The following is a 105,488-nucleotide window of genomic DNA, read 5'->3' on the forward strand; positions in this document are numbered from 1 at the left end:
GAGTACACCCGGGTGGCCGCCCCGAGGCAGATCGTCGGTGGCAGCGTCGCACGACTCGCTATCGAATAAGCACCGCAGTTCGACAGGTGTGGGGGGACCGGCACCGTGCCGGTCCCCCCACAGCGGTCACCGCAGAGAGCCGACGGCGGCCAGGATTTCCCGTTCCCGCCCCGGGGCGATGCCGTGGGCGGACGCGCGGGGGTGCGGGACCGGCGAGTTGCCAGCCCGGAGCCACTCCCAGGTGTCCCGCACCGTCTCCTCCAAGGGGCGGCAGGCGAATCCGGCCGCGTAGGCGGGGCCGGATTCAACCAGCCAGACGCCCTTGTTGGTCCGCCACAACGGCAGCTCCGTCCACTGCCGCACCTCGTGCTCCAGCAGTACCCCATCCGGCACCCAGCGCAGCTCACCCCGGCTTCCCGTCACGTCCAGGCACGCCTGGAGGAAGCTGCCCATCGTGTCCCGTCCGATCGGCGCGGTCACGTTGTGGACACCGCCGCCGGGCCGCTCGGCGGCATCGACGGCGAAGCGCGCGACATCGCGCACATCGACCGGCTGAATGGTCTTGCCCGGACTGCCAGGGGCGAGGATCTCGCCGCCTTGCTCGGCCCGCCGAAGCCACCACGGGAGCCGGCCGACGTACTCACCCGGACCAAGGATCACCCCAGGGCGAAGCAGCCAGGACCGGTCGGAGCCGAAGGTCTCGACCACGGCCCGCTCACCGCCGGCCTTCTGCCGCCCGTAGTGGAGATCAGGGCCCAGCCAGCCCTCCGGGTTCCGGCCGTAGTCGCTCCCGGCGTCGGCGGGCCCGTCCATCAACGGGTCGCCCACCTTGAGCGGGTGGTCCGGCCACCCCGCGTACACCGACACCGTCGAGACGTAGACATAGCGGTCGGCGGCGCTCTCCAGCGCCTTCGCTCCCGCGAGCACCACCTTCGGCGGCTGCTCGCCGGCCGAGGTGTCGATCACCGCGTCCCACCGGCCCTGAGCAGCCAGCCGGGCCAAGTCCTCGACTGACGTCCGGTCTCCCAGCACCTGCCGTACGCCGGGCAGGACGACTCCCGACCTCCCCCGGTTGAACGTCGTCACACTCCAGCCGCGCCCCAGCGCCTCCTCGACCACGGCCTTGCCCAGAAACCAGCCTCCACCGACCACCAAGATGTCCATGCCCGGCATCCTGCCCAGAACCGGTGCCCGCTGGCCAGCCCGTCGCACCACCCGGGCCAAGTCGCCGCAAGTCGGGGCCGTGATCGTGGCGAAGATGACACCCCGATGACACTCGTGTGCGAATCCGCTCGCCAGATGACAGGCCGACGCCATGGCCCTGCCAGTCGTTACTCGGAAGACTTGGCCGCTCACCCGCTGCGACTTCTTCCGGTTTTCCGGAGGACCTACCAGCGCCAAGGGGAGAGGAGATCCGATGGAGAGCGCCGCACCCGCGGTCCAGCCGGAGGAGGAGGGCGGCCTGCTGGTCGCCGTCCGTGGCATCCGGGCCGCGCGTTCCCGGGCCGACGTGCCGTCCGACAACACCGGCGGCAAGTCCGACCAGAACGACACCTGAGCAGGAAGCCCACGATGACTGAAACCGCCTCGTGGGCGGTGCGCCTGGGTGGGGATCAGTTCCTCGCCCAGGCGCTCCACCGCTCCTACGCCGTGATCCCTGCTGAGGGGGCGGACATCGCTCCCCTCTTGTCCTGGGACGACCTCAACACCATCCTCGCCACCCACCGAATCGAGCCGCCCCGACTGCGGCTCTCGCAGGACGGCCAGGCCGTCCCTGTCGGCCGGTACTCGACCCCCGCCACCAACCGACGTGCGGTGACCTGGAATCGGCTGCACCCCGCGCAGCTCCACGCCAGGCTCGCCGAAGGCGCCTCGCTCGTAGTGGACGCGATAGACGAGATCCACCCGCCGATCCGCACCGCCGCCGAAGCGTTGGAGCGCTTCATCGGCACGCCTGTGCAGACCAACCTGTATGCGTCCTGGACGGAGAAGGAGGGCTTCGGCCGGCACTGGGACGATCACGACGTGGTTGTGGTCCAGCAGTACGGGGCGAAGCGCTGGCGGTTGTGGGAGCCGACCAGGCAGGCCCCGACCTTCCGCGACGTGGAGTCCCCGGAGGAACCCGAGGGCGAGCCGGTCGCGGACTTCGTCCTCCAACCGGGCGACGTCCTGTACCTGCCGCGCGGCTGGTGGCACAGCGTCACCGCCGACCAGGGCGCCGAGTCGCTGCACCTCACGTTCGGACTCGTGGCCCAGACCGGCGCCACTCTCCTCGGCTGGCTGGTCGACGAGCTGCACGAGAGCCCCGCCGTGCGGAAGGACGTGCCGCTCCACGCCGCAGCGGACGAGAAGGCTGCCTATCTGGCCGAGCTGCGGAGCGCGGTGCTCACCGCGCTGTCGGACCCCGACCTGATCGACCGCTGGGCCTGGTCCTCCGGTACCACCCACTTCGGCCGACCGGCCCCGTCCCTGCCCTACGTGGAGGCCCTCCCCGCGGAGAGGGAAATCACGGTGCGGATCACCGCCCCGCGCGCCGATCTCGCCAGCAACCCAGCCGCCGGGACCGTCACCCTGTCCGCTGCCGGAACCGCGTGGGACTTCTCCGAGCGGGCCGCGCCCGTCTTGCAAGCCCTGCTGACCGGAGAAACGGTCAGCATCGGGGCCCTCGCCGACATCGCCGACTTGGAGGTCAAGGACGTGGCCGGCGTCCTGACCGTCCTCGTCAAGGGCCAGGCCCTCGCCGTCGTCGGGGTCGGCTGGTGAGCCCGGTTCTTGGCCTGGGGACCTACCGGGTGCGCGCCGTCGGCGAAGCGGCGCGCACCGTCCTCACGGCCGGGGCGAAGTGGATCGACACCGCCCCCAACTACGCCCACGGCCAAGCCCACCACGACCTGGCCCCGGCGCTCGCCGATCACCCGGCTGCCAAGGTGACGACGAAGACCGGCTTCCACCCGGACGGCCGCCACAGCATCGCCCCCGCGGACGTCCGCGCCCAGACCGAGGAATCGCTCGCCGTCCTCGGTCGTGCCGACATTGTGTTCGTCCACAACCCCGAACGGTCCGATCACGACCGGCTGCAAGTGCAGCACAACCTTCGTGCCGCGTTCGCGGTGCTGGAGGAGCTCGCGCAGGCTGGTCGCATCGGGGGCTACGGCGTCGCCACGTGGGCCGGCTTCACCAGCCAGGCGTTCACCGTCGCCGAACTGATCGCTCTGGCCGGCGAAGCAGCCGGGTCGGCGAACCACCACCTCGCTGGCGTCCAGTTGCCGGTCAGTCTCGTCATGGCCGAGCCGATCGCCCAGGCTCTCGACGGAGGCGGGCCGCTCGTCCACGCGCGCGACGCCGGGATCGTGACGTTCGCGTCCGCGCCCCTGCACGGCGGCGAACTGCCGGGCCTGATGACACCCGAACTGGTGAACCTCATTCAGCCGGGATCGACCCCGCAAGCCGCAGCGTTCCAGCTCATCGGGGCCTGCCCCGCTCTGGACGTCGTCCTCACCTCGACCAGCGCCCTCCAGCACTGGGAGGATGCCCGGGACGCTCTCGCCCAGCCGATCCCCGACGCACGACTCAGGACGGTACTCGATGTCCTTTCAGCCGGATGACGACACCCGGCACAACCTGACGGCAGCCCACACGAAGGCCGCCGGATTCCTCGGCCTGGTGTGCACCGGACCGCAGGTCTTCGGCACCTCCGGAACCACTGTGGGTTGCCGGGCCGAGAACGTCTGGCTCCGGGTCTCCAGGAGCAGCCGCCTTCGGGTGCCCCGGCCGACCGGCCAGGGCGCCCTCGGCGCTGAACAGCTCGTCCCTGCCTCCGTCCCGCGCCCCCGGCTCCACGACACCCTCGACTGGACGGAGGCCGGCTGGTTCTACCAGGCCGACGTCTTCGACCTGGTAGGTTCCGCGGTCTCGTCAACGCCGGACCTCCGCGATGACCCCGGCCTGGACGACGGCTGGTGGACCGGGCTACGGAACGCGCTGGCCGCCATTGCAGAAGCACCGGGCACGAAGATCACTCTGCGCCAGGCGTGGGTTGATGAGGCCGTCCCGAAGTACCTCGGCATCCCAGCCCCTGTCGAAGTCGAGCGGACCACCGGGCACGGTGATCTCCAATGGGCCAACCTGACAGCCCGGCCGCTCAACATCCTCGACTGGGAGCGCTGGGGTCTGGTGCCGGTCGGCTACGACCCTGCGGTCCTGTGGGTCAGCAGCCTCCTCGTGCCCACGGTTGCGGACCGTATCCGCCAGGAGTTCGCTGACATCCTCGATACCCCGGCCGGACGCGTGGGCCAGCTCATCGCAATTGCGGAGATGCTGCAGGCCGTTGACCGCGGGTACTACCCGGAACTCGCCCCTCTCCTCGCTGACCGGGCACGTGAGCTGACCGGTGTCATCCCACCACAGGGCACCGACGCCGGCCTCGTCCGGTAGACCATGGACCTTCGGCAGGAGCCCGTCGATCGCGTCCTGGACCAAGTGGAGCAGCGCCTCGGCACGAGGCTGGACCGGCGCAACGTGGTGCGCAAGCGCCGGACGGTCGGAGCTGGCACCGACCGCGGCAGCTGGACCCGGGTCGAACGCCGCCCCTGGGCGCGGGCCCGGGAACAGGGCTGGGGCGGATTCGAAGCCGCAGCGGTGTTGGCCGGCGTGGCGATGCCGCGCTGGTACGGGTCGACGACATGGCAGGACCCGGAAGACAGGGCGATCTGGCACGCGGACGAGACCTCGCTGCTGCCCGAGCTCCCGGTCGGGGCCGCGGTGGTGAGCGTCGCCCCGGAGCTGCCGGATAAGTGGTGGTGCTCGCTGAACGCCTCGCTGGCGGCGCTGGCCGTTCACCGAACGGCTCGGGTGGCGGCCCCGGACACCGAACGGATCACGCAGCAGCTGGTCGACGACACAATTAAGGCCGCTTTCCCCGGAGCGCACGAGACTCGGGTGGAGCAGTGGTGTCCTGCTCACGCCGACCTGAACTGGGCGAATGTCACTGGCCCTAGTGAGTTCTGCATGTTCGATTGGGAGGACTGGGGAATGGCGCCACGTGGACTCGACTCGGCGTCGCTGTACGCCGCCTCCCTCGCCGTACCGGCGCTCGCGGATCGGGTACGCAGGGAGCGCCGGGCAGACGTTGAGAGCCGCGACGGGATGGTGATGCAGCTGTTCGTGCTGGCGAAGATCGCCGGACCACACGCCGGTCCGAACGACCCGCGAATTGGGCCAGCACACCGGGAGGCTGCGCGGCTGATTTTCGCTCTTCAAGGGGACTGAACGACTGAACGTCACCCTGCCTGCAAGGCGCCGATGTCAGCGAATAGGAAGGAGTACGCATGGACCCGACCACGCGCCGTCCGGTCGGCCACGACGCCGAGGAGATCGCGAGCGCGAAGGAGCGAGGCTGGAGCTATTTGGCACCCATCGACGACGCGTACCAGGCGGGCGAGATCACGGCCGCCGAGTGGCACACCGCCGTCCTGGGCGTCATCGAGCCGACCTACCTCAACGGCGACAACCCGCGGGCCCAGTCCGGCCACAGTGGCGACGAGGCCCGCTGGCGAGAAGCCCGCAGCCTGCTCGTCGACCTGCTCCCGCCCCACGGTGGGACGTTCCTCGACATCGGCTGCGCCAACGGCCACCTGATGGAGAGCCTGACCGACTGGGCGGCCGAAGCCGGGATCGTCATCGAGCCCTACGGGGTGGAGATCTCCACCGCCCTTGCCGACCTCGCCCGAACCCGCTGCCCGAAGTGGGCGCGTCGAATCTGGACCGCCAACGCGATGGGCTGGAAGCCTCCACACCGCTTCGACGCCGTCCGCACCGGTGTGGACTACGTGCCGGCGGACCTGCGTGGGGCGTACGTGGCCCATCTGCTGAACCATGTCGTCACCCCAGGCGGCCGATTGATCATCGGCGTGTACAACGAGGAACGAGACCAAGTCACAACGGCGGACCTGCTGCGGTCCTGCGGCTACACCCCGGCCGGTACCACCACACGAGACCACCGTCACCCCAAGATCCAGTACAAGGGTCTATGGCTGGCCAACGCTTGATTGGGCGCTTCGCTGCCAGCGCGGCACCCCGCCGCAGGACACCGACCCCGGCCGCGTCCGGGTGGACGTTGGACCTCCGGCCGGAGCCCGTCCATAGACCAGGTCGCCGCCGAAACGGATGCTCAGCCGCTCATGGCCTCGGCCTGAGATGCTGACGCTCGCGCCACCGTGACACCGAGTCGACGTGCCCCGTGTTGTGGAGTCAGGGACGATCAAACCGTCCCGCCTTGGCGCCCGCGAGGAAGTCGTCCCACTCGCCCGCTGTGAAGAGAAGGGGATCTCGGTCAGGATTCAGTGAGTCGCCGGTGCTGACGAGCCCACGGTCGAGAAACGCGACCCGAAGGCAGTTGCTCCCGCCGGTACTTGCTGTCAGCCACGTCGCGCGTTCGAGTTGGTCCTTGACCCAGGCCGGATCAAGGGAGTTCTTCTCTTCTGCCGTGACGATGCTGTCGGAATCGGACACTGAGTGGTGGGGTGCGAGATCGTGGGTCACGAGAGGTCCTTGGCGATTTGAGCGAGGAGTTCGAGCGATTCCTTCGGCGGTAGTGCGTCCGTCTTCAAGTGATCGCTGGTGGTGTGGTAGTCGGTGACGGTGTCGGGGTCGTTGAGGTGGAGGGCGGTCTTCATACCCTCGATGGTGACGGAGTCGTGTCCGGTCGGGAACGTCCACGCCATGAACGGGCCGTCGCAGCCGGCGTGCGCGCCGCGCGAGAGCGGGATCACCTGGATGACGATGTTCCTGTACGTGCGGGCCAATTCGATGAGGTGCAATGCCTGGGCGCCGGCTGTGGCTCGGCCGCCGACCTCCTGGCGAAGTTGGGCTTCAGTCAGGACTGCCCGAATCCGAAGCGGGGTCTTGCGAGAGAGGGCGGCATGTCGACTGTTGCGCCGCACGGTGATGAAGCGCTTGATGTCCTCGTCACTCTTCCAGGCGCGGCCGGCGATGATCACAGCCAGCTCGTAGGCGTCGCACTGGAGTAGGCCGTGAACGGCCACGGGGGACCAGATGAACAGGCTGGACGCGATCTCCAGGTTGGCGAGGTAGTCGCCGAGTGGATCGTCGGCAACACCGGGGTAACGCTGGTGCCAGTCCTGGTCGCGAGCGTTCCGGACCATGTCGCGCCAGGCTTCCTGCACCGCAGGTTCGGTGATCCCAAGAACCGCGAAGAAGTGCGGGAGTTGCTGCGGCTTGATCCCCTGAGTGCCGTTCTCGATCTTCGAGATGGTGGACGCGGAGCCGTATCCGAGTTCGACGGCAGCTTGTTCGACACTCCAGCCAAGGCGCTTGCGGGCAAGCCGGACCTCGCTGGCGAGACGGCGTCGCCTGGGTGTTGGCTCGACGGGCACTGCGGCACCTCCCCTTCTTTAGGAAAGGCTAGCGCTTGGACAGCTGCTCGCAAATGCCGGTTCAGCGAAAAGGACAGAGTTTCCTTTCCGACCCTCTTGCCGATGGTCTGACGTAGCGTCATCATCGGTTCACGGTCGGAAACGGGACCGCGCGCCAGCCTACGTGGAGAGGCGCCCCCCTTCGGCCGATCGAACCTCGTTACACCACAGCCTGGTTGCTGCTCGCGGGCTCGACCCTGGTGCTACGACGTCAGTTCCGCGACGCGACCAGGTCAGCTCTTCGCAGACTTCCGGGCGGACGGGAGCAACACGTGGATCAGAAGACCGTCTTGGCGGCACTCACTACTGCTCCGGAGCGGGAGGCCGCGCTCGCGGCGCTGGGCGACGGCCCTCGGGCCATCGACTGTCCGGAGCTCGGCAGCGGACGGCTCGTCTTCACCCGCTACCGGGAAGTGCGCCACCTGCTCAGGCACCCGGGGTTCATCTGCGCGCCGACCGCTGCCGGCTTGCTGGACGAGATCAACCCGGACCTCCGTCCGGCGCTGGAACCGGTGATGTCCTGGGTGCTCTACGCGGATGCGCCGCAGCACCCGCGATTGAGGGGCCTGTTGGCGCGGGCTTTCGCTCCGCGCCGGATCGCCGCCTTGGAGCCGCAGATCGCCGCGGTGGCAGATGCGCTGGTCTCGCAGTTCGTGAGGGCCGGTGGAGGTGACGTGGTGCGCAGCGTCGCGGAGCCCCTGCCGGTCCACACGATCTGCGCGTTGCTCGGCATTCCCGAAGGCGATCGGGAGCTCGTCAAGGGCTGGTCCGATGACGTCGTCCTGCTGACCGAGCCGACGCTCACCGACGGCCAGGAGAAGCGGCTCGCCGCCGCATGGGCGGGCCTGTGGGACTACTTCAGCGGGCTCGTCGAGCGACGCCGCAGCCATGCGTCCGCCGACATCGTCTCGGCCTTGGTGGAGGTGGAGGAGCAGGGTGAACGCCTCACGCTCGAAGAAGCCGTCTCCAACCTGATCGCTCTGCTGATCGGCGGCCACGAGACAACAACCGGCCTGATCGGCGCGGTCCTCCGGGCGATCGCCGATCACCCGGGGGAGGCCCGGGCGGCAGCTGGTTCGGCGGAGTCCGTCGGAGGCTTCGTCGAGGAGGTCCTGCGCCTGGACGGCCCGGCGCTCATCACCGCCCGGACGGCCGCGGAGGACTGCGAGGTTCTCGGCATACCGGTGGCGGCGGGCCGTCGCCTGGTCCTGCTCCAGGCGTCCGCGAACCGTGACCCGGAGGTGTTCGAGGACCCGCAGGAGTTCCGTCCCGGCCGGCGGAACCCGCACGTCGCCTTTGGCTACGGCCCGCACGCCTGCTTCGGTGCCGCGCTGGCCCGCATGGAGGCCGCCGCAGTGCTGCGTGCCGTCGCCCGGCGGGCTTGCCGGCTCCATGCGGAGGACGGAGTGGTCTGGAAACCCTCGCAGGTGATCCGCTCCGCCACCTTCCTGCCGATGCGCGTCGAGCGGGCGGCAGACCGGTGATTCTTACCGGCGAGGCGATCCGGCGGTTCATCGGCCGGGGCGAGATCGTCTTCTCCCCGTACGACCGGGCCGGCGTCAACCCGAACAGCATCAACTACCACCTGGGCCGCGAGCTCAAGGTCTTTGACGATGCTGCCGGCAGCTGGACGGGCGTCGAGCTGCCGGAGGACGGGTTCGAGCTGGAGCCGCATCGCATGTACCTCGGGCACACCGAGGAGGTGATCGGCAGCAGCCTGTTCGCGATGCGGCTGATCGGGTGCAGCAGCAACGGCCGCCGCGGGCTGTTTCTCCAGTTGTCGGCCGATCTGGGCCACACCACGTCCTGTCACCGTTGGACGCTGGAGATCGTCGCGGCCCTGCCGATGCGGATCTATCCGGGGATGATCGCGGGCCAGGTCTCCTTCTGGCGCAACACCGGGATCATCCAACCCACTCTGGCGACCTACGCCCTCTTCAACCATGCCTGCGAGTCCCAGTCGCCGATGATCGGAGCGCCGTCGTGATTCTCACCGGACCCCAGATCGCCCGGGAAGTCGAGCAGGGTCGCATCAGGATCGACCCGTTCGACCCGGCCCGGTGCACCACCAACAGCTACGACCTGGCGTTGGGCAGCCTGGTCGGCGTCTACCTGGACGAGGTCCTGGATCCGAGGCACGAGCCCGAGGTCGAGTACCGCGAGATCCCGTCGACCGGGTACCGCCTCGATCGCGGCGACTTCGTCCTGGGCCACACCGTCGAACGCTTCGGCAGCGACGCGCTGGTGCCCATCGTGCATGCCAAGTCCGGGTTCGCCCGCCGCGGGACGTTCGCCCACTGCACCGCCGACCTCATCGACCTCGGCTTCTACGGCCGCTCCACCCTCCAGCTGTACGCCACTCTCCCGACGCTCCTGTACCCCGGCATGCCCGTGGCGCAGGTCAGCTTCTGGCAAACGTTCGGGGAGATCGACCAGTTGTACGCCGGGAAGTACCAGGGCGCGGACGGCCCGGTGCCCTCGCGGAGCCACCTCGACGCCTGGGCGGTGGCGGCCCGTGGCTGACAACGGCTTCGAGCCCATCCGCCGCGGATCCGCCTGCCCGTTCGCCGCCCGGGCCCGCACCGAGGCCGCTCCCGCCTACCCGGGGACCGAGCCGTACGAGGCCGGCCTGGCAGCCGGGCCCCTTCTGGCCGACTTCGCGCGCCGCGTCGAAGACGAGGAACTCGACGGCCTCGTCCTCCAGCTCACCGACCCCGGCCTCGGCGCCACCCTCGACGCCGTTGCCACCACCGTCCGAAAGACCGTCATCGGCCTGCTGGCCGCGACCGGCTCCGACCCGGACGCCGAACTCGCGCACGCGGGTGCCGACGGCTGGTGGCTGCGGCTGGCCGGCATCCGCTGGTTCCTCGTCGTCTTCGCCCCCTGCTATCCCGGCACCTCCCCACGCTCCACCCGAGGCTCGGCCTCCACCTTCCTCCTGCTCCAACCCGTCCACACCTTCGACCGGCATGCCACCCCCAAGGGCACAGTCATCGCGCCCGCCGTCCGGGAGCGCATCCGCGACGCCCACCACGCCGCCGGCACCCCGTACGACTCCGAGCTCGCCCAAGGGACGACCGAGGCAGCCAAGTTCGTCGCCGCACTCAGCCCTGGTGACCCGCCCGTCACCTGGTGGCGCCCCCGCCCCACCGAACCGGAGAGGACATGACCACCACCAGCCTCGCCACCCTGGCCGACGCCATTGCCGCCACACACGGCTCGACCGCACCGACGACGTGGGACGCGCCCACCGAACTGCTCAGCGCCGCCGCTGTGCTGTTCACCACCCACCCAGCCGACGGCACTGATGAACTCCTGGCCGGCATCGCCCGCCTTCTCGCTCGCGGCCCCCACCCCGCCGTCGCCCTCCATGCCGGCCCGCCCGCCCGGGGCCCGCGTGAACGGGATATCCTCCACCACACCCTCGCCGCCGCCGCCGAACCCGGCCGACCGCCCTGGCCCTACGGCCCCGCTGACCCCGGCCGCCTGGCCGCCGCCACCCACGCGCTCACCGCCACCATCCCCTGTCGCCTGACCGCCCTGCGCGCCGCCGCGGTCCTCCACCTCCTGCACCTGCTCCCCGACACCGACGAACACCTGCACCGCGACCTGATCCGCCGCACCGCCTGGCTCCTCGATCCCCGCACCGACGACCCGGTCACCCTGCTGCTGACCCTCACCGCCTCCGATGACCCGCTCGCCCCGACCCCCCGTAGCCGCACCAACAGTCGCGAACGCCTCCTGGAGCCGCTCCCGCTCACCGGTTGGGACCTCTGGCCGGCTCCCGACCAAGTCCTCACCCTGTCCGGGCGCATCACCGCGGTCCGCGCGCACAGCCACGTCGTCTTCGCCGACCTCGCCTGGGACCGCCACAGCGCCCAACTCGCCGTCGACCCCACCGCCGGTGCCGCACTGCACGCGGGCGACCTCGTCGCCGCCCGAGGCACCTGCTCCACCAGCCGCACAGGCCGCCCGACCCTGTTCGTCCGCCACCTGGAGCGCCACGAGCCCGGTGCCCCACCACCGTTACCGTCTGCCGCCCCGCTCACTCCGCTCCTCGGCCCGCTACGCGCGCACCTCGCCGCCGCCGACTTCCGCGAGACCATGAGCCCCGTCCTCACCGACGGCTTCTTCGGCGGTGCAGCACGGCCGTTCACCACCTGGGCGCACGCCGCCGGATGCCGCCAGTACCTGCGCGTCACCACCGAACTCGACCTGCTCGCTGTCATCGCGGCCGGCACCTCCCGCTGCTACGAGATCGGCCCGAGCTTCCGCAACGAGGGCCAACGCGGCCGGTCCGCCGTCGAGTTCGTGATGCTGGAGGCGTACGCCGCGGACCTCACCCTCGACCAGGCCACCGTCTACCTCGCCGACCTCGTCACCGCCACCACGGGCATCGCCGCGCCGCTGGCCCGCCGGACCTTCGACGACGCCTTCGCCGAGATCAGCGGAATCCCCCCCGCCGACACCACCGCCGTCCGGTCCCTCGCCGCCGAGCGCACCCCGTACACCGCCGAGCACACCGACGACCCCGACCGCCTCGCCCGGCGCCTGTGGCGCCACAGCGTCCGGCAGCGCCTGCGCGGCCTGACCGCAATCACCCACATCCCCGGCCCCGCCTCACCCCTGATCGCCGGCACCGGCCGCCAGGCCCAACGCGTCTGGCTCTACGCCGACGGTCTCGAACTCGCCGAGATCGCCGCCAACGAACGCGACCCCCACCGGATGGCCGCCGCCTTCGCCACCCAGTTCACGGCCGACCGCCACCTCGCCCACCGCACCTACCAGCAGGTCATCGACCTGTACGACAGCGCACTGCCCCCGTGTGTCGGCTTCGGCATGAGCGTCACCCGCCTGGCCGGCCTGCGCCCCGCCCCCGTACCGGCCCAGCGCCGCACTCCCGCCGGTACCACCGAGAGGACCCCATGACCATCGCGCCCACGTGGCCCCTGTCCACGGTGCCCAGGTCCGCCGACGCCGTCCGGGCCGCCAGCTACCCCGACTTCGTCGCCATGACCAACCAGACCAACGTCATGCCTGGCGCCCACGCCACGCTGAACACCTGGGCACTGCACTCCCGCCTCGGCACCCAGCACCACCTCCTCGACGCCGCGTGCACCACCGGCTTCACCTCCCGCGAACTCGCCCGCCTCACCGGCTGCACCGCCACCGGGTTCGACCTCAGCCACGACTCGGTCGCCCTCGCCCGCTACAACCACCGCCTCCTCGACCCCACCCTCCGCCTCACCTACCACCAGGCCGACGGCACCACCTACCGGCCCGAGCACACCTTCAGCCACATCGCCGTCGGCGCCGCCCTCGGTTTCTTCCCCGACCCGCCCGCCATGGCGACGCGGCTGCTCGGCTTCCTCGACGACGGCGGATACGTCCTCGCCGCCCCGTTCTGGGCCCCCGAGCCCCTCCCCGACCACGCTGCGGCCGTCCGCCGCCAGGTCTTCGGCATCACCAGCCCCATGGAGACCCGCGACCAGGCCCTCGCCCTGTTCGCCGGCCTCGACGTCCTCCACCAGGCCGACCACCCCCTCACCGCCGAACCCGCCGCCGCCATCGAGCACTACTGCCGCTCCACCGTCGACCGCGCGTGCGAGCAGAGCGGCAACACCGACCCCGCCGTCCGCACCGCCATGACCGAACGCCTTCGCGAGATCAAGCACGCCACCAACACCCTGCGCGCCCACCAGCGCTACACCGTGCTGGTCCTGCGCTACGACGCCCGCGCCTACCCGAACCGTTACGTCGAACTCTTCTGACCGCCCGACGGAGAAAGGTCCCGACCGTGTTCGTCTTCGTCAACGGCCCGTTCGGTGTCGGCAAGAGCACCACCACCGCCCTGCTCGCCGAACAGCTGCCCCAGGCCCTGGTCATCAACCCCGAGGCCATCGGCCACATGCTCTGGGACCAGCTCCCCGAGGCCCTGCGCACCGAGGAGTTCGAGCTGGAACCGCTCTGGCCGCCGCTCACCCACTGCATGCTCGACCAGGCCGCCCGGGCCTACGACCGCCCGGTCATCGTCCCGATGACCATCGCCCGCCACACCGTCTTCGACCGGATCGTCCGCCCCCTGCACGAGGTAGGCCACCACGTGCACCACTTCACCCTGCTCGCCCCGCCCGCCGTCATCCGCGCCCGTCTGCGCGAGCGCGGCGAAGGCCCGGACAAGTGGGGTTCGCTCAGCTGGGAGGGCAACCAGGTCGAACGCTGCCTCGAAGCCCTGCGACAACCGGCCTTCGCCGAGCACATCGACACCGCTCACCGTCCGGCCGCCGAGGTCGCCGATGAGATCCTCACCCGCACCGGACTCCGACCCGCAGCCTGACCCGACGCCGAGGGCCGGGCCGGAGCAACACGCTCCGGCCCGGCCCTCGACCGCCTGTGCGAGAAGGCCGGCGACCACGGCCCCGGCCTCCCGCACTACGCGACGGTCAGCAGCGACCGGATCCGCTCCGCCCCGAGCGCCAGCAGAAGGGTGGGCAGCCGCGGACCGGTGTCCCGCCCCACCAGCAGCTCGTACAACAGCACGAACAGCTCCCGCTGGGCCACCTTCAGCTCCGGCGACGCCGGAGCGTCCAACGGTAGCCCCGCCTGGACCTTCGGCACCCCGTACACCAGCGATGTCAACCCATCGAGCGACCAGTTCCCGTCCAGACCGTCCAGCAGCAGTTTCAGCGCTTCCCGCTTCGCCGCCGACAGCTGCTCCAGCCGCTCCCGGTCCGGCTCCGTGCGTACCTGGGTCCGGTCCTCGGCCGGGACATAGGTACTGACCCACGCCTGCGCGCGGTCCAGCCGAGGCCGGGCCTCGTCCAGGCCCGCCAGCGGCTCCTCGACGGTGAAGTCCCGCAGGATACGAAGAGTCTGCTCCGGGTCGCCGGCCGCGACGTCCGCCACCGAGGCCAGCGTACGGAAAGGCAGCGGGCGGGGCGTGGTCGGAAGCGGACCGAACGCCGGGCCCACCGAACGGGCCCGCACCGCTGCCTCAAGGTCCGTTGCCGTACCCGAGGCCACCTTGCGGCCGAGCGCGTCCCACTCGTCGTAGACCCGCAGGATCTCCGCGTCCAGCGCGATCTGGAACGACTGCCGCGGCTGACGCCGGTTGTAGAGCCAGCGAAGCACCGCAGGCTCCAGCACCTCCAAGATGTCGATCGGAGTTGGCACGCCACCCTTCGAACTGCTCATCTTGGCCATACCACTGATCCCGACGAAGCTGTACCCGAGGTAGGACGGGGGAAGTCCGGCGAAGACCTCGCGCACCACCTGCGACCCGACCGTGAAGGACGAGCCCGGCGAGGAGTGATCGACACCGCCGGCCTCGAAGGTCACACCCTCGAAGGCCCAGCGCATCGGCCAGTCCACCTTCCAGACCAGCTTCCCGCCATCGGTCTCGGCCAGCGCGAATTCGCCTCCGTGACCGCACTCGCACCGATATTCCATGGCCGTACTGGCGTCATCGAAGCTGGTGACCGTTGTGGAGTCCCGGCCGCAGACCTCGCAGTACGGCCGATACGGGTAGTAGCCCCCGGCGCCGCCGGCAGCCACGTCCTCCTCGTCCTGCTCCACCTCGACGTCGGTCTTCTTCGTCCGGTACCGCCCGAGGACGCCGTCGATCTGCTGTCGGTGACGCATCGCGTGCACGACCCGCTCGCGGTAGGCCCCGGATTTGTACATCTGCGTCTGGCTGATCTCCTCAACCTCGACGCCGAGTTGGGCGAGGGCCGAACGCAGTGGGGCTTTGAAGTGCTCCGCCCAACTGTCATGTTCGCCGCAGGGATCGGGCACCGCGGTCAGGGGTCGTCCGATGTGCTCGGTAAAGCTGGCCGGGACGCCAGCCGGCACCTTGCGGAGCCGGTCGTAGTCGTCCCAGGACAACAGATGCCGACACTCCAGCCCCCGGCGCCGAATCTCGTCCGCCACGAAGTGCGGAACCATGATCTCGCGGAGATTTCCCAGGTGCACCGGCCCGGACGGACTAATTCCGGATGCGCACACCAGGGGAGCCCCGCCACGGCGTTTGCCCTCGGCGATCACCTGGTCCGCAGCGGCGACCACCCAATCGCTCTGTTGCTTCACGCCCACGTCAAGTCCTCCGGCTGATGGGGATTCAGGTGGTCATAGATTAGAGCCGAAATCAGCTGATCCGAACCACAACGCGACAGTGCGTCACTGTCTGCAGGTCCCTTCCGCGACCGTGCCCGCTCGGCAGAGGTGGGGCGAGCCATGCAGGGGTCATGAACGAGTCCACCTGGCCCGCCGACTGGACCGACCGAACGGCCGGTCTTGACTGCGGGATGTACGCCAACCGGGGTCTGGAAGACAGCGGGTACGGGGGTGCACACCCTGAAAGGCAGCTACGCCGATGTCTGCTTGAACTGGGTCCTCGTGCGCGGATACGCCGTGGCGATCTGGAATGGACCGCACGTCTCCGAGCCGACCCAGTATGCCCCGGACGAGGCGATCGGCTTCTTCGCCGAGGTGCTCTGCGCAGGCCGCACAATCGAGCAGTGCCTGCGACTGGCCAAAATGAACTACGAACTTCGGGGCAGCGCGGTCCCGCACCTCCACGCGCACGTGATCCCAAGGCATCGCGACGACCCCGAGCCTGGCGCGTACTGCCCTCGGTGCTTCTCCAAGGCCGCTCCGCCTACTACCACCAGTTCGGTATTGAGACTGTGGGAGTCCCTGAGTTGGTTTCCCGAGCCCTGTCGCTCTATTAGCAGAGCGAGCGAGGGCCGACGCCCGAAGCTGGTGTGCAGTCCAGCAGTGTGGGCAGCTCCCGCCATAGGGACCGCAACCGCGTGCCCGGACTGTGATCGAGGTCGCTCGAACTGGGCTTCCGGTGATGGGACTTGTCTGTGCTACGTTCCGTAGTCCAACCGAACACAGGTGACCCCGGCGGTGCGCTAACACCCCGGGGTCCGGCAACAGGAGCTGTTACTCCCTTGCAGGTACATCGTAGCGCCCACGCGCGCAACTTCACCGTGCTGCCCAACTCCATTCTCCAGGACCGACGGCTGACCATGGCCGCCCGCGGCCTTCTCAGCGACCTTCTGTCCCGGCCCAAGCGCTGGCGCGAGGACGCTCGGCAGATGGCCGACTCGGGCCCCGACAGCCGGGCGGCGGTCCGCAAGGCGCTGGCAGAGCTGATCGAGGCCGGCTACTACGTGGTTCGCAAGATCCGCGGGGCCGACGGGCGCATCCGCAGCGAGGCGCACGTCTACGACACCCCGCAGCTCCCAGGGCTGAAGGCTGCCGAGGAGCTACTGGAGGCGACGAAGCCGCAGGTGGGGCCGAGTGTGGCGCGTCCGGCGTCCGGTGTGCCGGACTCCGGTGGTGCTGGCGTCCTTGTACTAAAGGAACTGGAGAAAGAACCCTCCCTCCCCGCCCGTGGCGACGAAGGTGACCGGAAGCCTTTCGCGTCGCCAGCGCGGCGCCCGGAGGCCGAGGGCGGGAGGGCGAAGGCTTCGATCGAGGACCTGGAGGGACCGGTGCAGGCGGCGGCCCTGGCTCTGTACCGGGTGCTGAAGGACGAGCCGCGTCTGCGGCTCGGCGAGGCGGAGGTGGTGGAGCTGGCGCCGCTGGTGGGGCGCTGGCTGGCGGTGGGCTGCGGTCCGGCGGAGCTGGCCGCCGCGCTGCTGCCGGGGCTGCCGGGGCAGATCTTCTCCCCGGCGGCGGTGGTGCGCGATCGGCTCCTGCGTAAGATGCCGCCCCCGATCCGCCGGGCGGAGTCGCTGGCGCCCGTGTGCGAGCACGAGTGCGACAACTGCCGGGCTCCGATGAGCAGGCCGGGGTTGTGCGGGCGGTGCTCGGGACGCTCCGGCCGCGTTGTCGCCGGGATCGGCAGCGGCGAGCCGTACACGGCGGCCGGGGCGGCGCGGGCCCGGGCTGCGATGCGCGGGCGGCGGCAGCCGGCCACGGTGTGACAGCGGGTACGCCGAGGGTGGCGTCGGCCGTCCCCTCCCCTCGAAGGGACGGCCGACACGGCTTGGCGGGGCTAGAGAACGGCGGAGACCGGGGTGGTGGTCAGGTCGCTGATGTCCTTGGCGGCCCGCAGGGTGTGGTGGATCAGCGGGCGCAGGTCTTCCGGCATCGTGCTGGTGGGCTTCAGCAGCAGGACGGAGCCCATGACCTGGGAGCGCCAGAACACGGGGGCCGCAACGCTGTCCCATCCCGCCATGCACTCCTGGCGGCCGATGGCGTAGCCGCGTTCGCGGATGACGAGCAGGGAGTCGGCCAGCTGCTGGTTGTCCCTGATCACGCCGGGGCCCGCGGTGGGGGGCACTTCCTCCGCGAGGACCTGCTCGCGGGCGTCCTGCGGCAGATAAGCGAGGATCGCCCGGCCGGAGGCCCCGGTGCGCAGCGACCGGGAGACCGAGACGACGTCCTCCGCCGTCATGCCGACCTCTGCCGGGTCCATGCCGCCGATTTCGTAGTCGGTGCACAGGCGCTTCGCGCCGCCGAACGCCGAAAGGACGTAAAGGAGGGCGAGGCCGCCGGTGGCCTGGTGGAGCCGGACGAGGTAGGTGTGCGTGCCGGTGGCTCCCGGAAGGCGGTTCATGGCTTGGACGCCGGCGCGGGCGGTGCCGGTGCCGAGCCGGTACATGCCTCGGCCGACCTGCTCGAAGATGTGCTTGTCGACACCGTCCTGCAGGATGCGGTGGGTGGTGGCCTCGGGCAGCTTGGCCACGCGGGCGATGTCCCGCAGTGCGTGGACATGGCCCGGAAGCTGGGCGAGCGCCTGCTGGACGACGTAGGCGCGGGCGGCGAGGGAGCCGGACTTCGCGGGTTGCGTGCTGCCCTGGCGGTGCACGGGAACGCTGTCCTCGTGCGCGGTGCTGATGGTCATGTGTAGGTTCCCCCAGAGGGTTAGTCGTGCCCTTCCGGGTCGCGATTGGGAGGTCGCCTGGCCCGGGCGGTGGGGCCAGGCGAGGAGTGGGTGACCCTGGGGTCAGTTGCGGACGTTGAGGACGACCTTGCCGGAGGTCAGGCGGGCGGCGAGGTCGGTGTGCGCCTGGCGGGCCTGGCCGAGCTTGTAGACGGGGCCCGGCAGGGGCTTGAGCCAGCCTTCCTGGACGGCGTCGAACAGTGCGTTCATCGAGTCGTTGATGTGGGTGCGCGACGGGTAGAGGGAGGGCAGCCAGAATCCGGTGACCGACTTGCTCTGGCCGACGAGCTGGGTGATCGGGACGAGTCCTTCGACGCCGGTGACCGCGCCGAAGACGGACATGCGGCCGCGGGGGGTGAGGGCGTTGAGCGTGGCGTAGAAGACGTCGCCGCCGGTCATCTCCAGGGCGGCGGTGACCTGCCCGCTGGCCGCCTCGACGATCCGCTCGGCGAGGTCCTCGGTAGTGGAAGAGTCGACGACGGCGTCGGCGCCGAGGCCGAGGGCGATCCGGCGCTTGTCCTCGGTGCCAGCCATGGCGACGACCTTCGCCCCGGTGCACTTGGCGAGCTGCACGGCGAGCGAGCCGACGCCGCCTGCCGCGGCGGGCACCAGCAGGGTGTCCTCGGCTGTCAGCTTGAGGTCCGTGTGCAGAAGGTGCCAGGCCGTGTTGCCCTGGAGCATGAGCGCGACGGCCTCGTGGTCGCTGACGCCGTCGGGCACCTCGAAGGCCAGCTTCCGGTGCGCCGCGACGACCTCGGCGTAGCCGCCGCCCTTGCCGAGGGCCACGTAGCGCCGGCCGTCCTCGGCCTCGCCGAGGACCTCGTTGCCCGGGACGAACGGGCAGGGCATCGGCGCGGGGTAGGTGCCTTCCCGCAGGTGGATATCGGCGAAGTTCACGCCGGCGAGGATGGTGCGCAGCCGCAGCCGGCCCGGCCGGATCTCGGGCTCGGGTATCTCGCACAGCTCCAGGACCTCGGGGCCGCCGAATTCTTTCACAGCAATCGCACGCATTGTTCAACCCTGAACATTCGAAGTTGGTATTCATGCGAACCCGGGGGGCTCGGCTATGGAATATACCGGCCGTCGAATCGGCGACTTCGATTTTGCATATAGGGGTCTCCGGCCGCCGAATCGATCAAGATCCCTTACCCAGTGTTCTATGTCACGTCACTCAGAGTTGCAGGAGTCGGGTCGTTGCTCACTGTGAGGATTGCAGGTCGTGATGTGTGCGTTGGCTGCCCGCCCCCTTGCGGAGGGTGATTTCATCCGGCATTCCAAGATCATTTTCCAGCCTTTGGAAAACCGGTCGCGCTACCCGCGTAGATCCCGCGAATTCGTTGACCGGTATCCAGGTGGCTACCTATTGTCGTCCCCGGCAGTGCAGACCTGCGCTGCATTTTTGACGGGGGGTCACATTTCGATGGCGGAACAATTTATATGGCCGGTTCCGGCGTGGGTCGCTCCGCAAGTCGCCGACCTCCCGGCGGCGGCTGTCACGGTGGGTGAAAACCTGCGCAAGGTGCAGCCTGTACGAACAGTGACATCGCCTGCCGCCGTCGCTCGCCGCCGCTATCTCGGCAGCGGTCGGTGGTGACTCAGGGCGGCGACCCTGACTGAGCCCCGAGCGTTGGGGCGGAAACGACGACGGCGCCCGGAGCTGGAACTCCGAGCGCCTGTCGTAACACCGTGTGAGTCGTTCGACACAACCCGCAGGCGGCCTGCCTTTGGACGAGCCCGGCCAGCCTGCTACCACACAGAAGGTAGTGAACCATGCTTGCGCTTCTGCGTACAGGCGGAGCGGCACAGGGCCGACCCGCCGCGCACCACCCCGCAGTCCTGGACCGGATGTCGGAAGGCACCCGGCACGCCGTCACGGACAGTCTCCGACGGGTCGCCCCGGACGCCGACGTCGTGCGGATCTCGGTGTCCGAGCCTCACGGTCTGTGGTTGGCCCGCGCCTACGACCGCGCCCACATGCCCGTCGGACTGCCGCTCGCGGTCGAGGAGGCGGTGGCCCACTGGGTCGCCCGAGACCTCCCCTCCCTGGACTGGCGCCACCAGCACGACGTCGACCTCGCCACCGGAACCGTGGTCCCGGCCGGCGCGCTCGCGAAGGCGGCGTGATGGCGGTCCAGGACGGGCGCATCCGCACCCACAAGCCCGAAATGTCCCGGGACGCCAAGCTGGCGGAGGTCTCCCTCAGCGCCGAGCGGACGTTCATATACATGCTCAACTACGTCGACGACACCGGCCGGATCATCGACGACGCCGGCATCGTTCGCGGGCTCATCTGGAAGAGGAAGAAGAGCTGGGACGGCGGAGTCCACACCGCCGAGCGCGTCGAGGAGGACCTGAGCCAGCTGGCCGACGTCGGCCTCGTCTGCCGCTACCTCAACCCTGCTGACGACGGCGAGGAACTCCTCCACATCGTCACCTTCAACAAGCACCAGAAGATCGACCGCCCCAGCCAGAGCAGGCTGGCTCCCTGCCCGCTCCACCAGACCCAGGAAGCCGCACTCGACCGGCCGGCCCCCGCTGCCCGCGCTCGCAGGAAGGCCGCGACCGACCGCAACCCCGAGCACCTCTCCAGCGAGGTACCCGGCACCGGGAACCAGGACACCGCCGGACACACCGAGAGCGCCGAAGAGCAGACCCCGCACCCTTCGACGACACCCTCGACGACAGCCTCCACGAAGGGATCCAGGATCACGGATCCTGGATCACCCCCTCCGGGGGGCGGCTGCGCCGCGCCCGCCGAGGACTGCACGGTGGAGGGGCCGGACGCGGAGCGCGTTGCCGCGATGCACCCGCACACCACCGGTGCCAACGCTCTGGTCGCCGAATACGTCCGCACCTGCCCGCAGCCGCCCAGCCCGCGCTTTCGCCGGCACCTCGGGCGCGAGGTGCAGCAGCTCCTTGCCTCCGGCTACAGCCAGGAGCAGGTCCGGGCGGGCCTGCGGCTGCTGGCCCACAAGCCCATGAACCCTTCCGCACTGGAGGGCTTCGTCCAGGAAGCACTCACCCCCGGCCGCCCCCGCAGCGCCGGCGCGCCGTACCGGGCGTGGACCAACCCGACCGGCGGGTCCGCCGCCTACACCGGGGAGCTGTGATGGCCGGCCGCGACCGCGAACCGCGCCGGGCCGGCACCGGCCTGCAGGGCATCGTCGACCGCTTCGCGCGCCTCGGCGTCGACCCCGCCGTGATCGGAGTGCCCGAGCGCTCCGCCGTCCCGCAGCCCAACAACCGGGACGCCCTGGAGCTGGCCGCCTCGCGGATCCCGCCTCGCTTCCACGACGCCACGGCCGACGACCCGCAGGTCCTTGCCTGGGTCGAGCACGTCAAGCAGGCCGCCCGCCGCGGCCCCGAAGGGCAGCTCGGCATCGCTCGCGCCTCCTCGCTGCTGCTGCTCGGTGAGACCGGCACCGGCAAGACCCACCAGGCGTACGGTGCGATCCGCTCCCTGCTCGGCGCCGGCGTCCGGCTGCGCTGGCAGGCGATCACCTCGGTCGGCCTGCACGCCATGATGCGACCGCGCCCCGGCGCGGACGCCGAGCGCGAGATGCGAGACCTGGAGCGCACCCCCCTGCTGCTCGTGGACGACCTCGGCGCAGGCCGGGCCTCGGAGTTCACCGAGGAGACGACGTACCGGTTGATCAACCACCGGTACGAGCAGCAGCTGCCGACCATCATCACGAGCAACATCACCCCGGCCGAACTGGCCGGCCTGCTCGGCGACCGCACGGCCAGCCGCCTGCGCCAGATGTGCCACAAGGCAGTCCTCGCCGGACCCGATCGGCGACGCGCCCCCCTCTTCTGATCCCCGTACACCCAGCGCTCCCGCGCGAGGCCGGCCGAGCCGCCCCCGGGATCCGCCATGCCCGCCCGCCGATCCGGCGGCGCGACCGGAGACCTGCCCCGAATGAACACGACCACCGCTGCTGTCGCGGCCGACCTCGATGCCGCCTACACCGTCCCGGACCGCCCGGACCCCCGCTGGCGCCTGAAGGCCGAGTGCGCCGAAATCCCCAACCCCGACATCTTCTTCGCCCCGCCCCGCGTCGCCGGCCACCGCCAGGCCCTCGCTCTGTGCCGGCAGTGCCCGGTCCGCAGCGAGTGCCTCCAGGACGCCGTCGAGTGCGGCGTGCGCGACGGCATCCGCGGAGGCCACACGGAAGACCAGCTCGACGAGATGGTCACTTACCACGAGGACCGCCGACTCGACCTCGACCGTGTCCGCACCACCCTGACCAGCACCCAGCGCCCGCGTCTGTCCGAACGCGAGAAGCGCGCGGTCGTCCGCGTCGCCATCGAGGCCGGCATCCCGCTCGCCGTCTGGTCCGAAGCACTGGGCATCGGCTACAAGGCCGCGGCCAAGCGCCGCAGCCGGGCCAACACCCAGCTGGAGAGCATCCCCGCCTCGATGCGCCACCAGGAGATCACGCTGTCGAAGGAGCTGCGTAAGGTCCCCACGACGCGCCTGGCGGTCGCCGCGTGATCAACCGCCGACCCCGGGTATCCCCCTGGGACATCGCGGCGATCGGCGTGCTCGGCGCCTTCGGCTTCGCCCTCTCCTACGACGCTCTCCAGCAGATGGCACAGGCGATCCACGTCCGGGGACAGCTCTCCTACCTGTTCCCGGTCGTCGTCGACGGCTTCATCGGCTACGGCGTCCGCGCGCTGGTGATCCTGCGGGAAGCACCCTGGACCGCTCGCGCCTACACCTGGGCGCTGTTCTCCAGCGCCACCGGCACCAGCGTGTGGGCCAACGCCGCCCACGCCGTCCGCCTGAACCAACAGGCCGCCGCACAAGCGGACAGCCTGCAACTGGGCGACACCGCCGTCGGAGCCCTGAGCACCATCGCGCCCCTCGCACTGGCCGGCGCCGTCCACCTCGGGATCATCGTCACGCGCCACGGCACCACTACGCCCGAATCCGCCGACCAGCCCACCCTGCCGGCCGCAGTAGGCCCCGTTGCCGGAACAGGCACCGACCCGGTCGTCGAGGCGACCGACCACCTCGACGCCGCGACCAGCACACTGATGAAGGCCGTCACCCGTAGCGCCCGAGCGGAACTGGAGCCCGCGCCCGAACGGACCCCAACGCCAGCGCCCAGGTCCGCCGAAGACAAACTCCGCGCGCACCGCAAGGGCACACGGCTGCGCGAACGCATCGCGACACGGATCCGCCGACGCATCGACCGCGATAGTCCGGGCGTGGACGGTCCGGGCTCTCGGTCCGGCGGTCCGGGTCCTCGGTCCGGCGGTCCGGGCGTGGACGGTCCGGGCTCTCGGTCCGGCGGTCCGGGCGTGGACGGTCCGGGTCCTCGGTCCGGCGGTCCGGGCGTGGACGGTCCGGGTCCTCGGTCCGGCGGTCCGGGCGTGGACGGTCCGGGTCCTCGGTCCGGCGGTCCGGGCGTGGACGGTCCGGGTCCTCGGTCCGGCGGCTCCGACCCGGAGGAGATGTTGCGGATCGGCCGTGAGGCCGCAGCGAGGGCCGGACGGATCACCCGCGCCGTCGTGGCCACCGCCATCCGTGAGAGCGGGTTGCCGGTGTCCAACCAGGTGGCCGGCGAACTCGTCCAGCAGCTGCGCAGCGACAAACCCCCGCCACCGCACCGTTGACCGCGGACCTCACAGCCTCATCAACCCCCACCCCAACCCTCGGGAGACACCCCATGAGCAACGCCGTCCTCGCCGACACCGACCTCGTCGCCGACTTCCTGACCGTCCTCGCTGGCCGCGGCCACCTCCACAGCGCCACGCCGGCGGGCGACGGCCACTGGACCGTCCGCCGCACGGCCAACAGCCAGGCCCAGCACCTCACCAGCGACCAGGTGGAGGAGCTGGTGATGGACCACCTGGCTGTCGCGTTCGCCGCTCGGGGCCTGGCCAACGACGACTTCTAGCCGTCCGGATCAGGTTCCTCACCACGGGCCGACACCGCTGTCCCGACCACACTCCGCGCTCCGTCCCGGACGGGTTGCCCCCCTACGGCGGAGCGAGCTAGTGCCGTGGACCGTCCTATCGGACGGTCCACGGCGCACGCCCCGCCCAAGGGGGCGGGGAAGCAGAAGCCGGGCCGAGCGGGGGCGCTCGACTCGACTTCGACTCGCCGAAGCCAGGGGGCACCGGCGAACAGGACCAACTGACAGGAAGACCACCGATGACCGCCGCTGCCGACGACGAGCCGAGCACCGTTCGCCGCCCGCGCCGCCGCTTCCACGAGCCGCAGCAGCGCCAGCGCAAGCTGACCGTCCGTCTGAGCCTGTCCGAAGAGTCCGAGATCAAGAGCGCCGCCACCGAACGCGCGCAGACCGCCGCCCGCTTCGTCGCCGCCGCAGCGCTTGCCGCCGCACGACGAAGTACCTCCTTCGACCCCGACGACCGTCTCGACCGATCGCTCGACGAACTCGCCGCCGCGCGCCGGCAGACCGCCCGCGTCGGCAACAACCTCAACCAGATCGCCCGCGAGCTGAACTCCGGGGGCCTGCCGAACCCGGTTGACCTGGTCGCCGCCCTCGCCGCCGTACGCACGACCGTCACCGCCATCGACACCGCCTCGGCCAAGCTCCTGAAGGGCCACTGACCGCATGGTGCCGAACATCGTCATGGGCTCGAAGACCTACGGACTGCTCGCCTACCTCTACGGCCCCGGCCGCCGCGACGAGCACACCGATCCACACCTGGTCGCCTCCTTCGACGGCTTCGCCCCCGACCCCGGCCGCGACATAGACGCCTCGCTCAAGCAGCTGCAGACCGTGCTCGACATGCGGGTCGACCAGCTCGGCCGCGCCCGCCGGCCCGCCAAGCACGTCTGGCACTGCTCCGTGCGCACCGCCCCGGACGACCGGCCCCTGACCGAGGAGGAGTGGGCCGAGGTCGCCCGCCGGGTCGTCGCCGCCACCGGCATCGCCCCGGACGGCGATCCGGACGGCTGCCGGTGGGTGGCCGTGCGCCACGCCACCGACCACATCCACATCGTCGCCACCACGGTCCGCGGGGACCTCACCCAGGCCCGCCTGCGCAAGGACTACCCCCGGGCCCAGGCCGCATGCCGCACGATCGAGAAGGAGTGGGGACTGCGGCAGCTCAACCCCGGCGACGGAACAGCGGCCAAGGAGCCAACGAACCGCGAGAAGCACAAGGCCCAACGCCTGGGGCAGGAGGACACGAGCCGCCAGCGGCTGCGCGACGCCGTCCGCCAGGCGCTGGCCGGCGCACGTGGCGAGGAGGAGTTCTTCGCCCGGCTGGAAGCCGCAGGCGTGCTGGTCAACCGGAAGACCGGGCCGTCCGGCGACACCCTCGGATACGGCGTGGCCCTGGTGGGCGAGCGCGACAGCGCGGGAGAGCCGGTGTTCTTCGGCGGGTACCGGCTCGCCCCGGACCTGACGCTGCCCAGAATCCGCCGCCGCCTCCAGGTGCCGCTCGACGACTGCACGGCCGACGACCAGAGCGCCGCCCCGGCGGGCGGCGGGCGAACGCCCGGCGGACGCCGCTCCCCGGCCGCGACCGCACGGCTGTGGGCGACCGACGTGGCGGCAGAGGCCCTCGACGTGCTCGACAGCGAGACACCGGCCGACGCCGCCGCAGTGACCGAGGCGACCGGAGAGGTCCTTGACGCGCTCGCCGCCACCGCCCTGCCCGCCCAGAAGCAGCAACTGCTCGCCGCCGCCCGGGCCTACGAGCGCGCCTCCCGATCGCACGTGCGCGCAGCCAACTCCTCCGCCCGCTCGGTGCGCAGCGCCGCCCGCGCCGTGCTGTCCGGCAGGTACGCGGGCAACCGCGGCCCGGACGGATCGGCCGCAGCCACCCTGCTGTCGCTCTTGGTCCTGCTCGTCATCGCCACCGGCCGGTGGCACGCGGAGCAGGGCCACCGCCAGCAGGCCGCCGCCGCCCGAGAGGCCGCCGCCCACCTGCGCGCCGCCTACCGGCACGCCGCAGCCAGGCCCATGGCCGTCCTGCAGGAACGCGGACGGGCCCTGCCGCCGCAGGTGCGCGAGCGCCAGGAACGGGCCGTTCGCCGGGCGGTGCCGGGCGAGGGCGCGCACCGCCTGCTGGCCGCGCCCGAGTTCGACGCGCTCGCCGCCGCGCTCGCCGAGGCCGAGGCGGCCGGACACGACCCGAAGGCGCTGCTGGAACGAGCCCGCTCATGGCGGGAGCTGGACAGCGCCGACTCGGAGACCGCCGTCCTCACCTGGCGGGTGCGGCACATCGCCAAGCTGCCCCACCCCGCCGCCGCAGACGGAGCCCGGCCCGGCCCGGCCAGCGCCCCTGCGGCGCCCGCCACCCCCGCCACCCCCGCCGACCCTCGACGGCGCCGCTGACCCGGCCGCCGACGGACGCCACCAGGGCTCCGTCGGCGGCCGATCCACCACCCCAGGCCCGGCCACCGAGCCCCTGTGCCATTCCCCGACGACGCCCGACCAAGAAGCGGACCCATGCCCGACGACACCACCCTCTACATCGACCACGCCGACCTGCGCAGCGAAGACTTCACCGCGTTCGAGAAGCTGCTCGCCGCCCACCGCGACCGCGTCCCCTGCACGGACCCCGACTGGGAGTCAGTGATGTTCGCCGGCCACCTGAGCGACGGAAAGTGGCACGAGCCGAGCGCCCTGTTCACACCCTCCCGCCGCTCCGCGCGGGCGGCTTCGGCAGCGGAGAAGTCCGTGCTGGTGTACTTCGACGAGGACGGCCGGGCCCTGCCCGACCGGCCGCGCGGCCCGGCACCCGACTCCGCGCTCGCCACGCACCTGGCCGAGCACCTGCCGCTCTGGTCCGCCGAGCCGTGCCACCTCACCCCCGGCCGCGATCTCGCCGACCTTCAGGACGAGACCTGGGGCTGGAGGGCGCCGTGGACCACCACAGCCGCCCCGCACGACGCCGCCTTCCTCACCGGACCGGCAGGCGAACGGCTCCTCGCCGTGCAGATGGGCGAGGACTCCCCGCTCATCGTGGGAGCCGCGGTCCCCGAAGGCCTGGGCGGGTACAACCTCGGTTCCGTCCGGCGGCCCGGCACCGTGTCCCTCGCCGCGGGCGCGGCCCCGGCCGCCCTTGGCGACGCGATCAACGACACCCTCGCACCGCAGTACCAGCGGGCACTGTGGGAGGCCCGGACCGTCGTGCTGGGCTTCGCCGCCGAGGACATCCGGTACCTGGGCGCCGCCCGAAGCCGGAGTCCCTGGCGCCACGTCGAGACGATCCTCGCCAACGGACCGCACCTGGTCGCCGGCATCCGGGCCGCCACCGTCGCCGACGACCACCTCGACCCGCGCGTGCGGCCGCAGCTGCGAACACTGCACACGACGGCGGACACGCTCGCCCGCATCCAGGAGATCCGGACCGCCTGGAAGGAAGCCGCGGCCACGGCGCCCGGCGCCGAGTCCGCCCCGGAGCGGCGCCGCCTCGAAGAACTGCGCGACCACCAGGCATGGCCCTACGCCCTGCAGCTCGCGAACGGACCGCTGCCGGACCTGGCCGCGCACGTCACCGCGAGGATCGGCGCACCCGTCCCGGACCCCGACGAAACGGCCAGGGCGGCACGCGCCCGCTCCGCCCGCAGACCCACCCACGCCTCCCCGCCGACCGGCGCCGCCCCGGCCACCACGCCGCAACCCGGCCCACGGTGCCCCGCCCGCTGAACCGCACTGCACCGACAGCGCGCACCGCCCACCACCAGGGCGACAGGCCATCACACCGCCGCCACCGACCGGACCGGTCACCCCCGCCGAACCCCGACGGCGCCGAGGACCCGGCCACCGACGGCATCGCTGGCATCGCCGCATCCGGCCCACCACCCCACCGCGCCCGACCAGGGAGACCGCCTTGCCCCGTCCGACCGCCGCAACCCGCCGCTACCGCCCAGCCGGCGCGGCCGAGCGCGACTGGCTGCTGCGCTGCTACCTCCTGCGCGCCACCGACTCCCTCGCCGCAGCCGTCGTGATGTACGCCGTGCCGCTGCTCGTCCTCACCCTCACCCGGTCGCCGGCCTGGGCCGGACTGGCGTTCCTCCTGGAATGGCTGCCGCGCCTGATCGCCATCGCGGGCGCAGGCCCGATCATCGACCGCCGAAGCCCCCGCGTCGCCGTTCTGACGACCAGCCTGCTGCGGGCGGGCGCCGCACTCGCCACCATCGCCGGCCTGGCCGCCGGAGCAGGCCCCTGGCTGGTGCTGGCCTTCGGCGTCACCGCGGGCATGCTGGCCGAGGGGAGCTTCCTGGCGAACGAGGCGGTCGGCGCCGAGGCCAGCCGACGAGCCGGCGACCGCGCCCACCGGGTGCAGGCCGTCCTCACCGGCACCGACCAGACCGCGCTCCTGATCGGCCCGCTGATCGGCGGACTGCTCCTGCTCGCCGGACCCGCACTGCTGCTGGCCGCCGTCGCCGTCCTGTCCACCGTCACCGCGACCGTCGCCGCCACCGTACGCACCCACCACCCGCGCCTGCACCTCGTCACCGCCGAACCCGCGGCCCGGTACCCGCTCACCGCCCTCGCCACCGGCCTCGGCACCCTGCGCCGCACCCCCGCGCTGGCCTGGCTGGTCGGCGCGCTCGCCTGCGTCAACCTCGCCAGCGGGCTCCTGCAGGTGTCCGCACCGATCACCGTCACCCGCACCCTGGACCACACCAGCGCGGCAGTCGGCCTGGTGTGGAGCATCGCCGCAGCCCTCTCGCTGGCCGCCGTCGCCACCGCCCACCGCGCCATCGACCGGTGGGGCCTGCTCGCCGTCGGCACTGCCTCGGCCGCCGCCATGTGCGCCGCCACCATCGCCAGCGCCCTCGCACCCGACCTGGCCCTCTACACCACCGCCGTCGCACTGCTGATGGCCGGCGAGGGCGCGGTCACCGTCGTCCTGCGCACCGCCCGCACCCGGCTCATCCCCGAACGGGACTTCGCCGCCACTCTCGCCACCACCGTCCTGCTCATCCTCGCCCCGCTCCCACTGGCCGGGCTGCTGGTCGCGCTCTGGCCCGCCGACCACCTGCGCGTGCTCATCGCGACCGCCGGCCTGGTCGTCGCGGCCGGCACCTGGGCCTGCTTCCGGGGACTTCGCGCCCACCGCACCGCCTGGGAGCACAACGACGACGCCGAACAGCACCTGAAGGCCGCCTGACCCGCAGGGCCCCTGCCCAACCCGTACGCCGACCCTCGGAGCGACACATCACCCACACCCCCACCGACCACGAGCGCACCCGCGCCCTCGGCGTCTGGTACGACACCATCGACGACGCCCCCGGCGACGACCACCGCGCGGCCCACCCCTCCCGGACCCGGCAGTGGACCGCCGCCTGGGAACACGTCAGCACCGAGCAGATCGACGCCCACCGCCACCTGCACATCACCGACCTCGACGCCGCCGTCACCGAGACCGTGCCGTACTTCCTCGTCGGCGCCAACGGCTGCCCGTACTGGACCAGCCAGGAAGTCGACGCGGGCGCCGCGCCCGTGTGGCCCGGCCCCGTCCTGTACTCCGGCAGTCCCCACGGCCAGTACGGCGGCGCCGGAGCCGCCACCGACCGGACGGCCGCCGTGACCGCCCGCGCGGGCCTCGACCTCGCCAACGAGCGCGGCGCCTGCGCCGTCGTCTACCCCGGCCTCGACACCGACCAGGCACAGCGGCTCGCCGCCGCCGGTCGGCGCCAGGGCGCCGCGCACGTCCTCGACCTGGCCACCGACGTCGCCCACCTCCGCGACCTCGACCCCGGCTCGGGGCTCGACCACTGGTGGGCGAACACCCCAACCGGCCACCGCCGGGACATCCGCCGCCAGTGGCGACGCGGAACCGAGGCTGGACTCGCACTCCACCCCCTGACCGGGAAGCGGATGCTGCCCCACCTGGAAGAGTTCACCCGACTCGCCGTCGGCACCGCCGAGCGCCACGGCGCCACCCTGTACGGCAGGGACATGTTCGAGCGCCTAGCCGAGGTGCCCGGTGCCGTCCTCCTCGCTGCCCGCACCGACCGCCACCTCGTCGGCGGCCTGTACTGCTGGCTCCACGAAGACCGCCTCTACCTCTGGGCGTCCGGCATCGACTACCAGCACCCCTTCAGCCGCCTGGCCTACACCTGGCTGATGACCGAGGCACCCCGCTGGGCCATGGAGCAGGGCGCCCGACACATCGACGCCGGGCGGGCCAACTACCAGGCGAAGAAACGCCTCGGGTACCAGCCGCACGTCCTGCGCACCGTCGTGCACCTGCCCGCCCCCGACCCCGCCACCGCGAAGGCGCTCGCCGCCCTCTCCCGCAGCCTCGGCGAACAGGCCCTGCACCACCACCCCACCCTGCCCTGGTGACACCTGCCCCGTCCCCGCCCGCCTTCGGAAGGACCCCCCTGACCAGCACCATCCCCACGCTCCTGCTCGTATCCGCCGGCGACGAGCAGTACAGGCGCTACGCGCTGGAGCAGATCGCCGCCCGCCACCGCGTCGTCCTCCTCAGCCCGAGCGAGCCGACCTGGGAAACGCCCTACATCCACGGACACGAAGTCGCCGACACCAGCGACCCGGACGCCAGCCTCGCCGCCGCCGAGCGCCTCGCCGCCGACCACCACATCAAGGGTGTCCTGACCTGGGACGAGTTCGCCCAGCACACCGCAGCCCACCTCGCCTGCCGGTTCGCCACGTCCGGGAACTCCACCGCCACCGCCCACACCTGCCGCGACAAGGCGGCCAGCCGTGCCGCGTTCGCCGCCTTCAACGTCCCCTCCGCCGCCAGCGTCCGCGCCGACACCCCTGACCAGGCCCGCGCCGCCGCAGCCACGATCGGGTACCCCGTCGTCCTCAAGCCCGCTGCGGCGGCCGGCAGCATCGGCGTCAGCCTCGCCGCCACCCCCAAGGACCTCACGGCGGCGTTCGACCTCGCCGACCAGGCGGCAGGCGACTACGAGCACGCCACCGGCTGGTGCGGCGTCCTGGTCGAGGAGTACCTCGACGGCCCGGAGATCAGCGTGGAGTGCGTCACCGTCCGCGGCGCTACCACCCCGGTCGCCGTCACCCGCAAGCGCCTCGGCCCGCCGCCCTACTTCGAGGAGACCGGCCACAGCGTCGAAGCCGGCGACCCGCTCCTCGCCCTCGTCGGCCCCGTCGCTGTCCAGGCCCTCCACGCGGTCGGCTACGCCAACGGCGTCTCCCACGTCGAGATGCGCCTGACCGCCAGCGGCCCGCACCTGATCGAGGTGAACGGCCGGCTCGCCGGGGACCTGATCCCGCACCTCGTCCGCGAGGCCACCGGCATCGACCTGCCGCTCGCCGCCGCAGACATCGCCCTCGACCTTCGCCCCGACCTCACCCCCACCCGCCGCCGCGCCGCCGCCATCCACATGGCCTACGCCCCCGCGGACGGCCGACTCACCCGGGCCACCGCCGACCCCGCACTGCGCCACCAGCACTGGCTGGAACGCCTGGTGTGGGAGAAGCAGCCCGGCGACCACGTGGCCCTGCCGCCCGCGGGCAACCTCGGCACCGCCCGCGTCGCCCACCTCGTCGCCACCGCCGCCACCGCCGAGATCTGCCTCCAGCACCTCGCCGACGCCGCCCGCCAGCTCGACATCACCACCGACTGACAACACTGAAGGCCCGGGGCCGCGCACACTGTGCGCGGCCCCGGGCCTTCGTCGTAGCGGGGACAGGATTTGAACCTGCGACCTCTGGGTTATGAGCCCAGCGAGCTACCGAGCTGCTCCACCCCGCGTCGGTGAACCCGACTGTACGCCACCGCGGGCCATGGGAGAAACGCGATACTCCGCCCGGGAAAACCCGTGCGCCACAGAGCCCGGCACGCCACCATGCCCCCAGGAGCGAACTCCCGGACGACTGGTCCCCGGCCGACAACCCGCACGCCATCGCCGTCTCCGAGGCGACCTGGTGGAACGCCACCGTCGCCCTGACGGTGCGCCGCATGCGTGAACAACCCACCCAGGTCCGCGGCTTCGACTCCCAGCAGATCGACGCCCGCACGCTCGTGACGGCCCTGCGCAACCTGCTGACGGCCGCCACCCTCCAGAAGGCCGCGCTCACCGAACTCGGCGCCGCCCAGACCCCGGCCGACGAACTCGACGCAGCCCGCCGCCGCTTCGAAGCAGCCCTTCCCGGACTGAAGGAGATACGCGACGGCCTGACCCACTTCGAGCACTGGTCCCGCGGAACCGGCCGCGGAGCACAGGCCGCTGCCCGGCGAGCCGGACAGAGCGAACGCGAGGTCGCCCGCGACTTCTGGAGCTTCCGGTTCGACCCCACTACCGACTCCGTCACGATGGGCCCCTTCACCATCCAGGTCACCGCAGCGGAAACCGCCACCGAGCAACTGCACGGCGCGATCTACACCGCCGCACTGGCGGTCGACGCCGCCCGGGCATCCGCAGTGCACGCCGACGCCGCCGCAGCACTCGCCACACAGCGGATCACCTACCAACCGCCCGCCGGCCAGGTACAACTGACCAGAGACCGGATCCAGCGCGTCTGCGTGGCGCTAGGCCGACAGACCGAGAGCCCACGATCCCGCCACGACCTCGCCGCCCGGGTCGTCGCCACACTCACCTCCGCAGGCCTCTCCCTCACCTCCGCCACCCACCCCCAGGCCGACGACGTGACCGACCGCCTCGCCGCAACCGAGACCCTCCTCGTCCGACGACCCTGACCAGCACCCGGGGTGACGCGGATCACTCGCGAAACCAGACGAAAGGGGAAGTTAATCCACCCTCTGGGCATTTCACCCTATACATCACGAGAGTTGGGGGCTCCTTGACCACGTCCGACGCCGGCGACGACCGCTACACCCACTTCCGCTTCGGCCACGAGCCGAAGCCCTCCGAGGCTGCCCCGGCCACCCTCGCCGTCCCCCATCCCGGCCCGCTCAACCCCCGCGGCATCCTCATCACCTGCGCCAACTGCGCCGCAGAACGCGACTGGCTCCTCATCCACGTCCACCCCGACCTGGTGTTCGTCCGCTGCCGCTGCGCGCACGAGTGGCGCGAGCGGGACCTGGAGGCCGCGGACATCGAGGCCTCGCGGGACGCGACCGGCGACGAGCAGGAGTGGGAGTCGTTCGAGGCGATGTACGCCGCGCTCGGATTCGACGGGCTCCTCCGAGGTGCCTACTTCGCCTAGGCAGCGGCTGAGTTGATGTCGCCCCGTGCCAGCGCAGGCGCGGGCGCGCTGTCGTTCCCGCCCGCCTGAGCGGGCCGTAGAAGCAGCATCCTGCGGAGAGGCAAGGGGCGCCTGCATACCATTCGGTGGAGCCTTGACCGCGTTGGTCGGGCCGGGGGAGAGGAAGGCGATCGATGGCGCTGCAGACCGGGCTCTACTACCCGTACGTCCACCTGCGGGACGAGACCTGGGCGAAGGCGGCGGCGCTGTACTGGCGCAACCTGGCCCGCGTCGTGCCGGAAGGATTCCCGGTGCGGGACCACGCCGTCGTCAAGGAGCTCAACGAGGGCTCCGGGTTCCTCATCGACCGTGATCCGCGCCCGGCGGCCGTGGCGGTCGCGCCGGCGTTCGTCGCGGCCGTTCGGGACAATGCCGAGGCCCTGCGCGCCCGATTCGACGTGGAGGACCGCCGGTTCACCTCGCGCTGGCAGTCGGCCCCGATGCTCGCGCCGAGCACCCGGGACCTGACCGGCCTGTACCCGGAGGAGGTGCCCGAGGAACTGGAGGAAACGCTGCGGGAGGCCGGACTGGCCTACCGGGACTGGCGGCAGACCGTTGGGGACCAGCAGGTGTCGTGGGTCGTCGTGGACCCGGCCTTCGCCTGGGCCTACAAGTGCGCCATCACCGAGGAGCTCGCCCGCCGGACGGCGTTCACGCCGGTCACCGACCAGCTGGACGCCTACACCGCGGGCGGCGGGTGGAGCGCTGGGCGCATCGCCGACACGCTCCTGGGGCGTACGGTGCCGGCCGTCGGCCGCGACACGGCAGAGAGCAGGATGGCCATGATGGCCGTGAAGTGCGTCCTGCCGGCAGACCTGCGCCACGTCCCGGCGGACAAGATCGTCCGGCTGCGGACCGACTACGCCGACGAGTTCACCGCGTTCTCCGCCGCTGTCGAGGCGGCCACCGCCGACGTGCTCGGAGCCACCCAGCAGGTGACGGACCGGGCCGCCTTCGAACTCCACCTCCAGGGAGCGTTCGACCACCACCTCGCCCTGCCGCTCGACAAGCTGCGCAAGGCCATCAACGGCCTGAAGCTTGACACCGTCTACACCACGCTCACGATCAGGCCGGAGGTCTCCGTGCCCGGGGCCGGACTTGCCTGGCTTCTCGGAGGAGGGACCGCAACGGCGGTGGGCACCGGCATCGCGTTCGCCGCCCTCGCAACCCGCCAGGCCGTCGCTCGCGAGCGCGACAGCATGGTCGCCTCCTCGCCGGTGGGCTACCTGCTGCGCGTGGAGAAGGAACTGAAGCCGGCCACGGTGCTGAAGCGGGCGGGCCGGGTCCTCGCGCGCACTGCGGGTGTGGGGATCTGACGCCGAAAGCACGTGGGGCCCGCACCGCAACCCTTAGGTTCAAGGGGTCATCGCAACACCGCTTGGTTTCAGACGGTGAGTAGATCACGTAGACGCTCGGCTGGGGTATCCCAGCCGAGCGTCTTGCGTGGGCGGCCGTTGAGCTCCTGGGCGACGTGCTCGAGGTCTTCGGGACCGTGAACGCTCAGGTCGGTTCCCTTGGGGAAGTACTGCCGCAGCAGCCCGTTCGTGTTCTCGTTCGAGCCGCGCTGCCAGGGTGAGGCCGGGTCGCAGAAGTAGACGGGCATGCCGGTGGCCATGCTGAACTGCTTGTGGCTGGCCATCTCGGGGCCTTGGTCCCAGGTGAGGGAGCCGCGCAGGTGGGCGGGCAGGGTCTGGACGGTGCGCACGAGCCCGTCGCGGACGGTCTCGGCGTCGTGGGTTGCGCCCGGCAGGTGGACGAGCATGGTGTAGCGGGTGCTGCGCTCGACGAGGGTGGCGATCGCGGAGCGTCCACCCGCGCCGAGGATCAGGTCGCCTTCCCAGTTGCCCGGCACGGCCCGGTCCTCGATGTCGGCGGGACGGTCGCTGATCATCACCATCGGGTCGATGAACCGGGACGTGCGCCGCTCGGGGTTTCGGCGGGGCTTGCGGCGGGTCCGACCGGTGCGGACGGCTGTCTGGATCTCCCGCTTCAGGCCGCCGCGGGCCTGGAAGTACAGGGTCTGGTAGATCGTTTCCACGCTCACCCGCATGCTGTGGTCGTCCGGATGGGTCTTGGCCAGAGCGTGGCAGATCTGTTCCGGGGACCACCGTCGGCGCAGGCCGTCCTGGACGAAGTCGCGCAGCGGACCCTCCTGCAGCAGCTTGCGCTCCTTGGGGCGGGGCCGGCGCTCGGCGGAGGCCCTGTGCGCCGCGTAGGGGTGGTAGTCGGCGGTCGCCGAGTTGTTCCGCAGCTCGCGCGAGATGGTGCTGGCCGAGCGTCCCAGGGTGCGTCCGATGGCCCGCATCGACTGGCCGGCGGCGCGCAGGTCGCGTATCCGCTCGCGCTCGGCCAGCGAGAGCAGTCTGGGGTGGAGCTCCTTCTCAAGGGACTTGAGGCTCACAGGTCCCGCCGACGCACTGATGATCACGTCGGACATCGTGACGGTTCCCGTTGTGTAGTCCACACGCCGGCCGTCGGGGTGGATCCGCGAGTTCCTGGACTTCCGGATGCCCCAGTCCCAGTCCAAGGCCGTTCGAGGGTTCACCCCGACCCGCTTGGCCGCCTGCCGCCTGGAGACACCCTCAGCCCGCAGCTTCACATACTCCTCGCGCCCGGGATGTCCCAGGCGCTTGCTGCCCATGCCGGCCTTGCGGGCCAGCGTGAACGCCGTGTTCCGGTTCAGCCCCAGCTCACGCGCCACGGGGGAGACGCTCCCCACCGCGTCAAGCCGTTCGAAGAACAGCCGCTTCAAGTCCGGATCGAGCCTCTTGCCGCCGCCCACGGTCCTCGCAACTCCCATGATCATGAGTGTTGCGAGGACCGCTAGAACCTAAGACCGGCGGTGCGGGCCCCACGTGCTTCTGCTGATGGGCTTCGGTCAGAAGCAGGTGTAGCGGACGACGCCGTCGACGGAGTCGACCGGAATGACGAGGCCGGCCTGGGAGAGGCGGCGCAGGCTCAGATGGACCGGGCCGCGGCGGCGGCCCAGGTGGCGGGCGAGGTCACCGGCGCCGCAGGGGCCGTTGACGAGGCGAAGACGGTGCAGGACATCGGCGTCGGTGATCTTGTCCCATTGGGACAAGGCGAATCGGAGGCTGAAGACGGCGAGGGCCACGACCGTCAACTCCCAAGACGCGACACGGTGGTACTGGACGGCGTCGTACATCACGACTGCGGCGCAGGCGACGGCGGTTGCGACGCTTACGCAGACCCAGGTGAGCACGGCCGTCCTGACGGCGAAGTTGTACGGGCGCGGGCGAGTGGAGGACTTCACGGCGACTCCGGATCGGCGAGGGAGCGGTCGGCGCGGGAGTACGGGGCGGGCGGTTCCCTTTACCGGCACCGCTAGTCTGACGGGTCGCGCTGCTGCGGCATCCGGGCGGTGGTTGTCACGGCCACCACGGCGCTCTGGAGCCGCTGGAGCTTGACCTGCAGGGCGACCTGCTGGCCGCAGGTCAGGCCGAGCGCGAAGGCCAGGAGTCCTAGGTCGAGGACCGCGCAGACGGCTGCGGTGGCGGTGGTGGAGACGGTGCCGACGACGGCCAGGTAGCGGACCGTGGCGAAGTGGCGGGCGACGTCGGCCTCGGATGCAGTGGAACTGGAGGTGATGGCGGACTCCTTGGCGAGGCTCAGCGGGTGGGACGGTCGTAGAGCGCCGTGATCAGGTCGATCACCAGCTCGACCGGGGCCTCGCGGTCGAAGGTCGCCTTCCACCCGGCGTCGCGGGCCGTGCCGGTGACGGCGATGGTCCACGTGTCGACGTTCGGGTCGTCGGGCGCGTAGCCGAGGTAGACGCCGGTGTCGGGGCTTGCCGCGTGGAGGCTGCCGCGCGGGTCGATGACCCAGCTCCAGCCTCTGGCCGCGAGGACGTCGGAGATCAGGTACGGGCTGCCGGGTCCGACCAGCCAGGTCCGGTGATCGACCGGACCGCCCGGCTTGAGGCCGGGAACGGTCGGGGTGGTGATCGCCATGGTCACGTGGTTGCCTTCCTGTTTGCGGGGAGACATCCATGTTTCCTTGGGTTCAGGGGCTTTGCGTAGTCGATCGTGTCTGCCCCAGGCGAACACCAAGTGCGCATCGGGCGTCAGCAGTTGCCGCGCTTCGAGGCGGCACGTGACGGCGCCGTCCGCCGGGTGCGGCGTCGGCCGAAAGCAGCGGCGATTGTGGGCGGGCTGCGGTACAACGGGGGCCGGTCCGACCGAGGGAGGGGAACGCCTGATGCGAAGGGCGAGTAGCGTTCGTTACGGCCCGGGCGACAACTCGGCGCTGAGGCTCGCGCTGTGGGAGGCGTGGAAGCGCAAGTGCTATTTGTGCAGGAAACCGGTGGAGTTCGACAGCTGCCAGATCGACCACATCATCGCGAAGGATGTCTCCGACGACCGACTGCGCCACCTCAAGCGGCACTTCGGCCTGCCGGACAGCTTCGACCTGCACGACCCGCACAACCTCGCGCCGATCTGCGTCCCCTGCAACGGGCCGGCCGGCAAGGCCAACACCACCTCGGACGCGCCGGTCGTCCTGATCCAGCTGGACAGGGCGGCCAAGTACCGTCCTGCCGTCGTCGCACGCGTGGAGGGGCTCGGCCGGTCCGGCAAGGTCGCCGAGCACCTGCTGCAGGTCATCACGACGGACCTGAGCCGGCGGGAGGCCCGTGCGGAGCTCTTGGAACTCGCCCCCGCAATCGTCCAGATCCTGGCGATGGCCGGCGGGTCGGCGGACCACCTGTCGTTCGAACATCTGGAGATCGAGGTCGACACGTACGGCTCCGAGCAAGGAGTCAACGTCTCCCTCGACGAGCGGGGCCGGACGGCCAAGGCTCTGCTCGCGGAGGTCTGCGAGGCAGATCTCGGCTCCGCCCTGCGGGGGCCCGTCGTGCAACTGCTGCGCGAGGTCGACACACGCGTCGTGAAGGACCTGCAGTCCCTGTACGAGGACAACCCGTTCTGCGCCGGCCCGCCCGTGAGCGACTGGTTCGTCGTCGACGTGGAATCGCTCGACTTCCGGCGGGAAGGGCGGTTCGTGGAGTTCACCGTCCGCGGAGTCTTCGAGGGCAACCTGTCGGCGTCCTTGACGCGAAGCGATTCACGGGGCGACGGGTTGGAGGATCTCCAGGGTGATGTGGTGGTCGCCGGCAGCTTCTCGACCTCGATGTTCTGGGACCTCACCGCTGCGCTGTCCGGCCTTGAAGCGGGGGACTGCCTGATCGACGAGTGGAAGCTCGACACCCTCTCCCTGCTGTGATCCACCGGGACGGCGACCCGGGCGGAGGTCGGTCCCCTGATCGGCGTGGAGGTGAGAGTTGGCGGAGTACTGCGATCGTGTCCGTCGCCAGGACGCCCGGTTCACCTACCGCGAGAACGCCGGTCGGATCCCGCCGCGGACGAAGGCTGGGCCGGACTGGGCCGAGGCGGAGGGTTGTGCCGAGCGGATCAGGGGGGAGCCGGCGTGGGCTGCCAGTGCACGGCTGCTGCCGCGTACGGGAGCGACCGGGGTCACGGTGGCGCACGCCGGAAGGTGCCTGAGATCGCTGCCCTCGCGGCGGACCGGGGCCGGGTTCACGACGGCGCCGTAGAGGCCGGCGACCAAGCGCGTCGGGGTGGCGGATGACGCGGTGATCCACCAGCGGTGCTCGTCTGTACCGCCGTTGACGATCCAGCGGGCGCTCGTTCCCGTCAGTTCGCTCGCACGGTCCAGTTCGCCGGGGATGTGGTGGACCTCGGCGTAGCCGTCGGGGGACTGCGAGAACGCGTGGGGAAGCCGCTCGTCCTCGACGGTGCTCCAGCCCGCGGCGAGCAGGGTCTCGCCGAAGGCGACCGGATGGTTGTCCGTCAGGTAGGCCGCAGGGCCTTCTGCGTGTACGCCGGCGAGAGTGCTGGCGAAGTCGGCCACGATCTCGGCCGGCGTGTGGTCGCTCATCGTGACTAGCCAGGAGGCCTCGCCGTGGAACGGGTCGTTGGCTGCGGTGGCCTTCCACAGCGGGCCCGGCGTCTCGGGGAGGAATCCGAAGCGGATGCGCAGGTCGGGACTGGCGAGGTAGACGTTGGCGACGTCGTCGCCGCCGTGGAGCCACCGGGCGGTGGTGAGGCGCTGCAGCGCGGTGTCGGGTATGCCCGCGCCGGGGGCGAGGTGGCGCGGGGCGACGTGGTACTCCCGCGAGGCGTTCAACGGGTGGTGCGGGGAGGACGGGTCGGGGGTCGGGTCGGTCAGGGGAGTCTCCTGGAGGGCGGTGTCGTCGGTGTGTCGGAGGCCGGCCGGGGAGAGGGAGCGACGGGCGGCGGGCCGGCTGTTGCCCGTGTCGCTGTCGGGTGCGCGGCGAGGGCCCGCGCGGAGGCGGCCTGGCGGTAGGCGCGGATCATGGTGGGTGCGTGGGAGGCCCACACGGTCATCTCGTGCCACACCTCCGCGGCGGTCTCCTCGCGGGACAAGGAGCGATGGAGGTGCGAGTTGTCGCGAATGGTCGCGTGGGCCGAGGCATAGGCGCCGAACAGCTCGCGCCTGCCGTGCTTCAGGAGGTCGGCCTGCGCGGGGGCTTCGGTCGCGGGGCGAATGTGGAAGAGGAAGGCGGCACCGTACGCGAGGATCTGGGTGAAGTGCTGGTAGGCGGCGAGGTCGCGTTCGACGATGCGGGTGCCCCAGCCCTCGCTGTCGACGATGGCGCCGCTGTCGTCGCAGAACGAGTCGTTGACGCCGTCCCAGTCGTCCATGGCCCGCTGGATTCCTCGGACGGCGTCTTCGACCACGGCGATGGCCACGGCGGCCTGGATGGCGCGGTACATGCTGGGGATTGCGGGTCTCCTTGTCGCTCAACGGGTCCGGTGCCGCGCTTTGGGCGGAGGGCTACCGGCTGCGGTGGTGGCCACGGCGGGGCGCGGCGGTGGTGCCTTGCTGCGCAGGGCTGCGGCAGCGGAGCGGGCCGGTTCGGGCGGTGCGAGCGCGGTGACGACCGCATAGGGCCAGTGGTGCGGGGGCACGTCCTCGGGGAAGCGGACCAGTGGCTCGGGGGCGGCGACGGCCTGGTACATCGCCGCGACGATCCCGTGCGGGGTCGTGGGCGAGAACCGGGCCGTCCAGTTGCGAGGGCTGTCTCCGGGACCGCCGTGAAGGCTGTATCCGGCCTCCTGGTCGGAGGGGCCGGAGGCGGTGGAACGCACCACGAGGCAGGCGAGGGAGTCCGGGGCTTCGTGGATCCAGGAGGAGCCGTCGGCGTGGGAGAGCCGCCAGCCCGGCAGGGGTTCCCAGGCGTCGGGGGCGATGGTGCAGGGGCGTGGCCGGCCGTGGTGACCGGCCGGTTCGTCGCGCACGGCGGTGGCCACAGCGGTCAGGACGGGCAGGAGGATCTCGCCCGGGGTGTTGCGGCTGATGGCCGCCTTCCACAGCGGGCTGTGATCGTCGGCGGTCACCTCGATGGTCAGGGCCGGACCGCGGGTGGCCCACCGGAAGTCGAAGACCCGCGCGGTCGAGCACGGGCTCCGGGCATCCTCGCCGCGGTTCTGCAGAGCCAGGGACCAGCCGTACTGCTCCCGCAGATGCCGCAGCTGCTGGTGGTAGTTCGGGTTCCAGCCTGCGACGTAGCGGGGCGCGACCGCCACGCGGCGGTCCCGCTGCTGATCGTCACCGCTCACCGGGCGTAGCCTTGCGGTGCCGCAGGAGGGGGAGCGGTGGCGGGCGGTGCCGCGCCAGGATGGACGGCCGGGGCTGGCCGTGCCGGGGATGCGAGCGCCGCCTGCGCGCGGGCGGAGGTGCTGGTCCTGGGCCGGTCCCCGTCGCCGGGATCCGGCACCGGCAGGGCGTGGTCGGCGAGGCGGTACGCGTTTTCCAGGATGTCGGCCTGGGAAATGGCCTCGCGCCGGTCGAGGTCCTGCATGAAGGCGGGGATGCGGGGGTCCAGCGGTCCTGCGGCGAGGGGCAGGCCGTTGGCCCGGGAAATGGCGTGGACCATCTGGATCTCGACGAACGGCGCCCACCCCAGTTCGAGGGTAGTTGCGCGGCAGATCTCCGGGCCGACGCCGTGCAGGGCATCGGGCAGGCGCCGGGCGCCCGGGAACCAGTAGTCCCTGTGCCGGTCCCGGCCGGTGTACCGGTTCTCCGTGCGGAACAGGCCCTGGCGGACGGCATAGCCGAGGAGTTCATGCAGGCCGATGTCGTGCAGCCACGATTCGGTGGGCGCTGGCAGGTCGGGGCGGAATCCCGGTGGGTTGGGGGCGCGGAGGAGGGGCGGTCCGTGTCCGCAGGCCAGCCGTGCTGCGGCGATCGCCTCCTCCATGCGGGCGGAGGATTCCCGCTCCAGGCGGGCGAGGACCGGGGGCAGGCGTCCGTCGAGGGCGTGCTCGACGCGAGGGTCGGCTGCACGGGCCAGAAGCAGGGCGGCGTCGGCTGCCACGATGGGGGCGATGCCGGGGTTGAGGCTGGTGTGGTGAGCTGCTGCGTCGACCAGGACATCGATGAGAGGCGCGTGGCCGGCGCGCAGCTGGACCTCGCGCAGGACTTCGCGGGCGGCTGCACGTCCGTAGGTGTAGATGTCGGGGGCAGGGCTTGGACCGGGCGCTGGTGGCGAGTGCAGGGTGGCCTCCGGGGGAGAGCGGGATGTCGGTGTTTGTCAGTGCCCCGGGCGGCGGGCGGCGCGGTCGGGCGTCGGCGAGGACAGAACGGCCGTGGTGGACACCCGTGGGGCTGCGGAGACCGGGGCGGTGCCGCGGCTGCGGGCGGCCAGGGCGGCCGGGGAGCACCCGGCGGCGGGTGGGCCGACGTGCACGGCGCCGAGGAACTGGGCGGGGATCCGGTCGGGACGGCGGACGACCGGGTCCGGGTCGGTGACGGCGAGCGCCGCGGCCCGTACGAGGTGCAGGGGTGTCAGCGAGGACAGGCCGATACGCCAGTGGTGGCCCGGCGCACCGGTGACGTCGATGGACGCTCCCCAGTGGGTGGTGTGCGCCAGCGCGTCGGAGACGGTGGTCGCGGGCGTGAGGAGGCCGTGGGTGATCCGGGCGCTGGTGTGCCCGTCGGGCGCCACCAGGTGCAGGTCGGCGTCGTCGGCGTGGGCGATCCACCCGGCCGCGGTCAGTGGTTCGATCGCGTCGCCGACGCTCATGCCGGGGCCGGGAACGAACGTGGCCTCGGTGCTGAGGTCGATGTCGGCGGTCAGCGAGTCGGTGAGGTCCCGCAGCCACGCGGTGGTGATCTCGGACGGCACGGCGCCGCTGAACTCCGTGGTCCAGGCCAGCCGGTGGCCCGGCCCCTGCGGGCCTGCGGACACCTTCAGGTCCTGGCCGGGAGCAGTAGTGACGAGTGCCCGTCCGCAGGAGCTCTCCACCCGCCCCGGCCGGGTCCGGTGCCACAGCGCGGAGGCTGCCGGAAGGGGTGTGGACCCGGTGCCGGCGCCCGCCAGGCGGCGTGGCGAGACGAGAGCGCGGTGCGCGCTCCACAACGGTGCTGGGTCGGCCGAGACCCGAAGCCTGTGCGCGGTGGGCAGTTCGTCGAGGGGCCGGACGGCCGGCCGTAGCAGAGTGGCGGCGGCGGTCTGCAGGAGGACAGCTGGGGTGCGGGAGCTGAAGGTGATGGTCCAGGTGCCCCGCTCAGCCGCGCCGGTCAGCACGGTGGGGGCGTCGTCGGAGCCGAGGGGGCGGGTGAGCGCACCGAGGCGGTCGGGGGCCAGCAGGACCTCGTGGCCGTCCCGGTGCTGCGGTGCCCAACCGGCCCGGCCCAGGACGCCGAGTGCGGCGTCCGGGCCGGGCATGGCGTACAGGACCTCCTGGGGCTGGTGCTGCAGGGCGTGCGCGAGGGCGTAGAGGACCGCCGCGGCGATCTCGGACGGTGCATGGTCGTCGAACGTGGCTGTCCACCCGGATCGGGTCCAGTGGCGGCTCGGCACGGTGACGTCCCACTGACCCGTCGCCGGTCGCCAGGCGAGATGGGCCTGGCCGTCGGGACTGACGAGCAGGATCTCGTCGTCGTCCGTGGGCGGGGGGACGCGCCAGCCGAAGTGGGTGACGAGGTTGAGACCGAAGTCAGGGTTGCCGCGGCCGGCCAGGTGGAGCGGGCGGACGAGAACATGGTCGGCGGGGGCAGTGGGCACGCGGGGCTTTCTGGTGATCGGCCCGGCGGTCAGCGGCCGGGCACGGAGGTGCGGGAAGCGGTTGCCGTCGGCCGCGCAGGCAGTGCGGCGGCTGCCGGGCTCGTGGAGAGGATCCGGGTGCGAGCCCTGGCGGCTCCGAGTCTCGGGGAGGGCACGGGCTCGGCGAGGGACTCGGCGGCACGGCGGAGCACGTCGTACTGATCGGCCGGAGACCGGGCCGACAGCCGGCGCAACTGGGCGGGGATACCGGGGTCGAACAGCGAACCGGTGGGAAGTCCTGCGGCGGACAGGACGGCCTGCACGGCGGCGGCCTCGACCAGCGGTGCCATGTCGTAGTCGAGTTCGACACGGTCGCAGACGTACTCGCCGCCACCGGCCAGGGCCTCCAGCACGTCGTACGACTCGTCCGCGAGGCGTAGTTCGGCGACGAGCAGCAGGGTGCGCACGGCGTGGCGCAGGACGGGGGAGTCGGTGCGGTGACTGGTGAAGGGCAGGTCCGCAGTGGAGTCGATGCCTGCGAGCAGTTGCCGGATAGCCCGGTCGTAGCGGGGCAGGAGGCGGTCGGTGACGGCGGAGGCCGCGCGCGGGGGGTCCGGGTCGACCGCGATGCCGTGGGGTGCCAGGTCCTCGTGGTCGTAGGCGGAACCGAGGGCCTCGGGCAGCAGCGCGGCGACGATGTACTGCCCGGCGTGTGGGTGCGGCCGGGGGAGGACGAGCAGTTCGCGCCCGCCGGGGCCGCGCAGGAGCCCGGCGCGGTCGTAGACGACGGTCTGGAGAGCCCAGGAGGCGTGGGCGAGGTCCCACAGCCTGGCGTGGACGTTGTTGCGGGCGTCGCTGGTGGTGAGCGGGGTGGAGGACGGCGTCCACCGGTCGGGCAGACGGGATGCGAGTGCCTCGGTGAACGCGGCAAGGCTGTGCCGTCCGGGCGCCGGGGTGGGGGAAGTGGTCATGGTGTGGCCTTACGGGCGGATCGTGGCGACGGCGCGGGGTCAGCGGGTGCGGGTTCGGCCCGGGGCCGGGGGCGCGGCGGGACCGGGGGTGGGCGCGGTGCTGACGACGGGCCCCGCAGCACTGCGGGAGTTGCCGCGGGAGGCTGCCGCGGCGCGGGCGCTCGGCGAAGTGCGCGGCTGCGGGAGCGGTGCGTCGGGGTCCTGGGTCCAGGCGCGGGCAGCGTCGACGGTGGGGAAATGGCCTTCGCGCAGGGTGTACGTGTCGTCGTCGACCTGGCGCCGCTCGTGGAAGACCCGTACCGGCAGCTGCGGGTCGTCGGTGCGGGTGTCGGTGGCGATGACCCAGATGTCGTACGGCTCGGTGGTGTACGTGTAGTCGTCGTGGACGGTGAAGTGCTCGGGACCGGTCTCGCGCAGCAGGGTCTCGACGCGCCGGGTCTCCCGGTCGGCGGGCCCGATGGGGGTGCGGGAGGTGAACCTGTCGGGGGCGGCCCCGCGGCCGACAAGCCAGTTCTGTGCCATCGCCACCAGCGGGAAGGAGGCGGATTCGATGGTGAACACGCCTGCGGTCCGGTCGCGTTCGACGTGGACGGCCCGCAGGGACGCGAGGCCCGGGACGTCCTGCCACACGTTGGCGGTGTCGAACGCGACGTAGAAGCTGCTGGTCTGCTCAGCGGTGTGCTGGTCGGACAGGATGATCAGCTCGGTGGCGATGACGCAGAGATAGTCGGCGGTGTGCTCGCTGGCCGAGTCGCCGGGTTCCAGGTCGCCGATGCCGAAGTCGGCTGCAGTGCTGCTGGGGTGTGTCGGGATGGCGGGGGTCTTCCGGTGGTGGTCGGGTCAGCGCCGCCGGACGGGGGTCCGGGGCTGGTCGGTCGTGGAGCGGGGCGCTGCCGTCTGGGGGGCCGGTGCGGCGCGTCGGCTGCGGGCGAGGGCGGCGGAGCGTCTGGCGGTCGTGGCCGGAGGGTCCGTTGCCCGGGCTCGCAGCCAGGCCAGGGCCTCCCAGGCGTCGTCGGCGCGGTGCAGGCGCACGGTGTAGGTGCCGGCCTGCTGGTCACGGGTGATGCGGGCGGCCAGGACACTGTGCGGGCCTGCGCCCAGGAAGTTGCTCGCGGCGAGGCCGGGCTCGTGCTCCTGGGCGAAGACGAGGTCGCTGGCGAGCAGGATCCGGGCGTTCGCCATGTCGTCGACACCGGCCGCCTCCAGGCCCGCCAAGCCGAAGTCGGCTCCGCCGGGCTCGGGCCCGTTCACCGGCCGGTGCGTCGGGACTGAGCTGTCCCGGGAGCAGGGGAGCTGCTGGCCGGCGGCAAGGGGTGTTCGGTGGTGGCCGGGGAGAGGCTCCGCGCAGTGGAGGCAGACACACGGTCGGCGGGGAAGTAGGTCCGGTGCCAGTCGCCGAGGGCGGTGTGCAGGTCGCTCAGGTGCCCGAGGAACTCGACCGATATCCGGTTGCTGGGCTCCTCCCCGTCCCGCTTCGTCCGGCTGAGGGTGTCCAGCAGGCGGGCGACGCCGTGGGAAGCTCCCCTGAGCGGGACCGGGAGACGCTGCATGGTGGAGACCGCGTCCAGGACGGCCGGATGACCGGCGATCTCCAGCGCCCGCTCGACGGTGATCCCGACATGATCCTGCGCGAGTTCGGGGGCGGCGGCGTAGGAGACTCGGAGGGCCGAGAGCCAGACCGGCCACAGCTCGCGGGCAGCCGTGGTGGTGGACTGCCGGCTGATGTCGTAGTCGCCGGTGTGGGCGAGGAGCCGTGCGTCCTGCAGCCGCCGCAGGTGCCGGTGGACTTCGGGTTCGTCCATGCTGTCCGTGGCGGGCGGGCCGGCGGCCCGGGCACCGGGGTCCTCGTGGTAGTTGACTGCGAGCAGGACCCGGACGGTGCCGGGCGGCGCCAGCAGTTGCAGGGCCTGCTGGGCGTGGTGAGTGGGCTTGCTGGCCAGGTGGTCTCCAAGGATTGGGCCGGCCGGAGGCAGGACGGGGCGTAGCCGGGCCGAAGCGACTGGTCGCGGTCTCGGGCTCATCGGCGCCGTGCTGCTCGGGGTTCGGCGGTCGGGGGCGGCGGGGAAGCGGCGGAGGGGCTCTCTGCCGCGGCGGCGGCGGCGGTGCGCGTGCGGGCAGCGGTGGCCCGCGGGCTCTCGTCCGCCGGGGCGGTCGTCGCCCGGTACAGGTCGAGCAAGGCGGTCAGGTGGCGGTGGCGGTCGGCGCGTTGGGCCATGGCCGGGCCGAGCGCCGGGGAGACCGAATAGGCGGGCACGTCGCGCGGGTGGAAATCGCCGCTGGCGCCGAGGGCCACAACGTGGAGCTGGCTGCGCACGGCGTCCAGGGCCTGGAGCGAGAGGTCCGCGGCGGCCTGCACGTCCTTGTGCGCCTGGTCCAGCTGCGCGGCGGCCTCGACGATCCGGCGCACGAGCTGTCCGGCGGCGCGGTCGTCGCCGTAGCCCGGAAGCGCGCGCAGCCGGTCGACTCCGAGCTCCCGGAGGGCCCTGCCGGTCCCGATCTCGTGCCGCAGGAGCGGGCCCGGCGTATAAGCGACGGTGTACGGGGTGTCCGGGTCGAGGACGGTCCGCAGGCGCTCCAGGCCGTCCAGCCACTGCTCGCCGACCTCCCGCTGCCCGGCACGGTTCCACGCGTCCATGTCGAACTGCACGTCGCCGAGCACGCGGTCCAGGGCACGGGCCGCCATTGGACGCAGGTGCTGCGGCAGGTCGGGGATCGGCTGCTTCGGGCGGTGGCCGGAGGCGACGGCGTCCGCACCGCCCGGGTACTGGGCGGCGACGAGGAAGGCCGCCGCGACGGCCTCGTCCCGCAGGCGGTAGCCCTGGCCGCCGGCGAGGTAGCGGGTAAGACGCTCCTCGATGACGGCGTGCCGCGCGTCGGGGAGGGCATGGTCGACCTCGTCCCCGAACTGCTCGGCGTGGTCGCTGTCGAACGGGCCGATGCCCCAGGTGCCCAACGGGTGGATCCTCCTCGGTGCGGGCGGTGCGCGCTCAGTGGCGCACCGCGCCGGTGGTGGGTGCGGGCGGGTCGGAAGCCGGCAACCGCGCAGGCGGGTGGAAGACGGCAGGTGCGGCGGCGCCGGTGCGCGACAGCGCGGCATTGCGGCGTGCGTTGTCGGCAGTGGTGTCGGGGCGTTCGGCCGCCTGCCGGTAGAGGAAGAGGGCCATGCCGAGCTGTTCGACGGCGAGGTGGTAGCGGGCGGCCCGCGTCTCGATGTCGTTGCCGAGATTGCGCAGCAGGCCCCAGGACTCGACGTCGCGGTGGTCGCCGTTCAGGCTCCGGGTGACGCGTCTGATCACGAGGTCGGCAGCGCGGCGCAGTTCCTCGTCGGCGTCGTCCACACGCTGTGCGTGACGTGCGAGGGCCCGTGCCAGGCTGCGCAGTTCACCGGGTTCGGGGTGGCGAGCTTCCAGCCCGTAGGTGTCGATGCCCAGGCGTTCCAGGACGATGAGCCGGCCGGCGAAGGCCGCTGTGCCGTCGACCTGGCGGGCGGGTGCCGGGCCGCGGGCCGCAGCGGTGCTCATCGCCCCGCCCGGGGGACCTGGTGGATGCCGGCCATCGGCGCGGGGGCCTCGGGGCTCGCGGCGGCGGCCGGGGACGCCTGCCGACTGGCGGCGCCGACGACTGCGGCATGGAGGCGGGTGCCGGCCGCGGTCAGGCGCAGTTTCTGTCCCTGGTAGAGGCTGGTGCGGGTGTCGGCCTCGACGAGCTTGCGCTTGATCAGGGCAGTGACCGAGACGGCGCTGACGGGCTCGGACGTCGTGACCCGCGCACTGCTGCGGACGCTGCCCGCCTGGAGGTGGACCCGGCCACGGGCGACGGCGTCCAGCGCCTTGCGCTGCGCCTCGTTGAGCTTGGCGGGGCGCTGCGGCCCCCCGGCGGTACGGGCGGCGGCGGGGCCTTCCGGCTGGACGGGCGTCGCGGGTGGCCGGTTGGCCGAGAGGATCTTGTGGAGCTGGGTGAGGGCGTCCAGGTGCTGGTGGAGCTCGGCGCGCCGGGCGCAGAGCAGGTCGAGCGAGAGGGCGCTGCTGCCGAGCAGGCCGTGGGTCTGCGGCAGGTCGACGTCGTCGCCGTTGACGACGCGCTGCATGTCGCGGCGGATCGTGGAGGCCAGGGAGACCATGCTCTGTTGGACGTGGTCGAGGCGGCGGGCGGTGCGGTGGATCTCGTCGGCGGAGCGGCCGAGCGGGCTGTCCTCGTCGTCGTGCCAGCCGGGGATCGCACTGAGCCGTTCGACACCGAAGACGGCAAGGACCAGTGCGGTGCCGACCTTGGTGGGGTCGGTCGCGGGCGGGCCCGCCGGTGGGGAGGGGAGGGTGCTCACGTGGCGTCCGTCGTCCGGGCGGCGACGGCGGCGAGTCCGGTCTCGACGGCCTCGGCGAGGGTGTCGACGAGCGGGGCGCCGGCGGTGGCGAGGCGCTGCGCGCTGTGAAGGCCGCCGGTGTGCAGGACGGGGAAAGCGCCCACCGCGTGGGCTGCGACGGCGTCGTCGCAGCTGTCGCCGATCACGACGACGCGCGCCGGATCGACGCCGGCGCCGAGCGCGCGCAGGTGTGCGGCCAGTGCCGGTGCCTTGCTGGTGACGGAGGGGCCGTGGCGGCCGTCGACGCGGTCCATCAGCGCGCCGATGCCCACGCGGTGGACCTCGCGCTCCAGCCGGTCGTGCGGGGCGAGGGACAGCAGGGACTGGCCGATGCCGCGGGCGCGCAGATGCATCATCAACTGCCGTACGCCCGAGCGCAGCCGAACCGGGCGGGCGTCCAGCGCCGCGAGGAACGCGGCGTCGTTGGCCTGCCATTCGGCGTCGGTGATCGTGCGGCCCAGCAGTTCGTCGTAGAAGGCGCGGATCGGCAGACGGTGCTTGGCGCGGTAGTCCTCGACGGTGACAGGCCGGCCGCCGAGAGCCGGAAGCGTGGCGTTGAGCGCGGCGACGTGGTCGGCGACATCGTCGCGCACCGTGCCGTTCCAGTCCCAGACGACGCGGACCGGGGAGGTGATGCGGTGGGTCAAGCGGACTTCTCCCGAGGGGTGTCGGTGCCCGCGAACAGGTCGGTGCGGGCGATCAGGACAGCGGCGGCGAGGGCCGCGGCGAGGACCGGGACGGCGGCGACCGCAGCGGGGCCGTGTTCGGCGAGCCGCCCGGCCAGCGCGGTGCCCGCGGCTTGGCCGACGCCGATCACCGCGATCATCCAGGCGGCGGCCTCGGTGGCGGTGCCGGGTGGGGCGAGGCGGTCGGACAGCATGAAGGAGACGGCCAGCAGCGGCGACAGGTACAGGCCGGGGCAGGCGCTGAGTGCCACGGTGGGAGCCGGGGCGGTGGTGAAAGCGAGGGGTGCGAAGAGAATCGCGTACCCGCCCGCGGCGCACAGCAGTTGCCGCGACAGCGGCATCGACCAGGGCGAGCGGGCGTAGACCAGGCCGCCGAGCAGGCTGCCGGCGGCGAGGGCGGCGGGCAGCAGCCCGGCGAGCCAGCCGCTGGCGTGGCGGTCGGCGAGAGCGACGGCCAGGACGTTGAAGCTGCCGAGGTTCACGCCGAGGAAGGTCATGGCCGCGAGCAGCAGAAGAAGGCCCCGTGAGCGCAGCGGACCGCTCCAGCGCACGGGCGCCCGCCTGGGCGACGCCCAGCGGGCGGGAATCTGGACCGAGACGGCCAGGCACCCGCCCGCACCGAGCAGCGCGGACGCACCCAGTGCGGCGGCAGGGGAGGCGAGTTGGCACAGGAGCGTCGCAACGAGGGGGCCTGCGACGAAGATCAGTTCCTGGCTGGCGGAGTCGAGGGCGAAGGCGACGCGCTGCGCGGCGTGGTCGGGGACCAGGCGCGGCCACAGGGCCCGCAGTCCCGGCTCGGTCGGCGCGGTGGCGGCGCCGGCGAGGACGGCGAGCGCGGTGGCGGCGAAGGGGTGCTCGGCGCACCCGAGCACGGCAAGTGCGGCGAACGCTGCACCCGTGACCGCGCCGGACACCGCGGTGACGGGGGCGAGGCGGGTGCGGTCGACGACCCGGCCGAGCAGGGGCTGGCCGATGGCGGCGGCAAGGCCGTAGAGGGCGGCGAGCAGGCCGCCGAGGAGGACGGGTCCGCCGTCGGCTCGGACGGCGAGCAGGAGCGCGACCGGTGCCATGGCGGTGGGCAGCCGGCTGACGAGGGTGCCGGCGAGCATCGCCGGGACGTGCGGTCGGGCGAGAACGTCGCGTAGCCCCGGGCGGGACGAACGGGCGGGGGTGAGGGGCATGCGGGAGGAGGTGTCTCCTGACGGGGCGGATCGGCGGGCGGCGGCTCAGGTGCCGGGGGCCTGGCGCAGCGCGGCGGCGGCGGCGCCGAGGTGGGCGGCGGCGCTGGTGAGCAGGACGGCGGCCCGCAGGCGCCCGGCCTGGACGAGCCCGGCGGCGTCGGTGATGCCGCTGTCGCGCTCGGCGAGCTGGTCGAGGACGGTGGTCATCGACCCGCCGGCGGATAGCAGCGACTGCAGGGCGGACTCGATCCGTGACAGGGCGGTGCGGTGCGCCGCGGCCGGCGTCTCGCCGGCGTCGACCACGGCGGCGGCGGAGGCCGCGACGGTGGCCAGGTGCACCAGGACGTGCAGGAGGTTGCGGCTCAGCAGGAGCGCCGGGTCCTCGGCGTGGTGCGGCAGGTCGAGGGTGCGCGCCAGGGCCTGCACCTGCTCGGACTCCTCCGCGAGGTCGGCGGTGAGCAGGGCGTGCGCCTCGCGCTGGTCGGCGGCGGTCAACGGCTTCTCCGTACGGTCTGCTGGGCGGTGGCGGGTGCGACGACGGGGGCGCAGGGGCTGGCGGCCCGGGCGGCAGGAGAGAGGCTGCGGGCGGCGCGGTCGGGGTCCGGGCCGATGTCGAGGTGGCGGCGCATCCCGGCGGACAGGTCGCCGATGTGCCGTCGGACGGGGGACTCGGAGGCGAGGAAGCCGACGACCGCCTCGACCAGGATGTCCGGGCAGTCGCCCGCCATCGCCGCTTCCCAGCCCTCGCCGTCCATGCCGACCGTGACCAGCCACGCGCCGGCGCGTGGCGTGCACAGGACCTCCGCGAGACGGTCGGGGGAGACCATCCGCACGATGTCGGTGCCGTGCCATGAATCGGTGCCGCTCCAGCGGGCTTCGGCGAGGTCGTCGATGGCACTGCTGATGTCGGCGCGGTCGGGTGCACCGTCCACCGCGACCTGGGCGGCCTCGACTAGGGCCTCGGCGACGGCGGCGGTGATTTCGTCGGGTGCACCACCGCTCAGGACCGCTTTCCAGTTGGGCCCTTCGGCGTGGAGAACGTCGTGTTGCTGGAATGCCGCGGTGGTGGCGAGCACGATCCGGATGCCGCCCCGGGTGAAGCCCACGACCCCGTCCCCGGGCAGCGGGTCCCACTGCGCGTCGCGCAGGACACGGCGGGCAGAAGCGGTGGGAGTGGAGGTGGCGAGCGCCAGGTAGGCAGGCCGTACGCCGACGAGCGGTCCGCGCTGCCAGTCCGGCCGGAAGAGGTGGCCGTTATGGTCGAGGACTCCCTTGGCGGTTGCGGCGCGGCGCTTGCGGGATGCGTTGTCCGTGGGAACGGGGTGAGAGAGGGGTTCCATACGAGTCCTCAGCGCCGCTGGACGGCAGCGGAATTGGGGGTGGGGGCGGGGGGTGCAGGCTGCGGGGCCGGCTCGTGGCTGAAGACCAACGCCGGGGCGACCGAGCGCAGGGTGGCGGCCTGGGCGCGGACCGATGCCCGCTCGGCCGGGGACGGCGACACCGCCGCCGCGTGGGACGGCGCGGGCGTGCCCGCCGCCGACCGGGCGGGCACGGCCTTCGGGGCCGGCTCGGCGGGCGCGTGGACGCGGGTGCTGGTGCTGTGCGCCGGCCAGGAGCTGCGGTCCGCGGGCGGCAGGTGGCGCTGCGCCCACTTGGTCAGGGCCTTCAGGGGTTCGGACAGCGCCTGTCCGGCGGGGGTGAGCCCGTAGAGGTAGTTGCGCGCGGTACCGGTGCGTTCGACGATCCCGGCCTCCTGCAGCTGCGCGAGGCGCTGGTAGAGGTTGCCGGGGTGCATGCCCGCGGGCAGCGTGGTGTCGAGGATCTCGGAGGGGTACACCGGTTCGCCCTCCGCCGCCAGCGCCATGATCGTGGCCACGCTGTGGGTGCGGTTGAGCGTGGCCAGCGCCTGCTCGGTGTACGCGCCCAGGCCCGTGCCGGTCTGAGGGGCCTGCTGGTGGGCGGAGGCCCACTGGGTGAACGGAATCTGGACGAACAGGGCCTCGCGGCCGGCGCGGGTGAGTGTGACGGCGGCGCCCGCCGCCTCGTTGCTGCGGGTGAGCAGCCCGTCCTCCTCCATTGCCGACAGCCGGGAGGCGAGCTGGCCTTCGCTCATCCACGGCGTCTGCTCGGCGAGTTCGGCGACCGGGAGGGTGTCGCCGCTGCGCTTGAGGCGGCGCAGCACGGAGATCGTGTTCTGCGGGCCGAGGATCGACAGGGCGTTCTGCAGCCGCTGGGCCTGGGGGCGGGAGAGTACGACGGAGGTGGAGGCGGGCATGCGTGGTCCTTCGCGGTGATGGGTCGTGCGTCGGGCAGGCTCGGGGGTGTCAGGCCGCAGGGCGTGCGGCACTGAGGAGTTGCAGGCGGCGGGCCGCCGTGTTGTAGACCTGGTGACCGCTGCGGGGGCCGGCGGCGACGAGGTAGATGCCGCCAGAGCGGGAGGCCGGGGCGGGCGGGCGCTCCTGGTAGACCAGGCGCCAGCACCGGTCGGCGTCGAGGTAGACCTTCCGGCACCCCGTCAGGTCCCACGGGCCGCGCCGCCCCAGGGCCGGTCCGCGCTGCTGGCAGGTCACCAGGCGGCGCAGGTGGTGGACGGCGGCGTCCTGGAGAGCGACGGGGAGGCTGCCGAGGTCGGTGAGCGCCGCCGGGTGGGCGTCGAATTCGAGGATCGCGGCGGCGGTCACGGGCGTTGGTCCTTGGTCTAGGCGGGCGGGCGGATCGGTCCCGGCTGCGGCAGGGAGTCTGGGTCGGTGAACACGGGTGCGGGCAGCAGGCGGTGGCTTAGGTGGTCGGGGTTGGTGGTGCACGCCGCGAACGGCCCGTCGGGGCTGCGGAGTTTGAGCAGCAGCGGCTCCAGGTGGTCGCGCTGCCACACGCTGGGGCCCGTGGCGCCGGAGCGGGCGTCGGTCAGCTCCTGCCAGGCCAGCCAGCAGTGGTGGATGCGGGCGAGGGCCTCGTCGTGCTCGGGCCAGCGGGTGCACCACGGCCGGCCGGAGGTGATCTCCTGTCCGTACACGGCGAGGAGGATGTGGTCGACCCAGGGCACCATCGTGGCGACTTCGGCGGCGAGCGCGTCGTCGTCGAAGGCCAGGATCGTCAGAGGGCCGGTGTCCGGGTCGTCGTCGGGAGCCTCGTCGGCGGGCACCTCGTCGGCCTCCTGCGGCTCGTACTCCTCGGAGAGCCGGTCGGCGACCACGGCGAGCGAGTCCCGTTCGGCCTGGAGCCGGGTCAGGGTGGCCCGCCACTCGGCGAGGGTCTCCGGAGTGACGGCGGGGCGTCCGGGCAGGTCGGCGGGGTCGGGGGGCGTCAAGGGCGGCTCCGGGAAGGTCGGGGGGTTCGTCGATGGGCAAGACTCTGCCCGCCGGCCAACTCCTTGTGCGGGAGATATCGGGTGGTGTATGGGCGTCGTGAATTCAGGCGGAATGGAATTGATGGTTCCCGCACAGTGGAATTCCGCGAGTCAGCAACTCCACTGCAAGAGCAGCTTGTTGGGGGACAACGCCATTTCCGAGGGCGGTGAGCTGGGCCGAGCGGGAAAGGCCTGTGATCTGTGTCACCCAGCCTTTTTCGAGGCCCATGACCCATTCCACGAATTCGGGTGAGAGGCGCCCTCTGGTATCGACCGGATCGGGTGCCGGGCGTGTGGCGGCCTCCCACCGGGCGATGGCCGGGGCGTAGTCGCCCCAGCGGCTCAGCTGCGCGGATCCGCGTCGTCCATCGGCAGCGGTGTCTGCCCCGACAGCGGGATCGGGGTGCCGGCGCTGCGGCGCCCCGGCGCTGGCCGGTCCCGAGCCGGGGATGCCGGATCCATCCTCGCTGCGGCACTCGGCAGCGTCAGGTCGCCCCTGGAACCGCGTTGGTTCGGGCCGCCCTTCGTGCCGTCGGTCGCCCGGGGTGTCGGCAGCAGGTGCTCGACCAGGTCGCTCAGGTTCGGGCCGTGGCCGCCTGCCTTGCGCCGGTCCGGGTGCTGGGAGCCGCCGATGCTGCCGAGGTTCGAGGTCGGGGTGAGCAGCAGCGTGACCACATGTCCGAGGTCCTCCCGTCCGGGGTCCGGGCCCTTGAAGTCCCTCGCCCGGGGGGTCGGCAGGCCAGGCGGCGATGAAGACGCGCTCCCTGCGGTGGGGGGCTCCGACGTCGGAGGCTCGTAGAACCTGCCACCGTGCATCGAGCCCCGCGTCGGCCAGGTCTGCGAGTACGGCACCGAGTGCCCGCAGAGAATGCTCATCGCCGGTGTCTCCCAGACACCACGGGCACGGTTCCACGTCGCCGTCGGAGGGCGCGTTGGCGGGGGTGGACAGCAGGCCGCGGACGTTTTCAAGAACCACCAGACATGGTTGAAGAGTTGAGATGGCGCGGGCGATGGTGTGCCACAGGCCCGAGCGGGTGCCCTCCGCGAGCCCGGCCCGGCCGCCGGCCACACTCACGTCGGTGCACGGGAACCCGGCGACCAGCACGCACACCGGCTCGACCCGGCTGAAGTCGACCTGCGTGATGTCGCCCAGGTTGGGGACCTCGGGCCAGTGGTGGTCGAGGATGGCGGCGGCGGCCGGGGCGGGGTCGGCGTGCCAGGCGATCGTGCCGCCGAGGATGGACTGGACGCCGAGGTCCAGGCCGCCGTAGCCCGAGCACAGGGAGCCGATCCGTATGCCGCCCGGCCCCGTCATCGGGGCTTCCGGGCGGTCGTGGCTGCGGCGGCGAGCGGGTCGCGGTGGGCAGTGCTCGTCGCGAGGCACTGCGCGGTGTCGGCGAGAGCGGTGGCGATGGTGTGGAGCAGGGCGGACTGCTCCTCGGCGGAGAGGGAGGAGGTGGGCAGGGGAGGGCTCCGGTAGGAGGTGTGTGGGGGGAGGTCAGTGCCGCCGCGGTGCCGGGGGCACGGCGTGCGGGGCGGGAGGCGCCGGATTCGGGGCACGGTCCTTGCGGAACGGAAGGCGCAAGGAGGTCCGAAGCCGGGCCGCGGCGCCGCGTTTGTCCGGTGCCGAGGCTGCGGCCGGTGCCGGGCGGGTGCGGGCGGCGCGCGGTGGCTGGATGTGCTGGCGCAGGTGGATGGAGGCCGAGGAGAGGGCCTTCGCGGCATCCCGGTACAGCCACTTGGCGTGGTCGACGGCGATCTCCGTCGCTGGCTGCCCCTGCGCGGCGAGGACCAGTTCCATCACCTCGCAGAGGCGGTGGTCGGCGAGGGCGGACGCCGAGGAGGCGCGGGCGGTCGCCAGCGTGCCGCGTCGGGAGGCGGCGGCATCGTCCGGGGCGGCGTACGGGGCGGGTTGTTCGGCGGCGGCCTGCAGGAGCGCGGTGCGGATCGTGCGCAGCGTGATCAGTTGCAGGACCACGAGCCCTACAGGGGGGAGGTGGCCGGCCTCCTGGGGCTGGGACCAGGAGGCCGCGGCGTCGTCCATGGAGTCGGCCAGGATGATCAGGTCGGGGCGGTCGGCGAGGGTGGGCAGGAAGCGCTCCAGGTTCAGCGGTTGCGGCGCAGCGGGATGACGGGCGCTGTGGGGGCGGCGTCGCCGCGGGAGTCCGGGCCCGCGGGTCGGACGCTGACGACGCGGGAGCGGGCCAGCGCCGCGCCTGCCTGCGCGCCGCGGTGGCTCGACAGGTCGGTGACGGCGGCCACCGGTCCGGTGGACACGCGGTCGGCGGCCGAGCTGAGCTCCCGCGCGGTGGTCGTGACAAGTGCGCGCGCGACGGAGTGGGCGTGGCTGGCCTCGGCCGGGGATGCGGCGGCGGGCGGTGCGGTCAACAGCCGGTGCGCGGAGTCGGCGACGACGGCCAGGGCCTGGGCGGCGCCGGCCACGGCGGCGGCGAACGCGGCGAGCGCGGCCCGGTCGGCGCCGGGGTCGGCGGTGCGGAACAGGACCTCGTCACTGGCGTCGGCGGCGATGGCCACCAGGTGGGTCATGGGCCACGCCGTCTCGGAGGGGTGGCCGGCCGCCGAGGGCAGCAGCGTGCGGTTCACGGCCTCCAGCCGGTCGGCCAGGGAGCGCATCACCGCCGACGGGTCGGTGTCGGTCAGGGCACTCCGATCATCGGGGGTGGACGGGGGTCAGCGCCGGGCGGAGGGAGCCGTCGCGGTGGCCGGGGACTGCGAGACGATCCGGGTGGCACCGGTACGGCGGGACGCCGCTTCGGCGGTGGCGGCGGCTTCCTCGGCGAACCCGGACGGCACGATGACCAGGGGCTGCTTGCGGTACTCGGCACGCGCGGCGAGGAAGCGTGCGGCCTTGCCGTCCGGGTCCGCCAGCGCCTCCTGCTCGCGGGCGAGTTCGCGCTTGCGGACCTGGGCCAGGCCCGTGCGGAAGCGGCGGATCGTGCTGATGGTGTGCGAGAGCATGCCGTCGACCTCGGCGAACTGCTGGGCCACGCGGGCGTCCAGGCCCGGGGAGTAGAAGTGCGAGCGGGTCTCGCCGCGGGGACGGACCTGGTTCGCGAGGTCGCAGGCCTGGTTGAGGAGTTCGGTGAGCCTGTGCAGAACCGGGCTTGCCCGGGTGGCGGCGAAGGTGGGCCCCCAGTCCTCGCCGACGTTTGCCACGGCGGGCCCAGTGCGGTGCGACAACTGGGCGCGCAGCAGGCAGGCCACGGCTACGTAGTCGGCGAGCGCGCCGATGTCGCGGGCCAGCAGGTCTGGAACCTTGGCGGGCGGGGCCTTGGCGGTGTGCCGCAGGTCGCGGCGGATCTGAGCGAGGTTTGTGGCGAGATCCGCGAGGCGTTGGACGTCGTCGGCGCTGATGTCGCTCATCGCCGGCGCCCGCCTGTCTGCGCGACAACGCCCGCTGCGGCGGCTGGCGCCGCGGAGACCGGGCGCCTCGGGTCGGCGGCGGTGGAGGCCTGCCGCGGTGCCGGGGAGGGGAGTTCGGCGCGGATCTCGGTGATCTGGCGCCAGCCGGCGACCAGGGCGTTGTGGGCCAGGGCCGCCGAGTTCAGCACCTGGTAGCCGAGCGCGTCCTCGCGTACGTCGGGCGTGCGGCCGGTGCCGTTGTCCTCGGGGCCGCATTCGAGGGCGACGGCGGCGTCGAGCGCGTGGGCGAGGTGGCGGTGGGTCCGGGCGGCATGTGCCCGGGCGACCTGGAAGCCGCGGGCGGCCGTGGCCCGGGCCGGGTCGGTGGGCCCGGCCTGGAGGGCCTGGGTCCGGGTGGAGCAGTGCCGCAGCACGGTGAGCATGTGCTCGGCCCCGTCGGCCAGGGCCGCAGGGGTGGGCACGCCGGGGTGGCCGGGCATCGTGTCGGCGCGGTTGAGGGCCTCGGCGACATGGGCCATGACGTTCGCGAGCATGACCAGCTCGGTGTCGAACCCGGGGGTCGTGGGTGGGGCGATGGAAGGCTCCGGAGATGAGAGCGGCGTCAACGGCGGGGTCCGGCGGCGGAGGGCAGGACGGCGGGCGTCGCAGCCGGGTGCGGGGCGGTGATGAACGCGGCTGCCGGGTGGGCCGCGGTGCTGCGGGCGACGGCGGCTCGCAGGCGGCCGGGAGGCAGCGCGGCACCGTCGCGTCCCGAGCGTGCTTCGCGCCGCAGGCCATCGCCGGCGTCCTCCAGGGCGAGCCGGGTCCGTGACAGGGCGAGGTTCAGCTCGCGCCCGGCCCGCTCGCGCACGTCTTCGGCCCGTGGGCCGTCGAGGCCGTCCACCTCGTAGAGCCGGGCGGCCATCGCGCCGGCCCGCCCGACGGTGGCGAGGGCCTCGCCGACGCGGGCGGCGGCGTCGGCCAGGGCGCGGGCGAGGGCTCGCTGCGCGGTGTCGGCGTTCGGGGCGCCGGTCAGAGCGGCGGCGGTCCCCAGCAGCACCTGGTGCTGTTCGCCGATCCGCACTGCGTGCTCACGGAGTTCTGCCACCGAGGGCGGTCCCTGCTCGCGGTAGGCGCCGGGGAGGGCGGCGGTCAGCTCGTCGATGGCGGTGGCGGCGGCCCGCAGCCGGGTGGAAGCGGGACTGGGCGGCCGGACGGGGGTGGGCATCGGGGTCCTTCGGCTGGGAGAGGGGAGAGGTGGGCAGCGGTTCAGTGGCTGCTGCGGATGGGCGCGCGGGCGCAGGCCGCCTGCTGCGCGGGCGACGCAGGCCCGTTCGTCCCGGTGTTGGGGACGGGGGCGAGTGAGCGGGCGCGGGCCGCGTCGCGGCGGTGCTCCGGCTCGCCGGGTTCGCCGACGGGGTTCCCGTCTGTGGTGCCGGTGACGGCACGCCAGCGCTTCTGCACCGCCTCCGTGCCGCGCAGGGTGCGCAGGGCCGATCCGAGGAGGCGGGCGGCGGGCAGCGAGGCGTCGAGGGACAGCATGCGCACCGTGCCCGCCGCGGTGAGGGCAGAACGCAGGACGGAGGCCTGGAGGACCTGTTCGGCCCAGTAGCCCGGATCGCCGCTGAAGCCGGCCCGGGTGACGGCGCGCACGGCGTCGGCGGTGGTCGCGCCCGAGGCCAGGTCTCCGTGGTGCTGGACCTCCCACAGGACGGTCAGCGGGTCGACCGGCTCGCCGCGGTGGGCAAGGGCGGCGACGGCCCGGTAGACGGCGCGGTGCCCGCGGTCCAGGAAGTCCGCCGGGTGCAGCCAGCGGGAGATGTCCTGGACCTCGCGCGGGAGGGCGGTCAGGGACGCGAGCAGGGACGCTTCCTGCCGCAGCGTTTCCTCGACGTCGGCTGGGGGGAGTTCGAGCGGCCACGGGCCGGGAAGGGGCCGCGGGCTCTCGTCCAGCGACCCCCAGGCGTCGGCGAGTTGACCGATGGCGGCCCGCAGGTCGCCGGTGAGGTGGAGCGTGCCGTCGACGGCCCCGGTGCGGGCGGCGGCCAGCAGCCGGTGGGCGTGCTCGTGGACCTGCCTGCGGACCCCGGTCTCCAGCACCATCCGGCCGTACGCGGCGGCGTGGCCGGTCACCGGGCACGCCGCGATCAGCGTGTGCCCGTACCCGGGCGTGAAGCCGGGGCTGGCCTCGGCCGCCGAGGCCATCGCCCGCGTCGCCCACGCGGAACTCGCCCCGTCGGTGTCCGGGGGAGGAGTGGGGTGCCCGGCGGCGTTCTGGGCGAGCAGCACCTCGAACAGGGCGGCGTGAGCGGGCCGGTAGAAGTGCTCCGGTCGCAGCCAGCCGGCCACGTCCCGCAGCCGCTCCGGCGCCAACAGGATCGCGCCGAGGACCGCCTGCTCGGCCTCCATCTGAGGGTTCACCGCGTCACCTCCGCCCGCTGCGGGGAGGACTTGTGGCGGACGGGGGCCGAAACGCCTGGCCCGCCGTCCTCGGCGGGAGTGGCTGCCGGACCGGTGCGAGGCCCGTGGCGGGGTCGGTGGCCGGCATCGGCGCGGGGGCGCGTGGGTCGATCCGGCGCAGGACGCCTTCCGCCTGCCGCTTCGTGGGAAAGCCGCCCTCGGTGATGCTGTAGGTCGCGCTGTGCAGGTGGATGGTCTCCAGCTGGAGCAGGAACCGGCGACCGCTCGCGCGGGGATGGCGGTCGAGCAGAAGCGCCCAGTTCGCCTCGCGCTCCCCGCCGCTGGAGCCGCACGGGTAGGCCATCTGACGGCCGAGCAGCATGTACCGCGAGCCGGAGCGGCGGATCCGGTCCTCGACGCGCAGGGTGGCGCCGTCGCCGGGGCGGGCGAACGCGTAGTCGCCGCCGTCCAGCAGCCCGCTGAACTCGTGCGGGGAGCCGAGTCCGTACGGGTGGGCCGGAACAGGGTGGTAGACGGTGAGGGCGTCGGGGCTCGCGCCGCGCCCCACGAGCCAGTGCCCGGCCCAGGCATAGGTGACCGCCGAGGACATGCGCAGGTGGAAGGTCCGAACGGACGGGTCGAGCCGCAGATGGATGCCGGCGGCCCTGTTGGTGCCGGTCATCAGCGAGGGCGCGCCGCGGTCGGCGGCCACCAGGAACTGCTCGGTGGCGCTCTGCTGGGAGGCGACGACCTCGTAGAGAGCGGGCTCGGTATCCAGCCGCTGAAGGGTTATGGCGCTGGCAGGATCACCGGGTGTCCAGTCACGCAGTGCGTGGACGGCGTCTTCCATGGACTTCCTGAAGGAGTAGGGATCGTGGGCCCCGGGCTCGGGCTGCCGAGGCGGTCAGCGAGAGCGCTGCGGACGACGGATGCCCGGGGCCGGAGGCGGGAGTTCGGCAGGAGGCCCCAGGGCGTCCAGGCCCGGCAGGACGGGCGCGGTGCTGGCGGCTGCGGCGCGGCGGGAGACAGGGCGCGGGTTGGCGGAGGCGGCGCGGGCCTGTGATCGCGGTCCGTACAGGTCCTCCAGGTAGCCGCGCACCGCCTCGCGCCAGGGCCGGCCGAGGAGCGGGCCGAGGACGCGTGCGGCCTCGGTGGGGGCCACGACATCCCCGATCTGTCGGAACCGGGCGGTGTCCGAGCCGTCCCAGGGGTGGCCGGCGGGCATACCGACGAGCAGGGAGGCCTCGCCGGTGGTGATCCGCCGCTGCGGGTCGCCGGCCCAGTACCAGCTGCGGCTGCGTCCGGTGATGGCGGTGGCGGTCTCGTCCGCACTCCATTCGTTGCCACCGGGCGTCGCGCGGTTCCCGCGGGTGTTCACCCGCACGCCCTTCTGCCAGCCGAGGGCCTGCGCGGCGGTGCGTGCCGGTGTCGGGTCGATGGGCTGGGCGGTGCGCAGACTCACCATCTGGTGGCGTCCGGCGACGAAGTAGGTGCGGCGCCGGTGGGAGGCGAGGCCGACATCGGCGGCGTCCAACGTCTCGTAGTCGCTGGTGTACCAGTCCGCGAGCTCCAGGGCATCGGCGAGGGCGTCGAGCACGTCGGTGGGCAGGGCGCTGGACTGCTCCATCGCCAGCCAGCGCAGCGCGTCGAACTTGGCGGTGAGCGTCAGCGACCAGATCAGGGTCTCGGCGATCAGTCCGATGTCCGGTCTGGTCATTTCGGCGATCGGTTCCCGCACGCCGGCCCTGGACAGGAGCGGGCCGGTCCAGCCGGCGTTGCCGTCCCAGTGGGGGTCGGTGCAGATCAGGCAGGTGTCGCCCTCGCCGCACTCGCCCTCGTCGTGCCAGTGGCCGAAGCTTCCCTCGACGGCTCGCGACATGATCTCGTTCAGGAGCCGGAGGTTGCGGCTCTCGTGGCCCTCACGGCTGCCGGCCGGAGTCCAGACCTGGCAGGGGGCGCTGACGATCAGCCCTTCGACGTGGCGCAGGGCCGGGTTCGTGGGGTCGAGGGAGCGGACATCGCAGACAATCCGGCGGTGACCGGCCGCCACCGCGGTCGCCGAGGCGTTCGCGGAAAGGTCGACGCCGATCACGTCGAACGCGCCGGGGCGGGGATCGAGGATCCGCAGGCCCTGCTCCCAGCCGGCCGGGCCGGCGAAGAGGTTGACGATCCTGGGCGGGTCGCCGCTGCGCGGAGGGTAGAGCCAGCGGACCGGCCAGGGATGGGCACGGGCGATCAGCTCGCCGTAGGACCACGGCCCCATCCGGTGGTCGGGACCGAACCACGCCGGTTCACCGGCCGTGGACAGCGGCCGGTAGCCGCCACGTGGGAAAGCACTGTCTGGGGTCAAGGGCGCTGCTCCGGCCGGGCGGCGGAACTGCGGGGCCGGGCGCCCCGTGGTGCGGGACGCGCACCGTCACGGGGCGGGTCGCCCGGGGCGGGCAGGTGACGGGCCGGGGCCCGCGCGACCGTGCCGACGGTGTTCATGCGACCGGACTGCCGGAGCGGCACGAGTAGGGCGAGCAGCCGTCGGTGGGGCCGAACTCGGCCTCGTCGGCAGCGAGCTGTTCCTCCAGGGCGAGCTGCTCGCGGCGGGTGAGACGGTCGATGGGCGCCTCGGACAGGGGGACACGGGAGCGGTGGAGGTAGGCCTGCCCGAGCAACGGCCGGCCGTCCGCGTTCGCGCGGGCGTTCCCGGCGCGGATCTGCGCGTCGAAGTCGACGACGTCCGCCCACTCGTCCGGGTCGCCGTCGCGGATCGACCTCCACTGGGCGTTGCCGTGGAACGGACACCCCAGGCAGCTGCTCTTCGGCGTGGACTCCAGGCCGTGTTCGGCGAGCAGACCCAGGCAGTCACCGCGCGACAGGCCCAGCTCGATCAGCGGAAATCTGTTGCGCGTGTACTTGACGTCGGCGTCCTTTGCCCGATGGAACTCGTCGGTGGAGATCCCGATCCACTGCTCGGCAAACACCTCGGCCGGTATTCGCGCCGGATACGGATATCCGAGGATTTCCCGGACCTGTCGCTTAATTGGTTTGATTTTGTATTCGCCAGTGCACTGGCGCCGCGTCATCCCAGGTGATCCGTCCTTGTTGAGGATGTAGAGCGGCATGCTGGCGAAGCGGTGGGCGGGGTCCAGGGCATCATTTCTGATATTGCCGGAGGACACTCGGAGAATAGGAATTCCGGCGGGCTGGGCTATCTCCCGCTCGACCCGGTCGAGATGGGAATAGACCGCCTTCGGCTCCCAGCCGGTGTCCGCGAAGACGGCGAAATCCAGCTTCGGCAGCTCGCCGAGCGCGGACAGGAGCAGCAGGGTGGTCGACTGCACTCCGGCCCCCAGGGACAGGGTGCGTACGGTGGGCGCGGTGCCGGTAGCGGTCACGGCGCCTGCCACAGCGAGACGACAACGGGCCCTTCGCCCGGCCGCGCTCTGCGGCGGGCGGCGGCTCGCCACCCCGCGCGTTGGGCGCGCGCGGCGCTCTCGTCGTCGCGGGCGTAGGTGACGAGTCGGGTGTAGCCGAGGGATTCGGCGGCACGGCGGCAGGCGGTGTACAGCATGGGGTCCTTGGCCGGGGCGCCGGTGCCGACATCGGCGAAGGTGACCTCCAGCGTGGTGCCGTCGTCGAGCAGACCGGCGGTCGGCCGGTGGGCGACGGCGACGGTGCGAACCCTCCCGTCGTCGTCGGCGCCGGCCACGGCGAACACCCGGCCTCGCGGTGTTCGGTGATGGCGCAGGCGGACGGAGCGGGCGGCCTCGCGGTCGCGGACGGGCACGAGGTGGAGGCTCATGCGGCCACCGCCTTGGCGCGGGCGCGCTCGGTGATCGCCGCGGTCTGCCGGGCGGAGGCCTTGCCGATCACGTCGGCGCCGCGCTCCTTGTACCAGGGGCGCAACCGGATCAGTGCCGGTTTGACCCCGGTGGCGAACAGGAGCGCGGAGCCCTTCGCGAGCGCTCTGATCTGGTCGGCGGGCAGGATCCGTTCCTGGCGCATCGACACGGAGGTGGAGCGCCCGGACTCGCTGGTGGAGTGGGAGACGGTCTCGACGTCGTGCTCGCCGACGAGCCTGGAGAGCTTGTCGGCGAAGTCCGCGTCGTCGATGCCGGAGCCGACGAGCTTGATCGTGGCGGCGGACCAGAGGGCGTCCATTCCGACCTCGCCCCACACGCGCTGGCCCTGCCGGTAGGACTGCAGGATCGTGATCGGGATGACCCCGCGGGAGCCCAGGTGCGAGTACAGGTCGGGCAGGTCGCCGATTTTGCACACGTTCGCGGCCTCGTCGAGGATGCACAGCAGCGGGGGGTCGAGGCGTCCGCCGTCGCGTTCGGCCTGGACGACGGCGGTGCGCATCACGCTGTCGGCCGCGGCGGCGATCAGTGCGGACGCGCTGCCGCCGCCGTCCTTGCTGAGCAGGTAGAGGGTGTCCGTGCGGGTGACGAAGTCGGCGGGCTTGAACTCCGGAAGCTCGCTGTTGGGGGTGACCCAGGCGGCGATCTTCGGGTCGAGCAGGCACGAGGCGTACTGGCGCGCGGTCTCGAAGATCCCGTCCCTGGTCTCGACCGCGCCGGACACCGTGCCCTGCAACTGGGCCGCAATGGCGGACAGTTGGTTCGACTTGAGGATGTCGATCGGGGTGCGGTCGGCGGGCTGGGCGAGCCAGGCCAGGACGTCGGTGATCGGGCGCCCGTCGGCGCCGGCCGCCAGGAACAATGCGGTGAGCGTGTTGGCGGCGGCGGTGCTCCAGAAGTCGCCCTGCTCGCCCTCGTCGACGGCGGCGGTCACGAAGTGCTGGGCCAGGCGCCGGGCACCGGGCAGGTCGCCGGCGTCGGCGAGCGGATCCCACCACATCGCCTGCTCGGTGTGGGCGATCTGCTGGGGGTCCATCACCCACACCCGGCCCGCCTCGGCCCGGGCGTCCAGGGTGACGGTGAAGGCGTCGCCCGCCGCCTTGTTACTGGTGAGCAGGACCGGGCCGGGGGCGTTGAGAATCGAGGGGACCGCGAGGCTGGTCGTCTTGCCGGAGCGCGGCGCCATGATGGCGACGGCGACGTCCTCCCACGAGGTGCGAACCTCGGGGCCCTTCTCGCCCAGGGTGCCGAGCAGGACGCCGGTGTCCTCGGGGCGGATCGCGCCGGGCTTGGCGGAGGCGAGGCTGGGGCGCAGGCTCCGCGCCTTGGTGGTGATCTCCTTGGGCAGGAGGACGGCGAGGTCGCGGCCGGTGGCCAGGCCGCTGCTCTTCCTGCGGACCTTGAGGTAGATCCGCAGGCCCACGGCGGCGAGGGCGAGGGTGACGGCGGCGGGCGTGACGCGGGCGCCGACGAGCAGGGCGACGGGCCCCAGTCCCGGCCACAGCCGCTGGGGATGGAGGGCGGCCGTGACCGGCTGGTAGACCGCCCACGGGCCCTGCCCGAAGAAGAGGTTGGTGGTGTTGCCGAGGGCCCAGGCGATCGAGCCGAAGGCGATGAGGAGGAGGCCGGCACCGATCAGGGCGTAGAGGAGGGCGTCGGTGCCGGGGGATGCGGAGGGTGACTTGGGGGAGGAAGCGGGGGGCAGGGTCGTCCTTACGGGGATGGCCCGGGCGCACGGGATCGCAGGCCCTCAGGGGCTGCGGGCGCGGGGCGGGAGACGCGGCCGGGCGCCGGGCGCGGTGTGCTCACGCGCCGGGGACCGGGGCCGGGGAAAGGGGGGGAGGACGCTCAGCGGTGCGGGGCCGCAGGGGCCGGTGTGCCGCCCCACGGCGCGGCGGTGCTGCGCAGGGCGGACGCCGGACGGGTCTGGGCGGGCGCGGTGCGGGCGGTGGAGGCGCGAAGGCGGCCGGCGCGGTCGAACGAGGCGAGCTGGCAGGCCGCGTGAGCGAGGGACAGGTCGCGCTCCAGGTACGGGGTCGAGCCGTCGGCGCGCATCAGCGGGGCCACGATGCGCGCCTCGTGGTTGCCGATCCGCAGGGCGATCCACCGGCAGGCCAAGGGATCGTCGACGGGCACGATGCCGGTGGCGGCCAGGATCCGGCGGACGGTCGAGGCCCACCGTTCGTCCGGGAGCGGGGCACTGTCGGGATGAGCGCGGACGGTGCAGTGCCACACGTCCCGGCTGCGGCCCGGCCGCAGGTCCCGCTCGGGCCGCCGGGCGCGCAGATAGGCGTCCAATTCGGCTGCGAGGGAGTCCAGTTCCGAGCTGCCGGGAGCAGGCAGTCCGGCGATCGGCTGCCAGGCGTCGAGGACGGTGACCCGGGGGGTGCCCGGCAGGCGCACGGCGTGGTGCTGGGCGGCGACGAGCAGGTCGCGGGTGCTGGCATAGCGGGTGATGGACGGGATCAGGGGAAACGTTTCTCCAGGGGCGGGTGGTTCAGCGCCTGCGTGGGGCGGGCCCTGGGCCGGGTGGCTGGGGCGGGGCCGGTGCCGGCGGGGCCACGGGCCGCGCGGCGCTCGATCGGATCCGGGCGGGGCGGGCGGCCACGGAGCGCAGGCGCTCGTGTGTGCCGGTGATGTCGCTGCCGGCCTGCCAGATCTCGTCGGCGGCGAGGGCGAGCGGCTGCCACAGGTAGCTGCCGCCGGGCGCGTCCTTGACCCACCGACTGGCGGTCGCGAGGGCGTCGGAGAGCGCTTCGAGAGTGCCGCCGTCACGGGTGATCGCCTCGACCAGGTCGGCCACCTCGGCGGGACCGGAGGCGTCGCGCAGCTGCTCGCAGACGAGCCGCAGCGCCTCGGTGGCCCGGACCGCCGGGGACGGCTGGGGCATGGGGGGCAGGGTCTCCTGCGGGCCGGTCACCGGGCCTTGCCCGCGGCGGCCTGCGGAACAGCAGTGTGGGTGGGTTCGGCTGAGGTCGTGGACGGCGCCGCGGACGGGCGGGTGGCCACCCGAGCGGCCAGCGCGCGGGTACTCAGGTCGGAGGCGAGGGGCCTGCGGTAGTCCCAGGGCCAGTGGCCGCCGATGGCGTACAGGCCCCGCGCATCGGCGGCGACCTGCTCCTGTCCGCCCTCGCCGTCGTACTCCTTGGGCCAGGTGAACTGCAGGGTTCCGTCAGCCTTGAACTCGGCGGTCATCCCGCAGTCGTCCTTGCGCAGGTCGGCGACGATCTGCTCGGCGCCGCTGCGGGTGAACAGCGGGTTGCCGTACGGGTCGACGTAGCCGGCGCTGGGGGTGGCGAGGGCCGGGACCGGGACGTGGGTGGAGCCCTCCGGCCAGAACAGGTAGACCCGTTCGCCGTCGGCCGGTGCGGGTCCGGTCCACAGGGCCTGCTCGACGGCGTGGCGGTTGGCCGCGGCTTCGGCCGGGCTGAGGTCCTGGGCGAGAAGCGTCAGCGCGGCCGAGAGGTGGGGGCCGGACTTCCCCAGCGCTTCGTCGATGGCCTCCAGGGCATCGGCGGCGAGGTGGCCGAGTTCGTACAGGTCCTCGGACGCAGGGTCGGAGCGGTGGGTGCGCTCCAGGCTGTCGAGATCGGCACGGACGGTGACGGCCATGGAGGAGGCGAGTGCCAGTAGGCCCTTGTCGGCGAGGAGGGTCTGGAGCAGGGCCTGGCTGGGGGTGCGCTGCTGGGAGTCCAGTTGGTCGGCCAGCGCCCGCAGCCGCTGGGCGTAGGAGGTGACGGTGGTGGGCTTGCTCATGCGTGGGTCCTTCGTGGGCCGGGGCGGGTTCGGAGGGTGCGGCCGGGGTGACGGGCCGGGCGGTGGAGGCGCGGGCGGCGGGCGAGCGGGTCCGGGCGGCGTGCACGCGCGGACCCGTCACTGCGGGCGCGGGATATCCGGTGGCAGTTGCCGCCGTCGCGATGGCGCGGGCGGCGGCGGCGCCGTCCATATGCCAGGCCTGAAGGTCGGCCCGCTCATGCAGGGAGCCGTCGGCGCGCAGGGAAGCCCGGGCCCCGGCGGTGAACAGGGCGTGCAGCGCGTCCGTCGTGCTGTACGGGCCGGTGACCATCTGCGCGCCGACATCGGCGAGGTCGCGCACGTCGTCCATGGAATCGACGAGGGCGGTCAGCTCCCCGAGGCGGGCGGCGATCTCGGCCAGGACCTCCAGGGCCTGCTCGCCTGCGGGGGACAGCCGAAGCTCGGGGTCGACCTCGACCCGGTAGCCGGCGCGCTCCAGCAGCCGCGCGGCCTCGCCCACCAACGCCCGCAGCACGATCGGGCCGTCCGTGCTCTGCAGGGCGAGAGGGTGTTCGGCGTTGCGTGGCGGGGCGAAGCCGAGCCTGGCGAGTACGGCACGGGCCCGCTGGTCGGCTCCGGTCGCCTCGGCGGCGCCGAAGGAACCCGGTGCGATGCGGACCGGCTCGCTCAACGGGCAGTCGCCCGGGCGGCGGGTGCTGCGGTGTTGGCGGGCGCCGGCGTCGGCGCGCCCGGGTGGACGGGCCTGGCGGCGGACTGCGCGAGGCGGCCGTGTGCGGCTGCCGCCCGGGGCGAGAGCGTGGCGGGCTCCGCCGGGAAGGCGAGGCCGTAGCCGGCCAGGCGGGTGCTGATCTGCTCCAGGTGCAGGCGAAGCAGGACCGCGGTGGCGCCGGCCTGTCCTAGCTGCTCGGCTGTCTGCCGGGCGGCGCGGGTGCCGCCGTCGGCGGTGCTCTCGGCGGCGAGTCGCAGGGTCTCCTCGACCTCGGCGAGCAGGGGTTCCAGCAGCGCGAGGGGCCTGGCGATGTCGGCGGGCATGCTGCTGTCGGCGAGGGAGTCGCCCAGGCGCCGCACGGCCTGCGCGGCGGTGCGGGCGCTCTCGGCGTCGTCCGGCGGGCAGGGGCGGGCGGTGGCGGGGGTGGGGGACACGGTCGGGGCCTCGCCTAGAACGGGTTCTCGGTGCTGCGGTCCGCGTCGGTGGCGGCCGCCAGCAGCTCGGGCAGGTCACCGGGCGCAGCATCGCGCTGGTCGATCCACCAGCCGGCGCGGTCCACGGTGCGGGCACGGTTCTCGACCTCCTCCCAACCGCCTTCCGCGAGCGTTCCCTCGACGACGAGCGCCTGGTAGGCGGTGGTGACGAGCTGGTGGCGCGAGCGCTCGCCCCAGGCGAGGATCGTCTGCGGCCCGGTCAGCGGCGGCATGCGGTACTGCTCGGCCCACGCGGCGGCGGCCTGCTGCTCCTCGGCGCGGCGGGCGGCGATCCACGCGGCCCGTTCCGCGCCGTCGCTCTCGCGTTCGGCGCGCCAGCAGTCCGTGCAGTCGCGGCCGGCGAGCCAGCGGGCGTAGCCGGCACGCCGGTCGGCCGGGCGGGCGGACAGGTCGTGCTCGACCTCGTGTCCGCAGGAGTGGGTGACGGGCCATCGGGTCTTCACTGCCAAGTGGGAGGGCTCCTTCGCGGGGTTCAGCGGGCGTGGATGCTGTAGGCGTGGCGCGGGTCGACCGGCTGCGCGGCGGCCTCGACGGGCTGGGCCGCGCCGACGCGGCCGAGCTGGAGGCTGGTGGCGCGGGCGGCCTTGGCCCGGGCGCCGAGGTTGGCCTCGACGGGCGGCCGGGAGGCGGGGGCGGCGGTGCGGGTGCGTGCCGGGGAGGCGGCGGAGATGGTCTCCAGGTCCTTGCGGACGCCGCCGAGGGTGGTCTGGGCGCTCTCCAGCACATCGGAGACCTGCTCGGGGTCCAGGGCCTGCGGGCCGTCGCGCAGCTGCTGGGCGAGGCCCGTGAGGATCTCCTCGATCGCGGCCAGGGTGTTCTGCCGGTTGGTCAGCAGGGCGCCCATCCGGCTGCCGGGTTCCGCGGGGGCCGGGTGCAGGCGGGTGGCGAACGGGTCCTGTCCGCCCTCCGGTTCGGTCCGCTTGCCGGGACCGGGACCGGGGCTGAGGTGGGGCGCGGGGATGATCCGGGTGGCGAACGGGTCGTCCTCGGACGGGTGCTGCCGGGAGGAGGACTCGGCGACCTTGATCAGGTGGGTGCGGAACTGGTCCGCAGCGTTGTCCGGTGAGCGGTCCGGGTCGTACGGCAGGTCGGCCGCGACGCTCAGGCCGGCCGCGCGCAGCCGGGCCACGGTGTCCATGGCCCGCTCGGGGCCGTTGGCCTGCTGCTCGGTGAGGGAGAACAGTGTCGGGTGGCCGGGGACCCGGTAGAAGCCGGCAGCCGCGAGGTACTTGGCGGCGGCGGGGTCGACGGTGTTGTTGGTGGCGGTGATGCCGTGCTCGTGGTGGGTGCCCACCGTGACGTCGGCCCGGGCCGCCGCGGCGGGACCGGTGAGGAGCGGGGCGTCGTGCGAGGGGGAGACGCGGCCGGTGACGATCTTCGTGCCGGGCGCTGCGGCGGCCGAGGAGGGGGACGGGTAGCCGGGGTGGGCGTCGTACTCGAACGCCGGGTCCGGGCGGACGTCCGCGCCGGTGGAGCGCAGGGCCGCTACGGTCTGGCGGGCGTGGAGCAGCAGGTTGTCGGTCCGGCCGGTGAACGCGAGGTCGCCGCTGGTGCCCGCGAGCGGGGTGAAGCCGTAGTCGGCCAGCAGGCGCCGCTGGCGGTAGGTGGCGTGTTCGAGACCGGTGACGGCGACGCCGTGCTCGGGGTGGCGGGTGATCTGGACGACGGGGCGGTCGGTGATGCGGGGCTCCTAGAGGCTGGCGGCGTGCGTGGGGGCGGTGGAGATCACCTGCGCGGACGGGGCCGCCTGGATGATGGGGCCGGCGCCGAGCCCGCGGGCGGTGACGGCGCTCGCGGCGGTCGCCCGCACGCTGCGCGCGGTCGCGATCGGCGCTTCGACGACGGAGCCCAGGTCGGTGAGGCCGGCCTGCAGGTCGCGCAGGGTGTCGGACAGGCCTGTCACCTGGCTGAGTGCGATGTCGGCGCGGGCGGCGAGCAGTTCGCCCTGGTCGGCGGCGACCTGGTCGATGAACGTGCTCATGTCGGCGAGCAGCTGGGAGAGGTTCGGCAGCGCCCCGGACTTCGGGTCGAGCGCGGTGTCCAGCAGGTCGGCGACGTCCCGGCTGTCGGTGAGCGTGCGCAGGTTGACCTGTTCGAGGACCAGGTCCTCGGCGGCCTCGGCCAGGCGGTCGGCGGAGGCAGGGGGCGTGGCGAGGCCGACGGTGGCGACCTGCAGACCCAGGCCCTGCAGGACCAGGCTCGCCCGGGCCGCGGCGATCAGCGACTGGCGGTCTCCGGCTCCGGCCGGCGGCAGGTAGATGTCGCGGTCCGGGGCGGACCCGTCGTAGCGCCACCCGACCTGCCGAAGGACGTCGGGCACCAGGCCCTCGGTGGCGTCGGTGGCGGTGGCGGCGACGATCCCTTCGGTCTGGTGGCGTGCGAAGACCACGTCGGCGCCGAACGTTGCCGCGCGGACGGGGTCCTCCCGGGCGCCCGTTTCGACGGTCAGCTCGCCGGCGTCCAGCAGGTACGCGGACTGGGCGGCGCGGGAGACTGCGTCGTCGCCGCGGAACTCGTACGCCCCGCGGTCGTCCTGGAGCGCGAGCGCGCCGTTCTGCTCCAGGATCCGGTGTGCCGCGTCGGGCGCGCGGGGGCCGAGTCGGACGGTGATGGCGCCGTCGGCGCCGGTGCCGAAGGTGATGTCGGCCATGGATTCCTCGCTTGTGGGTTGGGGGTGGGGGATCACCGTCGGCGGGCAGGGGCCGCGGCGGCGGGTGCAGGGGCCGGCGCCACCGGTGCCTGCCGGCTCCCGGACACGCGGCTGGCGGCGCGTGCGGCGCGCATGCGGGCTGCCGTCGGCGGACGGGTCTCGCGCAGGACCAGCAGCCGGAACTCCCGGCGGAGATGGCCGGCGAACGTCTCCGGAGCGTCCCCGGTGACGGACAGTGCCCCGGTGGGCCGGTGATGGCGCAGTTCGAGGTAGCGCCCGGTGACGCGGTCGGCGGCGATCATCCATTCGTCGTCGTCGAACGTGCGCCGGGCCTCCACCTCGACCTCGCCCCGGGCGATCTGCTCGGTGACGGCCCGCGTGTCGGAGCTCAGGCGGACGCGGCCCAGCCGGGTGGCGGCCTCGCTCCGGGCCCGGCGGGCGGTTTCCGCGGCGTCGGGGAACGGGGCCGCGGAGTTCAGCCACCCGTAGTGCCGCAGTACGTCGGTCGAACCCTGCTGCGGCTCGTGCCAGTTGCGCACCTCGACGCCCTCGGCGATCAGGCGACCGATCGCGGCTTCCGCTGCGGCGCTCTGCTCGAACATGGGCAGCCAGGTGCCCATGTGCCACGCGCCGAACGGCTCGGACCGCAGGTGGAAGCCGGTGTCCGCCAGGACCCGCGTGACGGCCGGCCGGGGGTAGCGCGGAGCCAGGACGAACTCGCCCAGGTCGTAGTTCCAACCGAAGCGAAGTGGCTGAAGCCCCTCGCGGCCGGTCACCGGCTGCGCCGCGGTCCGACCGGCTCGGCCGGGGCGGTGACGGCTTCGGCGCCGTCGCGGTGCTGCAGGTGCTCCAGCAGGTCGGCCTCCGCCCGGTCGCGGGCGGCAGTGGCGTTCTTCAGGACCTCCAGCTGGGTGCTCAGGTCCGCGAGCAGTTGTGCGTCGACCCGACGCTGCCGGTCCGCGCAGATCGTCAGCCGCATACGCTCGAAGGCGACCGTGGTCTCCGCCCGTGTCAGCGTGCGGTGAGCATTCAGCACGCGCGCGGCGGCGTCGGTGCGTGCCTGCTCGGCGTGCAGCATCGCGATGCCGGCGCCGAGGGAGGCCTCCACCCGGGAGTCGAGGCGGGTCAGGGGTGGTGGGACGGGCAAGAGGTGTTCCTTCCGGACGGCGGCAGGGGCGATCGGGTGTGGCCGGTCGGGGTCACAGCGCGCGGCTCGGCATGGCCTGGTGGGGCGCGGGCGGTGCGGCAGGGACGCCCCCGGCCGGGGCGTGCGGCACGACGGAGCGGACACGGGCAGAGGTCGAGCGGGCGGAGGCGGCAGCGGCCGGACCAGGGCGGGAGAGGATCGGCAGCGGCGCGTCCGGGCGCCAGGCGCCGGGGGTGTCGGTGAACCGGCCGAGCGGGTCCGTGGACCACGGCACGACGGGGCCTCGCCGGTGCTCGCCGAGCCCGATCACCTCGACACCGTGGGCATGGAGCACATACGCCCAGGTGAGCCTTTCGCTGGTGCGCTCAGTGATGACCGCCCGGGGCTCCACCCGGCCGCCTGCCGACGGCTCGGAGCTGTACTGGCGGCCGGGCCACCGGCCGATGCCGGGGGCGGTGCGCAGCTCGTCCGGTGCGCCGTCCAGCAGGTCCGTTCCGAGTGCGGACCATCCGACCGGGACGTCGTCGACGAGGTGGCGGGCCAGGGCGTCGGCGTCCTGGCCGAAGCGGTACTGGAACGCGCCCAGGATCAGGGGGAGTTGGTGGCTGGGCTGGCCGTCCTTGTGGCAGTAGATCCCGCGGAAGCCGCTGGGTGTGGGGCGGGCGATGACGGAACGCGTGGACAACTGTGTCTCCGAGGGTCGGAACGAGGCCGCAGGGGCTACCGGCCGCGACGATGCCGCCTTGGCCTCTGCGGGCGGGGGTACGGGCCGGCCGCCACAGCGACATCTCCTGGCGGGGCAGGAACCTTTCTCGCTCAAGGACGCCGACGGCGAGCTCGGAGTCCATGGCCGCCATCGTGATCTGCGGCAGCACCGGGTGGCGTGCGATGGTCACCAGCGGCAGGTACGACGGCCCGCCGCTCACGGGCGCAACCTGGCAGCGCGGGGTGCCGGTCCGGGGGCCGGTGCCTCGGCGGGCAGGTCATCGCGCCGGGGCTGGAGCACTGCGGCGGACCGGGCTGTTGCGGCATCCGTCCGAGGGGCCTCCGGGGTGGGAGCCGGCAGGGTCGCCGGGTGCCCGAAGGCGAGCGCCGCCGCGTCCAGGTCGCCGAAGGTGGCGACGTCGTAGAAACGGCCCCCGTCGGTGGTGAGTACGGCTGCGGTGCCGTCGGCCGGGTAGCTCGCCAGCAGGCGGGTGGGACCGGCGGCCTCGGTGAGGCGCGCGTGAACCACCAGGCGCCCGGCCGCTACGTCGGCGGCAACCTGGTGTACCCAGATCGTGCCCGGGGCCCGGGTCAACGGCGCGACGTCGATGGCGGGCCCGGTGACGGCCTGCTGCTGTTCGTCTTCCCCGTAGAGGCGCAGGACGTCGTAGCCAGCAGCGGTGAGCAGCCGGGTGGCGTCGAGGACGAGCCGCGGTGCGACCGAGGACGAGGTGGCCCGCCGGGGCCGGTGGAGTCCTGTGGCGTCGTCGCGCACCAGACCTGCCTGCTCCAGCCACTGGCGGCTGGCACGGTCTGCGGCTTTGGCGGAGAGGAGGCTGCTGGACGGTTCAATGGCGAAGGTGATGGTGGGTGAGGGCACAGGATTCCGTTGCGGGTGGTCGGGGCCGCGGGGCTGCGGCCCGGATGGGGGCGGCGCGACGGCGGGGAGGACCTCGGCGCCGACAGGACGGCCCGCTCAGCGCGAACGGCCCTGCTGCGGGGTCGTGTCCGACGAAGTCGCGGGTGCCGCTGGTGCCGGGCGGGGGGAGGTGGCGGGCACACTGCGAAGACGTGCGGCATCGGACCGGCTGCGGCGGCCCGGGCCGGCGGCTTCGGCCAGGGACACCAGGTGGGCGGACAGCGCCGCGAGCGGGCCCTCGGCCACCACCGTGGCGAGTGGCCACGCCAGCTCGTTGCGCAGTTCCTCGGCGATGAACCGGTCCGCCACGGCGTTGCCGTCCGTCCCGACGATGCAGGCCGTGACCTGCTGCCAGCCGGCCCTGACCATCTCCAGCTGGGCGAGGGTGCCCCTGATCACGTCGAGGAGCTGCAGATCCATTCCGAGGGGATGCGGCAGGTCGGACTCGCTCAGCGGGGCGGCCTTGATCTCAGTGATGAGGGTCTGCCCGTGCAGGATCACCGCCTCGATGTGCGGCCACGCGACCCGGTTGCGGGCCGTGTCGGCCTCCTCGTAGTACGGACCACCGTCGTCTTCCCACGACTCCTCCTCCTCGTCGTCGAGGCTGTCCTGGGAGGGGCCCCAGTCGACGGCTGCCTGTCGGATCGCGGCGAGGGCGCCTGCTACGGCACGGGCGCGTGCCTCCAGGACCTCCTGCCGGACGAGCGGCAGAAGGATGTCCTTGACCTGCTCGGCCGCGGACGCCGGGGCGGTGTCGAGGGAGGTCGTCAGGCTGACCGGTGTGTCGAACGGGGCGCCCGCAAGCGCGCCGGTGGCATCGGGCCGTGCGGGGGCGATGAGGAGGTGCGGTTGCCCGGAGGGCTGTGCGACCACCAGGTGTTCGCCCGCGGGGCCGGTGAGCTCGAAGGCTTTGATCGGCGTCTGTGCCGGCGTGGAGCCGGTTTCCGCCGCAGACCACGGCCGTGGTCCGGGACCGGCGGCCACGTCCGTGGGGCGGGTGGACCATCCGGGCAGGTGCTCGGTCAGCGCGGCGACGAAGGTGGGAAAGGGCAGGCTGGCGGGCATGGGGTCCTCGGCGGCGGGAGGTTAGTCGATGTCGGGGTGGAGGTCCGGGTCGTGGACGTAGCCGAAGACGATCCGTTCCAGCTGGCCGAGGAGCAGGCCGCCGTGCTGGCGGAAGGCATCGAGGCGCTCGGCGACGTAGTCCTGCCGGTCGGCCTCGGCGCGCGCGACGCGCGCGAGGTTGCGGGTCGAGAGCCGGCCCCATTCCAGGAGGTCGGTCGGCGTGGCCAGGTCCATCCACACCCAGACCCCCGAGCCCAGCTTCAACACGCCCTCGGGGTGGAACATCCCGGACTTCCGCCGGGGGTTGGGGCTGCGGCGCTCGCCCCACCCGCGGACCAGCCCGTGCACGAGCTTGTCGAGGGCAGCGGCCTGGACGTGAGCTTCGAGATCGCTGGCGGACCGCGGCTTCGAGTTCGCCCTTGCGGAAGCGACCGCTCTCGTCGGTGACCGCGCGGGCGGCATCGTCAACGACCTCCCACAGCCGGAACTCGGCGTCGGTGCTCATGCGGCCTCACGCTCCCGCCACGCCTGGGCCATCTCGGAGAGCGCGGCCATCGCCTGCTCGATCACCTCGCCGGTGATCGCCCGGCCGGTCAGCATGAACTGCGGGTCGTACAGCGCCACGGTGTCGGTGCCACGGGCCTGGGCGAGCGGCGGAACCACCTCGCACAGGAACTGGGTGGCGACCTGACGTCGCCGAACCTCTTCGTCGGCCCGCTCCTTGCGCTCGACCCAGGCAGCCGCCAGGCCAATCTCGCCCTCGACGACCTTGTCCGCCAGCTCCGGGTCCTCCGCGCGAAGCCGAGCCAGCTGGTTCTCCGCGGAGTCCGCCTGAGCCTTGGCTTCCCGCGCGGTCTTGTAGGCCTCGTCCAGGCCGACGGCCCCGCTGATTACCTGGTCCATCAGGTCGGGGGCATGGCGCGCCACGGTCATGGCTTGGCCGATGCGTCCGAGGGAGACGCCGATCTGTTCAGCAATGGAACGAGCGGACAGTTCAAATTCGATACGGCCACTTGGTTCCGAAACGGAACAGGCCTTCGCCGCGACCATGGCGCTCTGCCCCTTGGTCAGGTTCCGTCGCCGAATGTTGATCCGGAGGGCGTAGGCGCCCGGGTTGGGACCGTTGTAGGTGGCGAACTCGGGCTCGACGCCAGCAACCTTGCACGCCGCGAGGCGGTTGCGGCCGTCCAGAAGCCTGCCGTTGGGGTCGAGCATGATCGGGATGTACTGGCCGTTCGCCTTGATGTCCTCAGCGAGGGCAAGCAGCTCCTCGTCGTCAAGCATCGGGAAGGCGCTGGCAGAGGGGTGGAACTCGATGATGGTGTCCTAGAGTTGATGGGTAATCCGGCTGCCGGCCTCTGCGTCGAAGCCACGCAGTCACGCACGGGTGTCGACCGGTTCGCGTGGGCCGGCCTGCATCCTGGCGTCGGTGTCGAACAGTTCACGCTCGGCCGGGTGCAACAGATGTTGAACCACGAAGGACCTGCCGGCGATCTTGTAGAGGCCTCGGCCGCGGGTGAGGGCGGCGATGGCCTGTGTCTCGACGCCGGTCAGGCCGAGCAGGCCGGCGGTGGACGCGAGCTGGTCGGGTTCCTGGCGGTAGATGATGCGGGTGGCGCAGTCGCTGAGGAGGCCCTCCGCGAGGGCGCGGCCCCGGGAACCGGCGTCGCCGGCGGACAGCAGGTCCGACAGGCGGTGGATGATCAGGAGGTTGGCGATGCCGAGGCCTCGGCTGAGCTTCCACTGCTGCTCCATGCGCTCCAGCAGCGGCAGGTGGCGCATCAGGCGCCACGCCTCGTCGTAGACGACCCAGCGGCGTCCACCTGCGGGGTCGGAGAGGGCGGCTTCCATCCACGCGGACGCGCAGGTCATGGCGAGGATCAGGCCGGTGTCGTCGCCGGCGGTGCCGAGGCTGGAGAGGTCGATGCTGAGCATCGGCGCCGTCGGATCGAACTCGACGGTCGACGGGGCGTCGAAGATCCCGGCCAAGTCCCCCTGGACGAGACGGCGCAGGGCGTGCGCGAGGTCTTCGGCAGCGGCGCCGAGGCGTCGGGCCGGGTCTCCTAGGGCGTCGTCGAGGCGTCGGGAGTTGCCGAGCATGGCGGCGACGTCGCCGAGAAGCGGCACCCGGTCGGTGCGTCGGGCCTCTGCGACGACCTCGTCCAGCGCGACGTCGAGAGCGGTGTGCTCCATCGGCACCAGGTCGCGGTGCAGTACGGTGCGGGCCAGCGAGGCGAGGAGTAGGAGGCGGCGCTTGCGGACCTCGGCCGCCCACTCGGCCGGGTCGGCACCACCTGGAGGCGCAGGGGCGTCGAGCGGGTTGAGCCGGCCGCTCATGCCCGGGCCGAGCGCGATGGTCCGCCCGCCGAGAGCCTCGGCCACCGGGCTCCACTCGCCCTTGGGATCACAGGGGATGTAGATCTTGTAACCATGGGCGATGCTGCGCAGCGCAAGGGACTTGGCGAGTGCGCTCTTGCCCATGCCGATGACGCCGGCCAACAGCAGGTTCGGATTCGTGAACCCTTCGATGCGGCCGTACAACTCGAAGGGGTCGAACGAGAAGCCCGCTTCGGCGTGGACGTCGCGGCCGATGTACATCCCGCCGGCGCCGAGACCGCCCTCGGCGAGGAAGGGGAACGCTCCGCTCGCGGTCGCGGTGGTCATGCGGTGGGCGGGGAGCTTGAGTTTGCCGCCGCGGGCGGAGGCGGGGCCGGGGCGGCCGGAGGCAGGGTAGACGGGGCGGGCGTCGAGCTCGTCGACCTGGGTCGCGGTGCGGCGGCGGGGCTGGTTGGCGAGGCGGGCCTCGCGGTGGGCGGCGGCGAGGTCGCGGCGGGCCTGGCGGCGGCGGGCCTGGTCGCTGCGGCTGGGCGTGAACAGGGCGCTGGCGCTGGTGCGTCTGGTCAAGTGCGGGAGGTCTCTCCGGGTTCAGCGGCGGATCAGGTCGGTGGGGGTGCTGATCTGCCGCACGCGGGCGGAGGCCTTGAGGTGGCGCTGGCAGATGGTGAGGTCGGGCGCGCCTTCGGGCAGGCGGAGCGCGCAGGCCTCGCGGGTGGGTGCGCGGCCGTCGGCGCGGGGGGCGACATGGTAGGCGTCGTGCAGGTGCTCGCTGACCTGCCACATCCGGATCCTGGCGTGGTGGAGCTGGTCGCCCTCGGTGGCTGCGTGTGCGCGGGTGCGGACCGTAGCCTGGTCGAGGAGGACGTGCAGCGTGACGGCGTGCTCGTGCAGGGCGTCGAGTTCGACGCGCGTCAGTGGCTGGTCGCCGGTCAGCTCGGTGTCGCGGTGACAGGCGAGGGCGGTGGTGGCGAACCCGATCAGGTTCGGCTCGTCGTGCATGGGGTGCCCTTCGGCGGTCAGAGGCGGGCCAGCGGGAGGGCGGCGGCGGTGAAGGCCTCGGCCTGCTGGAGGGTGAGGCGGCGCAGGTCGATCAGGGCGGCGACGGCGGCGGTCTCGACCTGGGCGCAGGCGGCGCTGAGCTGCTCGGCGTCGTCGGCGGACACCACGAGCAGGCCGGTCATGGCGACGTCGGCGTGCCCGGCGATCAACTGGAGCTCGCGGGCCTTGACGTCGGCGTACTCGACGGTGTCGGCCTCGGAGTCGACCTGGCCGCGGCGCACACGCTCGGCGGCGTCGGCCACGATGGTGGCCTTCTTGCGCTGGACGTCCCGGAGCGCGGCGTCGATCTGCTGCGGCGCGTAGTGCAGGGACAGGGTGCGCCGCACGCCCGAGGAGTAGAGGAGCTGGTGGAGGAACCCGGCCGAGGTTTCGGTGCGGGGCCACTGCTCGATCCAGAACACGGCGTGGTGCGCGCTGTCGGTGCGGACCTTCTCCGGTTCCTCGACGAGGACGACGGGACCGGCGGCGGCGACGTCGGCCTCCGGGCGGCCGGAGTCGGACCAGCGTTCCAGGGCGCCGAGGACGGCGGGGTCGTAGGCGGTGCGCACGACCGCGGCGATCTCTCCGGCGGTGAGCCAGCCTCCGGGCACCAGGCCCGCGCCGCGCACGGACTGGTCGAGGGAGGCGGTGAGCTGGGCGAGGACCGCGAACGCGCCGGCCAGTCCGCCGCCGGCCTGGTTGATCAGGCGACGGGCCTCGCGCAGGTCGAGGGCGATGGCGATGTAGGCCTCGTGGGGGGCCGCGGCGGGTCCGGCGGCTGCGAGCAGGTCGGCGTAGATCGGTCCGGCGACCGGGGTGTTGGGCAGGCCGTGCTCCAGCCAGTACCGCTGCAGGGCGTCGCCGCTGTCGGGGACGGTGCGTTCCAGGACCTGGATGCGGGCGATCTGCCCGGAGCGGGACAGGGCGGCGAGCGCCCGGCCCCAGCCGCGGACGTTGTCGGACTGCGTGGCCGGGTCGAGCAGGGCGAACGCCCGGGAGGAGACGCGGGTGACCGCGGTGAGTGTTCCCTGCTGCTGGTCGTGGACGGCGCCCAGCCGCCCGTCGGGTGAGGTGACCGCGCGCAGCGAGGCGGCGGTGCCGGGCAGGTGCAGCAGGCCCTCGACGGTCGGCCGGGTGGAGGGCCGGGCCAGCCAGACGAGCTGCCCGCGGGTGCGGCGCAGCCAGTAGCGCAGGCCGATCGGCGCCCACTCGGCGAGGGAGCGGCCGCGTATTCGGAAGACGACGGCGACGGCGAGCAGCACCCACAGCGGGGTCAGGGCGAGGGCGCCGAGGATACCGACGGTCATCAGGGCGGCGAGCAGGAGGGCACCGCCGAAGGCGGTGGCGACGAGCTGGGAGGGGGTGAGGCCGAGGAGGATGCCCCGGCGGGAGCGGGAGGGGAACTTGATCGTGGCGGGTGTCTCGCTGGGGGTCAGGGGATGCTCTCGGGGTGCGGGGGCGGGAGCCGGCCCCTGCTCCTCCCGGTGGGGCTGACCGGGAGGAGCAAGCAGAAGCGTTTCTGCACGTGGGGCGGGAAGGGGGAAGCGCGGGGCGGGCTGAGCCGCCGGTCCGTCAGGGGGACGGCGGGCGCTGGGGGAACGTGAAGCGCTGACCGGCGCCGGAGGCCGCGCCTGCGGCGGAAGGCCCGGAGGGCTGCGCGATCACGGGATCGAAGGCCGGCCCGGCGGAGGTGGGAGCGGCGGGTGCCGCGGCGGAGGAAGCCGGGGCTGCCGTGCCCGAGGTCTTCAGGGCGGGGGAGCCGGCCGCCGCGTGGGCTGCCGAGGCGGAGGGGCCACCCGAAGGCGCGGAGGCGTCGGGGGATCCGGCACGGGTGACGAGCGGTCGGCCCTTGTCACCGTCGGCGCGGTCGGAGCGGCTGGTCAGCGGAACGCCGCCATCACCGTCGCCGCTGCGCTGCTGCCCGTACTTGAACGAGGTGGGCGCGGCCTTGACGAGTCCGACCGCTCCGGGACCCTGCGGTGCGGCGCCGCTGCCCGAGCCGGCAGCGCCGGACTGCATGCCCGGGACCTGGGACGGGCCCTGCGGGGTCGATCCGGCGGCACCGGCCCCGGCCCCTGCGGCGGCTCCGCCACCGGCGCCCATGGCCATCTGTCCGCCCTTCTTGGCGGCGGCGCTCGCGACCTGCAGGCCGGCGGCGGTCGAGCGGTGCAGGTCGTGCGACTGCCCGTCGCCGGCCCAGTGGACGAACTTGTAGATCATGAAGGGAGACAGGAGGACCAGGGCCATGACGACCAGGCCGGCGATGATGTCGCTGAGCGCCTGTATGCCGTCCTTGGTGTCGGACTTCCCGAGGGCGGACACGCCGACCAGCATGATGATCGTCATCACGAGCTTGGAGAACACGACCGTGGCGGTCGCCTCCACCCAGCGGCGCTTCCAGTCGCGGGTCGGCTCCCACGGGCCGCCCGCGGCAGCGAACGGCGCGAGGATCACCAGCACGAGGATCGACACCTTGCGGAAGATCATCATTCCCCAGTAGAGGATCGCGCCGACGGCGCAGCCGAGCGCTACCAGGGAGGGGACGGCCCAGCCCAGCGGGGTCGTGATGGTGATCATACTGACCTTGACGAGGCGCCGCACCGCGTCGTCCATCGAGCTATTGGCGATGGTGAACAGCCCGCGCGACAGTGCGTCGACGACCACTAGGGCGACGCTGGTGAAGGAGATCGCGCACATCGCGAAGAACACCGAGCTGATGGTGGCGGTGACGGCCTGCCCGAGAGCCTGGCCGTCCCGTCTCCAGGCGGCCCTCACCAACTGGAGCGTGAAGGTCATCACGATCATGGTCAAGGCGATGGGCAGGATGAGGGCGTAGTTGGTGCGGAACCAGTCGGCGCCGAGGTCGACGTTGGTGGTCTGGTCGACGGCTCGGCTGGCGAGGTCGACGGCCGACTTCGCGAGGTCGCCGGCGCTCTTGGCGATCCAGTTGCCGATGCTGGAGGTGATGGAGTCGGACACGCCGCCGACGACGGTGTCGCACAACAACCCCGCACCCGGAAGATCACAAAATCCGATGGTCTCCTCCTATGTGAGACGGGACGGGGGGTCAGGGATAGACGGTGGGGGCGATGGCGGCGAGCGCGCACTCCGTGCCCGGGCGGCACTGGACGGCGAGGGTCAGCGCCCGGGCCTCGGCGCCCCGGCCGCCGTCGCTCCAGGCGATGTCGACCTTGCCGGTGACGGTGACGGCGTAGATGTACGCCCTGGTGAGGGCGGTCGGGTCCTTCGCGATGGCCTGGGCGTAGGTCGCCGGGACGTGGGCCTCGATGTCGCGGGCCGTGGAGGTCTGGGCGTTGTCGCGCAGCCGGGACCACAGCACCGGGTCCGGCACCTGGCCCTCGACGGAGGCGCCGTCTGCGTACTCGATCTCCGGGGTGAGCCACAGCCGCAGGCCGGAGACGAAGCCCTCCTGGGTGACCGTGCGGGCGTCGTAGGTCCACAGCGTCTGGGCGAACGCCGCGGCGAAGTCGGTCGGGCTGGTGGTGTGCGGGGGCCGGGCGACGGTGGGGCCCGCTTCCGCGGGCAGGATGTCCGGCGGCACGACCGGTGGGGCGGGTGCGGGATCCGGGCGGGCGGCGGGCGAGGGGCCGGCTGGGGGAGGGGCGGTGTGGCCGCCGCCTGCCAGCCGGGCGAGGAGCCCGGCCAGCAGGCCGACGACCAGCAGCACGCCCAGTCCGATCAGCAGTCGGTTCCGCAAGGGCGAACCGCCGCTGGTGGAAAGGGGCTTGGGCACTTACTTGACCTGCGTCCCGAGAGCCGAGAAGAACGCGACCAGGCCGTTGGCGGCGCCGAGGAGCAGGGCGACGCCGCCGGCCACCATGGCGCCCTGCTTGCCCTTCTGCTCGGCACCGTGCGATCCCGAGTGGTGGCCCCAGGCCCAGACGACACCGGCGACGCACATCGCGCCGACGGTCGCGATCACAGCGAACAGATTGATCGAGGACACGACCTGCTTGAGGACCGTGAGGCCCGGCAGACCGCCCTCGGCCGGGGCGACACCCGGATCGTATGCGAGGTGGGAGACCGCCTCGGCGGCAAGGATGAGCGACGACAAACGGGTTCTCCGGAAGGGGTTTTGGGCGCGCGAGAGCGCGGAGCGGCGCCGTCGCGGCGCGAGAGAAAAGGGGGAAGAGGCGAAAGCTCAGGGGGCAACGCGGCGGATGTCGGTCACGCCGGATTTCCACGCACTGAACTGGGCGATCCGCACCACGTCACCCGTGTGCGGGGCGTGCACGACGAGGCCGGAACCGATGTACATGCCGACGTGCTCGGGCCCCTTGGGACCGGGCTCGGTGAACAGCAGGTCGCCGGCCCGCAGGTCGCCGAGCGCGATCACTGAGCCCTGCTTGACCTGGTCGTAGGTGACGCGGGCGAGGGTGACGCCGCCGGTCTTGTACGCCTGCTGCATCAAACTGGAGCAGTCGCAGCGGCCCATCGGGTCCGGACCGTGGCTGTCGGTGCACAGCCCGCCCCACTGGTACGGCGTGCCCAACTGGCCCAGCGCCCAACGGATCGCGGACTGGACGGCCGGCGGCATATCGGCGGGGATTGGTAGCCGGGCGGCAGAGCGCCCGCCGGGATCAAGCCCCAGTCGGTGTCCGTACCCGGCGGTGTGCACGACCCGGCACCGCCGACGGGCGAAGTGCCTGTCGCCGGGGCGCCGATCGAAGCGCCGACCGCCTGCTGCAGGGCGATGGCCAGCGTCTCCCACTGCGCGTAGGCGTCGGGGAACCCGCTGCGCTGCACCTCCTGCGCGGCGACGGTGAGCGGCATCTCCTGCCAGCCCTTCACCTTGAGCAGTGCCTTGTAGAAGGACGTGCTCGCGTACACCGGGTCCATGATCTGCTCGGCGGATCCCCAGCCCTGGGACGGGCGCTGCTGGAAGAGGCCTAGCGAGTCGCGGTCGCCGCCGTTCAGGTTCCGCAGCCGCGACTCCTGCATGGCGGTGGCCAGCGCGATCACCTGGCCCCGGGAAGGGACCTGCAGGGCAACGCCGGTGGCCACGATCTGCTTGGCCATCGGGATCTGCACGCTCGGCAGATCCAGGCCCGGCACCGGAGCGGTCGGCCCGACCTGGCCGCCCAGGATCTGCTTGACCGCCGCCTCGACCGCCGCCGCATCCACAGCCTGTGGACTGCCCGAGGCCGAGCACGCGGCGGAGGCGTCCTTGGCGGTGACGATCGCCAGGGGAAGGATCAGCGCGAACGGGGTCAGGAGAACGGCGACGCCGAGACCGGCGGCGACCTTCTTCAAGCGGTCCGCCGGTCGGCCGCACCCTTTCGGCCGGCGCCCGGCGAGCGGGCGAAAGAGCAGAAGGGCAGGTGGATTCCCGTCACGTGGAACTCCGATCATGTGGTGCGCGGGCGGCTCGTCCAAAGGCGTCCCGGCGCAGCGGTGAGAGGGTCGAATAACACCCGAGAGATAGGCGCCCGCAGTAACCGGCGGAAGTTCCAGCTTCCATCAGTGCTGGTCAAGGCGCTCTCGGCGTCGGTGAACACGCTAAGGGCCCGCATATCTCCCGTGCAAGGAATTCACGGATATTCGCGCATATCCGTGAATTCCTTGCACGGGAGATATTGCGGCGCCTATGGTCTCTCCAGGCCCGCCGGCGTACCACGTCGCGGGCCTTTCTGCGCGCCGCCGAAAGGCCAAAGCGTCGCCCATTGGCCCCCACCCTGCGAGGTTCCTTGCCCGACTACACCCTCTACCGGGGCGATGCCCTGACCCGTCTGACCGAGCTGCCGAGCGGCGCGGTCGACTGCGTGATCTGTGACCCGCCCTACAACAGCGGAGGCCGCACCACCCAGGAGCGCGTCGGCCGGTCCGCCCGCGACAAGTACACGACCGCGGGCTCCAAGCGTGTCCTGCCGGACTTCCCCGGCGAGAACAAGGACCAAAGGAGCTACGGTTTCTGGTTGTCCCAGCTGCTCGCCGAGGCCTACCGGATCAGCGTCGACGGCGCCACGGCCTGCATCTTCACCGACTGGAGGCAGTTGCCGACAACGACCGACGCGATGCAGGCCGGTGGCTGGCTGTGGCGCGGCATCGTGCCCTGGTACAAGCCGGCCGCCCGCCCGCAGAAGGGGCGCTTCACCCAGAACGCGGAATTCGTGGTCTGGGGCTCCAAGGGAGCGATGGACGGCGACCGCAACCCCGTCTACCTCAAGGGCTTGCTGGAGGGCAGCCAGCCCAGCGGATCCAAGCGCCAGCACATCACGCAGAAGCCCGTCGCGATGATGCGCGAGCTGGTGCAGATCTGCCCGCCCGGCGGCCGGATCCTCGACTTCACCGCCGGATCCGGGTCCACCGGGGTCGCCGCCCTCCTCGAAGGCCGCTCCTTCCTCGGTGTGGAACTCACAGAGCACTACGCCGACATCGCCGAGCGGCGCCTCGCCGAGGCCCAGCTTGCCGCCGAAGCCGCCGCGCGGCCCGCGTAACCCGCCCCGCTCCTCCGTGCACCGCGTCCATACCGATCTTGGAGCCGACCTGCCCAGCAACTGCCCCGCCATGCCCGCCGCCGAGCCCGAAGCCCCGGACGTGGACTGCTTCGACGGCTGGAGCCTGCACCAGCTCCCGGACGGCGGAGAGGTGTTCGCCAGCCCCTGCCAGCGGGTTCGGCTGCACTTCCCGTCGACACCCGCCTGGGACAGCGCCGTCACCGTCGCCGCCTACAACGGGCCGACCGGCGATCCGCTGTGGCGCGCCCGCTTCGACGACACCGCGCCCGACACGGTGATCGGCTCGCTGATGTGCGCGCTCGCCCACGACCTCGCGCAGCCCGACCGCTACGACCAGCAGCGCGCGCTCGTGGGACCGGTCGTCGAGGACCCGGACGACCTCCTGGCCCCGGCCAGGGGCTGCCCCGGCGCCACGTCGCCCGCCCGGTGCGGCTGCCCCCGGGCCTTCGGCCTGGACCGCACCTACCTCACCCGAGCGGGGTGGCGACTGTGGGGCCTGCACGACGACGGACGCCGCTGGCACGCCCACTTCGACGCGGCAACGCCTGCCCACCTCATCGCCGCAGCCTGCCACCCGCTCGACGAGCACCCCACCTGCGCCTTCGCACCGGAGACGGCCGACTGCCCGCACGGCGACCGTCCGAACGCGCCGCTGGAGACCCTGCTCGCCGCAGCCCGCGAGGTCGTCGCCGAGACCGGACGCACCTCGGCCACGGCCCTGGCCGAGGGCGTGCGCGCCCGCGGCATCCCCGTCGGCACCGCGCGGGCCCGCAAGATCGCCGCGCTCCTCAAGGCCGAACGCGCCGCCGGCCTGCTGTAGAACCCGCACCCAGGGCGGCCCCGGAACACCGGGGCCGCCCCCACCCCTCTGGAGCACCCATGACGCCGCCGCCCGCCCACGACATGCCGATGGTCGTACACCCCGGGTACCTCGCCGGCCCCGGCGACGCCCCGCACGCCCTGCACACGTTCGCCAAGGGACGCGAGGACTGGACTCTGACGCCGGTCGACAACCAGCTCGTCGCCGCGCACCAGCAGCACCCCGTCCTGCTGACCCTCGACCTGGACGCCGGAACGCCCCGCTGGACGATGGCCTCCCTGAGCCACCCCGCCAGCCAGCTCGAATGGCACGCCACGTTCGACGCCCGCACCCCGGCCGAGGTCGTGACGGCCGCAGCCCGCCGCCTCGCCCACGCCCTCGCCCAGACCACCGCCGCCGAACGCGACCGGCAGCTCTGGGGACACGACCACCCGGCCGTCGACACTGCGGATGCCCTCGACGCCGAAACCACGCGCGCCCACCACTGGATCCGCGCCGGCGACCTGCGCACCACCCTCACCCTCGACAACCCCGACGGCACCGCCGCCCTGCGCGTCCACCGCTACCTCGAACGCCCCGACAGCGACCCGCTCGACACCGTCTTCAACCTCCGCGCCGGGGCCCGCGGCCACCAGGACGACTGGTGGCACGCCGAGTTCAGCCGCTACACCCCGACCGCCGTCCTCCTCGCCGCGGTACGCACCGTCACCGACCCCGGCCGCTACGAGCGCCGCGCCTCCCAGATCCCCATGCTCCACCGCTCCCTCCTGCGCACCCACCCGGTGGCCCGCCGCCGTCCGCAGGCTCGTCCGTGACCGGTGACCACATCTCGGAGGCCCGGATCTCCGGAAGCCGGGCCCTGGCTCCTGACACCCTCGTCACCATCACCCCGGGCCACCTGGCCGGTCCCGGCGACCCCGATGCGGGCTTTGCCGAGTTCTTCGAGGACTGCCCCGGCTGGCAGCGCTACCGTCCGAACGACGAGACCTCGGTCGCCGTCCACGAACAGCTCACCGCCAGGATCGAGCTGGACCACGAGGCGACGACCGGACCGCGCTGGACCATCGCCTCCTACGAGTCGCCGGTCGGCGAACTCGACTGGCGGGCAAGCTTCTGTGCGCGGACGCCGGTCGAGGTGGTGATGGCCGCGGCCCGCCACCTGTCCGCAGCGCTGAACTCCTTCTCGGCGAATGCGAGTGACGATCTCCTGTGGGGTCGGCACCCCCGCCGCGAAGCGATTCTGCAGGCCGTGGCGGCGGGCGACCCGCCCTGGCAGGAGTCTCAGCCCACACAGGAGTTCATCCGCCCCGACCGCACGGGCGGAATCCGCACACAGGAATCCGGTGCGCTCCATCCCGCCTCGGCGGTGGAAGTCACCCTGTGGGCAGGCCCGCGAGGATACGCCGACGCGCGATGGCAGGCCCAGTTCACCCGGAACACCCCGAGCATGCTGATCACGGCCGCTCTCGACGAGGTCGTCCAGCCGCTGCCCGCCACGCGGCTCATGAACCAGGTGCCCGCGCCCAACCTGACGCAGGTCCACGCCGAGGCGCGGCACCCGCGCCGAGCAGCAGCCGCCGTCCGCGGACGCCACACGTCCCCTGGCGCTCATGCGCTCCGGCCCGGTTCCACCGAGCCGGCCATCAGGCAGGCGAAGCGACGCCCGTGACCGACCCGGTGCCACAACGGGAGGGCACGAATGCCGTTCCGGCGGTCGTACCGAACCGGGCACCAGTACCGCAGCCGTGGCCGCGCCCGCGGGCGACGGCCACCAGGACCACCAACGCTCCTGCCGCGCTTCCGAGCAGGGGCCGGACCCCCCAAGGCCCCGCCCCCGATCCGTACGGAGACCCACCTGACCTCCACCACCCAGGCCGCAGCAACCGAGATCGACGGAGACACCCACGTCCACCCCGTCTACCTGGCAGGCAGCCGCTACACCGGGGACTTCGCCCTTCAACCGCTCCTCGACCTACCGGACACCCGGGCCCACAACGACGAGCACGGCAACTTCTACCTGACCACCGCCGACGGTCGGATCCGCATCGGGTTCATCCCGGAGCAGGACTGGGACACCCTGTGGCAGCTCGCCGTCGCCCCGGGGCCCTTCGCCGACCCCCACTGGGTGGCGAGCTTCTCCGATGACACGCCGACCGAGATCGTCGCCGCCGTCACCACGCAACTCGCCGACCTCTACCGGCCCGGCGAGGACGCATGGTTCACCGAGCGCACCGCCGGCCCGCTGGAGTGGATCGCACCCTACGCCGCAGCCGGCTGGACCGCCCACGAAGTCGATACCGGACAGCTCACCCTGCACTCACCCGACACCCTGGCCAAGGTCACCTACAGCCTGCACGCGCTCGCCCGCGAGGACGCCGAACAGGCGGGCCAGGACGGCCGGTACACCATCGGCACCGTGTCCAGGGCGGGCTGGTACGGACGGTTCAGCAGCGGCACACCGTCCCGGATCCTCGACGCCGCCTCCGCCGCCATGCTCGACCCCGCCCCCATCCCGCGCTACCGCAGCGAACTCGGCCCCTTCAGCCGACGAACGGCCTCGATCACGCCGATCACCCCACCGGCTCCCACCCCGGCCGACCTCCAGCGGGCCGCGGCTGCCCGAGCCCGCACCGCCCCGAGGATCCTCCAAGCCGCCCCCGCCGGCACCGGCACCCGGCTCGCCTGGACCACGACCACGCCCGGCCCGAGACGCCGCTGACCCCAGCCGCTACCCCTTCCCGCGCAGCGCCGCCGCGCCCGACGCCGGCACGGCGGCCGACAAGGAGAAGCCCCATCCCACCCCTCTACACGATCAGCCGCTCGGCGACCACCGGCACCGTCGCCGAAGGCCCCTTCAACGACACCGCCTTCAACGACACCGCGCTCACCCTCCTGCGGCGTGAGGGCTTCAACGACATGCACATCGCAGGCGGCAACTTCCACGCTCGACTGCCCCACCACCTCTCCGAGCAGGAACAGAACCGGGCTGCCTCCTCGGCGGCGAGTCTCCTGCAGGCCAGCGGATTCGAGGTCGAACTCGACCCGGCACTCGGCACCCCGCCGCCCACCGCCGCATTCGTCCCCATCGCCGTCCCCGACCCGGCAGCCGCCCTCGCCGACCTGACCCACCGCCTGACCACGGGCGACAACGGCTACGACGGAACAGCACACCTGGCCCAGGCGGTCCTCGGACACAACGGCGTCCTCGCCCGACTCGTCACCTTCACGAAGGCCGCCGCCGCCTGGAGCGCACGGCTCGGCCACGCCCCGGGCGACGACCTGTCCGACCTCCTCACCGAGAGCGCCGACACCCTCGGCGAAGTCCAACAAAGGCTTGGCGGCACCGCGACACGCATCACCACCATGGGCACCAGCTGGGAACCACACCGCTCCAGCCCCCGCCAGGCCGCAGCCACAGCCGGAACCCACTCGACCAGTACCGGCACCACTCCCGCGCCCCAGACACCGCCACAGGCACCGTCGGCAGAACCCCACCCCGGTCGGCGCCGATGACCGACACCACCCCATCTCCCGTCATATTCGGTACGTTCGGCACCACCGTGGTGGCCGTCGGGACCCGGCCCGAGGGCCACCCCGACGCCGCCCGGCAACTGGAGAAGGCGGGATTCGCCTACCTGCCGGACGCTGGCGTGCACGAGTTGCCCACCGGGACCCACCCCCAGGACGCCGGCCTGCGGATCGAGTTCGCCGCCGACCTCCTCGCCGCCGACGGGGCCGACGGCCTCGGCATCGACCCCGACCTGACCCGGTGGCTGGAACAACCGGCCCGACGCCTCGCCGCGCACACCCGCACCCCGGGTCTTCCGGACCCGGGCAGCACCCCTTCCCCCACATCCCCAGCCCCGCACGGAGGCCCCGCATCGCCGACCCGCCCACGATGATCGACGTCACCCCCCGCTACCTGGCCGGGCGCGACTACAGCAACCAGGTCTTCGACCGGCTGGTCACACGCTGGGGATGGGGCCGCGCCGATGCGACCGAGCTCAGCCAGACGTTCGCCTGGAGTCGCGACCATCGCTTCCGCCTCGGGGCAGGCCAACTCGATCCCGGCGCCTGGTGGCGCATCGCCGCTGCGAAGGAACCGCTCGGCCCGCCCGATTGGCAGGCAGGCTTCTCCCAGGAGACCCCGCCCGAGATCATCCTCGCCGTCGCCGAGGAACTCGCCCGCACCGGAACGGCCACCGACTGGACCGGCGAGTCGCACCCCGCCCTCCGGACGCCCACCGACCGGCGAGCCCTGATCCGCACCCTCGCCGACGCCGGCTGGCGCAGCACCTACCGCGCGGGCGCGCTCGACCTCGAAGCTCCCGACCACCTCGCCCGGGTCCAGATCCGCCTGGACCCGCGCGGCGATCAGCAGGACCTCATGGGCAGACCCCACCTGTACGTGGAGGTCGGACCCCGCGACACCGGCGGCTACCCGCCGTACTGGCAGGCCATGGTCACCACGAACGCCCCCACCGTCGTCGTCGACGCCCTCGCCCAGGCCCTCACCGACCCCACCGCCCTGCAACGCGACAGGGACTGGATGGACGAAGAACTGCTCGCCCACCTCGGCCACACCGAGGAAGGTGCGTTCGCCGACGCCGACCCGCAGATTCCCGAGCCCGGCGAGGCCGCCCACCCGTACACCGAGACGGACCGGCGGGAAGCAGCAGCCGAGGTCTGCGAGGAAGCACTGGAGTGGACCGAAGACCTCGACCACACCCCCGACGGGTACATCGAGGACCGGGTCATCCCCAGCAGCCGGACCGGCACCCCTACCACCTGGGGCCAACTCCCCCCGGAGCAGAAGGCCCTGGCATACCTGCTGGTCGAAGACATGGTCATCGCCGCAGCGGCGAGTACGCCAGCGCTCTTCGACTTGGACCCGGGTGCCAACCTCGACCCACGGACGGCAAGCAAGAAGCCGACGCCGCCCCTCACCACAGCGCTGAACGAACTCACCTTCACCATAGACGACTTGAAGGACGCGGCGGCCCACGCCGCTGCCATGCAGATCAACTGGGTGGATCCCAGCGGACTCGCCGACACGCTGCACGACCGACCGATCGCAGCTGCAGCCGACGGCACAGGACCGACCTGGGGCTCGCTGCCGGACGCCCAGCGCGAGCAGGCATTCCGCGAGGTCGACCGTCTGCTGACCAGGGCCGCCGAGCGCACCACGGAACTCTTCGCTGCGGACTTCAGGCCCGCACCGCTGGCCCTCGTATCCCCGGTCTACCTCGCCGGCCCCGGCCACGACCGCACCGCCGCGGCCAAGCCCCTGACGGACCGGGGCTGGACCACCGAAGAGCACGGCGACATTACGGTGTACACCAGCCCGTGCCGACGGCTGCGCGCCCAGTCGACCACCGACGACAACGGGACGACGTGGACGGCCTCCTTCAACTCCCTGCTGAGCGGGGAGGAGGTCTGGCGGGCCAGCGCGGACCGCCGCACCCCGCCGGAGATCGTGGCCGCCCTGCACACCGCGCTCGCCGCCAGCCCGGGCGAGCTGGTCCGGCCGTCCGGGAACGCCGAGGACGGTCTCGCGCCGGTCATCGCCGCAGGCTGGCACGACACCAGCACCCGCGAACACCTGATGTGGGACGCACCGGACGCCGAGGTGGCCAGCGTCTACCGCTGCACGGCGCCCGCCGGGCAGATGTTCGCCGGGGAGAGCCGTGCCTGGCAGATCAGCACCGGAAAGCTCGGTCCCGGCGAGGTGGAGGGCTGGAGCATCGAGATGTCGGAGAACATCCCGGCCCCGCTGCTGGAAGCCGTCACGGCCGCCATGACCGACCCCGCACCGGTGGCCCGCCTCGGCCGTGACCTCACCCCCGAGCACCTGGTGGACCTTGTCGTCCGCCCGCTCGTCCCGCAGACCCCGCCCGGCCCGTCCGCGCGAGTGCTGGCCGCCCGCACGCGCATCGTCCTCTCGCCGCCGGCCGCGACAACCAGCCCCTCGGCCAACGCCGCCAGTCCGCCCGACCCACCACGGCAGCAGATCCGCTGACCACCGCCGCCGCGGCGACCCGCAGAGTCAGCCACCCCGGGCGTCGACCGTTCAGCAGCGCCCGCGCATCGGAGCGGGTGCGCCGTGGGGCTACTGCCCGACCCACTCGGGCACCGCTCGGGCTGGGCGCCGATCACAACCTGGAGCCCCCATCCCGGATTTCCACTTCCACGACTGGACACCTGCCGACGAGGCGAGCGCCGACGCACAGGATCAGTTCCTCAAGGCCGACTGGTTCTATGCACACGGGATGTACGACTTCCTCTCCCGGAGCGTGAGCCGCGACGGCTGTGACGAGTACCTGATCTACGCAGACAAAGGCGCCGACTGGGACTACCCCGGCGTCAACCGCACCTTGTGTGCGCACATCAGACTCGACCCGGCGGCGCGCACGTTCACCATCGACCGGGCGGGCCGGCCGACCTTCGAACTCGGAGCCGCCTGGCTGATCAGCCGCGGCGCCGACCCTGCCGTGTTCCGCTCCGATGTGGGCACACTCAGAGGCCCCAATACGGTGCAGGAGGCCCAACTCCTGGAACACCTAAGAATGTCCGGTGACCGATACCACGTACTCAACCACGACACCGATACCCACCGGCAGTACGAGACCTGGGCCATCCTCAAGGACACAACGGCTGACCCCGCGGACCGGAGCTGCCTCCTGCTCCTCGAACAATGGGACTGGGACGAGGGGCCATGCAGGCGGACAGTGCAACTGGCCGAGTTCGACCACTACGACGCGGTCGCGGATTGGCTTGACGACCGGACTGGGCCCCTGATCACGGCGCAGGGCCGGAGTACGGTCGTCCCGGAGAGCCTTTTGCCGATCACCGGGACGCTGAAACGCCTGCCAACAGTTGCCCGTCCGGAGCAGATCCACGCGGCGCGGATCCGAACCCTTCCCCCGAACGCCGGAAGAAACGAAGCCCCCGGCCCCGCGTACGGCCATCAGGCGAAGCCCGCAGGCCGCAGCCGCTGAAGTTCCACGGGGCGTGCCTGAGCGGGCAAACGCTCGTTGGGCACCGGGAGCGCCCCCATCGGGTCGCGAATCGCGTCCTGCTCCACGCCGGACCGGCTGCCACACCCCCGGCGGACTGGGCCGGGCAGGCGCGAAGTGCTGGGCGGGCGGGCCGCAGGGCCCGCCCGCCCGGGTTCCGGCCTGGCGCTCAGGCTACCGCGTCGAAGCTCGCCCGAAGCAGCGGCATTGCCCGGTCGAGGTCCGCTGCCGAGCTGATCCGAACCTCCAGGTCCCCGGTCCCGTGGTGCCCGATCCTCGACACGTCCCGGGTGAACCCCGCCTCCAAGGTGACGGACCTCGGGTCCAGACGGAGGAAGACCCGGAGCCCCCCGTTGAGTACCTTCACCGTGGCGAAGTTCCCGCTCCTCCGATAGGCGATGTAGTGCCGCAACTCCACGCTGTGGGCGTCACCGAACGCCAACAGCCGACCATCGAGCTCCTTGTACAGCGTCTGGACCTCGACTGGTGCGCCGGCCAGCCGCTGAGCGACCGTACGGCGGCCGGCAGTCGGTGCCCCGGTGCCGCCCTGACCCGCCCGCGAGGAGGCGCCGGCCGTGGAAGCCACCAGGTCCAGCGAGAGCAGGTCCTCGCCGAAGTACTGGTACTCGACCAGGTCGATGCGGCGACCGATCTCGGCGACGGCGTGGCGGTCGTAGCGGCTGTACTCGGCTGCTACGCAGATAATCCGCGGGTTCGTCCAGTCGACCTCCCCGACCGCATCCGGACCGAGCTTGCCCGACACGAGGGCCTCGAAGTCGGCCTGGTGGTCGCGAAGCCAAGCCATGTAGAAGAGGCCCTGGTTGATGACGTTGCCGTCACGCCCGCGCTTGTACTCCACCACCACGGGAGACCCGTCCTCGTCGAGGCCGAGGGAGTCGATGCGCCCGGCATGAACGGTGCCGGTGGACACCTCGGAGTCCAAGAAGCGGACCCTGAGCATGATCGCCATATTCCGCTCGATGAGCACTTGGAGATGCCGCTCAAGAGTCACGGTCGAGCCTGCGATCTCCGTTGCCGTCTCTCCGTCCGTACGAAAGATCCTCAGCACGGTCCCCCCTTGACCTCGTCGCCCCCATCTGACAGCAGATCACACCCTATTTGCCCAAATGACGATAAAACAGGGCATGTTGCGGATCTCTCAGTCCTGCAATCAGGGAATAGAAGCCGTCGACGGCACACCATCCGCAGTGCGCGCGGGTGCGGATCCGTTGGCAACTGGTGTTGCGCCAGCAAGCGCCTGCCGATCGGGAATTGGGCTGGCGCATCGGAGTCATGGCTGGCTACCGTCTGCCCATGAGAACGATGGGCCAGGCCACCTCCGGTGGATGGGACAAACTCCGGTCGACCAGGTGGAAGCCACCGGTTCCCGCCCTGTCGACACCGGACCGGCGGCGCACGTACGTCTCCGCGCTTCAGCAGGCCGAGGAGTTGTTCCGCGCTGCCGAAGTGACGGGCCCGGCCGCCGCACCCCTGACCCTTTTCTACGGCCTCAGTCAGGCCGGACGCGCTATCGCCGCCGCCGCCGTCGGCATCGGCGAGATCGACGACTCGTGGAAGCTGAACGGACACGGCATCAAGACTCGGGCCATGGAAGCACCATTCCCTGAGGTCGAGATCCGGACCGACAAGGAAGCGGACCAGGGCAGCTTCACTAGGCTCTCGAAACTCCTCAACTCACCCACCTGGGGCAACACCCCGGTGCACCTCAGTACGCTGTGGGACTGCTTGCCGGAGGCCATCGACACCCCGATCGGCGAGGACGAGCGGCAGCGCCGCACGCCGATCGTCGTCGTGCCCGATGGCCACCCCGACCCCCATCCGCTGGCCACCGCCACGCTGAACTTCCTGCCGGCCTGGGTCGCCGAGGCGACGGACACGCGCAGGGCGCTCGACGCCTACCTCCAGGCCTACCCTGACGCGGCCGACTACGACAGCTATGTTCGATCCAGCACGGCACCTGACGCAGGACCTGCTTTTGCCGAGAACGGCAACGGCCGGTTCTACATCACGGCGCACTGGACCAGCCCCGACTCCGACGCCGGGGGCCCGGAGCGCAGGGCCTACCTCAGGTCCCTGACGCGGACCTACGACGGCCAGCACCTGTTCATCCCCGCCGTCGCCGGAGCGCCTCGGGGTATCCACCCACTCATGGCCTGGTGGGCAGTCCTGCATGCTCTCTCCATGCTCGCCCGGTACCAGCCGGCCCAGTGGGACCAGCACACCGACGTGGACTCCAGCCGCTACGCGGTGCCGATCGAAGGAGTCCTCACCGCGGCGATCGACGTGGTCCCCCGACTCGTAGGCGAGGCGATCGACGAGGTCTCCTCTCGGCCGCAGGCCTGCCCTAGCGCCGAGCCAGCCGAGGAGAACGGCCTCCTGCCTGAAGGCACCATCCCCACCGCAGCGCCAGCCACGGCTACCGGGCACCCAGCATCCCCGTCGGCCTGACCGGACTGTCCCGGTCCAGCGCGGGAGGCTACGGATGCGGCAACCGTCACAGATCAACTGCCCTTGGGGCGACCAAAGCATTCGTATACTTACTTCATGATCCTGCTCGAGTCCTATCGTGACGCCGCCCCTGTTGAGTACCTCGCGCAGGCGCTGGAGTCCGCAGCCTCGGGGCAGGCGTTGGTCGTCGACGAGGCGACCTTCGGCTCTGCTCTCGTTCGGGGCGCATCCGTACTCCGGGTCACTCCGCACGGGCAGTGGGACTCGTGCGACGGAGACCGACCGCACCTCGCCTACAGCATCAGGTGGGCAGTCGCGGCCCCGTGTGGAGACCCCTCCGCGTCGGTGTCGAACGACTGCCCCACCTGCGTCGGTCGCATCCTCGGCGAGGAACTGTTCGGAGAGAGGGGACCCCGTGTGCAGCACACCTGGTGGAAAGACGTGACGCCCGCGATCGTCCTGACCCCGGGCACCGCTGACCGGCCAGGGGAAGGGGCGGAGATCATCAATGAGGTTGAGGCCGACTGGGCCGCACTTGCTGGCGCCTTGGCCGACCTCCTCGATGCCGGACCACCCACTGTGACAGGCGAGCGACTGCTAGAAGTTGCAGCCATGAGCTAGCGCCGCGCTTCCGCAGGTAGCCCGAGGCCCTCCCCGTAGATCGGGGAGGGCTTTCGCATGCTGGCCGAGCGACCAGGCCAGTTACTGACCTCGGCGCGTCAGGGTGACTTGTCCCGAATCACCTGACGGGCTCGTTGTGGTGGCTGTACCCGGTGGTGTGTGAGATATGCGGATGGGGGCGGGCTGACCGCCGCGGGACGGGTGCGCCGGGAGTCGGTGCGGATGCAGGCGGCCGAGCTGTTCGAGCAGGAGGTCGGGCCGACGGAGGTGGCCCGGCGTCTGCGGGTGAGTGGGAAGTCGGCCTACCAGTGGCACCAGTTGTGGCGCGCGGGCGGGGTCGAGGCGCTGCCACCACGCGGCCCGGGCGGGTCGCGGTGCCGCCTGTCGCCGCGCTGCCTGGAGAAGCTCGCCGCGCATCTGGACCAGGGCCCGGCCGCGCACGGCTGGGCAGAGGATCAGGTGTGGACCGCTTCGCGGGTGGCCACGCTGATCGGACGGAAGTTCCACGTCTCGTACAGCGTCTCGGGTGCTACACGGCTGATGCACGGGCTCGGCTTCACTCCGCAGATGCCCGCGAGGCGGGCCGCGGAACGTGACGAGCAGGCCGTCACGGTGTGGACGGAGGTGACCTGGGGGGAGGTAGAAGAGCCCGGGCGGACTGCGACGGGTGGGTGTGCTTCGAGGACGAGGCCGGCTTCACGCGCAGGCCGCCCCGTGGACGCACCTGGGGACGGCGGGGCGTCACCCCGGTAGTGAAGGTCTCCGGCAACCGCTCCGGACGCGTCTCGGTCGCGGGGCTGATCGCCGTGCGGCCAGGCTGGCGGACCAGGCTGTCCCACCGCATCCGGCGGCACACCGGTCGCAAGGGCGAGCGGCGGAGCCTGTCCGAGCGCGACTACATCGGCCTGATCGACGGCATCCACCACCTGGTGAAGGCGCCTGCAGTACCGCCCCGACACCCTCGACGGCTTCATAGCCGGCACCGGCCTGACCTTCGATACCCCAACCTCACCCTGACGAGCCGAAGTCAGTAATGATCCGCGAGTGCCGCAGCGAACACCTCGCCCTCGACGTCTGGATCGCCGACGTCCGTCTGGACGGCCAATGCGAACTTCGGATCCTGGCCAACGGCATCCGACGCGACCACGCAACTGTCCGGGCCGCCTTCGCCACGACCCACACCTCCGGAGCGGTCGAAGGCAACGTGATCAGGATCAAGCTGTTGAAGAGGCAGATGTACAGGCGTGCCAACTTCGACCTCCTGCGGCGCCGTATTTTGCTCTCACCATGATCACGAGGCTGCCACCCCCGAAATAGCGACAGAGCCCGCAAGTGATTCAGAACCACGGTTTTGGGAGATCGCCGACAGCTTTCAGCTCGTCCTCGATGGTCACGAAGGCAGTCGTGTCCTTCAGCGAGATCGCCGGCCGCTGCCGCGTCGTCCTCGATGTCGAGGGCTCCACCCCTTCGTCGAGTGCGTCCCCTGTGCCCGGACCATCACCGAAGTCGCATGACGTCGGCGGGTCGAAAGCCTGAAGATGCCGGGGAGCAGCAGGAAGAGCCCCGCCTGCGGACAGACGAGTTGAACTGCTGCAGACCGACAATGAGCCGACCAGGGCCAAGACCAGGCCGGGCAGCGCCGAGCCATCGGTACTTTCTGTGAGCTGCGAAGATCACCATTCCCCCTTTGCTTGATCACCGAAGCAGTGCAGACTGTACCTAACAGTGATCGGCTGGCTCCGGGATGCCGTATACCCGGGGAAGACCTATGGCGACAGCCCGCCGTGACCCATGGCCCGATTGATCACGAGAAGGACTACACGCCTCCACCCGTCGGCCCTGACCGATAGGGTCAAGGCCGTGGAGAAGGCCATGGTTCGTCCGCGGCCGGGCAGCAAGGACCAGGGAGGGCACAGGGGTGTCGGCAGCGGGCAAGGACGGCAACTCGGGGGCGCGTCGACCAAAGCCTGCACCGCCTCGCGTGCAGCGCTGGTTCCAGGAACGCCCCTCTCCGTTCCCGCACGAGCAGGAGGCGCTCGACCACGTCAAGGCGCTGATGCCGCAGGCGGAGCCCTTTCGGGCCTGGGCGACCTTTTCGTTCACGGCCGCCTCGGGCCGCACCAACGAGTGCGACCTGCTCATCCTCGTGCCGCGCGGCCTGTTCCTCGTGGAGCTCAAGGCGCACCCGGGGCGTCTCGTCAACAACGGGAGCACCTGGAACTTCCACGGCCCCGACCGGGTCCGCACGATCAACAATCCCCTGCACCTGACCGACCTCAAGTCCAAGGAACTGCGGGCCCGGCTGACCTGGGCCGCACAGACCTCCCACACAGGTGTCCGCATCCCGTTTGTCTCCCCGGCGGTGTTCCTGTCCGCTCCGAGCCTGCGATCCGAGCTCGACACCGTCCAGCAGACCAACGTCTACGGCCGCGACGACGGCGCCAGCGGCCTGCCCCGGATCTGGCAGGACTTCCTCGGCCTGCCCCCGCAGCGGGACTCCGAGGCTGCCCGGCGCGAGCGACTCGACCTGGCACGGGCGCTGCCCGACCTCATGAAGAGGATCGGCGTTCGGGCATCCACTGCCCACCTGAGCTTTGGTGACGGCTGGAACCTCGCCGGGCGCCCCCTCGACGGCGGCCCCACGTGGGAGGACCGTCTCGCCATCCGCGAGCAGCCCATCCGCGAGGAGGGCCGCGTCCGGGTCTACCTGGTGAGCCTCCAGGCAACCGCGGAGACCCGAAACTCGGTCGAACGAGCAGCCCGGCGCGAGTACCAGGTCCTCCAAGGCATCAGCCACCGCGGCATCGCCCAAGCCCGGGAGTTCCGCGACCACCAGGGTGGCCCGGCCATCCTCTTCAACCATCGCGCCTCCGACCTGCGCCTGGACGCCTATCTGGCCACCCACGGCGCCTCACTGACCCCCGACACCCGACTCGAGCTCGTTCGCCAGATCGCCGACGCGCTGCGCTACGCCCACCAGCGCTCGCTCTACCACCGCGCTCTCGCTGCCCGCTCGGTCTACGTCTCCTGCAAGCCCGACGGGTCCAGCCCGGTCGTGCGCATCGTCGACTGGCAGGTCGCCGCCCGCGACTTCGACAGCTCCTCGCACCCTTCTCTCGGCACCCCGAGTGCAGGCGGCGACCACGTCGAAAACGCCGCCCAGGTCTACCTGGCGCCGGAGTTCGACATGGAATTCGCCGACCCAGTCGACCTGGACATCTTCGGCCTCGGCGCCCTCACCCACCTGATCCTGAGCGGCGAACCGCCGGCCGAGCGCCGCAGCGCCATGATCGAGCGGCTGACGAACGATGGTGGGCTGCGCCCCTCGGCTGTGTCGGATGCCGTCTCGGAAGAACTCGACGGCCTCGTGTATCAGGCAACCCGGGCAGACGTCGCCGAACGGCTCGAGTCGGTGGACCGGTTCCTGGACGAGCTCGACCGGATCGAGCACGCAGCGGCCACGGAAGCGCTGGCGCCCGCCGGCGTGGACCCTCTCATCGCGATGGCGGGGCAGAGTGTCGACGCGGAGTGGAGCGTCGAGAAGGTCCTCGGCATCGGGGCCACGGCCAGGGCTCTGCTCGTGCAGCGAGAAGTGGAAGATCTCAGCGGTACGATCCGGGTGGAACGGCGCGTGCTCAAGGTTTCCCTGGACGAGACCCGCGACGACCGCCTGGAGTCCGAGGCGGACGTACTGGCCAAGGTCGGCGGGGGTGCTGTGGTGCGGCTTCTCGCCGGCCCGCGCAAGATCCACGACCGGAGGGTGCTGGACCTCGAGTATGCAGGCGAGCGCTCACTCGGAGCCCGACTGCGTGGAGACGGGCGCCTGACGTATCACGAGCTGGAGCGTTTCGGCCGTGACCTCTTCACCGCCCTTGACCAGCTGGCCGGCAAGGGAGTGTGGCACCGCGACCTCAAGCCCGACAACTTCGGCGTGCTCCAACGGGCCGATCGCTCCTGGCAGCTTGTGCTTTTCGACTTCTCCCTCGCGGAGGCGTCGGAAAGGGACGTGAAGGCCGGCACCCGCGGCTACCTCGATCCGTTCCTCGACACGCCGCGCCGACCGGTCTTCGACAACCACGCCGAGTACTACGCCGCAGCGGTCACCCTGCACGAGATGGCGTCCGGCGAGCGCCCCCGCTGGGGCGACGAGATGACCGATCCCCGCACCACCGACGACGAATACCCGGTGATCGCGGAGGAAGTCTTCGAACCCGCCCTGAAGGACGGACTGACGGCGTTCTTCCGGCGGGCGCTGCATCGCGACGCTGACCGCCGCTTCGACACCCTGCGGCAGATGCACGAGGCTTGGGAGTCCGTCTTCGCCAAGGCCGATGCGATGGCGCCCGACGACGAGGACGACGAGACGGAGGACCTGCAGGCGGCTCGCGACCGCGTTGCCGCGCAGGCCGAGCAGGACACCCTGCTCAAGGATGCCGGTCTCTCACCGCGCGCCCAGTCCGTCGCGAACTCGTTCGGCGCGACCACGGTCGGGGAGCTTCTCAACGTACCGCTGCACCAGATCGCCCGGGCCCGTGGTGCGGGCGCGGTGATCCGTAAGGAGCTCAACCGTCGGCACAAGCAGTGGACAGCGAAGCTCCGCAAGACCGCTGCACCTGCCGTAAAGCCCGCAGGGAAGTCGGAGAGTGCGTCCACGGTCCCGCAGATCGACCTGGCAGAGCTGCCGGCGGACATGGCAGCCCGAGCCAGCATCGACGAGATCGCCGCTCACCTTGACCCGGGCCCGAACAGCAAGGGCTCGCGCAAGCGCGAGATCGTCAGGCTCACACTCGGCCTGCCCGGCGTGGACGGAGCGCTCTCCACACTGCCGGCCTGGTGCTCCCAGACGGATATCGCCAAGGCGTTGACCATCTCGCAGGCGACCGTCTCGCGCAGCCACGTCGCCGCGATCCAGTCCTGGGCGGCCGATCCTTTCCTGACGAGTCTCAGGGAGGAAATCCTGGCGTTCGTCGCCGGATCAGGTCGGGTGGTCACCGCCCAGGAAGCCGCAACAGACCTGCGAATCCGCAAGGGGGTACGGGAGCAGGACCCGCAGCGCGCCGAGGCGCTGGCGCTCGCCGTGGTACGCGCGGCCGTCGAGGCGGAGGCCTGGCAGCAGAACAAGGCCGACGACGACCAGCCGCGGCTCGCGGTGCTTCGGCGAAACGGCAAGGTCTTCATCGCGTGCGAGTCCCTGTCAGGGACCAGCGACCCTAGCGCTCCCGAGCTCGCGGACTATGCACGGGCGCTCGGACAACAGGCGGATCGGCTTGCCCAGACCGAACCCCTGCCGGACCGCGCCGTCGTGATTCGCGACCTGCGGTCCGTACCGGTGCCGTCGGGCATGACTCCCGTGTCGGACGGCCGCCTGGTGGCACTCGCCTCGGCAGCCGCTCAGGACGCCCTGTACTCACCGCGTCTCGAGCTCTACCCGAGAGGGCTCGGCCTCGCTCAGGCGATCCGTATCTCGCAGGCCGCCGCCGGTATCCGGCGCGACCGGGGTGCAACCGCGGATGAGCTGCTCGCCAAGGTGCGACTCCGCTTCCCTGATCTGGATCTGGCCGAGCCGACCGCGGTCGAGCTGGAAGAGGCTTTGGCCGAGGCGATGAAGCAGGCGCTTCAGCACGCGGGATTCGTCCTCGAATACGACGCGGAAACCAAGCGTTTCCGCGCGCCGGTTCCGGAGGGCGTCCGCTCCATGACCGCATCGGCGACCGCGACCACGCTGTTCCCGAGCGCGGCCGGCGTAGCCGCAGCGTCGGCGGCGGCCGGCCGAGACCCGAAGGCACTCCTTGGGGCCAAGCTGGACGACGCCCTTCGCCGCGGAGGCTTTCTAGCTCTGACTCTGCGAGGCAAGCACCTCCCCGGTGCCGCCGACCTCCTTGCCGCCGCGTACGGCGTGGAGCCGGTCTCGCTGGGCGGGCTTTTCCTCCGTGAGTTCCGCGCGCTGGCCACCGAGCACGGCACGGACTGGGGACGTGTCCTGACCATCGACACCAAGTTCACCGAGTCCGGCGAACTGCCGCGAGGGCTTGCGTCGTACGTCAGGGGCACCTGGGCCCGCGTCGGTGAACGCCTGCGCGAGCGACTCGAGACTGCCGGGCCGACAGACGTGCTCTTCCTCCACGATGCAGGTCTGGCTGCTCGATACCAGGACGCCGGCGGGCGGGAACTGCTGGTCACGCTGCAGAACGCGGCCCGTCGGGAGTTCGATGCCCCGCACGGCCTGTGGTTGCTTTGCCCGCAGGAGGCGCCCCACGAGAGCCCGCAACTGGACGGCATGATCGTTGAGGTGCTCGGTGAGGCGGAGCGGGCCGTGCTGATCAAGGACTTCCTGGACGAGCTCCGGGTACGGAGCGCCGCTGCCTGACGAGACACGCCTCGGCGGCGGCCCTCGAGCTTCGAAACGCCGATCGTTCGGGTGCGCCGAACTGGCAAAATGGGGAACCGCACGGTCCGCTGGGGCCGACGGATGGACGGACAAGGGACGGGCGCTGTGACGGGTCGGGGAGTGGACCAGAACGAGCTGCTGAAGGACCTGCGCAAGCAGGTGGCGGCTCTGGAGGACGACCTGCGAGAGCGCAGCCAGGACGTACCGGAGTTCGCGGAGACGCTGGACGATGAGTACCAGCGTGCCCGGGCGGCTGAGCGCACGGCCGCCACGTACGAGAGCTGGCGCGAAGAGCGGATCACCCAAACTGCTGTCGCCTGGGTCCTCGGCACAGTGTTCGTCCGCTTCTGCGAGGACAACGGGCTGATCGAATGGCCGTGGATCGCCGGCCCCGGGGAGCGGCTGGCGGTCGCGGAGGAACGCCACGAGGCGTACTTCCGGGAGAACCCTGAGCAGAACGACCGCGACTGGCTCGTCGCCGCATTCGATCACCTTGCGGCGGCGAACGAGACGGCGGGAGGGCTCTTCGACCGCAACCACAACCCCCTGTGGGGGCTTACACCGAGTTACGAGGCGGCCCGGGCGCTGCTGGCGTTCTGGCGGCGGAGGGGCGAGGACGGCGAGGCGATCCACCTCTTCGAGAGCGAAGGCTGGGACACCCGTTTCCTCGGCGACCTATACCAGAACCTCAGTGAGCACGCACGGAAGACGTACGCACTGCTGCAGACTCCCGAGTTCGTGGAGGAGTTCATCCTCGACCTCACGCTCGAGCCGGCGGTGGAGGAGTTCGGACTCTGGCCCGAGCTGACCATTCGCGAGAGCGAGTCGCGTCTCGTTGAGCGGCGGGGACTGCGGACGATCGACCCGGCGTGCGGCAGCGGGCACTTCCTGCTGGGGATCTTCCAGCGCCTGCTGGCGAAGTACCGGGAAGAAGCCGGGCCGGGCGTCGACGACTGGGCGAACGTGCGGGCCGCACTTGAGGCGGTGCACGGGTGTGACAAGAACCCGTTCGCGGTGAGCATCGCCCGCTTCCGGTTGCTGGTTGCGGCGCTGAAGGAGGCCGGGGTAGGGCGCCTGGACCAGGCACCGAAGTTCCCGATCAACGTCGCTGTCGGCGACTCACTGCTGCACGGACGAGGCGTCGGCAAGCGTAAGCAGAAGGGGAAGTCGGACGACGACCTGTTCTCGGCGATGGGGGTGGCCGACGACGGGGACGAGGAGGAGTCGGAGGGGGCGTTCGCGTACTCGACGGAGGACGTGCACGAGTTCGTCCGTAGCTGCGACCTGCTGGGGCGGCATTCGTACCACGTGGTCGTCGGGAATCCTCCATACATCACCGTCAAGGACAAGCAGGAGAACGAAAACTATCGGGATATCTATGACGCATGCTCGGGAACGTATGCGTTGACTATTCCATTTGCTCAGCGGATCTTTGACTTGGCGACACGCGATCAGCGGGGTTACACGGGGCAGATCACTGCAAATTCGTTCATGAAGCGCGAGTTTGGGAAGAAGCTAGTGGAGAGCTTTTTCCGGTCGGTTGTAAAGCTGACGCATGTTATTGACACATCTGGCGCCTACATCCCTGGGCATGGCACCCCGACTGTGATCCTTATCGGGCGCAACACGGACCGAGGTTGGAATGACCCAATCCGGGCTGTACTTGGCGTGCGTGGGGAGCCGGGCCAGCCTGAGGATCCGGCGAATGGCATGGTCTGGCGTGCTATTGCAGCGCAGGTTCATGCTGTAAGCGAGTCCGACTGGGTTACCGTCGAAGATATCGCCCGAACTGATCTGGGTAGCCATCCTTGGTCGCTTGCTGGCGGCGGGGCATCGCGCCTCACAGCCGCTTTGGACCACCAAGGTGCGCGGTTGAAGGCTCGCATCGAGAGGATTGGCTTCTATGGTGACAGTCATGCCGACGAGGCATTCACTCTTCCCGCCAATGGCCGCTGGCCGAAGCTGGCAGAGGATCTTCACGCGAGGATAGGAGTTCGCGGTGACCAATCGCGGGACTGGTCCTTTAGTGGGTTCGACCTGACTGTTCTGCCGTATACTCCCCAGAAAGAAATCTTGGGGGATTCTGATCTCGGCGCGCCATTCGCCAGGCATTTTTGGCCGATGCGCTCCGATCTTTGGATGCGTGGAACATTTGGCGGTGGAACCTATCGGTCCGATGGGCGTCCGTGGTGGGCTTGGCATCAGCTTCCAAAGGATTCCGGAGCTCATGAATGGGCAATTTCCTTTGCATTTGTGGCGACTCATAATCACTTTGTGCTGGATAAGACTGGGACGGTCTTCAATCGTTCCGCCCCGGTGATCAAGTTGCCGAAGGCAGTCTCCGAAATTGAGTTTCTGGGCTTGTTGGCCGTCCTTAACTCCTCGGCTGCCTGTTTTTGGCTGAAGCAGGTTTGTCATGATAAGGGAAGTCAGTCTGGCACTGGTGGATTTATGCATGACGAGTGGGAACGATTCTACGAGTTCACAGGGACGAAGCTTCAGGAATTCCCTCTTCCTTCGGTTATGCCGGTTGAGCTTGGTCGCGCTATGGAAGAATCTGCACGGGATCTGGCTTCATGGGAGCCCTCGATGATCTCCGTATCCGGTGTGCCCAGCCGGAACATCCTTAATTCGGGTCGAGTTGCACACATGGCTATTCATCGTCGGATGATCGCGTTGCAGGAGGAGCTCGACTGGCAGGTATATGGCGCGTATGGTCTGTTTGCGGACGTTGAATCTAAAGCTCTAACCGTTCCGGACCTCGGTGTCGTTCCGGAGATTGCTCTCGGTGAGCGCGCTTTCGAGATTGTGCTTGCTCGTAAGGTGGCAGCCGGTGATGCAGAGACGGTCTGGTTTGAGCGGCATGGCTCGGTTCCGGTCACGGAGATTCCCTCGTCCTGGCCCGAGTGGTATCGCGAGATCGTGCAGCGTCGGATCAATGCAATTGAGAAGCGCCGCGATATCGCGCTGATCGAGCGGCCTGAGTGCAAGCGTCGTTGGTCATCACCCACATGGGAGAAGAAGGAAGCCGAGGCTCTCCGTACCTGGCTGCTGGAGCGTTGTGAGCGTGAGGAGCTGTGGTTCCACGTCCGGGACGGCATGCGTCAGCCTCGTACGCTTACGCCGGCGCAGCTCGCAGACTTGTTCACTCGTGACGCCGATGTCCAGGCCAAGGTAGTCCAGCCCGGGCGGT

108 protein-coding genes, 1 tRNA gene and 2 pseudogenes (1 of these 111 running past the window's edge) are annotated in these 105,488 nt (G+C 72.0%); 46 read left to right on the plus strand and 65 right to left on the minus strand.

The features are described from left to right. On the plus strand, positions 1-69 hold the final stretch of the coding sequence (locus tag MCM47_RS21750) for a DNA-binding protein (protein WP_238863322.1). The gene continues 1,263 nt to the left of window position 1, outside the view; 69 of the gene's 1,332 nt are visible here — the last part of the coding sequence; its start codon lies off the left edge, out of view; the stop codon is at positions 67-69. Between the two features lie 57 nt (positions 70-126). Here MCM47_RS21750 and MCM47_RS21755 read toward each other — a convergent pair whose 3' ends face one another. Next, on the minus strand, positions 127-1,164 hold the full coding sequence (locus MCM47_RS21755) for an NAD-dependent epimerase/dehydratase family protein (protein WP_238863323.1): 1,038 nt from the start codon (positions 1,162-1,164) through the stop codon (positions 127-129). A 253-nt stretch (positions 1,165-1,417) separates the two neighbouring features. Here MCM47_RS21755 and MCM47_RS21760 point away from each other — a divergent pair, with 253 nt between their 5' ends. The 6 genes from MCM47_RS21760 to MCM47_RS21785 are packed head-to-tail and all read left to right on the plus strand — an operon-like array spanning position 1,418 to position 6,047. Beyond that, positions 1,418-1,558 (plus strand): hypothetical protein, encoded by a 141-nt coding sequence (locus MCM47_RS21760; protein WP_238863324.1) that lies wholly within the window; start codon positions 1,418-1,420, stop codon positions 1,556-1,558. Between the two features lie 14 nt (positions 1,559-1,572). Beyond that, positions 1,573-2,763 (plus strand): cupin domain-containing protein, encoded by a 1,191-nt coding sequence (locus MCM47_RS21765; RefSeq protein WP_238863325.1) that lies wholly within the window; start codon positions 1,573-1,575, stop codon positions 2,761-2,763. A gap of 29 nt (positions 2,764-2,792) precedes the next feature. Next, on the plus strand, positions 2,793-3,605 hold the full coding sequence (locus MCM47_RS21770; protein ID WP_238863326.1) for an aldo/keto reductase: 813 nt from the start codon (positions 2,793-2,795) through the stop codon (positions 3,603-3,605). Further along, positions 3,586-4,434: a hypothetical protein gene (locus MCM47_RS21775; RefSeq protein WP_238863327.1), complete on the plus strand. Its 849-nt coding sequence runs from the start codon at positions 3,586-3,588 to the stop codon at positions 4,432-4,434. The genes MCM47_RS21770 and MCM47_RS21775 overlap by 20 nt, the downstream gene beginning before the upstream one ends. A 3-nt stretch (positions 4,435-4,437) precedes the next feature. Further along, the gene (locus tag MCM47_RS21780; protein WP_238863328.1) at positions 4,438-5,268 is read left to right on the plus strand and encodes a hypothetical protein; all 831 of its coding nucleotides are present in this window, start codon (positions 4,438-4,440) and stop codon (positions 5,266-5,268) included. Between the two features lie 59 nt (positions 5,269-5,327). Next, positions 5,328-6,047, plus strand: coding sequence for a bifunctional 2-polyprenyl-6-hydroxyphenol methylase/3-demethylubiquinol 3-O-methyltransferase UbiG (locus MCM47_RS21785; protein ID WP_238863329.1), 720 nt, complete (start codon positions 5,328-5,330; stop codon positions 6,045-6,047). Positions 6,048-6,249: 202 nt separating this feature from the next. Here MCM47_RS21785 and MCM47_RS43355 read toward each other — a convergent pair whose 3' ends face one another. Both MCM47_RS43355 and MCM47_RS21795 read right to left on the minus strand, forming a co-directional pair. After that, positions 6,250-6,540 carry a DUF397 domain-containing protein gene (locus MCM47_RS43355; protein ID WP_238863330.1) on the minus strand — a complete coding sequence of 97 codons (291 nt, stop codon included), beginning with the start codon at positions 6,538-6,540 and terminating at the stop codon, positions 6,250-6,252. Then, positions 6,537-7,394: a helix-turn-helix transcriptional regulator gene (locus MCM47_RS21795; RefSeq protein ID WP_238863331.1), complete on the minus strand. Its 858-nt coding sequence runs from the start codon at positions 7,392-7,394 to the stop codon at positions 6,537-6,539. The genes MCM47_RS43355 and MCM47_RS21795 overlap by 4 nt, the downstream gene beginning before the upstream one ends. A gap of 215 nt (positions 7,395-7,609) precedes the next feature. Here MCM47_RS21795 and MCM47_RS21800 point away from each other — a divergent pair, with 215 nt between their 5' ends. The 7 genes from MCM47_RS21800 to MCM47_RS21830 are packed head-to-tail and all read left to right on the plus strand — an operon-like array spanning position 7,610 to position 13,770. Further along, positions 7,610-8,917 (plus strand): cytochrome P450, encoded by a 1,308-nt coding sequence (locus MCM47_RS21800; protein ID WP_238863332.1) that lies wholly within the window; start codon positions 7,610-7,612, stop codon positions 8,915-8,917. Continuing rightward, the gene (locus MCM47_RS21805; RefSeq protein WP_238863333.1) at positions 8,914-9,420 is read left to right on the plus strand and encodes a deoxycytidine deaminase; all 507 of its coding nucleotides are present in this window, start codon (positions 8,914-8,916) and stop codon (positions 9,418-9,420) included. The genes MCM47_RS21800 and MCM47_RS21805 overlap by 4 nt, the downstream gene beginning before the upstream one ends. Further along, a complete protein-coding gene (gene dcd, locus MCM47_RS21810; RefSeq protein WP_238863334.1) occupies positions 9,417-9,956 on the plus strand; it encodes a dCTP deaminase in 540 nt (179 codons plus the stop codon). Before MCM47_RS21805 ends, dcd begins: the two co-directional genes overlap by 4 nt. Then, entirely contained in the window at positions 9,949-10,602 is a 654-nt protein-coding gene (locus tag MCM47_RS21815; protein ID WP_238863335.1) for a hypothetical protein, read from the plus strand. Before dcd ends, MCM47_RS21815 begins: the two co-directional genes overlap by 8 nt. Continuing rightward, positions 10,599-12,362: an amino acid--tRNA ligase-related protein gene (locus MCM47_RS21820; RefSeq protein WP_238863336.1), complete on the plus strand. Its 1,764-nt coding sequence runs from the start codon at positions 10,599-10,601 to the stop codon at positions 12,360-12,362. Before MCM47_RS21815 ends, MCM47_RS21820 begins: the two co-directional genes overlap by 4 nt. Next, positions 12,359-13,204 (plus strand): class I SAM-dependent methyltransferase, encoded by an 846-nt coding sequence (locus MCM47_RS21825; RefSeq protein WP_238863337.1) that lies wholly within the window; start codon positions 12,359-12,361, stop codon positions 13,202-13,204. Before MCM47_RS21820 ends, MCM47_RS21825 begins: the two co-directional genes overlap by 4 nt. Positions 13,205-13,230: 26 nt before the next feature. Next, positions 13,231-13,770 carry an AAA family ATPase gene (locus MCM47_RS21830; protein WP_238863338.1) on the plus strand — a complete coding sequence of 180 codons (540 nt, stop codon included), beginning with the start codon at positions 13,231-13,233 and terminating at the stop codon, positions 13,768-13,770. A 95-nt stretch (positions 13,771-13,865) separates the two neighbouring features. Here MCM47_RS21830 and lysS read toward each other — a convergent pair whose 3' ends face one another. Beyond that, positions 13,866-15,524: a lysine--tRNA ligase gene (gene lysS, locus MCM47_RS21835; protein WP_374209184.1), complete on the minus strand. Its 1,659-nt coding sequence runs from the start codon at positions 15,522-15,524 to the stop codon at positions 13,866-13,868. Between the two features lie 863 nt (positions 15,525-16,387). On the opposite strand from lysS, the gene MCM47_RS21840 reads away from it, so the two are divergent. Then, positions 16,388-17,368, plus strand: coding sequence for a helix-turn-helix domain-containing protein (locus MCM47_RS21840; protein ID WP_238863339.1), 981 nt, complete (start codon positions 16,388-16,390; stop codon positions 17,366-17,368). Positions 17,369-17,439: 71 nt separating this feature from the next. Here the strand turns inward: MCM47_RS21840 and MCM47_RS21845 are convergent, their stop codons facing one another. Continuing rightward, positions 17,440-18,291 carry an IclR family transcriptional regulator gene (locus tag MCM47_RS21845; protein ID WP_238863340.1) on the minus strand — a complete coding sequence of 284 codons (852 nt, stop codon included), beginning with the start codon at positions 18,289-18,291 and terminating at the stop codon, positions 17,440-17,442. A 102-nt stretch (positions 18,292-18,393) separates the two neighbouring features. After that, positions 18,394-19,341: a zinc-binding dehydrogenase gene (locus tag MCM47_RS21850; protein ID WP_238863341.1), complete on the minus strand. Its 948-nt coding sequence runs from the start codon at positions 19,339-19,341 to the stop codon at positions 18,394-18,396. A gap of 759 nt (positions 19,342-20,100) precedes the next feature. Between MCM47_RS21850 and MCM47_RS21855 the strand changes: the two genes are divergently transcribed. The 12 genes from MCM47_RS21855 (at position 20,101) to MCM47_RS21915 (ending at position 31,891) form a co-directional block, all read left to right on the plus strand. Continuing rightward, positions 20,101-20,454 (plus strand): hypothetical protein, encoded by a 354-nt coding sequence (locus MCM47_RS21855; RefSeq protein ID WP_238863342.1) that lies wholly within the window; start codon positions 20,101-20,103, stop codon positions 20,452-20,454. Continuing rightward, positions 20,454-21,440, plus strand: a complete 987-nt coding sequence (locus MCM47_RS21860; RefSeq protein ID WP_238863343.1) for a hypothetical protein — start codon at positions 20,454-20,456, stop codon at positions 21,438-21,440. Before MCM47_RS21855 ends, MCM47_RS21860 begins: the two co-directional genes overlap by 1 nt. Continuing rightward, positions 21,440-22,147 (plus strand): ATP-binding protein, encoded by a 708-nt coding sequence (locus MCM47_RS21865; protein WP_238863344.1) that lies wholly within the window; start codon positions 21,440-21,442, stop codon positions 22,145-22,147. Before MCM47_RS21860 ends, MCM47_RS21865 begins: the two co-directional genes overlap by 1 nt. Before the next feature lie 102 nt (positions 22,148-22,249). Beyond that, positions 22,250-22,825: a WhiB family transcriptional regulator gene (locus MCM47_RS21870; RefSeq protein WP_238863345.1), complete on the plus strand. Its 576-nt coding sequence runs from the start codon at positions 22,250-22,252 to the stop codon at positions 22,823-22,825. Beyond that, positions 22,822-23,952 (plus strand): DUF2637 domain-containing protein, encoded by a 1,131-nt coding sequence (locus MCM47_RS21875; RefSeq protein ID WP_238863346.1) that lies wholly within the window; start codon positions 22,822-22,824, stop codon positions 23,950-23,952. Before MCM47_RS21870 ends, MCM47_RS21875 begins: the two co-directional genes overlap by 4 nt. Positions 23,953-24,005: 53 nt before the next feature. Beyond that, the gene (locus MCM47_RS21880; RefSeq protein WP_238863347.1) at positions 24,006-24,236 is read left to right on the plus strand and encodes a hypothetical protein; all 231 of its coding nucleotides are present in this window, start codon (positions 24,006-24,008) and stop codon (positions 24,234-24,236) included. Positions 24,237-24,493: 257 nt separating this feature from the next. Next, a complete protein-coding gene (locus MCM47_RS21885) occupies positions 24,494-24,916 on the plus strand; it encodes a MobC family plasmid mobilization relaxosome protein (RefSeq protein ID WP_238863348.1) in 423 nt (140 codons plus the stop codon). Between the two features lie 4 nt (positions 24,917-24,920). Then, positions 24,921-26,654, plus strand: a complete 1,734-nt coding sequence (locus MCM47_RS41840) for a relaxase/mobilization nuclease domain-containing protein (RefSeq protein WP_255752600.1) — start codon at positions 24,921-24,923, stop codon at positions 26,652-26,654. 114 nt (positions 26,655-26,768) lie between these two features. Continuing rightward, complete coding sequence (locus MCM47_RS21900) at positions 26,769-27,971, plus strand: hypothetical protein (protein WP_238863349.1); 1,203 nt, start codon at positions 26,769-26,771, stop codon at positions 27,969-27,971. A 184-nt stretch (positions 27,972-28,155) separates the two neighbouring features. Beyond that, positions 28,156-29,442 carry an MFS transporter gene (locus MCM47_RS21905; RefSeq protein ID WP_238863350.1) on the plus strand — a complete coding sequence of 429 codons (1,287 nt, stop codon included), beginning with the start codon at positions 28,156-28,158 and terminating at the stop codon, positions 29,440-29,442. A 257-nt stretch (positions 29,443-29,699) separates the two neighbouring features. Further along, positions 29,700-30,623 (plus strand): GNAT family N-acetyltransferase, encoded by a 924-nt coding sequence (locus MCM47_RS21910; protein ID WP_238863351.1) that lies wholly within the window; start codon positions 29,700-29,702, stop codon positions 30,621-30,623. Continuing rightward, positions 30,620-31,891 (plus strand): ATP-grasp domain-containing protein, encoded by a 1,272-nt coding sequence (locus MCM47_RS21915; protein WP_238863352.1) that lies wholly within the window; start codon positions 30,620-30,622, stop codon positions 31,889-31,891. The genes MCM47_RS21910 and MCM47_RS21915 overlap by 4 nt, the downstream gene beginning before the upstream one ends. 54 nt (positions 31,892-31,945) lie before the next feature. On the opposite strand, the gene MCM47_RS21920 is transcribed toward MCM47_RS21915, so the two are convergent. Continuing rightward, positions 31,946-32,019, minus strand: a tRNA-Met gene (locus tag MCM47_RS21920). Between the two features lie 207 nt (positions 32,020-32,226). On the opposite strand from MCM47_RS21920, the gene MCM47_RS21925 reads away from it, so the two are divergent. The 3 genes from MCM47_RS21925 (at position 32,227) to MCM47_RS21935 (ending at position 34,789) form a co-directional block, all read left to right on the plus strand. Further along, entirely contained in the window at positions 32,227-32,964 is a 738-nt protein-coding gene (locus tag MCM47_RS21925) for a hypothetical protein (RefSeq protein ID WP_238863353.1), read from the plus strand. Positions 32,965-33,068: 104 nt separating this feature from the next. Beyond that, positions 33,069-33,434 (plus strand): hypothetical protein, encoded by a 366-nt coding sequence (locus MCM47_RS21930; protein WP_238863354.1) that lies wholly within the window; start codon positions 33,069-33,071, stop codon positions 33,432-33,434. A gap of 173 nt (positions 33,435-33,607) precedes the next feature. Next, the gene (locus MCM47_RS21935) at positions 33,608-34,789 is read left to right on the plus strand and encodes a DUF6236 family protein (protein ID WP_238863355.1); all 1,182 of its coding nucleotides are present in this window, start codon (positions 33,608-33,610) and stop codon (positions 34,787-34,789) included. Positions 34,790-34,857: 68 nt separating this feature from the next. Here MCM47_RS21935 and MCM47_RS21940 read toward each other — a convergent pair whose 3' ends face one another. The 4 genes from MCM47_RS21940 to MCM47_RS21955 all read right to left on the minus strand — a co-directional run bounded on the left by MCM47_RS21940 (position 34,858) and on the right by MCM47_RS21955 (position 37,444). Next, on the minus strand, positions 34,858-36,072 hold the full coding sequence (locus MCM47_RS21940) for an IS30 family transposase (RefSeq protein WP_238863446.1): 1,215 nt from the start codon (positions 36,070-36,072) through the stop codon (positions 34,858-34,860). 279 nt (positions 36,073-36,351) lie between these two features. Then, positions 36,352-36,747, minus strand: coding sequence for a hypothetical protein (locus MCM47_RS21945; RefSeq protein ID WP_238863356.1), 396 nt, complete (start codon positions 36,745-36,747; stop codon positions 36,352-36,354). Between the two features lie 71 nt (positions 36,748-36,818). Further along, the gene (locus tag MCM47_RS21950) at positions 36,819-37,187 is read right to left on the minus strand and encodes a hypothetical protein (protein ID WP_238863357.1); all 369 of its coding nucleotides are present in this window, start codon (positions 37,185-37,187) and stop codon (positions 36,819-36,821) included. Continuing rightward, positions 37,103-37,444, minus strand: coding sequence for a DUF317 domain-containing protein (locus MCM47_RS21955; RefSeq protein ID WP_238863447.1), 342 nt, complete (start codon positions 37,442-37,444; stop codon positions 37,103-37,105). Before MCM47_RS21955 ends, MCM47_RS21950 begins: the two co-directional genes overlap by 85 nt. A gap of 352 nt (positions 37,445-37,796) precedes the next feature. On the opposite strand from MCM47_RS21955, the gene MCM47_RS21960 reads away from it, so the two are divergent. After that, on the plus strand, positions 37,797-38,714 hold the full coding sequence (locus tag MCM47_RS21960; protein WP_238863358.1) for a hypothetical protein: 918 nt from the start codon (positions 37,797-37,799) through the stop codon (positions 38,712-38,714). A 105-nt stretch (positions 38,715-38,819) separates the two neighbouring features. Here the strand turns inward: MCM47_RS21960 and MCM47_RS21965 are convergent, their stop codons facing one another. The 53 genes and pseudogenes from MCM47_RS21965 to MCM47_RS22225 all read right to left on the minus strand — a co-directional run bounded on the left by MCM47_RS21965 (position 38,820) and on the right by MCM47_RS22225 (position 83,776). Further along, on the minus strand, positions 38,820-39,638 hold the full coding sequence (locus tag MCM47_RS21965; RefSeq protein ID WP_238863359.1) for a DUF317 domain-containing protein: 819 nt from the start codon (positions 39,636-39,638) through the stop codon (positions 38,820-38,822). A gap of 38 nt (positions 39,639-39,676) precedes the next feature. Beyond that, positions 39,677-40,249, minus strand: a complete 573-nt coding sequence (locus tag MCM47_RS21970; RefSeq protein WP_238863360.1) for a hypothetical protein — start codon at positions 40,247-40,249, stop codon at positions 39,677-39,679. Between the two features lie 27 nt (positions 40,250-40,276). Beyond that, entirely contained in the window at positions 40,277-41,095 is an 819-nt protein-coding gene (locus MCM47_RS43360) for a DUF317 domain-containing protein (protein WP_238863361.1), read from the minus strand. Next, positions 41,092-41,736 (minus strand): hypothetical protein, encoded by a 645-nt coding sequence (locus MCM47_RS21980; protein WP_238863362.1) that lies wholly within the window; start codon positions 41,734-41,736, stop codon positions 41,092-41,094. Before MCM47_RS21980 ends, MCM47_RS43360 begins: the two co-directional genes overlap by 4 nt. Positions 41,737-42,069: 333 nt before the next feature. Further along, the gene (locus MCM47_RS21985; protein WP_238863363.1) at positions 42,070-43,545 is read right to left on the minus strand and encodes a DUF317 domain-containing protein; all 1,476 of its coding nucleotides are present in this window, start codon (positions 43,543-43,545) and stop codon (positions 42,070-42,072) included. Between the two features lie 29 nt (positions 43,546-43,574). After that, positions 43,575-44,495: a hypothetical protein gene (locus MCM47_RS21990; RefSeq protein ID WP_238863364.1), complete on the minus strand. Its 921-nt coding sequence runs from the start codon at positions 44,493-44,495 to the stop codon at positions 43,575-43,577. A 39-nt stretch (positions 44,496-44,534) separates the two neighbouring features. Then, positions 44,535-45,125: a hypothetical protein gene (locus MCM47_RS21995; RefSeq protein ID WP_238863365.1), complete on the minus strand. Its 591-nt coding sequence runs from the start codon at positions 45,123-45,125 to the stop codon at positions 44,535-44,537. Between the two features lie 210 nt (positions 45,126-45,335). Then, positions 45,336-45,746, minus strand: coding sequence for a hypothetical protein (locus tag MCM47_RS22000; protein WP_238863366.1), 411 nt, complete (start codon positions 45,744-45,746; stop codon positions 45,336-45,338). Continuing rightward, positions 45,743-46,516, minus strand: coding sequence for a hypothetical protein (locus MCM47_RS22005; protein ID WP_238863367.1), 774 nt, complete (start codon positions 46,514-46,516; stop codon positions 45,743-45,745). Before MCM47_RS22005 ends, MCM47_RS22000 begins: the two co-directional genes overlap by 4 nt. Continuing rightward, positions 46,513-47,448, minus strand: a complete 936-nt coding sequence (locus MCM47_RS22010) for a DUF4259 domain-containing protein (RefSeq protein WP_238863368.1) — start codon at positions 47,446-47,448, stop codon at positions 46,513-46,515. Before MCM47_RS22010 ends, MCM47_RS22005 begins: the two co-directional genes overlap by 4 nt. Positions 47,449-47,482: 34 nt before the next feature. Then, positions 47,483-48,016, minus strand: a complete 534-nt coding sequence (locus MCM47_RS22015; RefSeq protein ID WP_238863369.1) for a hypothetical protein — start codon at positions 48,014-48,016, stop codon at positions 47,483-47,485. Beyond that, positions 48,013-48,816 (minus strand): hypothetical protein, encoded by an 804-nt coding sequence (locus tag MCM47_RS22020; RefSeq protein WP_238863370.1) that lies wholly within the window; start codon positions 48,814-48,816, stop codon positions 48,013-48,015. The genes MCM47_RS22015 and MCM47_RS22020 overlap by 4 nt, the downstream gene beginning before the upstream one ends. Continuing rightward, on the minus strand, positions 48,813-49,502 hold the full coding sequence (locus tag MCM47_RS22025) for an HAD family hydrolase (RefSeq protein WP_238863448.1): 690 nt from the start codon (positions 49,500-49,502) through the stop codon (positions 48,813-48,815). Before MCM47_RS22025 ends, MCM47_RS22020 begins: the two co-directional genes overlap by 4 nt. Next, entirely contained in the window at positions 49,499-50,722 is a 1,224-nt protein-coding gene (locus tag MCM47_RS22030) for an MFS transporter (protein ID WP_238863371.1), read from the minus strand. The genes MCM47_RS22025 and MCM47_RS22030 overlap by 4 nt, the downstream gene beginning before the upstream one ends. A 45-nt stretch (positions 50,723-50,767) precedes the next feature. After that, positions 50,768-51,217, minus strand: coding sequence for a hypothetical protein (locus MCM47_RS22035; protein ID WP_238863455.1), 450 nt, complete (start codon positions 51,215-51,217; stop codon positions 50,768-50,770). Next, complete coding sequence (locus MCM47_RS42625) at positions 51,214-52,062, minus strand: hypothetical protein (RefSeq protein WP_305068005.1); 849 nt, start codon at positions 52,060-52,062, stop codon at positions 51,214-51,216. The genes MCM47_RS22035 and MCM47_RS42625 overlap by 4 nt, the downstream gene beginning before the upstream one ends. A gap of 8 nt (positions 52,063-52,070) precedes the next feature. Next, positions 52,071-52,997, minus strand: coding sequence for a winged helix-turn-helix transcriptional regulator (locus MCM47_RS22045; protein WP_238863372.1), 927 nt, complete (start codon positions 52,995-52,997; stop codon positions 52,071-52,073). A gap of 49 nt (positions 52,998-53,046) precedes the next feature. Beyond that, entirely contained in the window at positions 53,047-53,403 is a 357-nt protein-coding gene (locus MCM47_RS22050; RefSeq protein ID WP_238863373.1) for a hypothetical protein, read from the minus strand. Positions 53,404-53,420: 17 nt separating this feature from the next. Further along, on the minus strand, positions 53,421-54,029 hold the full coding sequence (locus MCM47_RS22055) for a DUF4913 domain-containing protein (protein ID WP_238863374.1): 609 nt from the start codon (positions 54,027-54,029) through the stop codon (positions 53,421-53,423). A 381-nt stretch (positions 54,030-54,410) separates the two neighbouring features. Further along, positions 54,411-54,743 carry a hypothetical protein gene (locus MCM47_RS22060; protein ID WP_238863456.1) on the minus strand — a complete coding sequence of 111 codons (333 nt, stop codon included), beginning with the start codon at positions 54,741-54,743 and terminating at the stop codon, positions 54,411-54,413. Positions 54,744-54,870: 127 nt separating this feature from the next. Beyond that, a pseudogene (locus MCM47_RS22065) lies at positions 54,871-55,383 on the minus strand (DNA cytosine methyltransferase); the annotation flags it as partial. Between the two features lie 183 nt (positions 55,384-55,566). Then, positions 55,567-56,112: a hypothetical protein gene (locus MCM47_RS22070; protein ID WP_238863375.1), complete on the minus strand. Its 546-nt coding sequence runs from the start codon at positions 56,110-56,112 to the stop codon at positions 55,567-55,569. 62 nt (positions 56,113-56,174) lie between these two features. Further along, the gene (locus MCM47_RS22075) at positions 56,175-56,705 is read right to left on the minus strand and encodes a hypothetical protein (RefSeq protein WP_238863376.1); all 531 of its coding nucleotides are present in this window, start codon (positions 56,703-56,705) and stop codon (positions 56,175-56,177) included. 54 nt (positions 56,706-56,759) lie between these two features. Continuing rightward, positions 56,760-57,452 (minus strand): hypothetical protein, encoded by a 693-nt coding sequence (locus MCM47_RS22080; protein ID WP_238863377.1) that lies wholly within the window; start codon positions 57,450-57,452, stop codon positions 56,760-56,762. Continuing rightward, positions 57,449-57,985: a hypothetical protein gene (locus MCM47_RS22085; protein WP_238863378.1), complete on the minus strand. Its 537-nt coding sequence runs from the start codon at positions 57,983-57,985 to the stop codon at positions 57,449-57,451. The genes MCM47_RS22080 and MCM47_RS22085 overlap by 4 nt, the downstream gene beginning before the upstream one ends. Before the next feature lie 68 nt (positions 57,986-58,053). Continuing rightward, a complete protein-coding gene (locus MCM47_RS22090) occupies positions 58,054-58,659 on the minus strand; it encodes a hypothetical protein (RefSeq protein WP_238863379.1) in 606 nt (201 codons plus the stop codon). 41 nt (positions 58,660-58,700) lie between these two features. Beyond that, the gene (locus tag MCM47_RS22095) at positions 58,701-59,852 is read right to left on the minus strand and encodes a DnaB-like helicase N-terminal domain-containing protein (protein WP_238863380.1); all 1,152 of its coding nucleotides are present in this window, start codon (positions 59,850-59,852) and stop codon (positions 58,701-58,703) included. Between the two features lie 4 nt (positions 59,853-59,856). Next, positions 59,857-60,681, minus strand: coding sequence for a hypothetical protein (locus MCM47_RS22100; RefSeq protein ID WP_238863381.1), 825 nt, complete (start codon positions 60,679-60,681; stop codon positions 59,857-59,859). 54 nt (positions 60,682-60,735) lie between these two features. Continuing rightward, positions 60,736-62,181: a hypothetical protein gene (locus tag MCM47_RS22105; protein WP_238863382.1), complete on the minus strand. Its 1,446-nt coding sequence runs from the start codon at positions 62,179-62,181 to the stop codon at positions 60,736-60,738. A gap of 133 nt (positions 62,182-62,314) precedes the next feature. Next, positions 62,315-63,148 carry a hypothetical protein gene (locus MCM47_RS22110; protein ID WP_238863449.1) on the minus strand — a complete coding sequence of 278 codons (834 nt, stop codon included), beginning with the start codon at positions 63,146-63,148 and terminating at the stop codon, positions 62,315-62,317. A gap of 65 nt (positions 63,149-63,213) precedes the next feature. Next, on the minus strand, positions 63,214-63,624 hold the full coding sequence (locus MCM47_RS22115) for an XF1762 family protein (RefSeq protein WP_238863383.1): 411 nt from the start codon (positions 63,622-63,624) through the stop codon (positions 63,214-63,216). Continuing rightward, positions 63,621-65,387 carry a type IV secretory system conjugative DNA transfer family protein gene (locus MCM47_RS22120; protein WP_238863450.1) on the minus strand — a complete coding sequence of 589 codons (1,767 nt, stop codon included), beginning with the start codon at positions 65,385-65,387 and terminating at the stop codon, positions 63,621-63,623. The genes MCM47_RS22115 and MCM47_RS22120 overlap by 4 nt, the downstream gene beginning before the upstream one ends. 143 nt (positions 65,388-65,530) lie before the next feature. Further along, positions 65,531-66,085 carry a hypothetical protein gene (locus tag MCM47_RS22125; protein WP_238863384.1) on the minus strand — a complete coding sequence of 185 codons (555 nt, stop codon included), beginning with the start codon at positions 66,083-66,085 and terminating at the stop codon, positions 65,531-65,533. Between the two features lie 94 nt (positions 66,086-66,179). Then, entirely contained in the window at positions 66,180-66,572 is a 393-nt protein-coding gene (locus tag MCM47_RS22130) for a hypothetical protein (protein ID WP_238863385.1), read from the minus strand. 26 nt (positions 66,573-66,598) lie between these two features. Further along, the gene (locus tag MCM47_RS22135) at positions 66,599-67,438 is read right to left on the minus strand and encodes a hypothetical protein (RefSeq protein WP_238863386.1); all 840 of its coding nucleotides are present in this window, start codon (positions 67,436-67,438) and stop codon (positions 66,599-66,601) included. Positions 67,439-68,104: 666 nt separating this feature from the next. Continuing rightward, positions 68,105-68,581, minus strand: coding sequence for a hypothetical protein (locus MCM47_RS22140; RefSeq protein WP_238863387.1), 477 nt, complete (start codon positions 68,579-68,581; stop codon positions 68,105-68,107). A gap of 14 nt (positions 68,582-68,595) precedes the next feature. Next, a complete protein-coding gene (locus tag MCM47_RS22145) occupies positions 68,596-69,090 on the minus strand; it encodes a hypothetical protein (RefSeq protein ID WP_238863388.1) in 495 nt (164 codons plus the stop codon). A gap of 23 nt (positions 69,091-69,113) precedes the next feature. Then, on the minus strand, positions 69,114-69,935 hold the full coding sequence (locus MCM47_RS22150) for a hypothetical protein (protein WP_238863389.1): 822 nt from the start codon (positions 69,933-69,935) through the stop codon (positions 69,114-69,116). Positions 69,936-70,331: 396 nt separating this feature from the next. Next, on the minus strand, positions 70,332-71,291 hold the full coding sequence (locus MCM47_RS22155) for a hypothetical protein (RefSeq protein ID WP_238863390.1): 960 nt from the start codon (positions 71,289-71,291) through the stop codon (positions 70,332-70,334). Between the two features lie 32 nt (positions 71,292-71,323). After that, the gene (locus MCM47_RS22160; RefSeq protein ID WP_238863391.1) at positions 71,324-72,067 is read right to left on the minus strand and encodes a hypothetical protein; all 744 of its coding nucleotides are present in this window, start codon (positions 72,065-72,067) and stop codon (positions 71,324-71,326) included. After that, positions 72,064-72,438 (minus strand): hypothetical protein, encoded by a 375-nt coding sequence (locus MCM47_RS22165; RefSeq protein WP_238863392.1) that lies wholly within the window; start codon positions 72,436-72,438, stop codon positions 72,064-72,066. The genes MCM47_RS22160 and MCM47_RS22165 overlap by 4 nt, the downstream gene beginning before the upstream one ends. A gap of 52 nt (positions 72,439-72,490) precedes the next feature. After that, positions 72,491-73,123, minus strand: a complete 633-nt coding sequence (locus MCM47_RS22170) for a hypothetical protein (RefSeq protein ID WP_238863393.1) — start codon at positions 73,121-73,123, stop codon at positions 72,491-72,493. 237 nt (positions 73,124-73,360) lie between these two features. Continuing rightward, entirely contained in the window at positions 73,361-74,023 is a 663-nt protein-coding gene (locus MCM47_RS22175) for a hypothetical protein (RefSeq protein WP_238863394.1), read from the minus strand. Between the two features lie 96 nt (positions 74,024-74,119). Further along, entirely contained in the window at positions 74,120-75,127 is a 1,008-nt protein-coding gene (locus MCM47_RS22180) for a hypothetical protein (protein WP_238863395.1), read from the minus strand. A gap of 21 nt (positions 75,128-75,148) precedes the next feature. Continuing rightward, positions 75,149-75,412 (minus strand): hypothetical protein, encoded by a 264-nt coding sequence (locus tag MCM47_RS22185; RefSeq protein WP_238863396.1) that lies wholly within the window; start codon positions 75,410-75,412, stop codon positions 75,149-75,151. 216 nt (positions 75,413-75,628) lie between these two features. Then, positions 75,629-76,411: a ParB N-terminal domain-containing protein gene (locus MCM47_RS22190; protein ID WP_238863397.1), complete on the minus strand. Its 783-nt coding sequence runs from the start codon at positions 76,409-76,411 to the stop codon at positions 75,629-75,631. A gap of 93 nt (positions 76,412-76,504) precedes the next feature. After that, on the minus strand, positions 76,505-78,031 hold the full coding sequence (locus MCM47_RS22195) for an ATP-binding protein (RefSeq protein WP_238863398.1): 1,527 nt from the start codon (positions 78,029-78,031) through the stop codon (positions 76,505-76,507). A gap of 21 nt (positions 78,032-78,052) precedes the next feature. Continuing rightward, the gene (locus tag MCM47_RS22200) at positions 78,053-78,463 is read right to left on the minus strand and encodes a DUF6238 family protein (RefSeq protein ID WP_238863399.1); all 411 of its coding nucleotides are present in this window, start codon (positions 78,461-78,463) and stop codon (positions 78,053-78,055) included. Positions 78,464-78,480: 17 nt separating this feature from the next. Further along, complete coding sequence (locus tag MCM47_RS22205) at positions 78,481-79,938, minus strand: SCO6880 family protein (RefSeq protein WP_352292260.1); 1,458 nt, start codon at positions 79,936-79,938, stop codon at positions 78,481-78,483. 136 nt (positions 79,939-80,074) lie between these two features. Continuing rightward, on the minus strand, positions 80,075-81,481 hold the full coding sequence (locus MCM47_RS22210) for a conjugal transfer protein TrbL family protein (RefSeq protein WP_238863401.1): 1,407 nt from the start codon (positions 81,479-81,481) through the stop codon (positions 80,075-80,077). Positions 81,482-81,569: 88 nt separating this feature from the next. Beyond that, positions 81,570-82,256 (minus strand): hypothetical protein, encoded by a 687-nt coding sequence (locus tag MCM47_RS22215; protein WP_238863402.1) that lies wholly within the window; start codon positions 82,254-82,256, stop codon positions 81,570-81,572. After that, complete coding sequence (locus MCM47_RS22220; protein WP_255752602.1) at positions 82,257-82,577, minus strand: DUF6112 family protein; 321 nt, start codon at positions 82,575-82,577, stop codon at positions 82,257-82,259. 87 nt (positions 82,578-82,664) lie between these two features. Further along, a pseudogene (locus MCM47_RS22225) lies at positions 82,665-83,776 on the minus strand (C40 family peptidase). 434 nt (positions 83,777-84,210) lie between these two features. On the opposite strand from MCM47_RS22225, the gene MCM47_RS22230 reads away from it, so the two are divergent. From MCM47_RS22230 to MCM47_RS22270, 9 genes are all read left to right on the plus strand, one after another. After that, entirely contained in the window at positions 84,211-84,960 is a 750-nt protein-coding gene (locus MCM47_RS22230) for a site-specific DNA-methyltransferase (protein WP_238863403.1), read from the plus strand. A gap of 16 nt (positions 84,961-84,976) precedes the next feature. Further along, positions 84,977-85,801 (plus strand): DUF317 domain-containing protein, encoded by an 825-nt coding sequence (locus tag MCM47_RS22235; protein WP_238863404.1) that lies wholly within the window; start codon positions 84,977-84,979, stop codon positions 85,799-85,801. A gap of 59 nt (positions 85,802-85,860) precedes the next feature. After that, entirely contained in the window at positions 85,861-86,616 is a 756-nt protein-coding gene (locus MCM47_RS22240) for a DUF317 domain-containing protein (RefSeq protein ID WP_238863405.1), read from the plus strand. Then, entirely contained in the window at positions 86,613-87,470 is an 858-nt protein-coding gene (locus tag MCM47_RS22245) for a DUF317 domain-containing protein (protein ID WP_238863406.1), read from the plus strand. Before MCM47_RS22240 ends, MCM47_RS22245 begins: the two co-directional genes overlap by 4 nt. A gap of 30 nt (positions 87,471-87,500) precedes the next feature. Then, positions 87,501-88,520, plus strand: a complete 1,020-nt coding sequence (locus tag MCM47_RS22250; RefSeq protein WP_238863407.1) for a DUF317 domain-containing protein — start codon at positions 87,501-87,503, stop codon at positions 88,518-88,520. Between the two features lie 197 nt (positions 88,521-88,717). Next, complete coding sequence (locus MCM47_RS22255; protein ID WP_238863408.1) at positions 88,718-89,314, plus strand: hypothetical protein; 597 nt, start codon at positions 88,718-88,720, stop codon at positions 89,312-89,314. Then, complete coding sequence (locus MCM47_RS22260) at positions 89,311-89,703, plus strand: hypothetical protein (protein WP_238863409.1); 393 nt, start codon at positions 89,311-89,313, stop codon at positions 89,701-89,703. The genes MCM47_RS22255 and MCM47_RS22260 overlap by 4 nt, the downstream gene beginning before the upstream one ends. Then, complete coding sequence (locus MCM47_RS22265; RefSeq protein WP_238863410.1) at positions 89,700-91,820, plus strand: DUF317 domain-containing protein; 2,121 nt, start codon at positions 89,700-89,702, stop codon at positions 91,818-91,820. The genes MCM47_RS22260 and MCM47_RS22265 overlap by 4 nt, the downstream gene beginning before the upstream one ends. Before the next feature lie 250 nt (positions 91,821-92,070). Continuing rightward, on the plus strand, positions 92,071-92,799 hold the full coding sequence (locus MCM47_RS22270) for a hypothetical protein (protein WP_238863411.1): 729 nt from the start codon (positions 92,071-92,073) through the stop codon (positions 92,797-92,799). Positions 92,800-92,986: 187 nt separating this feature from the next. On the opposite strand, the gene MCM47_RS22275 is transcribed toward MCM47_RS22270, so the two are convergent. Beyond that, entirely contained in the window at positions 92,987-93,886 is a 900-nt protein-coding gene (locus MCM47_RS22275; protein ID WP_238863412.1) for a DUF5655 domain-containing protein, read from the minus strand. Positions 93,887-94,131: 245 nt separating this feature from the next. Between MCM47_RS22275 and MCM47_RS22280 the strand changes: the two genes are divergently transcribed. The 6 genes from MCM47_RS22280 to pglX all read left to right on the plus strand — a co-directional run. Beyond that, a complete protein-coding gene (locus MCM47_RS22280) occupies positions 94,132-95,286 on the plus strand; it encodes a YaaC family protein (RefSeq protein WP_238863413.1) in 1,155 nt (384 codons plus the stop codon). 96 nt (positions 95,287-95,382) lie between these two features. Beyond that, the gene (locus MCM47_RS22285; RefSeq protein ID WP_238863414.1) at positions 95,383-95,907 is read left to right on the plus strand and encodes a hypothetical protein; all 525 of its coding nucleotides are present in this window, start codon (positions 95,383-95,385) and stop codon (positions 95,905-95,907) included. Between the two features lie 216 nt (positions 95,908-96,123). Next, complete coding sequence (locus MCM47_RS22290) at positions 96,124-96,660, plus strand: winged helix-turn-helix domain-containing protein (protein WP_308222402.1); 537 nt, start codon at positions 96,124-96,126, stop codon at positions 96,658-96,660. Positions 96,661-96,940: 280 nt separating this feature from the next. Then, on the plus strand, positions 96,941-97,198 hold the full coding sequence (locus MCM47_RS22295; protein WP_238863415.1) for a transposase: 258 nt from the start codon (positions 96,941-96,943) through the stop codon (positions 97,196-97,198). A gap of 690 nt (positions 97,199-97,888) precedes the next feature. Continuing rightward, entirely contained in the window at positions 97,889-102,274 is a 4,386-nt protein-coding gene (gene pglW, locus MCM47_RS22300; protein WP_238863416.1) for a BREX system serine/threonine kinase PglW, read from the plus strand. 141 nt (positions 102,275-102,415) lie between these two features. Beyond that, positions 102,416-105,488 (plus strand): BREX-2 system adenine-specific DNA-methyltransferase PglX (pglX, locus tag MCM47_RS22305; protein ID WP_238863417.1); only part of this gene is annotated, 3,073 nt, incomplete at its 3' end.

The organism is Kitasatospora sp. A2-31 (assembly GCF_022288725.1).
In the GTDB taxonomy this organism is placed as follows: Bacteria; Actinomycetota; Actinomycetes; order Streptomycetales; family Streptomycetaceae; genus Kitasatospora.

What these genes read in the sequence shown, in the direction of transcription:
- MCM47_RS21755 (WP_238863323.1), bottom strand. Translation starts at nt 1,164, where the DNA reads ATGGACATCTTGGTGGTCGGTGGAGGCTGGTTTCTGGGCAAGGCCGTG.
- MCM47_RS21760 (WP_238863324.1), top strand. Translation starts at nt 1,418, where the DNA reads ATGGAGAGCGCCGCACCCGCGGTCCAGCCGGAGGAGGAGGGCGGCCTG.
- MCM47_RS21765 (WP_238863325.1), top strand. Translation starts at nt 1,573, where the DNA reads ATGACTGAAACCGCCTCGTGGGCGGTGCGCCTGGGTGGGGATCAGTTC.
- MCM47_RS21775 (WP_238863327.1), top strand. Translation starts at nt 3,586, where the DNA reads ATGTCCTTTCAGCCGGATGACGACACCCGGCACAACCTGACGGCAGCC.
- MCM47_RS21780 (WP_238863328.1), top strand. Translation starts at nt 4,438, where the DNA reads ATGGACCTTCGGCAGGAGCCCGTCGATCGCGTCCTGGACCAAGTGGAG.
- MCM47_RS21785 (WP_238863329.1), top strand. Translation starts at nt 5,328, where the DNA reads ATGGACCCGACCACGCGCCGTCCGGTCGGCCACGACGCCGAGGAGATC.
- MCM47_RS21820 (WP_238863336.1), top strand. Translation starts at nt 10,599, where the DNA reads ATGACCACCACCAGCCTCGCCACCCTGGCCGACGCCATTGCCGCCACA.
- MCM47_RS21825 (WP_238863337.1), top strand. Translation starts at nt 12,359, where the DNA reads ATGACCATCGCGCCCACGTGGCCCCTGTCCACGGTGCCCAGGTCCGCC.
- MCM47_RS21845 (WP_238863340.1), bottom strand. Translation starts at nt 18,291, where the DNA reads ATGACCATCAGCACCGCGCACGAGGACAGCGTTCCCGTGCACCGCCAG.
- MCM47_RS21850 (WP_238863341.1), bottom strand. Translation starts at nt 19,341, where the DNA reads ATGCGTGCGATTGCTGTGAAAGAATTCGGCGGCCCCGAGGTCCTGGAG.
- MCM47_RS21855 (WP_238863342.1), top strand. Translation starts at nt 20,101, where the DNA reads ATGCTTGCGCTTCTGCGTACAGGCGGAGCGGCACAGGGCCGACCCGCC.
- MCM47_RS21860 (WP_238863343.1), top strand. Translation starts at nt 20,454, where the DNA reads ATGGCGGTCCAGGACGGGCGCATCCGCACCCACAAGCCCGAAATGTCC.
- MCM47_RS21865 (WP_238863344.1), top strand. Translation starts at nt 21,440, where the DNA reads ATGGCCGGCCGCGACCGCGAACCGCGCCGGGCCGGCACCGGCCTGCAG.
- MCM47_RS21870 (WP_238863345.1), top strand. Translation starts at nt 22,250, where the DNA reads ATGAACACGACCACCGCTGCTGTCGCGGCCGACCTCGATGCCGCCTAC.
- MCM47_RS21880 (WP_238863347.1), top strand. Translation starts at nt 24,006, where the DNA reads ATGAGCAACGCCGTCCTCGCCGACACCGACCTCGTCGCCGACTTCCTG.
- MCM47_RS21885 (WP_238863348.1), top strand. Translation starts at nt 24,494, where the DNA reads ATGACCGCCGCTGCCGACGACGAGCCGAGCACCGTTCGCCGCCCGCGC.
- MCM47_RS41840 (WP_255752600.1), top strand. Translation starts at nt 24,921, where the DNA reads ATGGTGCCGAACATCGTCATGGGCTCGAAGACCTACGGACTGCTCGCC.
- MCM47_RS21900 (WP_238863349.1), top strand. Translation starts at nt 26,769, where the DNA reads ATGCCCGACGACACCACCCTCTACATCGACCACGCCGACCTGCGCAGC.
- MCM47_RS21925 (WP_238863353.1), top strand. Translation starts at nt 32,227, where the DNA reads ATGCGTGAACAACCCACCCAGGTCCGCGGCTTCGACTCCCAGCAGATC.
- MCM47_RS21935 (WP_238863355.1), top strand. Translation starts at nt 33,608, where the DNA reads ATGGCGCTGCAGACCGGGCTCTACTACCCGTACGTCCACCTGCGGGAC.
- MCM47_RS21955 (WP_238863447.1), bottom strand. Translation starts at nt 37,444, where the DNA reads ATGGCGATCACCACCCCGACCGTTCCCGGCCTCAAGCCGGGCGGTCCG.
- MCM47_RS21970 (WP_238863360.1), bottom strand. Translation starts at nt 40,249, where the DNA reads ATGTACCGCGCCATCCAGGCCGCCGTGGCCATCGCCGTGGTCGAAGAC.
- MCM47_RS21980 (WP_238863362.1), bottom strand. Translation starts at nt 41,736, where the DNA reads ATGGAGGAGGCGATCGCCGCAGCACGGCTGGCCTGCGGACACGGACCG.
- MCM47_RS21990 (WP_238863364.1), bottom strand. Translation starts at nt 44,495, where the DNA reads ATGACCACTTCCCCCACCCCGGCGCCCGGACGGCACAGCCTTGCCGCG.
- MCM47_RS22005 (WP_238863367.1), bottom strand. Translation starts at nt 46,516, where the DNA reads ATGAGCCCGAGACCGCGACCAGTCGCTTCGGCCCGGCTACGCCCCGTC.
- MCM47_RS22015 (WP_238863369.1), bottom strand. Translation starts at nt 48,016, where the DNA reads ATGAGCACCGCTGCGGCCCGCGGCCCGGCACCCGCCCGCCAGGTCGAC.
- MCM47_RS22030 (WP_238863371.1), bottom strand. Translation starts at nt 50,722, where the DNA reads ATGCCCCTCACCCCCGCCCGTTCGTCCCGCCCGGGGCTACGCGACGTT.
- MCM47_RS42625 (WP_305068005.1), bottom strand. Translation starts at nt 52,062, where the DNA reads ATGGAACCCCTCTCTCACCCCGTTCCCACGGACAACGCATCCCGCAAG.
- MCM47_RS22045 (WP_238863372.1), bottom strand. Translation starts at nt 52,997, where the DNA reads ATGCCCGCCTCCACCTCCGTCGTACTCTCCCGCCCCCAGGCCCAGCGG.
- MCM47_RS22070 (WP_238863375.1), bottom strand. Translation starts at nt 56,112, where the DNA reads ATGGACGACGCCGCGGCCTCCTGGTCCCAGCCCCAGGAGGCCGGCCAC.
- MCM47_RS22080 (WP_238863377.1), bottom strand. Translation starts at nt 57,452, where the DNA reads ATGAGCGACATCAGCGCCGACGACGTCCAACGCCTCGCGGATCTCGCC.
- MCM47_RS22085 (WP_238863378.1), bottom strand. Translation starts at nt 57,985, where the DNA reads ATGCTCGCGAACGTCATGGCCCATGTCGCCGAGGCCCTCAACCGCGCC.
- MCM47_RS22090 (WP_238863379.1), bottom strand. Translation starts at nt 58,659, where the DNA reads ATGCCCACCCCCGTCCGGCCGCCCAGTCCCGCTTCCACCCGGCTGCGG.
- MCM47_RS22100 (WP_238863381.1), bottom strand. Translation starts at nt 60,681, where the DNA reads ATGGAAGACGCCGTCCACGCACTGCGTGACTGGACACCCGGTGATCCT.
- MCM47_RS22115 (WP_238863383.1), bottom strand. Translation starts at nt 63,624, where the DNA reads ATGAGCCTCCACCTCGTGCCCGTCCGCGACCGCGAGGCCGCCCGCTCC.
- MCM47_RS22130 (WP_238863385.1), bottom strand. Translation starts at nt 66,572, where the DNA reads ATGCCCCAGCCGTCCCCGGCGGTCCGGGCCACCGAGGCGCTGCGGCTC.
- MCM47_RS22135 (WP_238863386.1), bottom strand. Translation starts at nt 67,438, where the DNA reads ATGAGCAAGCCCACCACCGTCACCTCCTACGCCCAGCGGCTGCGGGCG.
- MCM47_RS22155 (WP_238863390.1), bottom strand. Translation starts at nt 71,291, where the DNA reads ATGGCCGACATCACCTTCGGCACCGGCGCCGACGGCGCCATCACCGTC.
- MCM47_RS22180 (WP_238863395.1), bottom strand. Translation starts at nt 75,127, where the DNA reads ATGCCCGCCAGCCTGCCCTTTCCCACCTTCGTCGCCGCGCTGACCGAG.
- MCM47_RS22185 (WP_238863396.1), bottom strand. Translation starts at nt 75,412, where the DNA reads ATGTTCCACCCCGAGGGCGTGTTGAAGCTGGGCTCGGGGGTCTGGGTG.
- MCM47_RS22190 (WP_238863397.1), bottom strand. Translation starts at nt 76,411, where the DNA reads ATGCTTGACGACGAGGAGCTGCTTGCCCTCGCTGAGGACATCAAGGCG.
- MCM47_RS22200 (WP_238863399.1), bottom strand. Translation starts at nt 78,463, where the DNA reads ATGCACGACGAGCCGAACCTGATCGGGTTCGCCACCACCGCCCTCGCC.
- MCM47_RS22240 (WP_238863405.1), top strand. Translation starts at nt 85,861, where the DNA reads ATGACGCCGCCGCCCGCCCACGACATGCCGATGGTCGTACACCCCGGG.
- MCM47_RS22250 (WP_238863407.1), top strand. Translation starts at nt 87,501, where the DNA reads ATGCCGTTCCGGCGGTCGTACCGAACCGGGCACCAGTACCGCAGCCGT.
- MCM47_RS22255 (WP_238863408.1), top strand. Translation starts at nt 88,718, where the DNA reads ATGCACATCGCAGGCGGCAACTTCCACGCTCGACTGCCCCACCACCTC.
- MCM47_RS22260 (WP_238863409.1), top strand. Translation starts at nt 89,311, where the DNA reads ATGACCGACACCACCCCATCTCCCGTCATATTCGGTACGTTCGGCACC.
- MCM47_RS22265 (WP_238863410.1), top strand. Translation starts at nt 89,700, where the DNA reads ATGATCGACGTCACCCCCCGCTACCTGGCCGGGCGCGACTACAGCAAC.
- MCM47_RS22270 (WP_238863411.1), top strand. Translation starts at nt 92,071, where the DNA reads ATGTACGACTTCCTCTCCCGGAGCGTGAGCCGCGACGGCTGTGACGAG.
- MCM47_RS22280 (WP_238863413.1), top strand. Translation starts at nt 94,132, where the DNA reads ATGAGAACGATGGGCCAGGCCACCTCCGGTGGATGGGACAAACTCCGG.
- MCM47_RS22285 (WP_238863414.1), top strand. Translation starts at nt 95,383, where the DNA reads ATGATCCTGCTCGAGTCCTATCGTGACGCCGCCCCTGTTGAGTACCTC.
- MCM47_RS22295 (WP_238863415.1), top strand. Translation starts at nt 96,941, where the DNA reads ATGATCCGCGAGTGCCGCAGCGAACACCTCGCCCTCGACGTCTGGATC.